The 114,605-nt window shown below is 62.5% G+C and carries 98 protein-coding genes, 5 tRNA genes and 2 pseudogenes (1 of these 105 running past the window's edge); 45 read left to right on the top strand and 60 right to left on the bottom strand.

Going from position 1 to position 114,605, the window contains the following annotated elements; all coding sequences use genetic code 11:
- Positions 1-312 carry the 3' portion of a TetR/AcrR family transcriptional regulator gene (locus JMN37_RS05165; protein ID WP_252931241.1) on the top strand. 255 nt of this gene lie to the left of the window's left edge, so 312 of the gene's 567 nt are visible here — the last part of the coding sequence; the start codon falls outside the window, past its left edge; the stop codon is at positions 310-312.
- 3 nt (positions 313-315) lie between these two features.
- Here the strand turns inward: JMN37_RS05165 and JMN37_RS05160 are convergent, their stop codons facing one another.
- A complete protein-coding gene (locus JMN37_RS05160) occupies positions 316-876 on the bottom strand; it encodes a hypothetical protein (RefSeq protein WP_252931240.1) in 561 nt (186 codons plus the stop codon).
- A gap of 239 nt (positions 877-1,115) precedes the next feature.
- Between JMN37_RS05160 and JMN37_RS05155 the strand changes: the two genes are divergently transcribed.
- Genes JMN37_RS05155 through JMN37_RS05145 form a run of 3 tightly spaced genes read left to right on the top strand, consistent with a single transcriptional unit; the run spans position 1,116 to position 4,872 of the window.
- Positions 1,116-2,060 (top strand): methylenetetrahydrofolate reductase, encoded by a 945-nt coding sequence (locus JMN37_RS05155; protein ID WP_370295943.1) that lies wholly within the window; start codon positions 1,116-1,118, stop codon positions 2,058-2,060.
- Positions 2,057-4,309, top strand: a complete 2,253-nt coding sequence (gene metE / locus JMN37_RS05150) for a 5-methyltetrahydropteroyltriglutamate--homocysteine S-methyltransferase (RefSeq protein ID WP_252931239.1) — start codon at positions 2,057-2,059, stop codon at positions 4,307-4,309. Before JMN37_RS05155 ends, metE begins: the two co-directional genes overlap by 4 nt.
- Positions 4,310-4,350: 41 nt before the next feature.
- A complete protein-coding gene (locus JMN37_RS05145; protein WP_070363359.1) occupies positions 4,351-4,872 on the top strand; it encodes a peptidylprolyl isomerase in 522 nt (173 codons plus the stop codon).
- A 778-nt stretch (positions 4,873-5,650) separates the two neighbouring features.
- Here the strand turns inward: JMN37_RS05145 and JMN37_RS05140 are convergent.
- The 4 genes from JMN37_RS05140 to JMN37_RS11420 form a co-directional block, all read right to left on the bottom strand.
- The gene (locus JMN37_RS05140) at positions 5,651-5,833 is read right to left on the bottom strand and encodes a hypothetical protein (protein ID WP_070363358.1); all 183 of its coding nucleotides are present in this window, start codon (positions 5,831-5,833) and stop codon (positions 5,651-5,653) included.
- Positions 5,826-6,584: a hypothetical protein gene (locus JMN37_RS05135; RefSeq protein WP_252931237.1), complete on the bottom strand. Its 759-nt coding sequence runs from the start codon at positions 6,582-6,584 to the stop codon at positions 5,826-5,828. Before JMN37_RS05135 ends, JMN37_RS05140 begins: the two co-directional genes overlap by 8 nt.
- A gap of 216 nt (positions 6,585-6,800) precedes the next feature.
- The gene (locus JMN37_RS05130; protein WP_252931236.1) at positions 6,801-8,255 is read right to left on the bottom strand and encodes a DUF5129 domain-containing protein; all 1,455 of its coding nucleotides are present in this window, start codon (positions 8,253-8,255) and stop codon (positions 6,801-6,803) included.
- A gap of 19 nt (positions 8,256-8,274) precedes the next feature.
- Positions 8,275-11,661: a DEAD/DEAH box helicase family protein gene (locus JMN37_RS11420; RefSeq protein ID WP_252931235.1), complete on the bottom strand. Its 3,387-nt coding sequence runs from the start codon at positions 11,659-11,661 to the stop codon at positions 8,275-8,277.
- A gap of 159 nt (positions 11,662-11,820) precedes the next feature.
- Between JMN37_RS11420 and JMN37_RS05120 the strand changes: the two genes are divergently transcribed.
- On the top strand, positions 11,821-13,203 hold the full coding sequence (locus tag JMN37_RS05120; RefSeq protein WP_252931234.1) for an RNA-binding domain-containing protein: 1,383 nt from the start codon (positions 11,821-11,823) through the stop codon (positions 13,201-13,203).
- A 68-nt stretch (positions 13,204-13,271) separates the two neighbouring features.
- Here the strand turns inward: JMN37_RS05120 and JMN37_RS05115 are convergent, their stop codons facing one another.
- The 12 genes from JMN37_RS05115 to JMN37_RS05060 form a co-directional block, all read right to left on the bottom strand.
- Entirely contained in the window at positions 13,272-13,865 is a 594-nt protein-coding gene (locus JMN37_RS05115; RefSeq protein WP_252931233.1) for an RloB family protein, read from the bottom strand.
- Positions 13,852-15,234: an AAA family ATPase gene (locus JMN37_RS05110; protein WP_252931231.1), complete on the bottom strand. Its 1,383-nt coding sequence runs from the start codon at positions 15,232-15,234 to the stop codon at positions 13,852-13,854. Before JMN37_RS05110 ends, JMN37_RS05115 begins: the two co-directional genes overlap by 14 nt.
- A gap of 82 nt (positions 15,235-15,316) precedes the next feature.
- Positions 15,317-15,859 carry a winged helix-turn-helix domain-containing protein gene (locus JMN37_RS05105; protein ID WP_070363354.1) on the bottom strand — a complete coding sequence of 181 codons (543 nt, stop codon included), beginning with the start codon at positions 15,857-15,859 and terminating at the stop codon, positions 15,317-15,319.
- A 260-nt stretch (positions 15,860-16,119) separates the two neighbouring features.
- Complete coding sequence (locus tag JMN37_RS05100; RefSeq protein ID WP_252931230.1) at positions 16,120-16,362, bottom strand: YlcI/YnfO family protein; 243 nt, start codon at positions 16,360-16,362, stop codon at positions 16,120-16,122.
- A gap of 88 nt (positions 16,363-16,450) precedes the next feature.
- Complete coding sequence (locus JMN37_RS05095) at positions 16,451-16,813, bottom strand: DoxX family protein (RefSeq protein WP_005292602.1); 363 nt, start codon at positions 16,811-16,813, stop codon at positions 16,451-16,453.
- Positions 16,810-17,385 (bottom strand): TetR/AcrR family transcriptional regulator, encoded by a 576-nt coding sequence (locus JMN37_RS05090; RefSeq protein WP_005292598.1) that lies wholly within the window; start codon positions 17,383-17,385, stop codon positions 16,810-16,812. Before JMN37_RS05090 ends, JMN37_RS05095 begins: the two co-directional genes overlap by 4 nt.
- A gap of 62 nt (positions 17,386-17,447) precedes the next feature.
- Positions 17,448-17,837 carry an NUDIX hydrolase gene (locus tag JMN37_RS05085; RefSeq protein WP_005292595.1) on the bottom strand — a complete coding sequence of 130 codons (390 nt, stop codon included), beginning with the start codon at positions 17,835-17,837 and terminating at the stop codon, positions 17,448-17,450.
- A gap of 20 nt (positions 17,838-17,857) precedes the next feature.
- On the bottom strand, positions 17,858-19,042 hold the full coding sequence (locus JMN37_RS05080; RefSeq protein ID WP_070363637.1) for an Nramp family divalent metal transporter: 1,185 nt from the start codon (positions 19,040-19,042) through the stop codon (positions 17,858-17,860).
- A 428-nt stretch (positions 19,043-19,470) separates the two neighbouring features.
- Entirely contained in the window at positions 19,471-19,857 is a 387-nt protein-coding gene (locus JMN37_RS05075; protein WP_252931229.1) for a nucleotidyl transferase AbiEii/AbiGii toxin family protein, read from the bottom strand.
- 217 nt (positions 19,858-20,074) lie between these two features.
- Positions 20,075-21,130 (bottom strand): type IV toxin-antitoxin system AbiEi family antitoxin domain-containing protein, encoded by a 1,056-nt coding sequence (locus JMN37_RS05070; RefSeq protein ID WP_252931227.1) that lies wholly within the window; start codon positions 21,128-21,130, stop codon positions 20,075-20,077.
- A 1,270-nt stretch (positions 21,131-22,400) separates the two neighbouring features.
- Positions 22,401-23,522, bottom strand: a complete 1,122-nt coding sequence (locus JMN37_RS05065; protein ID WP_177224272.1) for a restriction endonuclease subunit S — start codon at positions 23,520-23,522, stop codon at positions 22,401-22,403.
- 12 nt (positions 23,523-23,534) lie between these two features.
- Positions 23,535-25,049, bottom strand: a complete 1,515-nt coding sequence (locus JMN37_RS05060) for a class I SAM-dependent DNA methyltransferase (protein ID WP_071573209.1) — start codon at positions 25,047-25,049, stop codon at positions 23,535-23,537.
- 250 nt (positions 25,050-25,299) lie between these two features.
- Between JMN37_RS05060 and JMN37_RS05055 the strand changes: the two genes are divergently transcribed.
- The 3 genes from JMN37_RS05055 to JMN37_RS05045 all read left to right on the top strand — a co-directional run bounded on the left by JMN37_RS05055 (position 25,300) and on the right by JMN37_RS05045 (position 28,950).
- Complete coding sequence (locus JMN37_RS05055; protein ID WP_071573210.1) at positions 25,300-26,532, top strand: MFS transporter; 1,233 nt, start codon at positions 25,300-25,302, stop codon at positions 26,530-26,532.
- A 496-nt stretch (positions 26,533-27,028) separates the two neighbouring features.
- Entirely contained in the window at positions 27,029-28,195 is a 1,167-nt protein-coding gene (locus JMN37_RS05050; RefSeq protein WP_252931226.1) for an ATP-binding protein, read from the top strand.
- A gap of 98 nt (positions 28,196-28,293) precedes the next feature.
- Complete coding sequence (locus tag JMN37_RS05045; protein WP_252931223.1) at positions 28,294-28,950, top strand: rhomboid family intramembrane serine protease; 657 nt, start codon at positions 28,294-28,296, stop codon at positions 28,948-28,950.
- A gap of 288 nt (positions 28,951-29,238) precedes the next feature.
- On the opposite strand, the gene JMN37_RS05040 is transcribed toward JMN37_RS05045, so the two are convergent.
- A complete protein-coding gene (locus JMN37_RS05040; RefSeq protein ID WP_252931222.1) occupies positions 29,239-30,642 on the bottom strand; it encodes a hypothetical protein in 1,404 nt (467 codons plus the stop codon).
- A gap of 171 nt (positions 30,643-30,813) precedes the next feature.
- On the opposite strand from JMN37_RS05040, the gene JMN37_RS05035 reads away from it, so the two are divergent.
- A complete protein-coding gene (locus tag JMN37_RS05035) occupies positions 30,814-31,701 on the top strand; it encodes an endonuclease domain-containing protein (protein ID WP_252931221.1) in 888 nt (295 codons plus the stop codon).
- Positions 31,702-31,825: 124 nt separating this feature from the next.
- Here JMN37_RS05035 and crgA read toward each other — a convergent pair whose 3' ends face one another.
- From crgA to JMN37_RS04995, 8 genes are read right to left on the bottom strand one after another with little or no spacing between them, the layout of a single operon-like run.
- Positions 31,826-32,095, bottom strand: a complete 270-nt coding sequence (gene crgA, locus JMN37_RS05030) for a cell division protein CrgA (protein ID WP_070363346.1) — start codon at positions 32,093-32,095, stop codon at positions 31,826-31,828.
- 52 nt (positions 32,096-32,147) lie between these two features.
- A complete protein-coding gene (gene pknB, locus JMN37_RS05025; protein ID WP_252931220.1) occupies positions 32,148-34,178 on the bottom strand; it encodes a Stk1 family PASTA domain-containing Ser/Thr kinase in 2,031 nt (676 codons plus the stop codon).
- Positions 34,179-35,708 carry a serine/threonine-protein kinase gene (locus tag JMN37_RS05020; protein WP_252931219.1) on the bottom strand — a complete coding sequence of 510 codons (1,530 nt, stop codon included), beginning with the start codon at positions 35,706-35,708 and terminating at the stop codon, positions 34,179-34,181.
- Complete coding sequence (locus JMN37_RS05015) at positions 35,705-37,162, bottom strand: penicillin-binding transpeptidase domain-containing protein (protein ID WP_252931217.1); 1,458 nt, start codon at positions 37,160-37,162, stop codon at positions 35,705-35,707. The genes JMN37_RS05020 and JMN37_RS05015 overlap by 4 nt, the downstream gene beginning before the upstream one ends.
- Complete coding sequence (locus JMN37_RS05010; RefSeq protein ID WP_252931215.1) at positions 37,159-38,511, bottom strand: FtsW/RodA/SpoVE family cell cycle protein; 1,353 nt, start codon at positions 38,509-38,511, stop codon at positions 37,159-37,161. Before JMN37_RS05010 ends, JMN37_RS05015 begins: the two co-directional genes overlap by 4 nt.
- 2 nt (positions 38,512-38,513) lie before the next feature.
- Complete coding sequence (locus tag JMN37_RS05005) at positions 38,514-39,902, bottom strand: PP2C family protein-serine/threonine phosphatase (protein ID WP_252931214.1); 1,389 nt, start codon at positions 39,900-39,902, stop codon at positions 38,514-38,516.
- Positions 39,899-40,354 (bottom strand): FHA domain-containing protein FhaB/FipA, encoded by a 456-nt coding sequence (locus JMN37_RS05000; RefSeq protein ID WP_071573222.1) that lies wholly within the window; start codon positions 40,352-40,354, stop codon positions 39,899-39,901. Before JMN37_RS05000 ends, JMN37_RS05005 begins: the two co-directional genes overlap by 4 nt.
- A 45-nt stretch (positions 40,355-40,399) precedes the next feature.
- The gene (locus JMN37_RS04995) at positions 40,400-41,305 is read right to left on the bottom strand and encodes an FHA domain-containing protein (protein ID WP_252931254.1); all 906 of its coding nucleotides are present in this window, start codon (positions 41,303-41,305) and stop codon (positions 40,400-40,402) included.
- A 137-nt stretch (positions 41,306-41,442) separates the two neighbouring features.
- On the opposite strand from JMN37_RS04995, the gene JMN37_RS04990 reads away from it, so the two are divergent.
- Positions 41,443-41,526, top strand: a tRNA-Leu gene (locus JMN37_RS04990).
- 345 nt (positions 41,527-41,871) lie between these two features.
- Here the strand turns inward: JMN37_RS04990 and JMN37_RS04985 are convergent.
- Entirely contained in the window at positions 41,872-42,264 is a 393-nt protein-coding gene (locus JMN37_RS04985; protein ID WP_071573689.1) for a hypothetical protein, read from the bottom strand.
- A 498-nt stretch (positions 42,265-42,762) separates the two neighbouring features.
- Between JMN37_RS04985 and JMN37_RS04980 the strand changes: the two genes are divergently transcribed.
- From JMN37_RS04980 to JMN37_RS04965, 4 genes are read left to right on the top strand one after another with little or no spacing between them, the layout of a single operon-like run.
- A complete protein-coding gene (locus tag JMN37_RS04980) occupies positions 42,763-43,344 on the top strand; it encodes a hypothetical protein (RefSeq protein ID WP_071573687.1) in 582 nt (193 codons plus the stop codon).
- Positions 43,344-44,342, top strand: a complete 999-nt coding sequence (locus JMN37_RS04975; RefSeq protein ID WP_071573686.1) for a S66 family peptidase — start codon at positions 43,344-43,346, stop codon at positions 44,340-44,342. The genes JMN37_RS04980 and JMN37_RS04975 overlap by 1 nt, the downstream gene beginning before the upstream one ends.
- A 9-nt stretch (positions 44,343-44,351) precedes the next feature.
- Complete coding sequence (locus JMN37_RS04970; protein WP_252931213.1) at positions 44,352-45,818, top strand: MFS transporter; 1,467 nt, start codon at positions 44,352-44,354, stop codon at positions 45,816-45,818.
- Positions 45,819-47,129 carry a copper oxidase gene (locus tag JMN37_RS04965; protein WP_252931212.1) on the top strand — a complete coding sequence of 437 codons (1,311 nt, stop codon included), beginning with the start codon at positions 45,819-45,821 and terminating at the stop codon, positions 47,127-47,129. It begins immediately after the preceding gene.
- A gap of 10 nt (positions 47,130-47,139) precedes the next feature.
- Here JMN37_RS04965 and JMN37_RS04960 read toward each other — a convergent pair whose 3' ends face one another.
- Complete coding sequence (locus JMN37_RS04960; protein WP_252931210.1) at positions 47,140-48,453, bottom strand: multicopper oxidase domain-containing protein; 1,314 nt, start codon at positions 48,451-48,453, stop codon at positions 47,140-47,142.
- A gap of 127 nt (positions 48,454-48,580) precedes the next feature.
- On the opposite strand from JMN37_RS04960, the gene JMN37_RS04955 reads away from it, so the two are divergent.
- The 3 genes from JMN37_RS04955 to JMN37_RS04945 are packed head-to-tail and all read left to right on the top strand — an operon-like array spanning position 48,581 to position 50,825.
- On the top strand, positions 48,581-49,417 hold the full coding sequence (locus JMN37_RS04955) for a hypothetical protein (protein ID WP_145945282.1): 837 nt from the start codon (positions 48,581-48,583) through the stop codon (positions 49,415-49,417).
- A 56-nt stretch (positions 49,418-49,473) separates the two neighbouring features.
- Positions 49,474-50,130, top strand: coding sequence for a helix-turn-helix transcriptional regulator (locus JMN37_RS04950; RefSeq protein WP_083290936.1), 657 nt, complete (start codon positions 49,474-49,476; stop codon positions 50,128-50,130).
- Positions 50,127-50,825: a helix-turn-helix transcriptional regulator gene (locus JMN37_RS04945; RefSeq protein WP_252931209.1), complete on the top strand. Its 699-nt coding sequence runs from the start codon at positions 50,127-50,129 to the stop codon at positions 50,823-50,825. The genes JMN37_RS04950 and JMN37_RS04945 overlap by 4 nt, the downstream gene beginning before the upstream one ends.
- Here the strand turns inward: JMN37_RS04945 and JMN37_RS04940 are convergent.
- Genes JMN37_RS04940 through JMN37_RS04930 form a run of 3 tightly spaced genes read right to left on the bottom strand, consistent with a single transcriptional unit; the run spans position 50,797 to position 52,680 of the window.
- Positions 50,797-51,957 (bottom strand): globin domain-containing protein, encoded by a 1,161-nt coding sequence (locus JMN37_RS04940; protein WP_252931208.1) that lies wholly within the window; start codon positions 51,955-51,957, stop codon positions 50,797-50,799. The two genes, JMN37_RS04945 and JMN37_RS04940, sit on opposite strands and share 29 nt — an antisense overlap.
- Positions 51,958-51,980: 23 nt before the next feature.
- Positions 51,981-52,463 carry a hypothetical protein gene (locus JMN37_RS04935; protein ID WP_252931205.1) on the bottom strand — a complete coding sequence of 161 codons (483 nt, stop codon included), beginning with the start codon at positions 52,461-52,463 and terminating at the stop codon, positions 51,981-51,983.
- 4 nt (positions 52,464-52,467) lie between these two features.
- Positions 52,468-52,680 (bottom strand): helix-turn-helix transcriptional regulator, encoded by a 213-nt coding sequence (locus JMN37_RS04930; protein WP_070363332.1) that lies wholly within the window; start codon positions 52,678-52,680, stop codon positions 52,468-52,470.
- Between the two features lie 332 nt (positions 52,681-53,012).
- Here JMN37_RS04930 and JMN37_RS04925 point away from each other — a divergent pair.
- From JMN37_RS04925 to JMN37_RS04910, 4 genes and pseudogenes are all read left to right on the top strand, one after another.
- Positions 53,013-54,254, top strand: a pseudogene (locus tag JMN37_RS04925) (glutaminase); the annotation flags it as partial.
- Positions 54,246-54,668 carry an SRPBCC family protein gene (locus JMN37_RS04920; RefSeq protein WP_252931253.1) on the top strand — a complete coding sequence of 141 codons (423 nt, stop codon included), beginning with the start codon at positions 54,246-54,248 and terminating at the stop codon, positions 54,666-54,668. The pseudogene JMN37_RS04925 and the gene JMN37_RS04920, both read left to right, overlap by 9 nt.
- Before the next feature lie 221 nt (positions 54,669-54,889).
- Complete coding sequence (gene mhpA, locus JMN37_RS04915; protein WP_252931204.1) at positions 54,890-56,599, top strand: bifunctional 3-(3-hydroxy-phenyl)propionate/3-hydroxycinnamic acid hydroxylase MhpA; 1,710 nt, start codon at positions 54,890-54,892, stop codon at positions 56,597-56,599.
- 91 nt (positions 56,600-56,690) lie between these two features.
- Complete coding sequence (locus JMN37_RS04910; RefSeq protein ID WP_252931202.1) at positions 56,691-57,341, top strand: DUF6198 family protein; 651 nt, start codon at positions 56,691-56,693, stop codon at positions 57,339-57,341.
- Positions 57,342-57,390: 49 nt separating this feature from the next.
- Here the strand turns inward: JMN37_RS04910 and JMN37_RS04905 are convergent, their stop codons facing one another.
- From JMN37_RS04905 to JMN37_RS04875, 7 genes are all read right to left on the bottom strand, one after another.
- Positions 57,391-58,788: an MFS transporter gene (locus tag JMN37_RS04905; protein ID WP_252931196.1), complete on the bottom strand. Its 1,398-nt coding sequence runs from the start codon at positions 58,786-58,788 to the stop codon at positions 57,391-57,393.
- 31 nt (positions 58,789-58,819) lie between these two features.
- Entirely contained in the window at positions 58,820-59,521 is a 702-nt protein-coding gene (locus JMN37_RS04900; protein ID WP_252931195.1) for a putative quinol monooxygenase, read from the bottom strand.
- A complete protein-coding gene (locus tag JMN37_RS04895) occupies positions 59,518-60,585 on the bottom strand; it encodes a VOC family protein (RefSeq protein ID WP_252931194.1) in 1,068 nt (355 codons plus the stop codon). The genes JMN37_RS04900 and JMN37_RS04895 overlap by 4 nt, the downstream gene beginning before the upstream one ends.
- Positions 60,586-60,600: 15 nt before the next feature.
- Positions 60,601-61,161 (bottom strand): aromatic-ring-hydroxylating dioxygenase subunit beta, encoded by a 561-nt coding sequence (locus JMN37_RS04890; RefSeq protein ID WP_071573677.1) that lies wholly within the window; start codon positions 61,159-61,161, stop codon positions 60,601-60,603.
- A 36-nt stretch (positions 61,162-61,197) separates the two neighbouring features.
- Positions 61,198-62,589 (bottom strand): aromatic ring-hydroxylating oxygenase subunit alpha, encoded by a 1,392-nt coding sequence (locus tag JMN37_RS04885; protein WP_070363325.1) that lies wholly within the window; start codon positions 62,587-62,589, stop codon positions 61,198-61,200.
- Positions 62,590-62,950: 361 nt separating this feature from the next.
- Entirely contained in the window at positions 62,951-65,686 is a 2,736-nt protein-coding gene (locus JMN37_RS04880) for a hypothetical protein (RefSeq protein WP_252931193.1), read from the bottom strand.
- 33 nt (positions 65,687-65,719) lie between these two features.
- Positions 65,720-66,295, bottom strand: a complete 576-nt coding sequence (locus tag JMN37_RS04875) for a TetR/AcrR family transcriptional regulator (RefSeq protein WP_252931192.1) — start codon at positions 66,293-66,295, stop codon at positions 65,720-65,722.
- Positions 66,296-66,345: 50 nt separating this feature from the next.
- Between JMN37_RS04875 and JMN37_RS04870 the strand changes: the two genes are divergently transcribed.
- Positions 66,346-67,515, top strand: a complete 1,170-nt coding sequence (locus JMN37_RS04870; RefSeq protein WP_070363322.1) for an alpha-amylase family protein — start codon at positions 66,346-66,348, stop codon at positions 67,513-67,515.
- A 13-nt stretch (positions 67,516-67,528) separates the two neighbouring features.
- On the opposite strand, the gene JMN37_RS04865 is transcribed toward JMN37_RS04870, so the two are convergent.
- Both JMN37_RS04865 and JMN37_RS04860 read right to left on the bottom strand, forming a co-directional pair.
- A complete protein-coding gene (locus JMN37_RS04865; protein ID WP_252931190.1) occupies positions 67,529-68,068 on the bottom strand; it encodes a hypothetical protein in 540 nt (179 codons plus the stop codon).
- A 41-nt stretch (positions 68,069-68,109) separates the two neighbouring features.
- Positions 68,110-69,429, bottom strand: a complete 1,320-nt coding sequence (locus JMN37_RS04860) for a M20/M25/M40 family metallo-hydrolase (RefSeq protein ID WP_252931189.1) — start codon at positions 69,427-69,429, stop codon at positions 68,110-68,112.
- A 51-nt stretch (positions 69,430-69,480) separates the two neighbouring features.
- On the opposite strand from JMN37_RS04860, the gene JMN37_RS04855 reads away from it, so the two are divergent.
- Entirely contained in the window at positions 69,481-70,068 is a 588-nt protein-coding gene (locus JMN37_RS04855; protein ID WP_070479015.1) for a TetR/AcrR family transcriptional regulator, read from the top strand.
- Positions 70,069-70,082: 14 nt separating this feature from the next.
- Positions 70,083-70,706, top strand: coding sequence for a TetR/AcrR family transcriptional regulator (locus JMN37_RS04850; protein WP_083290935.1), 624 nt, complete (start codon positions 70,083-70,085; stop codon positions 70,704-70,706).
- Between the two features lie 5 nt (positions 70,707-70,711).
- Here the strand turns inward: JMN37_RS04850 and JMN37_RS04845 are convergent, their stop codons facing one another.
- Both JMN37_RS04845 and JMN37_RS04840 read right to left on the bottom strand, forming a co-directional pair.
- Positions 70,712-72,004 (bottom strand): dicarboxylate/amino acid:cation symporter, encoded by a 1,293-nt coding sequence (locus JMN37_RS04845; RefSeq protein WP_070363318.1) that lies wholly within the window; start codon positions 72,002-72,004, stop codon positions 70,712-70,714.
- Between the two features lie 84 nt (positions 72,005-72,088).
- Positions 72,089-73,159 (bottom strand): ROK family protein, encoded by a 1,071-nt coding sequence (locus JMN37_RS04840; protein WP_252931187.1) that lies wholly within the window; start codon positions 73,157-73,159, stop codon positions 72,089-72,091.
- A gap of 133 nt (positions 73,160-73,292) precedes the next feature.
- Here JMN37_RS04840 and JMN37_RS04835 point away from each other — a divergent pair, with 133 nt between their 5' ends.
- Positions 73,293-74,984 (top strand): DUF885 domain-containing protein, encoded by a 1,692-nt coding sequence (locus JMN37_RS04835; RefSeq protein WP_252931186.1) that lies wholly within the window; start codon positions 73,293-73,295, stop codon positions 74,982-74,984.
- Positions 74,985-74,988: 4 nt separating this feature from the next.
- Here JMN37_RS04835 and JMN37_RS04830 read toward each other — a convergent pair whose 3' ends face one another.
- Complete coding sequence (locus JMN37_RS04830; protein ID WP_252931185.1) at positions 74,989-76,014, bottom strand: AbrB family transcriptional regulator; 1,026 nt, start codon at positions 76,012-76,014, stop codon at positions 74,989-74,991.
- Between the two features lie 25 nt (positions 76,015-76,039).
- Between JMN37_RS04830 and JMN37_RS04825 the strand changes: the two genes are divergently transcribed.
- Positions 76,040-76,786, top strand: a complete 747-nt coding sequence (locus JMN37_RS04825; RefSeq protein WP_252931184.1) for a TSUP family transporter — start codon at positions 76,040-76,042, stop codon at positions 76,784-76,786.
- A 7-nt stretch (positions 76,787-76,793) separates the two neighbouring features.
- The gene (locus tag JMN37_RS04820; protein WP_168156206.1) at positions 76,794-77,384 is read left to right on the top strand and encodes a TetR/AcrR family transcriptional regulator; all 591 of its coding nucleotides are present in this window, start codon (positions 76,794-76,796) and stop codon (positions 77,382-77,384) included.
- 16 nt (positions 77,385-77,400) lie between these two features.
- On the opposite strand, the gene JMN37_RS04815 is transcribed toward JMN37_RS04820, so the two are convergent.
- Positions 77,401-78,864 (bottom strand): basic amino acid/polyamine antiporter, encoded by a 1,464-nt coding sequence (locus JMN37_RS04815; RefSeq protein WP_070479009.1) that lies wholly within the window; start codon positions 78,862-78,864, stop codon positions 77,401-77,403.
- 53 nt (positions 78,865-78,917) lie between these two features.
- On the opposite strand from JMN37_RS04815, the gene JMN37_RS04810 reads away from it, so the two are divergent.
- Positions 78,918-79,601, top strand: a complete 684-nt coding sequence (locus tag JMN37_RS04810; protein ID WP_070479007.1) for a Rib/alpha-like domain-containing protein — start codon at positions 78,918-78,920, stop codon at positions 79,599-79,601.
- Here the strand turns inward: JMN37_RS04810 and JMN37_RS04805 are convergent.
- A complete protein-coding gene (locus JMN37_RS04805) occupies positions 79,567-81,759 on the bottom strand; it encodes an ATP-dependent RNA helicase (RefSeq protein ID WP_070479006.1) in 2,193 nt (730 codons plus the stop codon). The two genes, JMN37_RS04810 and JMN37_RS04805, sit on opposite strands and share 35 nt — an antisense overlap.
- On the bottom strand, positions 81,752-82,318 hold the full coding sequence (locus JMN37_RS04800) for a sugar O-acetyltransferase (RefSeq protein ID WP_070363310.1): 567 nt from the start codon (positions 82,316-82,318) through the stop codon (positions 81,752-81,754). The genes JMN37_RS04805 and JMN37_RS04800 overlap by 8 nt, the downstream gene beginning before the upstream one ends.
- 470 nt (positions 82,319-82,788) lie before the next feature.
- On the opposite strand from JMN37_RS04800, the gene JMN37_RS04795 reads away from it, so the two are divergent.
- From JMN37_RS04795 to JMN37_RS11415, 5 genes are read left to right on the top strand one after another with little or no spacing between them, the layout of a single operon-like run.
- Positions 82,789-83,508 (top strand): SDR family oxidoreductase, encoded by a 720-nt coding sequence (locus JMN37_RS04795; RefSeq protein WP_252931183.1) that lies wholly within the window; start codon positions 82,789-82,791, stop codon positions 83,506-83,508.
- 29 nt (positions 83,509-83,537) lie between these two features.
- Positions 83,538-83,870, top strand: coding sequence for a heavy metal-binding domain-containing protein (locus JMN37_RS04790; protein WP_070363307.1), 333 nt, complete (start codon positions 83,538-83,540; stop codon positions 83,868-83,870).
- A gap of 2 nt (positions 83,871-83,872) precedes the next feature.
- Entirely contained in the window at positions 83,873-84,160 is a 288-nt protein-coding gene (locus JMN37_RS04785; RefSeq protein WP_070477226.1) for an RNA-binding S4 domain-containing protein, read from the top strand.
- Complete coding sequence (locus tag JMN37_RS04780; RefSeq protein ID WP_071573663.1) at positions 84,161-84,925, top strand: VOC family protein; 765 nt, start codon at positions 84,161-84,163, stop codon at positions 84,923-84,925. It begins immediately after the preceding gene.
- 24 nt (positions 84,926-84,949) lie between these two features.
- Positions 84,950-85,768: a hypothetical protein gene (locus JMN37_RS11415; protein ID WP_070477228.1), complete on the top strand. Its 819-nt coding sequence runs from the start codon at positions 84,950-84,952 to the stop codon at positions 85,766-85,768.
- Positions 85,769-86,430: 662 nt separating this feature from the next.
- On the opposite strand, the gene JMN37_RS04770 is transcribed toward JMN37_RS11415, so the two are convergent.
- The 7 genes from JMN37_RS04770 to JMN37_RS04740 all read right to left on the bottom strand — a co-directional run bounded on the left by JMN37_RS04770 (position 86,431) and on the right by JMN37_RS04740 (position 97,143).
- Positions 86,431-88,281: a M13 family metallopeptidase gene (locus tag JMN37_RS04770; RefSeq protein ID WP_071573661.1), complete on the bottom strand. Its 1,851-nt coding sequence runs from the start codon at positions 88,279-88,281 to the stop codon at positions 86,431-86,433.
- Positions 88,282-88,325: 44 nt separating this feature from the next.
- Complete coding sequence (locus JMN37_RS04765; RefSeq protein ID WP_252931182.1) at positions 88,326-89,210, bottom strand: cutinase family protein; 885 nt, start codon at positions 89,208-89,210, stop codon at positions 88,326-88,328.
- 18 nt (positions 89,211-89,228) lie between these two features.
- Positions 89,229-92,570 (bottom strand): arabinosyltransferase domain-containing protein, encoded by a 3,342-nt coding sequence (locus JMN37_RS04760; RefSeq protein ID WP_083433267.1) that lies wholly within the window; start codon positions 92,568-92,570, stop codon positions 89,229-89,231.
- A gap of 11 nt (positions 92,571-92,581) precedes the next feature.
- Positions 92,582-94,567 carry a galactan 5-O-arabinofuranosyltransferase gene (locus tag JMN37_RS04755; RefSeq protein WP_252931181.1) on the bottom strand — a complete coding sequence of 662 codons (1,986 nt, stop codon included), beginning with the start codon at positions 94,565-94,567 and terminating at the stop codon, positions 92,582-92,584.
- Between the two features lie 50 nt (positions 94,568-94,617).
- On the bottom strand, positions 94,618-95,382 hold the full coding sequence (gene dprE2, locus JMN37_RS04750; RefSeq protein ID WP_071573658.1) for a decaprenylphospho-beta-D-erythro-pentofuranosid-2-ulose 2-reductase: 765 nt from the start codon (positions 95,380-95,382) through the stop codon (positions 94,618-94,620).
- Positions 95,383-95,409: 27 nt separating this feature from the next.
- Positions 95,410-96,825: a decaprenylphosphoryl-beta-D-ribose oxidase gene (gene dprE1, locus JMN37_RS04745; protein WP_070477238.1), complete on the bottom strand. Its 1,416-nt coding sequence runs from the start codon at positions 96,823-96,825 to the stop codon at positions 95,410-95,412.
- Between the two features lie 99 nt (positions 96,826-96,924).
- Positions 96,925-97,143: a hypothetical protein gene (locus JMN37_RS04740; RefSeq protein WP_070363299.1), complete on the bottom strand. Its 219-nt coding sequence runs from the start codon at positions 97,141-97,143 to the stop codon at positions 96,925-96,927.
- Between the two features lie 31 nt (positions 97,144-97,174).
- On the opposite strand from JMN37_RS04740, the gene JMN37_RS04735 reads away from it, so the two are divergent.
- Together JMN37_RS04735 and JMN37_RS04730 are read left to right on the top strand one after the other, a co-directional pair.
- Complete coding sequence (locus JMN37_RS04735; protein ID WP_070363624.1) at positions 97,175-97,618, top strand: hypothetical protein; 444 nt, start codon at positions 97,175-97,177, stop codon at positions 97,616-97,618.
- Between the two features lie 5 nt (positions 97,619-97,623).
- A complete protein-coding gene (locus JMN37_RS04730) occupies positions 97,624-98,016 on the top strand; it encodes a GtrA family protein (protein WP_071573657.1) in 393 nt (130 codons plus the stop codon).
- Here the strand turns inward: JMN37_RS04730 and glfT1 are convergent.
- The 3 genes from glfT1 to wzm form a co-directional block, all read right to left on the bottom strand.
- Complete coding sequence (gene glfT1, locus JMN37_RS04725) at positions 98,003-98,920, bottom strand: galactofuranosyltransferase GlfT1 (RefSeq protein ID WP_070363297.1); 918 nt, start codon at positions 98,918-98,920, stop codon at positions 98,003-98,005. The two genes, JMN37_RS04730 and glfT1, sit on opposite strands and share 14 nt — an antisense overlap.
- A 309-nt stretch (positions 98,921-99,229) precedes the next feature.
- On the bottom strand, positions 99,230-100,018 hold the full coding sequence (wzt, locus tag JMN37_RS04720) for a galactan export ABC transporter ATP-binding subunit Wzt/RfbE (RefSeq protein ID WP_070363296.1): 789 nt from the start codon (positions 100,016-100,018) through the stop codon (positions 99,230-99,232).
- Between the two features lie 16 nt (positions 100,019-100,034).
- Positions 100,035-100,886: a galactan export ABC transporter permease subunit Wzm/RfbD gene (gene wzm / locus JMN37_RS04715; RefSeq protein WP_256472717.1), complete on the bottom strand. Its 852-nt coding sequence runs from the start codon at positions 100,884-100,886 to the stop codon at positions 100,035-100,037.
- Positions 100,887-101,044: 158 nt separating this feature from the next.
- Here wzm and JMN37_RS04710 point away from each other — a divergent pair, with 158 nt between their 5' ends.
- Positions 101,045-102,271 carry an aminotransferase class V-fold PLP-dependent enzyme gene (locus JMN37_RS04710; protein WP_252931179.1) on the top strand — a complete coding sequence of 409 codons (1,227 nt, stop codon included), beginning with the start codon at positions 101,045-101,047 and terminating at the stop codon, positions 102,269-102,271.
- On the opposite strand, the gene JMN37_RS04705 is transcribed toward JMN37_RS04710, so the two are convergent.
- Positions 102,268-103,257 (bottom strand): NAD(P)H-quinone oxidoreductase, encoded by a 990-nt coding sequence (locus JMN37_RS04705; RefSeq protein ID WP_252931178.1) that lies wholly within the window; start codon positions 103,255-103,257, stop codon positions 102,268-102,270. The two genes, JMN37_RS04710 and JMN37_RS04705, sit on opposite strands and share 4 nt — an antisense overlap.
- A 62-nt stretch (positions 103,258-103,319) precedes the next feature.
- On the opposite strand from JMN37_RS04705, the gene JMN37_RS04700 reads away from it, so the two are divergent.
- The 3 genes from JMN37_RS04700 (at position 103,320) to JMN37_RS04690 (ending at position 103,654) form a co-directional block, all read left to right on the top strand.
- A tRNA-Ser gene (locus JMN37_RS04700) sits at positions 103,320-103,404 on the top strand.
- Between the two features lie 81 nt (positions 103,405-103,485).
- Positions 103,486-103,577 (top strand) — tRNA-Ser (locus tag JMN37_RS04695).
- Between the two features lies 1 nt (position 103,578).
- A tRNA-Arg gene (locus tag JMN37_RS04690) sits at positions 103,579-103,654 on the top strand.
- 71 nt (positions 103,655-103,725) lie between these two features.
- Here the strand turns inward: JMN37_RS04690 and JMN37_RS04685 are convergent.
- A pseudogene (locus JMN37_RS04685) lies at positions 103,726-104,763 on the bottom strand (helicase-associated domain-containing protein); the annotation flags it as partial.
- A gap of 114 nt (positions 104,764-104,877) precedes the next feature.
- Here JMN37_RS04685 and JMN37_RS04680 point away from each other — a divergent pair.
- The 3 genes from JMN37_RS04680 (at position 104,878) to pbp2m (ending at position 108,460) form a co-directional block, all read left to right on the top strand.
- Positions 104,878-105,738 (top strand): LysR family transcriptional regulator, encoded by an 861-nt coding sequence (locus tag JMN37_RS04680; protein WP_252931177.1) that lies wholly within the window; start codon positions 104,878-104,880, stop codon positions 105,736-105,738.
- On the top strand, positions 105,735-106,565 hold the full coding sequence (locus tag JMN37_RS04675; protein WP_252931175.1) for a serine hydrolase: 831 nt from the start codon (positions 105,735-105,737) through the stop codon (positions 106,563-106,565). Before JMN37_RS04680 ends, JMN37_RS04675 begins: the two co-directional genes overlap by 4 nt.
- Positions 106,566-106,678: 113 nt before the next feature.
- Positions 106,679-108,460 (top strand): penicillin-binding protein PBP2M, encoded by a 1,782-nt coding sequence (pbp2m, locus tag JMN37_RS04670; RefSeq protein WP_252931174.1) that lies wholly within the window; start codon positions 106,679-106,681, stop codon positions 108,458-108,460.
- Between the two features lie 16 nt (positions 108,461-108,476).
- Here pbp2m and JMN37_RS04665 read toward each other — a convergent pair whose 3' ends face one another.
- The gene (locus JMN37_RS04665) at positions 108,477-108,971 is read right to left on the bottom strand and encodes a hypothetical protein (RefSeq protein WP_239317643.1); all 495 of its coding nucleotides are present in this window, start codon (positions 108,969-108,971) and stop codon (positions 108,477-108,479) included.
- 285 nt (positions 108,972-109,256) lie between these two features.
- On the opposite strand from JMN37_RS04665, the gene JMN37_RS04660 reads away from it, so the two are divergent.
- Positions 109,257-110,081: a fumarylacetoacetate hydrolase family protein gene (locus tag JMN37_RS04660; RefSeq protein ID WP_252931173.1), complete on the top strand. Its 825-nt coding sequence runs from the start codon at positions 109,257-109,259 to the stop codon at positions 110,079-110,081.
- A gap of 12 nt (positions 110,082-110,093) precedes the next feature.
- Here the strand turns inward: JMN37_RS04660 and JMN37_RS04655 are convergent, their stop codons facing one another.
- Positions 110,094-112,649 (bottom strand): hypothetical protein, encoded by a 2,556-nt coding sequence (locus tag JMN37_RS04655; RefSeq protein ID WP_252931172.1) that lies wholly within the window; start codon positions 112,647-112,649, stop codon positions 110,094-110,096.
- 254 nt (positions 112,650-112,903) lie between these two features.
- Here JMN37_RS04655 and mgtE point away from each other — a divergent pair, with 254 nt between their 5' ends.
- Entirely contained in the window at positions 112,904-114,265 is a 1,362-nt protein-coding gene (gene mgtE, locus JMN37_RS04650) for a magnesium transporter (protein WP_252931171.1), read from the top strand.
- A gap of 69 nt (positions 114,266-114,334) precedes the next feature.
- Positions 114,335-114,410 (top strand) — tRNA-Arg (locus JMN37_RS04645).
- Positions 114,411-114,605: the final 195 nt, after the last annotated feature.

The following is a 114,605-nucleotide window of genomic DNA, read 5'->3' as shown; positions in this document are numbered from 1 at the left end:
CGCGCCTTCATTTGGGCGTGCGCCGACTCGGGTATCGGCATGCTGGTGGCGGCCCCGGCGGACGAGCCGCCGCACGCCCTGGAGCCCACGGTGCGGCAGCGCCGCGACGAGTTCTTCGCGCACGCCCAAGAGCTGCTGGACCTCGCCGCCGCTCACGGCCTGGTGGACCCAGCGCTGACTCCCTCCGAGATCGCCGCCGAGCTCATCGTGGTGACCCGCCCCATGAGTGCGAATCTGCGCAACCTTTTTCCAGACGTGAAGGCCCGCCTGGTCAACCACCTGTTGCTGGCGTGGCGGGTGGACGCCAGCTAGCAGCTACTTCGTAGCGCGGCGCTGGTCCTCGTCGAGGGCGTCGAGGGTGCTGAACTGGTCGTCGGCGGAATCGGTGGAATACACCAGCGTGGCCGTGCCTTCAGTCGCGTCTTCCCGCAGCGCGTGCTTCGGCTCGTGGTTGCGCTCCTCGAGTTTTTCGCGCAGGTAGAACTCCCACAGCGCCCAGCCGCCGGCCGCGAGCGCGCAAGCACCGAGGGAGGCGAACAGGACCTTCGAGCCGGTCCCACGCTTGCGCGCTTCCTTCTTCAGCGCGATCTGGCGAGCCTTGCGGTCGGGGGCGGTCGCGGCGTGGAGGGCGCGGCGGGCGTCGATACGCGCGTGGCTGGCGCGGGTGACTTTGCCGGCCTGCTGGCGCGCGGCGTCGTAGATCCCCTCGAGCTGTGGCACGTCGGCGAGGTCGTGGAGATCGTCGATGTTGTCGTCCTTGATGGCTTCGGTGAGTGCTTCGTAGACGTCGCGCTGCTGCTTGCTGTTGAGTTCGCGGAAGTAGTTCCAGGCGCCGCTGATGCCGTGCAGTGCGAGTCGTGCAGTGGTGAGGTTCATGTGTGCTCCTTCGTTGTGTTCTTTCCCAACCACCCTAGCGGGCTGCACCGACATGTGCCCCCACAGTCCGCACGAAGTAGACCAAGCGGTTCAGTTTTGGGAAATATTATTCACATTTCGCAGGTCGCTGACCTGTGACAATGCATCGCGATACGCAAAAGTAGTTGTGCACCCTTGCGGCCAGTCTTAAATTTCATTGCACCCCATCAACAGGAAGCAACAGAAGGCAGGTGAGTCGGGTGCGGCAGGCAACGTTGGAAACGCGGATCTCGGCGTCGGCACCGTTGGACGGCATCGAGGAGGAGCTCGCGCCACGCGCGCAGCGGGCACGCACGGCACTCAGCTTCGAGGTGATCCCACCGCGTCACAGCGCCGACTCCGCCAAGCTCGACGCCCTCATCCAAGGGCTCGCCGCCTACCAGCCCGACTACGTGTCGGTCACCAGCTCGCACCGCAGCGACTGGTTGGAAGGCACCGCCCGCCTCATCGAACGCATCGCGCAGACCACGAGCATGCGCCCCATCGCGCACCTCGCCTGCACCGCCGGCACGCCCGACGAGCTGCGGCAGTGGATCACCCAGCTTATCGACGCCGGCGTCCGCGGATTCCTCGCCCTTCGCGGCGACATCCCAGCCGGACTCGACCGCCTGCCCGACACACACCTGCAGCACGCAACGGACCTGCTCAACCTGATCCAGGACGTCGCCGACGCCCAGGCCTACCGCCTCGCCGCCGGCAAGCTGGCGCTGTCGGTGGCTTGCTACCCGCGGGGACACGCGGAGAGCACCAGCGACGACCAGGACCTGGACGTGTTGCTGGCCAAGCAGCGCCTCGGCGCCGACTTCGCCATCACGCAGCTGTTCTTCGACGCGCAGGACTACCTCAGCTTCGCGGAACGTGCCCGGCTCGCCGGGGTGCGCATCCCGCTGATCCCCGGCATCATGCCGATGACCAGCGTGAACCGGGTGCGCAGGATGGGCGAGTTGTCCGGTGTGGCACCCCCGGTGGACGTCATCAAGCAGCTTGAAGCGGCGCGGACACCGGAGGAAGAGCACCAGATTGGCATGCGACTCACCGTTGCATTAGCGCGCACGATTCTGCAGGTCGGCACCGGTGGCCTGCATGTTTACACACATAACGACTTAGCAGTAACACGTGAACTATTGAAAGGACTCAACCTGTGAGCACCGTAGCATTCCCCACCACGACCATCGAGGGCTACCCGAGGATCGGCGCGCAACGCGAACTGAAGCGCGCCCTGGAGTCCTACTGGTCCGGGCAGATCGACGCGGACACGTTCCGCTCCACGACGCGCGCCCTGCGCATCGACACGTACAACCACCTGCGTGACCTCGGCCTCTCCGAGCCCTACGCCATCCCGGCGGACGTCGCCCTCTACGACCACGTCCTGGAGACCGCGCTGACCGTCGGCCTCGTCGCCGGCGGCACCGACCTTGACGAGGAGTTCGCGCTTGCTCGCGGCACCGCCACCCGCGTGCCGCTGGAGATGACCAAGTGGTTCGACACCAACTACCACTACCTCGTGCCCGAGGTCGCCGCTGGTCAGGAGATCACGCCGGTGCCGGACCGCATCGTGCGCATCGTGGAGGAGGCCCGCGAGGCCGGCCACCAGGTTCGCCCGTACCTCGTCGGCCCAGTCACGCTGCTCGCGCTGTCGAAGCCGGTGGAGTGGTCCCTGCTCCCGGCCCTGGTCGACGCGTACGCTCAGGTCTTCGCGGCGCTTCGCCAGGCCGGTGTGGAGTGGGTCCAGGTTGCCGAGCCGATCGTCGTCGCTGACGTTGACACCCCGGACGCCGATATCGCGCGCTACCTGGGTGAGGCATGGTCGACGCTCCTCGGCGCCGACGCCCGCCCGAACGTCTACCTGACCACCCCATACGGCGCCGCCGACGCCGCCCTGCCCGTCCTCGGCGAACTGAAGCCCGAAGCCCTCCATGTGGACCTGTCCCCATGGACCCTGCAGGCCACCCCTGACTACGTCGAGCAGGTCCGCACCCACGTCGCGCCCGAGACACACCTCGTCGCCGGACTTATCGACGGCCGCAACGTCTGGGCCGCCGACCTCGCCGAACGCACCGAAATCCTCACCACCCTCGGCGCCACATCGGTGACCACGTCCACCTCGCTGCAGCACGTGCCGCACACCCTCAAGGCCGAGCGCAACCTGCCCGTCGACGTCGCCACCTGGCTCGCCTTCGCCGACGAGAAGATCGCCGAAGCCCTCGCCCTGAGCGCCGGCCCGCAGGACGCCGAGGTTGCGTTCGCCGCGTCCGCCCGCGTCGCGCGCACCCGCGCGGAGTCCCCGCTGCGCCACGACGAGGCCGTCGCGAAGCGCCTGGGCACGCTTCCCGCAGGTCAGGTGCAGCGCCAGCCGCTGTTCGCCGAGCGCCAGCAGGCCCAGCGCGAGGCGCTGAACCTCCCCAGCTTGCCGACGACCACCATCGGCTCCTTCCCCCAAACCCCCGAGATCCGCCAAGCCCGCGCCGCACACCGCAATGGCACACTCAGCGACGCTCAATACAAGGAAGCGCTGCAGCAAGAAATCAAGCAGGTCATCGAACTGCAAGAAGAAATCGGCATCGACGTCCTCGTCCACGGCGAAGCCGAACGCAACGACATGGTCCAATACTTCGCCGAACTCCTCGACGGCTTCGTCGTCACCGAAAACGGCTGGGTCCAGTCCTACGGCTCCCGCTGCACCCGCCCACCAATCGTCTACGGCGACGTCTCCCGACCAGCCCCAATGACCGTCGAATGGGCCACCTACGCCCAATCCCTCTCCAACAAGCCGGTCAAGGGCATGCTCACCGGCCCAGTCACCATCCTGGCCTGGTCCTTCAAACGCGACGACGTCCCCCTGTCCGTCTCCGCCGACCAAATCGGTGCCGCCCTCGCCGACGAAGTCCGCGACCTCGAAGAAGCCGGTATCAGCATCATCCAAATCGACGAGCCAGCCCTGCGCGAACTCCTGCCACTGCGCGCCAAGGACCGCCCGTCCTACCTCGACTGGGCCGTCCGCTCCTTCCGGCTCGTCGCCGTCGACGCCAAGCCGACCACCCAGATCCACACCCACCTCTGCTACTCAGAGTTTGGCCAGATCATCGACGCAGTCGCCGGCCTCGACGCCGACGTCACCTCCATCGAAGCCGCCCGCTCTCGCATGGAGCTGCTAGCCGACATCGACGAGACCTTCCACTCCGAAATCGGCCCCGGCGTCTGGGACATCCACTCACCACGCGTCCCTTCCGTCGAGGAGATCGTCGAACTGCTCCAAGCAGCACTGCGCCACGTCCCAGCCGAACACCTCTGGGTCAACCCCGACTGCGGCCTGAAGACGCGCAAGTATGAGGAAGTGGAGCCCTCGCTACGCAACCTGGTTGCCGCACGCGACGCGGTGCTCGCCCAGCGCTAACACCGGACGAGGGGCGTGGAGGGTCGTGTACGCTGTACACCATGACTCAAAAGACGCAGACAATGACGTTCCATACCAACCACGGCGACATCAAAGTCGACCTGTTTGGCAACCACGCCCCACACACCGTTGACACCATCACCGGCCTGGCGAAGGGCACCCTCGACTACTCCACCAAGAACGCCTCCGGCACCACCGAAGGCCCCTTCTACGACGGCGCCATCTTCCACCGCATCATCCCCGACTTCATGATCCAGGGCGGCGACCCAACCGGCACCGGCACCGGCGGCCCAGGCTTCCAGTTCGCCGACGAGTTCCACCCAGAACTCCAGTTTGACCGCCCATACCTGCTGGCCATGGCCAACGCCGGCCCAGGCACCAACGGTTCCCAGTTCTTCATCACCGTCGCCGAAACCCCGTGGCTGAACAACCGCCACACCATCTTCGGCGAGGTCACCGATGAGGCTTCCCGCAAGGTCGTCGACGAGCTTGCCAACGTCCCGACCGGCCGCATGGACCGCCCCGTCGAGGACGTCGTGATCAACTCCGTCACCGTGGAGTAGTTTTAGTTTTTGGCTTAGGGCCCCGCCTTTTTGGTGGGGCCTTTGGCGTTTTTGGGTGCTGAGTGCTGTGAGTGCCAAAGGACGCACCCCAAAACCTCCAGCCCATTCCTGACCAGGCACTATAGTGGTGCTACTTTTCGAAATTGCGTCTTTTGGCACTCAAGTGCCCGGACGCGCACCACATTCCCATCTTGCCGAATCGCGACCTGGGAAAACGCCGAGCGCCCCGCGAAAACCAGGAATTCGGTGCGCAGGGAAGAGGTGCCTGCACCACATTCCCGCTTTTGAGTAGGCCAAGTTGTAAAAGCCCAGGTCGGCGACAGTTAGTCTGCCGGCTCGCTGGGACGAAAATGTTCGGACAGAGCAAACAATTGTGATGCAAAACAGAGTCGGGTAACCGTCAGGTGGCGACGAACCCAAACGGGTCAAGTACTACTGCGGCCGTCGCGGTTTCTGTTCTGGCACTGCTCATTTCGATCGCCAGTCTCGCCCTGCCCTTCGCGAAGAATTTTCTTCCCGCGTAACCCTGCTTGAGGCGTTCCTAACCCAACAGCTCCGTTAGTGTTTGAGTTAAACCTGGTGAAGAATTGGTCCAACCACCACACGACGTTTCGCCAGGCTGGCGGAGGGGGTGACGGAACGATAGGTGCGAAAACTTCGATGATGCAACTGGCACCGGAATCTCGCGCCTAGAAAACATTTTGTGGCTGTGTTTGATGGTCGCATGGATCACACTCGGTCTTTTAACCTATGTGTGGAGCCCTCCGGGCAACACCATCTATATCGGATAAATGCCTAGAATCCGCTGCCATAAGGGCCGGTTCTGACGTGCTTCGAGTTTCTTGGCATACTCTTGCAAATCACGACTAGCTTTCGCCTGTGTCATTGGCAACTGCTCGATCATTCGTTTATGGGATTCGGTCAGTGGATACTTCCGCTCTGCCATTGCCTGATTAGTCATCAGCAGACTCCTTCCTATCCCTGTTATGACCTAGTACGGATAATAGTAACAAAATCTCTAGGTCTGAAACCCAGTTCTTCGAAGTAGTACCGGGCGAAGAGGTTGAATTCTTCGGGTTAAATTTATTGTCGTATTCAAGAATAGCCCGAGTAAACCCGATATCTTCTGAAGACTTCAACCCTGACTCCAGCATTGGGGTCAAAAAATGCCAACCTGCATTTTGCTGAGCGGGATTTTCTGCAAGTGTCATATCGATTGCCCACTGAACACGTTCGTAGTACGCAGAGCGGTCATCAGCATTTGATTTCTGCGACAGTGACTTGGTGGCGATGCCTAGCGTAAGTACGGCGGCTGCGGCAGCAGGTATCGCTCCTCGATATGAAAATATCGTCGCAAGCGATTCCTGCCAGGGCTTTTCCCAGAAAATCACCAACCCCCAGTGCACCATGGCCAGGAACGATACGAAAGCAACGAGCAGAGCGACGATGACTTGCGCGTTATTCCATTCGGCCCTGAAATTAATGTTCATTTTTCGCACGAGAATAAGGCTATCACTCAGATTCCTCCTGCTCAGGCGGATTCCACAGGCCTCACATTTACAAGATTTCAAGATCTGTCCCGGACTGGTTGAGAGGTGAGACTGGGGTGGAACTCCCCGAAAATACGGCCAATAGCCCTGGAAAACAGCTAGACCCCCAAATTCCGCATGTGCGGTGGAGGTCTGCAACGCCAATTTAGCATCAATCTGCATTCTGATGTTTTTATGGCCGGGGCCTGCACCACATTCCCGCTTTTCAGCAGACCGATCTGCAAAAGACCAGGTCGGCGAGCGCGTATGAGGGAATTTGGTGCGCGACCTCCTGTGATGGGGAACTATTTCACGTCTCAATCCCGAAACCGGACGCAACAATAGCGTTTCCCCAGGTGGCAAATGCCCTGGCCCAAAATAGTTCCCAAGCCAGTGGAACTAGAAACTCCCCGACCCGCCAGCGGCCGTGAACCCGGAGCTGAACGTCGTGTTCACGCCCGAAGAGGAGGAAGAAGCAGCCGAGTTCGCGGCGGCGACGTTGGTGTTGTGCCAGGACTGCATCGCAACGAATGGGATGTAGGTGGGGTACCAGTAGTCCTTGTCGTAGATGGCTGGGGTGGTGAGTTTGTGGCGGTCTTTGACGTCGCTGAACTCTTTGTCTTTGACGGCGTCGAGGATGATGCGGTAGTCGGAGAGGAGGTGGAGGTAGTCGTCGAGGAAGGTGGGGCTGGCGGGGTCCGCATCCAGCTGCCGGACGCGCTCCTCCAAGGAGACGAGTTCTTGGCGGAGGGTGGCGTCGTTAATTGAGGTGCGTGCTTTGGTGATGTCCCTGCTGAGGCGGGCGAGGTCGGTGCGGCGGGTCGTGGTGTCGCCTTGTTCGATGTTGAAGAGGCGGTTGATGTTGTCTTCGGCGTGGCTGGTGTGGGTGAGGGTTTCGGCGGCGTCGGCGAGTTGTTTGCGGGCGCGGTAGGCAGCGGCGTCGTCGGAGATGGGGATGCTGCTGATGCCGCCGGCGCCGGAGACGGTGTCGTGGAGTTTGAGGAAGCGGTCGCGAACGTCGCCCCATTGACGACGCAGCTCCGCATCAGCAAACGCGCTGGTCAGGGAGTTGGCGCGGACGTCGATGCCGTCGAGGCGCCCGGCGAGGTCGGCGTATTCCTTGGTCACGAGCGAGTAGTCCTCCCGTGCCTGCTCAACCAATCGGCGGTGCCGGTTGCGCAGCGCGACGCCTGTGCCTCCAACAACCCCGGCCAACGCCCCAGCCACCATTCCTGCGCCGATGCCGCCCCAGGTCCGGTCGTCGACTGCGGACTCGTAACGCTCCTGCTGCAGGCCGGCGGTGTCCATGGCCAGGCTCGCGCCGGCGAAGAGGGCGGCGGGGACGTTGTTGCTTTGTAGGCCGGGGACCATGGCGTCGATAACTGAGGAGACGCGCGATGATTCGCTGTGGAGGTCGAGGACGTCGGCGACGTCGTCGGCGGCGTAGATTGCGTGGTGGCGGTGCGCCATGTCCACGGCGAGGACGAGGGTGCCGTCGCGGAAGCCGTGTTTGTCCAGGATTTCGTCGGGGTAGTGGGCGCGGAAGTATTCCTCGATGGTGTCGTTGATGTTCTCGCGCGTGTTTTCGGCGTTGTTGAACGCGAGGATGTGGATGGTGCGCACGACTTCTGGGTGGTCGATGCGCTGGAGGTTCTGCTCGAGTTGCGCCTGGTCAGCTGGGGTGAGCAGGCCGTCGGGGTTGGTCAGTTGCAGGCGTGGCGCCTCGGCGGTGGTGGCGATGGCGTAGTGCGCGGGGTCGGGTTCGTCGATGGTGGCGTAGGTGCCCGCGCCGACTCCGCCGCCGATCAGCAGTGCCGTCGCGCCAACGCTCAAAACTTGTGACCATGTGCTCATGCGCCTGATTTTATCGAAGCTACCCCGCGCTCGGCATGGCGGTGTTGTTGAGCTGCTCGAGGCTGTCGCGAAGTTGCAGGACTACGCCGACGTTTTCGTGGAAGATGTCCATGATGGAGCCGTTTTCGTCGAAGGGCGGTTGGGTGAGCTCGTGGGCTTCGACGACGCCGTTGCGGATCACCTCGCTGACGACGGTGTTGAGGAATGTGCGTTGCACGGAGTTGAGGTCGGTGGAGTGCAGCAGTTCCTCGAAGTGCGCTTCGACGGCGGCAGCGTCCATCCCGACGACTTCGCGCAGGAAGAGGCCGAGTTTGGCCTGGTGGGTGTCGGCGAGTTCGGCAGCGCCGTCGACGTGGGCGTTGAGCAGCAGCTGGCGTAGTTCGTCGAGGTCGTGCGTGCTGAGTTGTTGCGCGTTGCGGAGTTTGCGCAGCGCCAGGCTGGTGGTGTTGCCTTCGAGTGCACGGCGGAGTTCTTCTTCGACGACGGAGCTTTCGCGCTGGGTGCCGCCGGTGGCTTGGAGGGTGCTTTGTTCGAGTTCGCCGAGTTCGTCTTCGATGTCGGTGATCACCACGGCGCGTTGCGCTTTGTCGAGGAAGACGGTGAGCCCGCGGACTGTTTTGCGGGCGAGTTCGAGGTCCCTGTAGGTCACGCCGTCCCACCATTGTGGGCCGGCGATCGCCTCGAGCAGCGCTGCGTTGTTGGCCACGGTGGGGATGTTGGTTTTCTGCAGCAGCGCCGCGGCGATGGTCGCGACTTTTTCTGCGAGCGCGTCCCAGTCGCCGCGTTCTTCGAATAGTCCGAGTTCGAGCTGGTAGATGAGGTAGTCGAAGCGCCGGGCTTGTTCTTTGTCGCCGGTCGCGGCGAAGGGTAGTGGCGCGAGTGCGGTCACGGCTTGTTGGTGGGTGTCGGCGTCGGCGGTGAGCCAGGGGGTGGCGTCGCTAAATATGTCGAGGTAGGCGCGCGCTTCGGTGGGCACGAGGATGCTGCGGTGGGGCACGCTGCGCACGGCGTCCGAAAGATGCTTTGCGACGTCCCCTCGCACCTCATCCGTGGCCGTCAGCAGCAGGCGTGCGCGGGTGGTGAAGCTGCGCTGCGACAGCGAGATCTGGTGCGAGCCTTCCGTGGTGTTGGTGGTGCCGCTGAATTGGCGCACGTTGTCGCAGTAATCGAAGATGTAGAAGCAGGTCTTGTCGACGCCGGGGCCGAACAGGTTGGGGCGCAGGCGGGTCCCGCGGCCGACCATCTGCCAGAACTTGGTGGGTGAGTAGACGGGTTTGAAGAACACCAGGTTGACCACCTCGGGGACGTCGATACCTGTGTCGAGCATGTCCACGCTGATGGCGATGTCCAGGCCGGAGTCGGGCTGCTTGAACTCGGCGATGAGTGCTTCCGCGTTGTACACGCCGTGGGTGATCACCTCGGCGCGGGTGGCGGTGGTGGGGAAGATGGCCCGGTATTCGTCGGCGATGAGGTCGGCGTGGGCCTGGTTGCGGGCGAAGATGATGGTCTTGCCCAGCCGGTCCGCGCCGTCGACCTTCAACCCCTTGCCGATGACTTGGCGCAACACCTTCCGGATCGTGTCCCGGTTGAGCAGCTTCGCGTTGATCTCGGCGGCGTTGACTTCCTGGGGCGCGGAAAGTGGGTCGCCGTGTTCGTCGACACCCCATTCGGCGTTTTCCCACTCCAGCTGCTGCTCGGGGGTGAGTTCGCCGTAGGAGATGCCGCGGCGCATGAAGGCGGTGCTGCCGGAGAACACCTCGTAGGGCACGAGGTTGCCTTCCTCGATGGCGCGGTGCAGGCTGTAGTAGCCGGTCGGGGTGTCGGGCTCGCAGCCGAAGAAGGTGTAGGTGTCGTGGGAGAGGTTGCTGCGCGGGGTGGCTGTCAGCCCGACGACGAGGGCGTCCAGGTAGTCGAAGATGCGTCGATAACGCTGGTAGATGGATCGGTGAGCCTCGTCGACAATGATGAGGTCGAAGTCGAAGGAGTTGAAGCGTTGGCCTTCGCCGATCATGCCGATCATGGTCTGGTACGTGTTCACGTACACCTGGCCCTCGCCGGCGGGGTTGGTGGTCAGGTTGACGGGCACCGCCTCTGCGAGGTGCTCGTTGAACGCCGCGTGCGCCTGCGTGACCAGCGCTTTGCGGTCGGCGAGGAAGAGCACGTTGCGGATCCAGCCGGCCTCTAACAGCATGGACACGGTGGCGATGGAGACGCGCGTCTTGCCTGTACCCGTCGCCATGACCAACAGCGCGCGGCGCTTACCCTTGCCGAACGCCTCCGCCACGGACTGGATCATCTCCAGCTGGTAGGGCCTGCCGGCGATCTCGGTGATGGTGGAGCTGTGCGCGCTGAGCGGTTGGCGCTTGTCGCGCCGGGCGATGAGCGCCTCCATCGCACGCACTGTTGGGTAGGACTCAATAGTGCGGGTTTCGTAGCCGACACCGCCCGGCAGGTCGGCGTCCCTGTCCCAAAAGCGCACCTCGTACCCGGTGGTGTAGAAGATCAGCGGTACACGGCCCGTCGCGTTGCCGATGGCATCGGCATAGATCGCGGCCTGCTGGCGGCCGTCGTTAATGCTGCGGCTGGCCTTCTTCGCCTCCACAACGGCGATTGGCACACCCTGCGTATCCAGCAGCACATAGTCCACCTTCATGCCCGCCACCGGGTATTCCTCGATGAGCGTTCGGCCGCGCACAAACCCGGCATCCTCCAACATCGGCGTGATGATGTCACGGCGCGTCTGCGCCTCATCCACCGCCAACTGCGGTGCCGGTGGCGTCAGCTTCTCCTGCTGCTTGCGGATCTGCTCCCGCAGCTTCGCGATCTCCTCCTCATACCCCGCAGCCTTTTCCAGCTCCCGCTGCTGCGCCTCATCCAGCTGCAGTTTGTACAGGTCAGCCTGCTCCCTCGCGGACTTCTCCTTCGCCGCCAGCGCCATCATCTGCCGCTGGTTCAACGCCGCCTGCCGCGGTGCCTGCTTCAAGATCTCGACGTCAAACGGCGCAATCCCTCGAATCGTCTTCCCCGAGAAGTGCGTAGTTGCGAACACCATCACGTCATACAGGTGTTTCAGGGCCTGCAGCGCCTCATCGCTGGTGATGTGCGCTTCGCTGTGCACCGCGGTGTTGCCGGCCTTGCGCAGGATGTGCATCTTGGAACGGATCGTCTCCGGCAGCAGGCGCGAGAAGTCCGGGTTGGTCAGCGTATCGAAGATGTTGGACTGCTTCTCCAGCCCATTCAACGCCGCGATATGCCCAATGACCTGCTCTAACACGAACCGGGATTGGAACATCGACGCGCGCGGGTTGGTCAGCGCGGCATCCTCCGCATTGCGACACTCAATAATGAGCTGGGGCCATGCTTGCCCAACGAAGCCAAAGTTGGACGGACGTGGAGTGATGCTCACCTGATCGCCTTTCTTCCCGGTGCGCTCGTTCGCCTGCGCGTTATTCTATACCGTTGCGTTGTGGCTCGAAACCTACTCGAAACATGCTCGAAACGGATTCACATGTTTTGACCTGGGTATATCACTCTACTCGAAATCGTTTCGAGTAGAGTGATCCACATGAATACTGCGGTAAAGGTTGATGAGTTACTTACGCGCCCCGAAGATCAGTGGTTTGAGCGGAAATCGTTTCGTATTAAACCGAAGGATCTTGCGAAGGCGATTATCGCGTTTGCCAACGCCGAGGGCGGGGTCATCGCTGTCGGTATCACTGATCGACAATTCGATGGGTTGCCTAGCGCACGGCAGGACAACGACTTACGACAATCGGCGTTTGATCACACCGATCCAACGGTTCGAGTCGAGATCGAGAGCCTTCGCATTGATGACGCCACATCTGTATACCTATTCCATATCTTGCCTAGTGAGCGTGTACATTATTCCAATTCGGGGGAGTGCTTCCTGCGCATCGGGGATGAAACGAAGCAGCTGGGCCCCGACGGCATTTTAGAGTTGCGGTATTTGAAGGGGGAGCAGCAGTTTGATGCAATTGTTCCACCACGTGCTGAGCCTGGAGACCTCGATATGGCGCAGGTCGAGCGGTATGCGGAGGCGATTGGTTCGGCCTCGGCCCAAGATGCGTTGAGGGCGCGAAACTTGGTAGATAGGGTCGGCAACCCGCGGACAGCAGCATTGTTGCTTTTCGGAAAACATCCGCAGGAGTTCTTTCCAAACGCTCATGTTCGTGTGGTCCAGTTCAATGACATAGATCGGTTGCCGGGTCATGGTCAGCAAATTCTTTACGACGAACGCTTCGACGGCACCCTGCCAGAACAGATTCAGCAGGCCAGAACTGCGATTAGCAAGATTCTTCCAAAAGTGCGCCGTCTTGTGGGCAGTGGGCTTTTTGAAGAGGAGGATTTGATCCCGCCGGATGTGTGGCTAGAGGGTTTGGTGAATGCGGTGATCCACAGGTCTTACAGTATGGCTGGGGATCACGTCAGGTTCGAGATCTATCCTGATCGGGTTGAGGTGTCTAGCCCTGGCAGGTTCCCTGGCTTGGTGGACCCGTCGAAACCCGAAGCAATTGCGCGGTTTGCAAGAAACCCGTTGATTGCGCGTGGGACTGCTGAGTTGCGGATTGGGCAGGAGTTGGGGGAAGGGATTCGACGAATGATCGCAGGTATGCGAAAGGCGGGTTTTGCAGACCCCGTGTACCGGCAGACAAGTGGCAGTGTTGTCTTGACATTGAAGGCAGTGCAACGCCTCGACGAGTCGCTTCGTGCGGACTTGCCGCGCTACTCAACAGAGGTGCTTGCAGCCTTGCAGGCAAGCCCACATCCCTTATCGACGGGCCAAGTTGCCAATGCCCTTCACCTCTCGAACCCTCCCGTCCGCCGTGCTCTGCAAGCGCTCCGGGACGCTGGACTCGTGCAGTGGAACGGAAGCGGTTTGAGGGATCCTCGCGCAACATGGTCAGCGGTCAGCCCGCTGCGTTACTGATACATGACCAACGAACAAAAGTTCCCCACGGGTGCGTGGGGAGGTTTGTGTGGCCCTCTAGTTAGTCATTACTTTTGCATCGCTTCGATAAGGTACGGGATTGAAGATGACGGGCATGGCCCTTTTGCATTGGGGCGTATTTCGGTCCAGTGGCGTTTTGCGCGTGCCGTTGCCTCAGGGTATCTCTCGACTGGGAACGTTACCCCGAGTTCTTTCGCATTGCGGCCTGTGAGATAGCGTTCCTTTTGCAGTACATCGGTCATTTTCTTCGCGTCGCTCCCGCCGTCGTAGAGGTGCCAATACAGCCACTGCTCAAATTGAGGGTTCGTTACTGCGACTGAGATATTGCTCTTTTGTGCGAGCTGAAGAACATCACCCAGGGTGGTGTGTTGGTCACAATCGACGACTAGGAACGCGCGGTCAAAGTTGTCGGACTTCAGATGGTTCTCGCATGTATCAAGAACTCGCTTGGGTTCTCCCTTACTAGGTACAACCTTGATGTCCGTGGCCACGTCGTTGGAACGCAGAATTTGTGCGAGCCTTTGGAAGTAAACTTGCTCAGACTTTCCTTTGTCGCCTTCTACAACAATCAGAAGCCGACTTTTCAGCTTCCGCTTTGCCCTGCTCTTGGGCTTTCTGGGTGTACCTTTACGCGCTGCCACGTTCCCCATTTTCTTGCCCCCGTCGTGTAGGTGATAGTTCTTCAACAGCACTTCGCATTAAACCTGGTAATAGATACGGTAGCGCGCCGAATCGGCCTTCCAGGTATTGCTTTGCAAGATTTGATGCCGGTTTCAAATCGCGGAAGTCCTGCAAGTTATAGAGCGTACTTGCACCAGAGCTGTCTTTTTCGGTGAACCAGACTTGCTCTTTCGTCAGGTTCGCAGAAGACTGCGGCTGGAGCAGGGTTACGTCATGTGACGTGAAGATCAGTTGGGCCCCGTGTGGGTTTGTATCTTGATCTTGGAACAGTGCGACGATTGCTTCGGCGAGAATGGGGTGGAGGCTGGTATCCAGCTCGTCGACGCAAAAAATTGTGCCGTCGCGGAGCGCTTCTAAGATGGGAACGGCCATGGCGAGCCATGCCAACGTTCCGGATGATTCATCGCGCATGAGAAAGCCGGCGTCGGCGGATTCGTTGCCATGGTGATAAAACCGCAGTGTTCTGTTTACGAAGTCGTGGTCGATCAGACTTTGGCCTGATAGAGCTTTCCCGGTCGCCTTCAGGCCCCGTGCCGCAGATCGCTCGAGAATCTTGCGTATTTCCGGGGGTAACTCTCGTTCATCTACATCAATTCGCGTGATTCCGATATCCGCTACTGCTGCGAGTGTGGTGAGTACGTTCAACGGAATTCGTTCATCGGCGATATCCGCCGCAATTCGGTCGAGGCGTTGCCGCCGGGCACTGTCGCTGATGTCGTAGAAATCGACGCCAGCGATAATGCTTCCCACAAACGACTGCAGTTTGTCGTGACCTGCAACGTAGCCACGGGAGAGCACAAGTTCTCGCGGGGCTGGAGATATACGTGGTCCCAGATACTTATGCCAGCTGGTTATGCCTTGTTCGGCGTCTCTTTCCAGAAGTCGTGTTGGGCGGGAGGAGAAATAACCAAGCAGCAGCTCGTGTTCAATGCGGTTCGCGGAAATGGAGAATTCGTAGTGATATCGAATTTCTCGGGCCGCAAGCTCCGGGCCGCCAATGCCACCGGTTAACGTGAAATCGAGTGCAAAGAAGCTGGGGGAACGTACAGAGTCCTCATCTAGCTTGAATGGAGATCGACGATTTTTCTGAAATTCAAGCCATCTGCTTGCAGAGCATTGGATTGCCTCCATTGCATAGCGCATTGCGTCGAGTACCGCCGTCTTTCCTGACGCGTTGGGTCCAAAGATGGCTGCAACCGGTAGAACGGCATCGGCCCAACTCTCACCTTGACGAGGAACTGCGGTGCGCCAGGAGCTGCGCGTCATTTCCAGCGTAAACTCATCACGGAAGCTACGGTGATTCTCCGCAATAAAGCTAAGCAGTCTCATGGAAGTAAGTTTAGGTGAGAAAAGCTCATTACGGGAAAAAATTTCCCCAGAAAGGCTTAATAAAGAAAATGATGCGGTTTTACTAACTCACCGATTGCACAATCCTGTACACCGTTGCTCGGTCGCCTTGGCCACCTTCCATGGTGACGATGCCCTCGCGAAGCAGTGGCGCGAGTCCGTAGCGCACTTGGCCTGTGGAAAGTCCGGTATTGGCTGCCAGTACGTTCACGGTGATACCGCTACCTGTCGCGGAGAGTGCCTGGTAGATCCGGGGTACGTTCTTGCCCAAGGCTTGGAGGTTGACCAGTAGGTCTTCCTCGGTCGGGGAGAGTCGGGTATTGGAGCCTATGTCTTCCAGCCGGGCATCGTGTTCTGCGCTGGAGCGGGAGCCTCGTGGGAACAGTACGGTGAATTGGACGCTGGTGTTGATGAAGCGGGGCGTCGCTACGCGTGATTCGCGGCAGGAGGTGATCGCTTCGCGGGTGCCGCCGCCTTCGTCAGCGTGGTTGTCCGCGCGGCGGAACCCCGCGACAGCTTGTGCGCCCCGCGGACAGTTCGACCTGTAGGCAGAGGCCGCCCGGGGTGTCCGCCCCGCCGTCCGCGGAACTTTGTGACAACCCGACACTCCGTTTCATGTGAAACATAACTGGTCTGGGAGCAAGCAACAGTTTTACACTTTAACAGTATGGTTTTTGAAGTTTCACACTTTGATGACCTGCATGTTTAGCAGTTTGAATAGTGGGAAGCCCTCCTCAGTGCAAGCCCGTTGCCACAACATCCAGGAGTCCAATTGTTTCATGCCGATTTAGAGCACTACTTAGCCATTGTTGAGCGGGTTTATGTTGCGGTGCAGCGGAGTGGAAGGCATAAACGAGAATGTTGACATCAGGAATGATCATCGAGTACCGCCCACACAGCTTCTTTGTTGCTGAGATCAACTAGAGCCGGTCCGCCGCAATCGAAGGAGGGCAGGTTAACGGGGGTGTCTTCGGTACTGATGCGGGCTTCCTTCTTGAGGGCAGCGCGGACCGCCTCTTCGACGTATGAGCTCAAAGTGACATTGTTGGCTTTGGCTTGGACCCTCGTTTCTTCAAGGAGTTTCGGCGGGAGGTTTATCGTCGTGCGCATACCTTTAGGGTAGAAAGCATCAAGTCATCATTCAAGAGGTGCAATGATGTATCTGCCTTCAGGAAGCCGTGAAAGGTTGACTGGTGTCTTAATTCAGTGCGAGCGTCAGGATCAGTACTCCGATGGAGAATGCGAGCATGCCTAAGCAGTTGATCCAGAATGCGCTACCGAGGAAGTGGGCGCGGACATGGGCTGCTGCGGCCGCGCAGAAATAGGCGATGACTCCAATCATGGCTGTGATTCCTACGCCGGGGAACCAGAGGCCGGCAATGAGTCCTACGGCGGCGAGGCACTTGATGACAATGAGCGCCCACCACCAGTCCTTGGGGAGTTTGACGCCGCTGAGGCAGGCTTCGATGAAGGGGACTGGTTTGAGGGAGAGGGCGGCGTCGCCAAGCAGAATGGCTGCTAGTAGAAGGGAGGGCCAGGCTGGGGAAGATTCTAGGATCATTGGGTTACTCCGAATGCGGTGTTGAGGCGTTCGATCGATGAGGCGGCTTGGGATGTGAGGTGCTCGGTGTCGTAGATTCCGGCGGCCCAGCCGATGAGTAAGCCGAGGTAGACGTTGTACAGCAGGTCGGCGTACTCGGCCGCATCGGCGCTGCTGAGCCTGGTGCCGAGTCGCAGGGTGATTTCATCGGTCAGGAGCGTTTTGAGTGCGGTGAGCGCTTCGCCTTGATTGCCTTGTTGGATGAGTGCTGCGCCAAAGGCGCGGGAGAGCTCTTCGTGGCCGGTAAACATCTGGAGGAAAGGTCTCAGGACATCGAGAAGGCTATCGGATTGTCCCCGGATGTCATCGTGGAGTTCTGAAATGTGTTGGCCAATGGTGCGGATGAGCAGCGTTTGTTTGTCGCCGACTCCCATGACGGTTCCCACGCTAACGCCAGCTTCGGATGCGATAGTCCGGATGCTGGTGGTGGCGTAGCCCTGAGTGAGGAAGAGTTCGTAGGCGGTGGCTAGGACCTTGCTGACGGTGCCAGCTTTGGCGGCCGAGCGCGATGAGTGAACGTGTTCAGTGAACATGTTCAAAAGGGTAGCTCTTGATGGTTTCGAGGTCAATGACGCCGAAGTGTTGACAGTTGGCGCTAGGCCAGCGTGGGGAAGACGCGGTCGCGCAGCAGGTGTGCAAGCTCGCGGTCGGGGGCTGCTGGGTTGACCCAGGCGGTGTCGCCGATTTCGGCGGCGGCATGGGGTTCGTCGGCGGTGACGGTGCGGGTGTAGGTGAAGATGGTGCCGACGACGACCTCGCCCGGTTCGTTGGCGGCGGGAGCGTCGAAGGTGCCGAGTTTGTTGAGGCTCTCGGCGTCGAGGGTGAGGCCTACTTCTTCGGCAACTTCGCGCAGGGCGGCGTCGACAAGCGCCTCGCCCGCCTCGGGCTTGCCGCCGGGCAGTTGGTACTTGGTGGAGGACTTCTTGCGCACGGTAAGCACGTGGCCTTGTGGGTTGCGGATGACGACGGCTGCTACTTCAATCATGGCTGCTGATTGTAGGCGGCCTAGAGCAGCGGCAGGAGCACGAGGGCGAGATTGAGTGCGATGACCAGCGCGGCAAGCGTCCAGCCCACGGCCATAGACCAGGGTTTCGCGGCGAACTCACCCATGACGTCCCGGGAGCCGGCATAGCGGAAAAGCGGGATGATGGCGAAGGGGATGCCCAGGGAAAGAAGTGCCTGGCTGACCACCAGTGCCATAGTGGGGTCGACCCCGCAGCCGATGATGACCAGCGCCGGGATGAGCGTGACCAGGCGGCGGACTAGTAGGGGGACCTTGATGTGAAGCAGGCCGTCCATGATTTCGGAGCCGGCGTAGGCGCCCACTGACGTCGAGGCGAGGCCGCTGGCCAGCAGGCCGATGGCGAAGAGAACGCCGGCCAGCGGGCCGAGGTGGCTGGCAATCGCCGTGTGGGCCCCGGAGATGGTCTCTGTGCCGTCCACGCCGTAGAGGGCCGAGCCCGCCAGGACCAGCAGGCCCACGTTGACGAGCCCGGCGATGGACAGCGCCACGGCGATGTCCGCGCGGGTGCCGGCCAGCACGTGGGGGATTTCCAGGTCGGGGTAGCGCTGCTTGGTCAGGGAGGAGTGTAGGTAAATGGCGTGCGGCATGACGGTGGCGCCCAACATGGAGGCGGCCAGCAGGATGCTGTCCTTGCCCTCTAGGCGGGGGATGAGGCCGCCGGCCACGTCGGCGGGGTCGGGCGGGGCGATGGCGAGGCCGGCAAGGAAGCCGATGCAGATGACCAGGAGCAGGCCGATGACAAGCCCCTCGAACCACTGGTTCTTCTTCTGGAAGATGAGGAGAATGATGGAGACCGTGCCGATGATGAGCGCGCCCGCGAACAGGGGGAGGTTGAAGAGGAGTTGCAGGGCAATGGCGCCGCCGATGACTTCGGCGAGGTCGGTGGCCGCGGCGATGAGCTCGGCCTGGGCCCACATGCCTAGGCGCGCGCGGCGGGAGAGACGCTCGCCCATGATTTCCGGCAGGGAGCGGTGGGTGACTAGGCCCAGTTTGGCGGAGTGGTACTGGATGAACATGGCCATGAGGTTGGCCACGACGAGTACCCACACCAGGAGGTAGCCGTAGTGGGAGCCGGCGCTGATGTTGGCGGCTACGTTGCCGGGGTCGACGTAAGCCACTGCAGCAACGAAGGCGGGGCCGGTGAGGCTGATTAAGGTCTTACGCATAGGCATCTCCATACCAAAAGTTCAACTACTTGAAGTCTAGTTTTCATCGCCATATGTTCAAGCACGCAAAAAGTTTTGCACTTTCACACTTTGGTTTTGCACTTTGGCAATGTGCGTTTGGTGCAGTTGGTTGAGGAAGAGTGAACACCCTCAAGCGGATATCCGGCGCTGGCTATTGTGTCCAGGAAAGTGTTGCGCTGTTCCAGGTTGTGGTCAACGTATGGAGTTCATTGTTCAGAACGGGGTCAATGAGGAGTGCAGCAACCCGAAGGGCTTCATCTAGAATCAAGAATTCTTTTCGTATTTCGTTGCCAAATTTCTTTGCGGCTTTCGGGTACCGATCTGCCCACGTTGCATCAGGGATATTGAGATTTGTTGGGAGAGTAACGCCTCGGATTTGTTGCTGTGAGTTGAGAGCGTCGCGGAGTTCAGCAGCATTGAGCTGTGTTGTTGGCGGAAGCTCTGAAGCTAATAGCTAATAGCGCAATGTCGTAGAGATCGTGATAGCGTGTCGACGCTTTGCCCGGAGGTGTGTCGCCGTGTATCTCATACATTGCGCAGACTTTATCTGCGATCTGGTTTGCGATGGGGTACGACGTGACTTGGAAATGTTCTGGAAGATAAGGTGTCTGGACGTCGTAACTTGAAGCTACGGTGACTGATTCCACTTCACTAGTGACCTCAAGGTCACCACTGACGTCGATGGAAAACTCAATGAAGCGGTTGCTGCTACCTAAGCCGTAAGTGACTGTAACTTTGAGGCGTTTGCTGTCTATCGTGCCGATTCGTTCCGCCTTGCCATTGCTCTTTTCCACTTGAAATGTATAAGGGCCTACTCAGTGCTTGTTCATTGTCGCGATGAGGCTGTCAGCGGCTTTTAAGGCTGAGGTAGGGGCATATTGCCGAAATAGGTCGAGGTCTTTTGTCTGCCGGGCGCCTGGTATTCGGCAGTAAATGTTGGTGCCCCCTTTGAGCACCCAACCGTCGTTTAGGCGCATGAGTTCATGAAGGAACACCTCACGGAAAAACTGGTTATATACGTCGTTTGGCTTCTTTCCGGCGTGGCTTGCTTCCTTCTTCAGTGCTGAAACGATCTGACCGTGGCGCTCCCTTTGTTTTTGAGGTTGTGGCACAGGATTCTCCTTGAGGTTTTGCTGTGTGGGATGGGGGAAGAGGGGTGGACAGCCAGAGGGTCTTCAAACCTTCACTGTGCACGATCGTTTCGGCTAATTGTTTATGTGTTGCTTCGAGCGCATGGGCAGTAGCTGCTCTGCCAGCGAGCATGTTCTGGAGTGCCTCTTCTACATTGCTGCTGTGAAAATCGGTTTGAAGCGGCATCTTTGCGGCGAGCGCCTTTAGCTCTTCAGCAAGTGGCCCCAGCGCCTTGGCGACAGCTCTTTGGATTTGCTCTTCCATGATTGCCGCGGGAACAGGTGGAAAGCATTCTTTCCAAAGCATGCGTAGCCCTTCCTGATCACCTTTTAGCAGGCCGAAAGCTGTTTCGTTTCCAGTAAAAGCGCTGAGTAGCTCAGGTTCTTGCAGTAATTGCTTAGCACTTGCATCTGCAATGAGGTCGAGGAGATGCTGGGGTTCATGCCCGTCTAGTGCGAGGTCCACGATGGTACGAGCTGCGGTTGTGATAGGGAGGTTGTGTTCAGGGTGCAGGGTCCATTCGTGGTCGTGGAGTTTGCTTCGATGAAACTGGACTTCTGGTTGCCTGCTTTGGCGTCGACGGTTGACGGTGAAGTGGATTCCATCGGGCCAGAGGTCACCGATGCCCCAGAGTTCAGCTGCGGTGGTGTGGGAGATGACGGATTCGGACGCCAATGTAGGGTCATGGACCCGGTCAGCGGCCATCATCTCGGGTCGGAGTGCAAGCCATTGTGCTTTGACGTCTAACGCTGGACTTATCATGGTGCCGACGGTCGCATAAACCCCATGTCGAACTCGGATGAGTCCACCCCTTGTCTCTAGTCGGGAGAGAGTCAAGGGCGTTACTCCTTCTGCGCGTGCTTGTTTTGCCGTGCACAGTTCCCACTGTTGGGAAGCGATCTCCCCGATGATCTCCAACGATTCGGCGGCATCCATACTTCAAAAATTACCATATAGGATAGTTTTGCAGCACGGAGATTTCATAACTCCTGCGAAACTATCAGTCGGGTTGCCGCCTCCTCATCCCATGAGCTGCAGGATGTTCGCGGCTATTTCGTCCGCGCGGCGGACACCTTGACGGGTTGCTGCAACGAAACTCGCTGGTCGCGATGGTGCCGCGGACAGCGGAGGCGCGATGGTTCTTATCGACGCCTCTTCGATCAACCACGCTTACCTTTAACACTCATGATCCAGTTTCCAGGTGATCTGTGATTATTTGTCCGCGCCGCGGAATCCAGCGACTACCTGTCCGCCCCGCGGACACCTGAATACGATCCCACTGTCCGCCCCGCGGACAGTTCGACTTGGAAGCCGAGGTTTTGCAGAGTGTCCGCGGCGCGGAACTCTGCCGTAACCCCGAAGCCACATTCACCGGTGGCAACCTGTCCGCCCCGCGGAAAGTCGGTGTGGTTGCCTGTCCGCGCGGCGGACACCTTGACGGCTTCACGCCGGGAAAGTTGCTGGTAGATGGCGTGCCGCGGACAGTGGAAGCAGCGGCGGGTTTTCTAATCAACGCCGGCTCCGTCCCATCACGTTTACCTTTCACAACGCGCCTCGGTTTCCGGGTGAGTGGTGGATGTCAGTCCGCCCCGCGGAATCTGCCGCAGCTTTTTATAGGTGGCCCTCCCACCACGGATACCTTCATCCGTCATCCACATCATGTTCACTGCTGCCGACTGTCCGCGCGGCGGACACCTCGACGGGTTGCCGTCAAGAAATTCGCTGGTGACGATGGTGCCGCGGACAGTGGAAGCAGCGGTTACTTTCTTATTGACGCCCTCTCCGTCCCACCACGCTAACCACCAACAACATGACCCGGCTTCCGGGTGAGCGATGAAGATCTGTCCGCGCGGCGGAATCCAGTGACAACTTGTCCGCCCCGCGGAAAGCCGGTGTAGTTGGTTGTCCGCGCGGCGGACACCTCGACGGGTTTACGCCAGGAAAGTCGCAGGTAGTGGCTGTGCCGCGGACAGTGGAACCTTGAGGATTGTCCGCCCGCGGAATAGACCCGAGGCGTTTGTAAAAGAGACCTACAACATTGTCCGAGATGCGACCGGGTGGAAGATAGTCCAAATGTAATTCTGCGTATGGCTCGAAACGTACTCGAAACGAACTTTCAAGTCGTGAAAAGCGCAAAACAATCTACTCGAAACCGTTTCGAGTAGATTGCCAAGTGGTCTTTAACGAGTCCTTTTATCTGTCAGCTCTAAAGCTCTCTCGAGAAAGCCCGAGAGGAAAGGGAGGTGTAGAGCTCTCGGAGCAGTGTCAATTTACTGCTGCGAAGTGCTCGCTGGTGAAAAGCCGTCCGGACTTGATTTCCAACTGTTGTTTGCAGAGCTGCGTCGACATCTGGAATTTCAACGGACAAAAAATTAGTTTGCGAAATGTTCTTCATGCTTCCGCCGCTACCGGAAGATGCCTTACTAATCGCATTCCGTGTAAGTGGGTGCTGCAGACATGCCCATAGGAAGAAAGGGTCGACCGAGTCCTTCGTGACCAAACGCCACAACTTATCCGGCAACAGCAAATTCTCATAGGGTTGATCCACGATTGCAGACGCCCCCACCAGTTCGGTGGTGTTGGCTCGAGAAACGAGTAGGTCCCCTTCTTGTACTCGGTGATGCTCAGGGGGTTCGTAGCTCGGGTCCAAGGGTTTCGACTCTTCTGGTTTGAAGTACCCGCTAGTGGTCGAGCTAATTTTGAGGACACGTGGCCCTCCAGGCGTTGAATGCTCTTTGAGGCTTTTCCCGGAGACAATTCTCTCTACGTATTCTCCAATCGGGACAGTTCGGTTCGTTTCTGGTGCCAGATTTTTGACCAGTGTTTCTAGCTTTGAAATGGACTGCTCTTCAGCGCGGATCGCCTCCTCTACCGGGCCCAGAATTGTCGCGATGCGCTGCTGCTCCTCCAGAGGAGGCAGAGGGACCTTGATCTCCAAGAGGTCGCGGTTGTTGATCCTGGGAAGGTTGATCCCGTTAAGATGCCTTTTGATTTGAGCAAATGCGAAACCGCTAAGTAAGAAATGCAACAGGTAGTGGGTATCGTCGCCGTTAATCATGCGGAGGATAGTGATGTCACCTGAGCACGTGCCCGGCGCAGATGCAATAGCAGCTTTGCGGAGATTGGGCCGGAGACGTCCAAACAGAATGTCACCGGACTCGAATACGGGCTTTCCGCCTTTAAGCGAAAACGCATCGGCACGACTGTTTCCTAGAATTCCGCCACCGGTTTTGAGGTGTTCCAATCCAAAGTATGGTGTCGCAGGGTCGAGGTTTTCTCCCGGCACTTTCTTGGTAACAACCTCGGCAACATCCCCCAACTTCACCATCTCCCACCTCATCTAGATCAGCCCCTTGAGCATGCTCATGGCGTCGGCGATTTGGGCGTCGAGGGCGTCGATGTCGGCGAGGATGTCTTTCGGGTCGCGGGTTTCTTCGGTTTCGAAGACGATTTCTTTGTACCGGTTCATCGACAGGTCATAGTCCGCCTCGCGGATCTCATCGACGGGCACGGTGAAGGACGCTTCGGTGCGGGCGCGGTCGCGTTCGGCGGCCTGGTTGTGGAAGCGGGCCACAACGTCGGGGAGGTTGTTGAGGCGCAGCTGGGCGTCGTCAAGTGGAGTCTTGGGCCAGGGGCCGAGTAGTTCCTCGGCGAGCAGTGGGGTGCGTTTGTCGTCGAGGGAGCGCCCGTCGGCGGTGATGTCGTAGAACCAGATGTGCTCATTTTGGCCCGGCGAGTCGGTGCGGGTAAAGCACACGATGGCGGTGGACACCCCGGTGTACGGTTTGAACGCGCCGGACGGCAGTTTGATGATGCCGTCGATTTTTTGGTTGTCCACAAGCTCTTTGCGCAGCGTTTTGTGCGCGTGCGTCGAGCCGAACAGCACACCCTCCGGCACAACGACAGCCGCCCTGCCGCCCAGCTTTAGCAAGGTCAAAAACCTCGCGATGAACAGCAGCTCTGTCTTCTTCGTCTTTATCGACGCCAACTCCGGATCCAAAATGTCCTGATTAATCGAGCCCGCAAACGGTGGGTTCGCCAGCAGCACATCGAACGCTTCAAGCCGCTCTGGCGCCAGTTCCTGGAGGGAGTCAAGGTAGGAGATGTTCGGGTCGCTAAAGCCGTGCATGACCATGTTCATCGCGGCGATGCGCACCATGGTGGAGTCGAAGTCGAATCCGGTCAGGCTGTGGGCGAGGTACTGCTCGCGCTGCAGTTTGGTGGCGTTTTTGAAATCATCACGCAGGTATTCGCTGGTGGCGGCGAGGAAACCTGCGGTGCCGCAGGCTGGGTCGATAAGTCGGTCGGTGACCTTCGGTTCGGTCAGCGCCACGATCAGTTCGATGATGTGGCTTGGTGTCCTGAACTGTCCGTTCGTGCCGGCGGTGGCCAGTTTGGACAACATGTACTCGTACAAGTCGCCCGTCATGTCCTTATTCGAGAACTCCAGCTTCGCGATCATCGTCGCCACCGTTGTCAGCGTCGCCGCGTTCGGGATCAGGAACGCCGCGTCCTTCATGTGGGTGACAAACCCGCTGTCACGTGCGGCGCCGAGTTGTTTGATGTAATCAAACCCCTCACGGAAGGCGGCGAAGCGCGCCTCCGGCGAATCGACGGCCAACAACTTGGAAAAGCGCAGGTGGTCGTGGGTGGCGTCGTAAAATAGTTGGGTGTCATCCGGCTCCCCGCCCAGCGTGTTGGCGAGGAATTCCGCGTCCGCCTGGCGCTCGTCGAGTTGGCGCATGAAGAGGAGGTAGGTGAACTGTTCGATCACGGTGATTGGGTTTGAGATGCCGCCGGACCAAAAAGCGTCCCAAATGCGGTCTACCTGGGATTTCAGCGCGCCTGTAATCATGGCGTCATTCTAACAACCGTGCGGGGCAGAAGATAGAACGGCTCGTGCGCGGAGCTATCTTTTAAAAACCGCGATTTCTATAAGATAGGTGCTTATCGAGTGGCATCTAAGTTCTGTTTTTCCAGATTTTCAGAAGATAGGGCGGAGCCGTCGTCGAAAAGTTGGACCCCTAGCGGGGCGCGATTTGGTCATACCTCATCCGAGGAGCAATATATTCGTGCTACCAATCGGACAACGTGAAGAACTGATTATGACTCAACAATTTCATCCGCGCGCATGGTTCCCCGTCGCAGGCAGCATGGTTGCTGTCGCGTGGGGCGGCAACGAATTCACCCCGCTGCTCGTGATGTACCGCGAAACCTCCCACTTTTCGCAGGTCACCGTCAATGGGCTGCTCGCCGCCTACGTCCTGGGCATCATCCCGGCGCTGCTGATCAGCGGTCCGCTGTCCGACCACATTGGACGACGCCCCACCATGCTCCCAGCCGCACCACTTTCGCTCGTGGGGTCCTTCCTGCTGTCCATCGCCCCGAACGAGCCACTGGTGATCGCGACGGGCCGCATCTTGTGCGGGCTCGCCCTGGGCATCGTGATGGCGGTGGGGTCCACGTGGGTCTCGGAGCTGATTATTAAAGCGGGCGGGGACCCGGCGTCGGGGCCGCGCAAGGCGTCGATGTGTCTGACCGTCGGCTTCCTGATCGGCGCTGCGCTCGCCTCCGTGCTGGCGCAGTGGGGCCCGTGGCCCACGCACACCGCGTACGTGCTGCACATCCTGCTCACACTCGGCACCGCCTACTGGCTCCTGGACACCCCGGAAACCCGCCCGCCGCGCCGGGGCACCGTGAAGGAAACCTTCCTTGAGCTGCGCGTTCGCGACATGCTCGAAATGCTGCACATCCCATCCGCCGCGCACCGTCGCTTCGTGCGCATCGTCGTGCCGGTCGCGCCGTGGGTATTCGGGTGCGCCGGCGCCGCGTACGCCCTGCTGCCGCAGCTGCTGTCCAGCTCGGCGCACGATATGCCCATCGCGTTTTCCGGCTTCATGACGGTCGTGACCCTCGGCTGCGGCGTCGGCGTCCAGATGCTCGGCCGTGTCATCGATACGAGTAGGTCCGCCCGCGCGTCCGCCGTCGCGATGGCCGTCATCACCGTCGGCTGCATCCTCGCCGCCGAAGCGTCCCGGTCGCTGTCGCTGCCAATCGGCGTTGCAGCCGCCGCCATCATGGGCGCCGGCTACGGCCTGGCCCTGGTCGCCGGACTTTCCGAAGTCCAACGCATCGCCAACGCCGACGAACTCGCCGGCCTGACCGCCGTCTACTACTCGGTGTCCTACACCGGCTTCTTCATCCCGATGGTCTTCAGTGCCGCCGCGCCCGTCGTCGGCTTCACCACCCTGTTCGTCATCGGCACCATCCTTGCCCTGTGCTGCCTGGTCAACGTGGTCCTCGGCTGGCGCGCCCACCTGCCCGGCCCGACCTGGTAGGCGGCTGCCCCGGCTCTCTGCCGCCTCCGGCCCTCAAATCTGCTCGTAGCGTGCGCTTCGAAGCGTGCGATGCTGGTCGCGCATTTCGACCCACCCCGGCCGATTTCTGGCGACCAGCGTCGCACTCCTTGAACACCTCGACCGGAACGGATTTCAGCAAGCAGCGTGCTATCTCCACAGCGCCATTCATGATCAACCAGGCCTGTAATCAGCCCCGGCGCACCTCAAACCTGCTCGTAGCGTGCGCTTCAAAGCGTGCGATGCAGGTCGCGCTTTTTCATCCGGCCCGGCCGATTTCCGGCGACCAGCGTCGCACTCCTTTAACACCTCGACCGGAACGGATTTCAGCAAGCAGCACGGCCCCAGCCCCCAACCCCAGCACACCCGTCTATCCTGAAATATCCATAAAGATGTGCCCAGATGCGAAAAATCAGATACGGGGACATCTGGGCACATCTAGCCGGATATTTCACACATTTTCGATTATTGTGAACCCATGGACCAAACACTGAACCCGTATTCGCCAGGTGCGGGACTGCGACCACCTGCGCTGACAGGGCGCGAAGCGGAGCTCGAGCTTGTCGAGGCGATCATCACAAGGACCCGCAGCGGGTTGCACAATCGCGGCGTTATCCTGAGTGGTTTGCGTGGGGTGGGCAAAACGGTGTTGCTGAATGAACTCGCGTCGCGTGCCGAGAATGCAGATTGGTTGACGGTGCAGCTTGAGGCAAGCGCTGATCGTGCTGGTGCGCAGCGGGTCCGGAAGCGGTTGGCCCGTGAACTGGCGTTGAGTGCGCGGAAGGTGTCGCTGCGTAAGCGGTGGAAGCACTTCAAGGATGCACTGCCCGCGATTGCTTCGTTTGCATGGCATGTCGGCGGTATTGACGTCGCACTGGAAGTACCTGCTCAGGCGGGTATTTCTGACTCTGGTGATATCGGGATGGATCTCGAGGAACTTGTGCTGAGTGTCGCAGAGTCCGCGCAGAAGGACGGGAAGGCGATTGCGTTTTTTATTGACGAGATGCAGGACCTTGATGCGGAATTGATGTCGGCGGTGATTACCGCGCAGCACCAGGCGGGCCAGCGTGGTTTGCCGTTTTATGTGTTCGGGGCGGGCCTACCTACGTTGCCTCAGAAGCTGGCGGAATCTCAGTCGTACGCGGAGCGTCTGTTCGAGTACCGCAAGATTGGTCCATTGTCAGATAGCGCGGCGGCGGCCGCACTTGAGGATCCGGCTACCAGGCAAGGGGTGCTGTTTACATCAGCAGCGTTGCGGAATCTTGTGGACGCCGCTCTGAATTACCCCTATTTCCTTCAGGAGTACGGGAAGGCGATCTGGAACGTCGCTCCTGCTTCACCGTTCACCGAAGGTGATGCGCAGCTTGCTGTGGCGGAGGGCAATGCGGCTCTTGATGCCGGCTTTTTCCCAAGTCGGTGGGAACGCGCAACGCCTGGCGAGAAGCGCTATTTGCAGGCGATGGCTTCGCACGCTGCGAAGCAGGTTCCTACGAAGGACATCGCAGATTTGCTGGATTCTTCGGTGAATTCTTTGAGTAGCAATCGGAAGCATCTGATTGAGAAAGGGCTCATTTTTGCCCCTGACCATGGTGTTGTGCAGTTCACGGTCCCTGGGATGGCGGACTATATCAGGCGTTTATCCTGAAATATCCACAAATATGTGCCCACATGCGAAAAATCAGATACGGGCACATATTTCACACAATTTCGCGATACCCCCAGGCCGCCCCGTACCGTGGCCCTATGCAATTCGTTCGCTCACTCTTCCGCGGCGCGCCCGCAACCGCGTTCATCACCCTTGTCTGCCTGGGCGTGTTTGTGATTACGGCGCTCCAGTCGCACTCGATTAGCAACGTGGTGTGGGGCTCCAGCCTCGCCGAGAACATGGTGCTCTTCGGCCCATTTATCGACGCCCCCTCCGCCACTCTCCGCACCCTCCTGGCCGGCTTTCTGCATGTGGATATCTCCCACGTGGCCGTGAACATGATCACGTTGGCGTTGTTGGGCCCGCAGCTGGAGCGTCGCCTGGGCACTGGGCCGTATTCGTTGCTGTACGTGGCGGGTGTGTTGGGGTCGTCGGCATCCGTGTTGGAGTGGAACTACGACGTGCCCACGGCCGGCGCGTCCGGCGCCCTCTACATGCTGATGGGCGTGTTGCTCGCGTTGTCGATGCGCCAGAAGGTCAACGTCCGGGCGCCGTTGGCGCTGGTAGGGGCGAATCTTGCGTACTCGGTGCTGTCCCCGGGTATCAGTCTGTGGGGGCACCTTGGCGGTTTGGTGGTGGGCCTGTTGGCGGGCTGGCCGGTGACATCGGTGAAGAAGCGCGTCAGGTGGCTCGCGTCCGCCCTCGCAGCCGTAGCTGCTGTGGCTGCTGTGGCGCTTGTGATTGGTGTTGCCTAGTTTTTCACACGTTATCCCCAAGTTTGTACACCGGTGGAGAACTCCACAGAGTTGTCCACATTGTGGATAAACACAACCGTGTAATTTCTAGAACACCGCTAGAACATGTCAGCGATTCACAACAAAAAACGCCTGGCGAATGGGCATCATTGCAGCTCATTACGCCAGGCGCTCGATGTGCGAATAGGTTGTGCACAGAGTTATCCACAGGTGTGGATAACGGTCCTCTCCACAGAACCATCCACAGCCTGTGGATAACTCGGCACTACGAATTACACAAAGTGCTCCCTAGAAGGTGCCCTTCAGCCAGCGGCCGAAGTCGGACACGGTCACGTCGCGGGAGTCGACGTTCTGGTCGTTCCACTGGGAGACGTCACCGGCCAGGCGGCTGGTCTGGGTGACCGTCATGTAGTTGTGCAGGCGGCCTTCCTTAGTCTTGCCGTCGCCGAAGCTGAACGCGCCGAGCAGCATGTCGTCACCGGCATTGACCGGGTTGGACAGCGTCACCTCGAAGATGCGCGCGCCCTTCTTGGCGTTGTAGCCGAGGTCACGGATGTGCGAGCCGTTCGCTCCAGTCGTGGTGATCAGGCGGTCCACACCCTTCGGGCCGGACTCGGTACGCACCTCAACGCGGAACGTCAGCGCCGGGAACTCCGCCCAGTAGCGCTCGGTGCCCACGTTCTTCACACGCAGCGCCACGGACCCAGCAAAGCCGGAAGCTTTCCAGGAGCTCGTCGTGAAGTATGGCACCAGGTCGAGCGCAGGTGCCTCCGCATTTTCGACGACCTCTTCGACCTCAGTGTTCTCCTCCGAGGTCGCTTCATCCGACTCCTCATCGGTGATGACCGCGGCGGTCTCGCCGTCGATTTCGACGTTGGTCACATTGGCTTCGTCGTTGTCGTCGATGGTGGTGACGTCGTCAAGATTCTCACCCTCGGTGATCTTCTGAACATCCTCGTTGTACGCCGGGTTCGGGTTCTCCACCGTGTCAGTGACCTGCGCGCCGCGGTTCGGTGCCCACGAACCTGCAGGTGTGGAGTAGTTCTTCACACGAACCTCGTTCTTGATCGGCATGTTCGCGACCCACGCCGTCGGCGTCGCCCACGTGCCGTTCGGGCGGCAGCGCTGCTGCGTGCCCGTCATGGTGACGGTGCGGAAGCCGTACGTCGCTTCGCCCGTGTTGCCCGCCGGAACCTCGTACGGCCCGATCTTCTGGCCGACGTTCCAGCTCAAGCTTCCGGACACCGACCAGCCCAGCATCTTTGCCAGCGAGTAGCCGATGTTGCCCTGCAGCCCATCCTTCGAGCCCGACCCACCAATGTTGATCGTCTCAGTCTTCGACCCGTTGACCGACGCCGAAATCGTCTGCGTCCGCGCCAGATCCTGCGTCAGCGGGATGGTGTTCTTGGTCAGGTTGGTCGTCGAAATCGTGCCGACTGGCAGGAAGTTGTCCTTCACCTTGTACACGATGGTGCGGTAGTCCTCAGTGGAGTTGCACACTGGGCGCGGGTTGAGCACGTTCGCCTTCAAGTGGTCCGATCCCCTGTAGGTGTGGATGATCGGCAGCGCATCATTGGTCGCTGGGGTTTCGGGGTACGACTCCTCAAGCGTCTGAGCCGTGGCTGGGGTCAGCGTACCGGCAGCTAATGCCAAGGCTGCTACAACGCCCGACATTGAACGAATAAACCGCATGACTATACCTTTCATAAGGTGACAATAGTAAATGAGCAGGTCAGGGCCTTTCTGGCCCTGTTCCTATGTGTACACCTTCTGTGCGCGGATTGTTCAACAATCCACCCCCGTGCCACCCCGCTACCGAACACCTGTGGGGAACCTGGCGGCTTTCCTGTGCGTCTAAACCTCATGTTGGAAAACACTGAACTATTCGCATCCATCGTGGACACGCGCACTCTCCGTCACCGTCTGCACAGCCCCGAGTACCGCCGCCTCAACCGAACGCAATGCATCCCGTCGCGCACCTGGGGGCAACTCAATGCCTGGCAGCGGCACCTCGTCCGCGCTTATGCCACCGCCCGCGCCATGACCAAAGGCTGCCTCGTAGGCAGGACCGCCGCCCGCATCCACGGCATGTGGGTCATCAGCCTCACCGAAGAGATCCAAGAAGTAACGACGCCCAGCCGCCGCGGCCCCGCGAAACACCTCGTCGAGCCCGACGTCCGCTACCGCACCTCCGCCCTCACCGCCGCCGAGGTCACTACCGCGTACGGCATCCGCCTTTCCACACGTATTCGCACAGCGATCGATATCGCCCGTTACCACGGGTTTCAGGAAGGCCTCATCGCCATGGACTGGCTGCTGTCCATCGCGCACGTGGAGCGCAGCGACATTCTGCTGCACATTGAGCGCATGGGCCGCGTCCGCAACTGCGGCGTGGCGCGCGACGCTGCCCGCGCCGCGGTCTACAACGCCGATTCCCCCATGGAGTCCCTCGCCCGCGCCGAGTTCCTCCTCCGCGGCGTCACCGGCTGGAAGTTCCAGGCACAGGTGCAGCGCTACCGCGTCGACTTCCTTTTCGACGACTCCGTCATCCTCGAACTCGACGGCGACACCAAACACGCCTCCGACCCCCGCCGCAGCCTCCTGCAGGAGCGCAAACGCGAACGCGAGCTAACCAACCAGGGATACACCGTTCTACGGTACGGCTTCACGGATGTGCTTCACCGCATGGACGAGATCCTCGCCCGAATCGAGCTGGAACGGGCCCGCGCAAAGGGCCGCGCGGCCCGCTAAAACGCACGTCAAAACGCAAATGGTAGTAACAGGATGGTAGTAATCCCCGAAATCGGGCCCAAAATCGGGATTACTACAATCCTGTTACTACCATCTACGAAAAATCCCGGAAAAACGCCAGAGGCTAGCGCCACCCCATGGTCATGAGCAGGCCGAGGATCATGCCTGCGAAGCCGATGCCGTAGTTCCACGGGCCGAGCTCGGCGAGGAATGTCAGCTGGTCGCCGGCGATGTAGTAGAAGATAATCCAGCCGAGGCCGAGCAGCATCAGGCCAAACATGATGGTCTTGTACCAGATCGGGGTGCCGCCGGTGTTGATCTTGACCGGGGTGCGGGACACGCCAGTTGGGGTTGATACGGGGCGGTGGTCCTTGGTGATTTTTGCCTTTGGCATTATGTCAGTCCTTTACAAGCAAGTGCGGTGGCTTTTCCAGCTATCAGGGTTTTTACCTTATCAGGCGTTCGGCGGTGAACTGCCAGAGGTTGTAGCCGATGGCGGCGTCGCGTCGGACGGTGTCGCCCGCGTTGACTTCTTGGTGTCCGATGAGGCCGTTGTCGACGAGGGCGCCGGTCGGGACGGTTGGACCTTCGACGAGGCGTCCGCTCCAGCCGGCGTCGCGTAGCGCTTTGTCGGCGTCGGCAGGTTTCATGCGGGTGATGTTCGGCATGACCATGAGCATGCCGTTGGAGACGCGCACTTCGACGGTGGTGCCCTTGGCTACCTCGGTGTTTTCGCCGGCGACTGCGATGACTTCGCCGTCTGGGCGTTCGGAGTCGACCTTGTTCACGGTGACTTGGAGCCCCATGGAGCCGAGGGTGGCGGACGCTTGGTTGACGTTGACGCCGGACAGCGACGGTACCTGGACCATTTCGGGGCCGTCGGACACCGTGACGGTCACCTTGGATCCCTTGGAGATCTGGGTGCCGGCTGCGGGGTGCTGGCTGATGATTTCGCCCTTTGGCACGTCTTCGCTGGCTTCTCGACGCAGCTCCGCATTCAGTTCCAGGTCGGCATCTTCGAGGACCTTTGCGGCTTCTTGGGCGTCCATGTTGGTGACGTCGGGGACGTCGGTAAGCTCGCGCCCCGAGGAGACGTTGACGGTGACGAGTGTGCCGCGCTGGAGTTCGGACCCGGCGATCGGGTTGGTGTCGATGACGTTGCCGCGCTTGATGTCGGGGCTGGGCTCGTCGGAGACGGCGACCTGGAAGCCGAGGTTTTCGAGTTCGGCGACGGCTTCCGCGCGCGGTTTGTCGGCGAGGTCCGGGATGATCACCATCTGGGAGGACTTGTGGGTCTCTCCGCTGTTGGGGGAGAAGTAGGAGTAGGCGAGCCAGCCGGAGGCACCGATGATGGCGGCGCCGAGGCCGATTGCCAGCCACTTCATCCAGGTTGGGGTGGTGGTTTCGTGTTCGCGGCGGTGGGCGGCGTAGCGTCCAGCAGCCCCAGCGCCGACTGCTCCGGCGCCAGCCTTCTCCGGCAGCTGCCCGACGGGTCGGCTGTCCGGGCGCGGGGCGCGGCGCGGCGCGTTGCCCTGGACGGTTTCGGAGACCATGGTGGCATCATCGGAGGGGTCGACTGGTTCGGGTTCGGGGGCAGCGAGGTGGCTGCGGGCGGCGTTAGTCACGGCGCCGCGCTTGAGGAGTGCCAGGTCTTCGCCCATTTCGGTGGCGGTTTGGTAGCGGTCCGCCGGATGCTTGGCCATCGCGGTGAGGATGACGCTGTCCAGGTTGACGGCCTCGTTGGGGGTCAGTTCGCGGTCGGCGGGGACGCGCTCGCTTGGCGGGATGGGGTCTTCCTGGACGTGCTGGTAGGCGACGGCGAAGGGGGATTCGCCTTCGAATGGTGGTTTGCCGGTGACGGCTTCGTACATGACGCAGCCGAGGGCGTAGATGTCGGAGCGGGCGTCGGCTGCTTTGCCGCGTGCCTGCTCGGGGGAGAGGTATTGCGCGGTGCCGATGACTGCGGAGGTTTGCGTCATGGCGGAGGTGGAGTCATCCAGTGCGCGGGCGATGCCGAAGTCCATCACCTTCACCTCGCCGGTGTTGGTGATCATGATGTTGGCGGGTTTGATGTCGCGGTGGATGATGCCGGCGTCGTGGCTGGCTTGCAGCGCGTGCGTGACGGGCAGCAGGAACGCGGCGGCCTTCTGGGGGCTTAAGGGGCCGTCGGCGCGCACGAGGTCGCGGAGGTTTTGCCCGGTGACGCGTTCCATGACGATGAAGGGGACGTCGACACCTGAGACTTCTTCGGTGCCGGTGTCGTAGACGGCGACAATGTTGGTGTGGTTGAGTCGCGCCGAGTTTTGGGCTTCTTTGCGGAAGCGTTCGCGGAAATTTTCGTCGCGCGCCATGTCGATTTTGAGCATTTTGACGGCGACGTCGCGGCCAAGCACGGTGTCGGTGGCTGCGTAGACGTCGCTCATGCCCCCGGTGCCGATGACGGCGCCGAGTTCGTATCGGTTAGCGATCGTTGTCATTTACGCATTTCCTCCGAGGATGTTTGGCAGATTGTGCAAGTCTAGTTCACCGTTGCCGATTTCCCCACCGCCCGGCTGGGGGTTGGGGGCCTGCGTCGTGGGCGCCTCAGTATGTATCGACGTCCCCTCCGTCGGCTGTTGCTCCGGCGCGGATGGCCGACTGTGGGTCGGCTGTGTTGGCGTTTCGTCCTCGATGGTGAGCGTAGCTGGGGCGCTGCTGTGCGTGCTGTGCTTGCTGTGCTCAGTGGGGGTGTCGGGCGCGTGCGTGGTCGGCTCCTCGACGGGTTCTTCGTAGGTCGGTTCCGTTTCGACGGTGGTGGTTTGGGTGACCACGCTTTGGCGCGGGACCGTGCTGCTGGGTGTGCTGCCGCCGAGGGTGCCGTTGTTGAATGCCCAGGCCACGCCACCGATGACGGCGAGGGTGATCACGCCGAGCACGATGCCGACCCAGTAGCCGGCGGTGCCGCGCTGCTTCCCAGGAACAGCAGCGTCAACGGGTGCCGGGGCAGGCCGCGCAGGCACCGCCGCGCGCGCCGGGGCCTGCGGCGGGACAGGTGGGCGGCGCCGCGGGGCGGCGGGCCGGGCCGTGGCCGGCCGGGACATGTCGGCGAGCATCTGGGTGGACGCGGTCGGGGAGGGCTCGATGGCGATGACGGCCGTCTCGCCACCCGGCTGCGTTGGGCGCATGCCCTGGCGGACCTGTTCGACGGCCAGCTGCATCTCGTTGCCGTCCCGGAAGCGCTGGGTTGGCGTTTTGCGCAGGGCGATCTCGATGAGTTCGCGCGCCGGGGCGCTCACGCTAATCGGCAGCGCGGGTGGTTCGGCGGAGACGTGCGCCAGCGCCACGGAGACGGAGGAGTCCCCGGTAAACGGGCGTTTCCCGGCGAGCATCTCGTAGCCGACCACGCCGAGCGAGTACACGTCGGACGCCGCCGTGACCTTCTTGCCTTGGGCCTGCTCGGGGGAGACGTACTGGGCGGTGCCCACGACCATCCCGGTGCGCGTCAGCGGCACGGCCGCCGCCGCCTTCGCGATGCCGAAGTCCGTAATCTTGATCTGCCCGTTCTGGGTGATCATGAGGTTGCCGGGCTTGATGTCGCGGTGCACCAGACCCATGCGGTGGATCACGGCGAGGCCGTGCGCGGCCTGTTCCAGCACGTCAAGGGCCATGTCTTCCTTGAGCTGGCCTTCGCGCGCGATGAGGTCGGCGAGGGATTCGCCGCGGATGTATTCCATGGCGATGAAGCACATGGGGAACCCGCCGTCGGTCTTGACCTCGCGGTAGTCGTAGGTGGCGACCACGTTGGGGGAGTTGATCCCCTCCGCCGAGTTGGCCTCGTTGCGGAAGCGGGTGAGGAACTCCTGGTTCGCGGTGAACTCCGGCCGCAGCACTTTGAGGGCTACTTCGCGTTCGTGGCGGACGTCGTCGGCAAGCCAGACGGTGGACATGCCGCCGTGCCCGATGATCCATTGCAGCTGGTAGTCGGGCCCGATGAGCTTCTGGAGTTCGTCTTTGTTTTCGTAGTTCATCGCGCGTTGGTTCCTTCCTCATCAGCTGGCGCTGCGGGTGCCGCGTAGAGCACCGCGCGCCCGAGTGGTGCGGAGACTTGCCCGCCGGTCGCCCCGGTGCCCAGGCCGCCACCATTCTTGACGACGACCCCCACCGCCACATCCTTCACCGGGTCAAAGGCGACGTACCAGGTGTGCGGCGCTGCGCCTTCGGCGTGCTCGGCGGTGCCGGTCTTGGAGGCGAAGCCGTTGCCGTCGTAACCCCAGGTGTCGCGCTCGGAGCCGAACATGAGGTCTTTGATGGTGTTTGCTTCCTCGGGCGTGATGGAGTCGGAAAGCAGGCGGGGTTTCGCCGTCTCGAGTTCGCGCAGGTCCGGGCTGAGGACGCGGTTGACCACGTACGGCGCCATGCGGCGGCCCTCGTTGGCGACGGTGCCCGCCATGACGGCGGCCTGCAGCGCGGTCATGGTGACGTCGCGCTGCCCGATCGCGGACTGGCCAAGCTCGGCGTCGCCAGGCAGGTCGCCGAGCGAGCCGGCCGCGGTGGGCATGCCGAGGTCGTACTGCTCGCCGATGCCGAATCCGTGGGCGGCCTCACGCAGCGCGTCGGCGCCGACGGCCATGCCCATCTGCACGAACGCCGTGTTGCAGGACAGGGCGAACGCGGTGCGCAGCGGCACCTGGCCGCCACCGGCGCAGGCCTGGCCCGCGTAGTTGGTCAGGGGCACGGTCGTGCCCGGCAGTGTGGTGGACGGTGCTCCGGTCAGCGGGGAATCCGGCGTGTAGCCGTTGCGCAGCCCGGCCGCGGTGATGACGATCTTAAAGATCGACCCCGGCGGCAGCTGGTCCTGCGTCGCGTGGTTGAGCAGCGGCTTGCCCGGGTTGTTGTTCACCTCGGCCCAGGCGCCCTCGGCGGTGTCAGGGTTGGAGATCGCGTTCGGGTCGTACGACGGCGTCGACGCCATCGCCAGCACCTGGCCTGTCGACGGGCGCAGCGCCACGATCGCGCCCTCGTAGTTGCGGTTCGAAAGCTGCTCGTAGGCCAGGGCCTGCAGGTGCGGGTCGATGCTCAACTCAACCGAGTTGCCCACCACGTCCTGCTCCAGGCCGGTGCGCAGGAAGCGCGAGGACTTCCCGGAGCCCGCCCCGGTCAGCTGCCCGTTGTAGCCGGCCTCGATCTGGGAAGTTCCGTACTGGTCAGACACGTAGCCGAGCACCGGCGCAAAGGACCACGGCATGTTCGGGTACGTGCGCTGGTAGGAGCCGTCCTCGAGCGGGTGGGACTCCGCCAGCACCTGCCCGCCGGCACTGATCTGGCCGCGATTGATCTGGCGCAGCTCCACCACAGTGCGCGAGTTCAGTGGGCTCTGCGCGTACTTCTCCTCGCGGAAGCCCTGCACCACGGTGAAGTTCACCAGCAGCGCCACAATCAGCAGCAGGGCAATGCCCGCGCCTAAGCGAATGGATTTGTTCATCGTGCGCTCACCGCCTCCGGTGCCTGGGCACCCATCGCCGAAGCATCAAACTCCGCTGGCTTGTTCGCCGCGTTCGAGATCCGCAGCAGCAGCGCCAGCAGTACGTAGTTCGCCATGATCGACGAGCCACCAGCGGACATAAACGGCGTGGTCAGCCCGGTCATTGGGAGCATCGCGGAGATCCCTCCGGCGACCACGAAGATTTGGATAGCGATGGTCGTCGCTAAGCCTGCGGCCAACAACTTGCCGAACGTGTCACTGACCTGCAGCGCCGCCGAGTAGCCGCGGGTAATGAAGATGGCGAACAGGCACAGCACGCTGGCCACACCCACGAGCCCGAGCTCCTCACCAATCGCCGCCAGGATGTAATCCGAGTGCGCCACCGGCACCATCTCCGGGTGGCCGTAGCCCAACCCGGTGCCGGTCAGCCCACCCCAGGACAGGCCGAACAGCGCCTGCGACGGCTGGTAGCCCGTGGTGTCAAAGTTGGCCAGTGGGTCCATGAAGTTGGCGACGCGGTCCTGGATCTTCTCACTGACCTGGTACACCGTGTACCCGCCAACAGCCACCAGGCCTGCGCCGATCACCAGCCACGACGTACGCCCCGTGGCGAAGTACACCATGCCCAACACCGTGGCGAAGAGCAGGAGGGCCGGGCCGAAGTCGTTCGACACCGCCATGATCGCAATCGCGATCGCCCACACCGCCAAAATCGGCGCCAAGTCGCGCAGGCGCGGGAAGCTCATCCCCAGCAGCGTCTTGCCCGCCACCGTAAACAGGGCGCGCTTCTGCGCCAGCAGCTGGGCGAAGAACACCAGCAGCAGGATCTTCGAGAACTCACCCGGCTGAATCGAGAACGGGCCCAGCCAGATCCAGATCCGCGCATCCGCGAACCCAGGCGGCTGCGGCCACACCAGCGGCAACGCCAATAGCACCAGGCCAAGCAGGCCCAGCAGGTAGGAGTAGCGGGCCAGCGCCTTATGGTCGCGCACAATCACAAGCGTGCACACCATCAGCACCACACCCACCAGGGACCACATCACCTGCCGCTCCGCAAGCGGCGGGTAGCCAGCGCGTTCCGCCAGGTCCAGGCGGTAGATCACCACCAGGCCGATCGCGTTGAGCAGCGAGACCAGCGGCAGCAGCAACTGGTCCGCGTGCGGCGCCGCCAGCGAAATCGCCACGTGGGCAATCGCATAGACGCCCACGAACCCGCCGACCAGGTACAGCATCTCCGTCGACATTGTGCGGCCCTGGCTCAGCTCCAGGCCGAACAGCATCAGCAGCAGCAGCCCCGCCGAACACAGCAGCAGGAACAGCTCCTTCGCACGCCGAAACACACGAGACATCGCTACTTCACCTCCCGGCACGCACCCTGCGGGGCGTCCTTCGCCGCATCATTATCGACGCACACCGGCAACGCCTCACCAGCCAACCGGTTCAGGATGCCCAACACGTCGTCGTATGTGCCGCCCTTGAAGTTCTCCACCGTGTTCAGCTGGCTCTCCGGCAGGTCATTGATACCGAAGATCACGCAGTCCTGCGGCACCGAGTTCGACGACACAATCTGCAACTTGTTCTGCTCATTAATGCACGCCCGCTGAATCACCTCGCGGCGCGGCTCCGAAAACAACGACGTGCCGACGGCCCGCTCAATCGCAAAGTGGCCGTCGTCGCCGTCGGTGCCTAAAAAATAGCGGTCGTTGAGCCTATCGTTCGTCCACAACACCGCCGCCAGCGACAACATCAGCACAATCGCCAACGCGGACAGCACCCACGGCCAAATATTCACCTTGCGGCCAAACCGCTGGTCATCCTCCTCGTCCGCCGACGCGTCACCCGCGCCGGGCTGCGACCCACCACGGCCGCCCTCACGATTGTGGTTCGGCGGAATCGTCTCCGACTTGCGCATCAACGCCGCAGCCCGCGACGCCGAGGAATCCGGGTGCGTCGACTCGAACTCCGGCGCCAACGCGCCCGCCAACGCAGGCGACGTCGGCAAGTCGGGGTGCTCCTCGCCGTCTTTGACCTCCACCACATCAGCGATGACCACCGTGATGTTGTCCGGCCCACCCGAACGCAACGCCAGCTCAATCAACCGCTGCGCCGCCACCGACGGGGTGCCCTGACCAAGCGCCTCCCCAATCGTCGACGCCGTCACCGGATCCGACAAACCATCCGAGCACAACAGCACGCGATCCCCCGCGCGGACCTGAACCATCTCCAGGTGCGGCTCCACCGGGTTGCCCGTGTACGCCTTCAAAATCAGGGACTTCTGCGGGTGGCTCGACACGTCCTCCGGGTCCAGCTTCCCCTCGTTGACCAGGGACTGTACGAACGTATCGTCCTCGGTGATCTGGCGAAGCTGGCCGTCGCGAAGCAAATAGCCGCGCGAATCACCCACGTGAATGAGGCCGAACTCAGCGCCGTTGAACATCAACGCCGTCAGCGTCGTGCCCATCCCTTCCTGCTCCGGGTGCTGCGCCACCGAACGCTCAATGGAAGCATTCGCATCATCCGCAGCCGCCCCGAGCAGCGCCAACATGTCGGCGTCCTCCGGGTCCCGGTCGAGGTGCTCCATGTGGCTGACCATCAACTGTGAGGCAACCTCGCCCGCAGCGTGGCCACCCATCCCGTCCGCAAGCAGCAGCAGGTGAGGGCCCGCGTAGGCGGAATCCTCATTGTTTCCACGCACCAGACCCTTGTCCGATGCCGCCACAAAATTCAACCGCAGCGTCATGGCATCAACCTCACAATCGTGCGCCCCATCTTGATATTCGTCCCCACCGACACCCGCTCCGGCTGGTCAATGCGCATACCCTGCACAAAGGTGCCGTTGCGGGAGTCTAGGTCCTCAATGAACCAGTCACTGCCACGGCGGAACAGTCGCGCGTGCCGCGAAGACGCAAAGTCATCCCCAAGCTGGAAGTCATTATCCGGCGAGCGGCCCAGCGTCACATGCTCCACACTCGCAATCTCCATGTGCGAGCCCTGCAGCGGCCCCTCAACGACCGCAATCTGCCGGACCTTCTCACGCGACACAAGCGGTTTCCCCGCCTGCTTCACTTGTCGACGCCCAGCTCCACCCACCTCACGCACATTCTTCCGCTGCACCCACAACACCAGCAGAATGAACAGCCAGAGCAGCGCGAGCAGCCCGAAGCGTGCGCTCAGGATCACCGCGGAATCCAACAAAGGAGCTCCTTCAAGTCAGGGCTTGTTCAGCCAGTTATGCCCTTAGGCCTGGAAAAATTCTGTCTGCGGGTGCGACGCCGCATCCGTGTAGCGCGGCGCGCCCTCCTGCGGGTCCGGCGTCGCCGGGGACGACGCCCTCGGCTCCACGATGCGCACCTCGATGTGGGAGTGCCCCAGGGTGATCACGTCGCCGTCGGCAAGCATCCAGTTCTCCACCGGCTCATCATTGACCGTCGTGCCGTTCGTCGACTGCAAATCGACCAACACCGCAACCTGGCCATCCCACGTAATCTCCGCATGCTGCCTCGACACACCCGTGTCCGGCAGGCGGAAATCCGCATCATTCGAACGGCCCAAAATATTCGAGCCCTCATGCACCAAGTAAGTGCGCGACGACCCGTCCTGCAACAGCAGGCTCACAGTCGCTTCGCCGCCCTCAACCGGCGTCATCGTATTTGGCTCATGCATGTGATCCTCCTGATCCCGGTTTGCCGCATGACGGTGCCTACCGCCCTTCGACCGCTTCGTAGGCTCCGCCACAATGGCATCAAACCCACTCGCGACCTCCGGCTGCGGATCAATATACGAACTGACCCGCAACTGGCCCGTACGCAGCCCTGACTCCTCCGCGATCCGCACAACCGCCGGCCCATCAAAGAACCAGCCCTGATTGCGCACATACCGCGTCAGTTGTTCCGCGAGGTGCACCGGCAGGTCACGCTCCTGCGACAAGTTCTCCAAATCCTTCGAAGAAACACCCACCGCGAACACATTCGGCACCACAAACTCATCATGGTCAGTCACCACAACAGAGTCCTGCGCCTCCTGCTTCAACAGCTCCTCGATCTCAGCCGGAACCACCTTGCCGCCAAACAGCGCCGCCATCGAATTATCCAGGCCACGCTGCAACGAACTGTCCAGCTTTGCCAATCGATCCATGACTCCCATCCGCATGCACCTCCTTTCTTTAACCTCGTTAGTATAGGTGCGCATTCCGACACAGCCTAGTGTGAAACACCTTTACACCCCATGACGTGCCGATTTGGCACTTCTCTATGTAAGGGTGTTATATTGTTCCAGTGCCCGCCCGGGTGGCGGAATTGGCAGACGCGCTGGCTTCAGGTGCCAGTGTTCGCAAGAACGTGGGGGTTCAAGTCCCCCCCCGGGCACAAACGGACCGGCCCTCCTTCGGGAGGGCCGGTTCTTTTTGTGTTTGGGCTGGCTTGGTGGGGCCAGTGACAAAAGACGCAACCCAATTTGGTCAGCTATCTAAAGTGCCAGTTCAGAAAAGTGCTAGATAATTAGTGCTGTCAGATTTGTCATTCCTGCCAGTTTCCTGTGCACCACAATCCCGGTTTTCAACGAACCTGCGTGGTGTTTCCCCAGGTCGCGAAAACACCAACCAGGAATTTGGTGCGTTGGGAGTGGGTGAAAAGGATAACACTAGCGACGACGCTCGGGGCTGCTCGCTTCGAGAAGTATTTCACTACCCGCACCCAACGGCTTCCAATCCGTTACTTCGGCCGTGACATAAACGACGAGAAATTAACAGTGCTGATAAAAGACCGAGGCCACTCCTCGTCGTCGGTCAAAAGCATGTCCTCCCACAAACGTGACACGGCCGCCCCGGGCTCAATAGGCTCATCGATTGTCCCTAACGCGGTGGAATAGCTATACATATTCCATTCATCCTCGTTAACCGGTTCATCACTCTGAGCCTGGAGATCATGGAGCAAGTTCTCTTTCACAACGGGATCCGACTCATCAACCTCCACATCAGCGACCAGATAGACGGTCGTGAACTGTTTTACGCGCTCCACTCGTTCAAGATAGCGCTGATAGCACCGAGGAAGATCCTCCTCTTTGGCAAGGAAGTAGGTTCTAGTCAGGGTAATTTCGCTGGACATTACTTGGGGTTCCAATTCGTGTCATAGGCACCCGAAGGACGGTATTTTCTCTGCGGGTAGCAATGCCTCTTATGGGCGTTGTTGAACTTGCTCACGTACAGGTTAGCTTCTTTTTCAGTGTCGTCAGGGTCCAATGGATGGTTGCCCATGACAAAAGCCCACAATAGGATTGCCCGGGCATTCTCCACTACTTGGCATTTCACAGTGACCATGCCCAGTTCATTTGACAAAAGACGCAACCCAATTTGGTCGGCTATATAAAACGCCAGGTAAAAAAAGTGCTAGATAATTAGCGCTGTCAGATTTGTCATTCCTGCCAGTTTCCTGTGCACCACAATCCCGGTTTTCAACGAACCTGCGTGGTGTTTCCCCAGGTCGCGAAAACATTAACCCGGAATTTGGTGCGAAGCGCTTAACGAAGCGTCCACGCCGCATATCAGCAGCGCACACCGAGTAAGGTGAACTGGAATACTGTTGCACATCTCTGAAGGAACCCCCATGACGAACCCGTACCAGTCAAACGAGAGCCACCCCGGCACTGACGAGTGGGCAGCTCAGCAACCTCAGCAGCAGTACCAGCAGCCGTACTACCAGCAGCCGTATCAGCCGCAACCCCCGTACCAGCAGCAGCAGAAGAGCAGTACTGGCCTGGTGGTGGCGTTGTCGGTGTTGGGGACGTTGTTGTTGCTTGGGATCGCGGGTGCGGTGGCGTTTTTGTTCGTGCGTTCCGACGGGTCGAATGGTGAGCAGCAGGATCCGGTGATTGTGACGGAGGTTGAGACGGTCACCCCAGAAAGCCAGAACAACCAGGGCAGCAAGCCTAATGTGAACCGGCGTGAGCCGATGGGGTCGAGTGCGGGGTTCTCGAACGCGACGGCGGAGACCGGGAATACGTCGTCGGAGTTCGCGGGCAATGTGTTGGCTGTGTTTAATGAGCGGGCTGCGGCCACTGGTGAGTTCCCGGGGTCGTTGAGTGTGTATAGCCCGGTGACGGGGCAGACGTACACGATGTCGTGCTGGCCGGCGGGTGGGGGAGCCCGGTGCCAGGGCGGTAATAACGCGTCGGTGTATTTGTACTAATGGCGTTGTATCCTCGCCCGTTGTCGGTGGGCGATCATGTGCGTGTGGTGGCTCCGGCGCGTTCGTTGGCGTATGTGGAGCAGGGCTCGGCGGGTCGTTTTGTGGCTGAGTTGGCCACGCGGCGCCTGGAGCAGCTTGGCCTGTCGGTGAGTTTTGGGGCGAATGTGCGGGTCTCGGATATGTTTTGGTCTGCGCCGGGCAAGTTGCGGGCTGAGGATCTTATCGACGCCTACTCCGACCCTTCTGTTGACGGCATCATGAGCGTGATCGGCGGCTTCACGAGTAACGAGATCCTGCCGCACCTGGATTTTGATGTGATTGCGGAGCACCCGAAGTTTTTGTGTGGGAATTCGGATGTATCGGCGTTGGCGAATGCGGTGTATGCGAAGACGGGCCAGGTGGTCTACGTGGGCCCGCATTGGTCGACGTTGGGGATGCGCGATTTCGGCGAGGTGACGCGTGATGCGTTTGTGCAGGCGGCGTTTACTGATGGGCCGATCGTGTGGGAGCCGGGGGACTGGTACACGGACGATGACTGGTTTATTAACCAGGATGGTCGTGTGCAGGAGCCGGATGATGGCTGGTGGGTGATCCAGGAGGGCCGCGCTGAGGGGGTTGCGCTTGGGTCGAATTTGGGCACGTTGGGGTTGTTGTCGGGCACGGAGTTCATGCCGTCCCTGAACGATGCGGTGTTGTTTGCGGAGGTGACGGGGAAGTACACCGTGATGGATTTCCGGCGTGAGCTGGTGTCGTTGTTGCAGGCCCCGGATGGTCACGGGATTGAGGGCTTGGTGATTGGGCGTTTCCAGACCGCGAGCCGTGTCACGAGGGTGATGGTGGAGGAGATGGTGGCGTCGATACCTGAGCTGAGGGGGAAGCCGGTGGTGGCGAACGCATCGTTTGGGCACACGAACCCGTTGTTGACGTTCCCGGTTGGCGGGCGTGTGGATGTTTCGGTGGAGGGGGGAGAGGCGTCGATTCGTTTTCCTAGAGTATAGTTTGTCCCTATGACTAATTCGACGCCGGGTCAACGTTGGACCTTCTTTGCAGTGATTTCGCTCGGTCTGCTGATGATCGGGCTGGACAATTCAATTCTGTATACGGCGTTGCCGGAGCTCAACGAGCAGCTGCACACTACCCCGACCCAGGGCTTGTGGATTATTAACGCCTACCCGCTGGTGCTGGCGGGGCTGCTGCTGGGCACGGGCACGCTGGGGGACAAGCTGGGCCACCGCTTGATGTTCATTGTTGGGCTGGTGGTGTTCGGGGTGGCGTCGCTGGCGGCGGCGTTTGCGCCGTCGGCGTGGCTGCTCGTGGGCGCGCGCGGGCTGCTCGGCATGGGTGCTGCGGTGATGATGCCGGCAACGCTCGCGCTGATTCGCCTCACGTTCCCGGACGAGCGGGAGCGCAACACCGCGATCGGTATTTGGGGGTCGGTGGCCGTGGTGGGCGCGGCGCTGGGCCCGCTGGTCGGTGGCGCGCTGCTGGAGGCGTTCTGGTGGGGCTCCGTCTTCCTGATTAACGTGCCGATCGTGCTCATCGCCCTGGCCCTGACGTTCTGGCTGGCCCCGGAGAACATGCCGAACCCGGCGAAGCACTGGGACTTCATTTCCTCCGTGTACGCACTGTTTGCGCTCTCTGGCCTGACCATGGCTATCAAAGAATTGGTGAACCCGAACTCCGGCTGGGGCCTGTTCGTGGTGGCGGCGGTGCTGTGCGTCGCCGGCGCGGTGTTGTTCGTGCGCCGGCAGGGTAAGCTTTCGGACCCGCTGCTCACCTTCGACATTTTCAAGTCCCGCATGTTCACGGGCGGCGTCGTCGCAGCAGCCGGCGGCATGTTCTTCGTGGCCGGCGCCCAACTGATGACCACGCAGAAGCTCCAGCTTGTCGACGGCTTCTCCCCCCTCCACGCCGGCGCCACCATCATCGCGATGGCGGCGGCCGCGATTCCGGCGTCGACACTTGGGGGTGCCTACCTGCACAAGATTGGCTTCCTGCCGCTGATCGGCGGCGGCTTCCTGGGCGCGGCTGCGGGTGCCGCTGCCCTGATTTGGGGTTCGGACGCGGGCAGCCTCGGCATCGAGATTGCGGCGCTGGCCGTGATGGGCTTCTCGGCGGGCTCGGTGATGAGCGTGTCCTCCATCGCGATTATTGGCGCCGCGCCCCTGCACCGCTCCGGCATGGCGGCGGGCGTCGAGGAGGTCTCCTACGAGTTCGGCACCCTGGTCACCGTCGCGGTGACTGGCTCGTTGCTGCCTATGTGGATGGTGCGCAACCTCCCGGCTGAGCTGCAGCCCATCGGCATGGACGCAATTTACGACGCCTCCACCAACGCGCTTGCCGCCCCCGCCTACGCCGGGGCGTACCACAATGTGCTTGTGATGATCGCCTGCTCGGCCCTGGTCTTTGGTGCGGTGACCTGGTGGTGCTTCCGCGATAACCCGAAGTCCGGCGACGCGAAGGTGGCGGCGTAAATGAGCGCACGCAGCTGGCACCGGAAGGCGTCCAAGCCGGTGAGCATCTGGATGTGGGTGTTCATCTTGATCGGGCTCACCCACACGCTGTTCCCTGAACCGGCGTGGCTGCTGATTCACATTTTCACGCTCGGTATCGTGGCGAACTCGATCGTGCTGTGGAGCGTGAACCTGACCGAGCGTTTCCTGCAGCAGCGCCTTCCCGAGGAGGCGCGCCCGGCCCAATTGCGGCGCACCTGGGTCCTCAACGCCGGCGTCGTGTTGGTGCTGGTGGGCCAGGTTCTGGCCAGCTGGTGGGAGCAGCACTGGCTGGTCACCTGGGCCGGCGGGTTGCTGGTCGCAGGTGCGGTGCTGTGGCACGCGGTGGTGCTCGCCCGGTTGGTGCGTGATGCCGGGCCGGAGAAGCGGCACCGACCCGCCGCGATTGGGTACGTGGCGTCGGCTGCCTGCCTGCTGGTAGGGGTGTGCTTCGGCGCGGCCCTGTCGATGGGCCTGCCGGGCACCTGGCAGGAGCAGATCCGCCAGGCGCACCTGTTTACCAACGTTGGCGGCTTTGTGGGCTTGGCCGCGATGTCGAGCCTGAGCGTGCTGTTCCCGACGATGTGGCGGATCAACGGCATGCGGGACCGCACCCGCGTGGCCATTTGGGGCGCGGTGGCCGGGATTGTCTGCGCCGTCGTCGGCGCGCTGCTGGGGATCTCGCAGGTGGTCGCGGTTGGTGCGTTCGTCTACGTCGGCGCGTGGCTGTGGCTCTTCCAGGGCTTCGTGGTCAACGTGATCGACGTCCTGCGCGACCCGCGCGACCGCATCACCTACCCGGGCCTGTCCGTCTTCGTAGCGATGTTTTGGCTGATCGGCACGATGCTCTGGTACGCCGTGGGCCTGGTACGGACCGTCCCGGAGATCCCCACGCTGGCGCTCCTGCTCGGATTCGTGGCGCCACTGCTGATCGGCACGATGAGTTACCTGCTGCCCACCACGATGGGCGGCGGGCCGAAGGCGGTGCGCGCCGGGCTGCTGGAGCTGTCCCGGGGCACCTACTTCCGAGTCGTGCTGTACAACCTCGCGCTGGCGGTGTGGCTGCTAACGGAGCAGTCCTGGCTGCGGGTGGTGATGAGCCTGCTCGTGTTCGCCGTACTGGTGGCGTACCTGCCACTGCTGCGCAGGGCGGTGAAGGCGCAGGTGGCGGTGCTGCGGGGGCAGCGTGAGGCCCCGGTGGCGGGCGCCCACGTGGAGCGCCCCGCTGGGCAGTCCGCCCTCGCGCTGGCGCTGGTGGCGGCGATTGTGGCGTCCTTTGGCGGGATTGCCTGAGCCCGATTGCCTAGGGAGTGACCACGAACTGGCCGCGCTGTCCCTTTTCGGCGTCGGTCATCTGGTGGTTCACGAAGGTGTACGTCCCGGGTTCATCGAAGGTCATCTCGACGAACCCGCCCTGGGCGGCGAGGAGCCCGAGCGCCTGCGAGCCGGTGTCAGTGGCGTTTCGGATCTGGTACTGGCCTTCCTTGAACACGGTGTCGAAGATTTCGCCGACCACGTGGAAGCTCAAGGGATTGTCGGGGCCGACGTTGAAGAGCCACACCCGGACGGTATCGCCGACGCGGGCCGGAATCGGCCGCTGCTGGTACTGGTTGGGGTAGCCGTTGAACGCGGTGAGGTCGTAGAGCCCGGCGGCGACTCGCTCGGGGTCGGCGCCGTCCTCGCCGAGGAAGACCTCGTGTGAGAGGAGGACGTATTCGGCGTCGACAGGCGTGAGGTCCGGTGGGTCGATGACGACGGCGCCGAACATGCCGTTGGCGATGTGCAGGCTCATCGGCATGGTGGCGCAGTGGTACATCCAGATCCCGTAGCGGCGGGCTTCGAACTCGTACGTGAGCGATTCGCCCGGAGCGATCTGGGCCATATTTGTATCGGGGTTGACCTCGCCGGCGTGGAAGTCGATGGAGTGCTCCATTGTGCCGTCGTTGACGATGGTGATGCGGAACAGGTCACCGACGCGCCCGCGCAGTACGGGACCTGGCATTTTTCCGTCGAAGGTCCAGACGGGTTGGGTGACGCCGGGCGCGACCTGGCGCTCGCTTTTGGCAACGTGCCAGGTGTGTTCGTGCACTGTTCTTTCGGGAGCATCGGGCGCGGGAGGCAGCGCCGGGTCGCGGTAGACCAGGCCGTCGTCAGGCCCATCCGCGGCGACTACGGGTCTGGGCGCGGCGCTCGGCGAAGTGCTCGGGCTCGCCGACCCGACCACGACGTCGAACACCATTCCCATCGCCTTGTGTCCGGCGATCGTGCACCAGCCTTGCGTGGACTCGGTGAAGACGCCGAAGTCGTGGACGACGGTGTCGCCGGGATCGATGCGGCCTGTGTACTCGTTGCCCAGCTTGAGGTCGTGCTGCTGGTCGTCGGAGTTGGTGATGGTGAGGATGAGGCGGGTACCGGAGGGGACGTCGATACGATTCGGCGTGAAGGTCATGCCTTGGATGTCGACGTCGAGCGTGGTGGCGCCGCTGGTGTCGAGTGGTTCCGGGCCGCGATCGTCGCCTGCGGTCGAGCTCAGCGCGCTGAACGCCACCACGAGCGCCACGAATACGGCGATGATGCCCCACGCCAGGCCGTCGGAGGTCTGCCCTTTTTTATTCACGGTCTCGATCGTAATAAATATGGTTCGAAATAGGGAAAGCTCGGCACCCATAGAAAAACCCTCGGGGGAACACAGAGTCTATGTCTGTGACCCAGATCCGAGGGACTACGTTGGCTACAATAGCACAATGACGTATCCAGTGCAGCCGCCTACAGGGCGCCACCACCTGTTATGGGGGTCTATTCCACCTGCTCGGATGGCGACATTTCTATCACACACGTCTCATCATTGCGCCGATGAGGCGCTTGAACTTTATGTATGGAATCGCGATTTGTCCATGGCCTTTATGGCCGATTTAGCGGTCCTCGAAGTTGCGTTACGTGAGGCTATTCATGCTGTTCTGACCGAGAAATGGGGCGTGCAGTGGTATCAGGAAATGCCTTTGGACGACCGGTCGCGAACGGCTTTGGCTAGTGCTTGGGAACGTCTGCCTGCTCACGTGAGATTGAACTCGGAACGTGGGGATTTACCAGGGAGACTAGTGGCCAACTGCATGTTTGGCTTCTGGACGAATCTGTTTGATAAAGGCGGTTATACCGGCCGAGGTCCTTGGCGCAGAAAGGTTGACAATGAGCGGAACTGGCCAGTTCTAGCAAAAGCATTCCCCGGCGGCAGGCGAGAAGCTGCACGTCAGCGGGATGAGCATCCTGAAAAGGCGAGAGCGATAACTTTTTCTCGTGTGTGGGTTCATCAGTTGTGCCAAGAGATTAATGAACTTCGAAACCGTGTTGCGCATCATGAACCGTTACTGAATGGTGTCCCACTTCGTGGACAAACGCATCGAAATGAAAAAAGAAGGAGAACAGTTGAGGAGGCATTCGCGCAAATCTTGTCCCTCGCCCGCATGATTGACACTGACCTGGCTACGTGGTTGGTGGCCAATAGTGAAGTACCAGGTGTTATGGCGAGAAAGTGCGAAATAACCTCTTCGTCACGTTCTTTCAATAAATACGGCCTGGAATAGGGAAAATCGGCGATTTCGGTTTAAGCTGGTAAAGAGCTCTGACCGAAGGAGGACACGTGAATTCGGCGACCCCGCCTCAACCGACGACGGACCTGATGGACCGCGCCGCCGAGTTGAGCGTGAAGCAGCGCGAGGTGCTTGATCGCCTAGCTTTGCACCCGCATGGGGCGCAGGTCGGCGACCTTGCCAAGGAGATGGGGATGCACCCCAACACGATCCGCGGGCATTTGGATGAGTTGTTGGCGCGGGATTTGGTGCAGGTCACCACGGCTCCGAGCGAGGGCCGTGGCCGCCCGAGCAACATTTTCCACACGCGCACCCCGCACCACTCGACCGTGACTCGCGAGTACATCGGCCTGGTCAGGACGATGGCGGAGTGCCTCACCGAGGGCGATACGGAGAAGGCGCGCGAGATCGGCCGTCAGTGGGCGCGCCAGACCCACAACGGCCGCGAGGTGCAGTCGGACGCCTCCGGTGCGTCCCAGCTCAACGCCCTGATCGCGATCCTGCGGGACCTCGGCTTCGACCCCTCCTACCCAAACCAGTCCGGCAACATTGGCCTCAACGCCTGCCCGTTCACGACGGTGGGCGTCAGCGCGCCAAGTTCGGTCATCTGTGCCCTGCACGCCGGCTACCTGGATGAACTCAGCGGCGGCATCGTGCACAAGCTGCTGCCGTATAGTCGCCCGTCGCAGTGCGAGATCGAACTATGACTATCGACGACGCCGCCGTCCCCCTGCCCACCGCGGAACTGATGCGCCGCGCCGCCGAACTGAGCCCGAAGCAACGCGAGGTCCTCGATGCGCTCGATTCTTTCCCGGACGGCGCCCTGCTCAGCGAGTTGGGCAAGGAGCTTGGCATCCACGTCAATACTGTGCGCGGCCATGTCGATGAGCTGGCCGAACGGGGCTTGGTGGGCTGGCGCGTCGCCAGCCGCTCCACCCGCGGACGCCCCTCGCACGTGTACCACGTGCGCACCCCGCAGCATCACGCGGTGATGGACGAGTACGTCACCCTCGTCGAGACGCTCACGGAGACGCTGGCCGGTGACGACCTGAACGCCGCCCGCGACTTCGGGCGCGCGTGGGCGCAGCGCAACGCGGACCGCTTCGGCGAACCACCCGAGGACTTCGAGGAGCTCGCCACCGCGGTGCTGCGCTCCCTGCGTGAGATGGGCTTCGACCCCCTCGTCCGCGAGGCCGACGGCGACACCTCTGTGGAGGTCGGCCTGCAGGCCTGCCCGTTCGTCGCCGCCGACGGCACCCCGCCCGCAGCCACGATTTGCGCACTACACCAGGGGTTTATCGACGCCACCATCGGCCCCCACCACCTCGACTTCATGCCGTTTGACGCGGCGGGGCAGTGCGGGGCCCGGCTGGTTAACCGATCAGCCAGTCGTTCGGACTAAACAGCTCGAAGTACACGTTCGCCGGGTCGAGCTGTGCCAGGTCGTCGCGGATGGACTGCAGGAAACCCTCGCCGCCACACAGGTACACGTCCGCGCCGGAAACGTCCAGGTCAGCGACGTTGAGACGCTGGCCTTCGGCACGGAAGTAGGGGTGCAGGGAGGCGTCGTCAAGCTTGTCGACGAGCATCCGCATCTCATCCGCCTGCGCCCACGACTGCTGCGATTCGTCGACGTGCGCGACGGTGACCTTGCGCGGCGAGCCCTCCGCTGCGAGATGCCCGAGAATGCCAGTCATCGGCGTGGACCCGATACCGGAGGAGATGAGCACCACCGGGTTTGTGCCGGGCTGCAGCACCAAGTCACCGGCGGCGAGTGTGGCGTCGACAGTGTCGCCGACGTTGACGTGGTCGCGCAGGAACGTGGACACCTCGCCCTCGGTTTCCACGGCGATGCGGTAGTGGGAGGCGTCGCCTTCGATGATGGAGTACTGGCGCAGCTGACGCGCGCCGTCCGGCAGCTTCACGCCGACCGACGTGTACTGGCCCGGGCGCGGCGCCGTGAGGTCGCCCTCCAGGGAGTAGGCGTAGACGGTGTCGCTGAGCTGGGTTTTCTCCGTGACGGTGGCGGTGCGGAACACGTCGCCGGCTTCCACGCCGTCCGATTCGTAGAGCTTGCCTTCGTGCTTGATCAGGACGTCGGCCATCAGCCAGTACACCTTGTCCCAGGCCTCGGCGACTTCTGGGGTGACGGCGTCACCAAGCACCTCGACGATGGCGGCCATCAGGTTGTCGTGCACGATCTGGTACTGGTCTGCCGTGATGCCCAGCGAGACGTGCTTGTGCGCGATGCGGTCCAGCATCATCACTGGGTCCGGTGCGTCGGGGTCCACCAGCTGCGTGGCGAACGTCGCCACCGACGCCGCTAGCGCCTTCTGCTGCGCGCCCTGCTTCTGGTTGCCGCGGTTGAACGTGTCCGAGATGAGTTCGGGGTGGGCGGTGAACATCTTGTTGTAGAAGGTCTTCGTGATCGTCTGGATGTTCGCGCCTACCGGCGGGAGCGTTGCCTTGATGATCTCGGCGTGCTCGTCGCTCAGGTAGGCCTGCTTCGGGTTCGGTTTCTCGTCAATGAACATAAACACGAATATACTCGTGTTTATTAATCTTCGAGATTTTGGTCCAGTCGCTCTTCGTCGCTGCGGCGCCGCGAGCGCTGCCAGCGCGGGGCGAAGATTGCGGCTGCGGCACCGCCGACGAGTGCGCCGATAACCATGCCGATGGTGCCGGCGGCCTCCCCGTTGAGGTCCTTTACCGCGATGCCGGCGAAGGTGATTGCGAGGAAAATCCAGATGGGTAGCGTTGACAGCGTGAAAAGCTTGTACGGGCGCGGGCGCGGGGCGTAGTTCTGCATCCACAGCGCGCCTGCAGCTTGTGCAAGTGGGCCGGGCACAAGCGCGAGCAGCGAGTAGGTGGCTGCGCCCTCGGGCAGGACCCAGGCGAGGACCGCCATGATGAACGTGGTGGTGTACAACAGCGTCTCCGAGGTTACGGTGCTGGACTGGTGGAGGATCTGCTGCTGGTATTCGTCGTCGGTGCTCTGGTTTGCCAGGGCGATCTTCTTATCGCCGTACTGCTTCAGCATGGGGTTATCCTTCCTGTTCGTCGCCGAAGAGGGCTTCGACGGTCTTGCCGAGGGTGTGTGCGATGTCGAGTGCGAGGTGGACGGAGGGGGAATAGTTGCCTTTTTCGATGTTGGCGATGGTCTGGCGGGACACTCCCACCTGTGCGGCGAGCTCGGCCTGGGAGAGTTCCTGCCACCGCCGCCACTTGCGGACCATGTTTTCGTGTGTGTCTGGCATCAGCGCTCCTTTCTGCTTTGTAAGCGCCTACGACAAACAGTAAAGAAAACGCGCCACTATGTCAAGGAAACTAGACAAAGAGGAAAGAGTGGGCGTCGATAGGTGCAAAGCTCTGGACTGTCGTGCATGCCAACTCCAGTGCCTGCGTACCTCGATAAGATCCTTGACCTCGTCCGCCATACCACCCAACATCCCACATGTGGGATGTAAGTGTTATGTTGTTTGACCTGCGTGAACTCGTCCTACATACCACTTTTTCGGTGGAACATACCACATAACATCCCACATGTGGGATGTTATGTGGGATGTTATGTGGGAAGTAAGCTGGCGGCATGCCAACTCCAGTGCCTGCGTACCTCGATAAGATCCTTGACCTCGTCCGCGACGACGACGCCGGCGAGCCCGCCAACTACATCGAGTCGCTGCGCACCGCCGACCCAAACAAGCTCGGCCTCGCCGTGTGCACCACGTCCGGCCACCTCTACTCCGTCGGCGACGACAGCTACGAGTTCTCCATCCAGTCAATCTCGAAGCCGTTCGTGTACGCCCTCGCACTCGAGGAACTCGGCGCCCAAGAAGTACACAAGGTCGTGGGGGTTGAGCCCTCGGGGGAGGCCTTCAACGCCATCTCACTTGACGACGCCACCAACCGGCCCTCAAACCCCATGATCAATGCGGGCGCCATCGCCGTGAACCAGCTCATCAACGGGGCGGATTCGAGCGTCGAAGACCGCGTCGAGAAGATTCGGTCATTCTTTTCCCGGCTTGCGGGCCGCGAGCTGCGCATCGACCAACATATCCTCGAGGACGAGCTGGCCACCGCGCACCGCAACCTGTCCATCGCCCACCTCCTGCGGGAGTTCGGCATGGTCCAAGACCAAGCCCACGACGCCGTGAACTCGTATACGCAGCAGTGCTCCATCCTGGTCACCGTCCGCGACCTCGCCGTCATGGCCGCCACCCTGGCAAACGGCGGCGTCCAGCCGATCACCGGCGAGCGCATCATGTCCGCTGCGGCTAGCCGGGTGACGCAAGCCGTGATGACGTCCGCCGGCATGTACGACGGCTCCGGCCGCTGGATGGTCAACGTGGGCATCCCCGCCAAGTCGGGCGTGGCCGGTGGCCTCATCGGGACGATGCCCGGGCAGCTCGGTATCGCCTCGCTGAGCCCGCGCCTGGACAAGCAGGGCAACTCGGTACGCGGCGTGAAGATCTTCCGCGAGCTTTCCGAATCCCTCGGCCTCAACCTGATGAGCGCCGACTACTACGCGGCGCCGGGGATCCGGACGGTGGATCGTCGAGAAGCGAAGACCGTGGTGCAACTCCAGGGCATGATCAACTTCACTGCCGCCGAGAAAATCCTCCACGACCTCGGTGAATACCGCCTCGCCGGCAACCGCCTGGTGCTCGACGTCTCCCACGTCACCTCCTTCAACAAGGCCGGGCGCCTGCTGATTAAAGAAGGCATCAAGCAGATCCGCGACCAAGGTTTCGACGTCTCCATCTACGACCCCGACGGCGCCATGCCCGACTACGAGTTCTCCGACGGCACCAAATTCCGCGCCGTGAAGGACTTCTCCACCTCCTTCGAGGTCCCGGCGAGCCGCACCGAAGTCTTCCGCGCAATCACCAGGCCACAGGAGTGGTGGGACGAAACCATCGAGGGCTCTGCAGACACCGCCGGCGGCGAGTTCCACTTCCAAAACGACGACCAATTCGCCGAGCTCTACGTCTCCGAAGCCGAGCAGGGCGACCGCCTCGTCTGGCGCGTCGAGCCCACCGGCAACCTGCTCGAGGACCCCGAGTGGGACGACACCGACATCATCTTCGAACTTGAAGACGCCCCCGACGGCGACACCCGCGTCAAATTCACCCACCGCGGCATGCACTCGCACGAGGAAGGCTACGAGGAGGCCGCCGCCGACTGGAAGGCGCGTCTCCGCGACAAGTTGGAGCCGCTGATCAAGCGCGAGAGCAAATCTGAGTAGACTGCGCACCAAATTCCCTCACGCGCTTCCCGTGACCAGGGTTTTTGCAAACCCGCCCCGAGAAAAACAAGGAATCTGGTGCGCGCACCCGCTCTCACATGTTCCGAAAGGCGGAATTGGAGATGCGTCAACTTACTCCTGTGATTAGAACTAGAAACACATGCGAAAGTGAGGTGACTCACTGTGCTGGATCTATTGTCGAAAGTCAAGGAGCGAACACCATGGGAGAGCTGAATGCAGACGTTGATGTGCTGGTCATCGGTACGGGACCGGTTGGCCTAGCGCTGGCGAACCTGCTTGGCATCCGTGGTGTTTCGGTCGCAGTCATGGAGAAGCGTGACCAACTGATTGACTACCCGCGCGGGGTCGGCCTCGACGACGAGTCCATGCGCACCATCCAGGCGATGGGCCTGGCGGAGGAGTTCCGGCCGTACACGATTCCGCACCACATCATGCGCTTGGTCGATGGTGCCGGCAACGTCATCCTGACGAATAACCCGCAGGGTGAGCCGTATGGGTGGCCTCGTAAGTTTGGGTTCCTGCAGCCGCTGGCGGATAAGGCTTCCTTCGATGGGTTGGCGAGGTTCCCGCACGTCACCACCACGTTTGGCCGTGAGCTGGTGAAGATCGAGGAGGTTGAGGGTGGCGTCCGCGCGACCTTTGAGGTCGTGCGTGGTGAAGAGGGGGAGGAGTGCACGGGCGAGCAGGAGCAGATCACCGCGAGGTACCTCGTTGGTTGTGAGGGCGGCCGTTCGTTTACTCGGAAGTGGATGGGGACGGAGTTTGAGGGGAAGTCGCCGTCGACAAGGTGGGTGGTTGTGGACGTCAACAACGATCCGCTGGGCGCCCCGAATGTGTACCTCGGTGCCGACCCGAACCGCCCGTACGTGTCCATTGGCCTGCCGCGCGGGGTGCGTCGTTGGGAGTTCATGCTGTTCGACGACGAGCCGACCGAGAAGGTCGACGAGGATGCCTTCATTGAGGAGCTGCTGTCGGAGCACATCCCGGAGGGCACGAAGCTGGACGTGATCCGTCGCCGCGTGTTCACGCACCACGGCCGGATGGCGCGGACGTTCCGGAAGGGCAACGTGCTCATTGCCGGTGACGCGGCGCACTTGATGCCGGTGTGGATGGGCCAGGGGTACAACTCGGGTATCCGCGACGTGACGAACCTGTCGTGGAAGCTCGCCGGCGTGCTGCAGGGCAACTTCAGCCCGGAGCTGCTGGATACCTACGATGTCGAGCGCCGCGACCACGCCAAGGCCATGATCGATTTGTCGATGACGTTCGGCACGGTGATTAAGCCGACGGATAAGAAGGTGGCGTTCGTGCGCGACACGGCGGCGAAGCTGATGAACCTTTCGCCGCGTGTCAAGGAATACTTCGCGGACATGAAGTTCAAGCCAGTGCCGCGCTACGGCCGTGGCGCGGTGGTGGATCAGGCGACGTTGAAGCCTGGCGTTGCGGATCGTTCGAATGATCCGTCGCATCGCCCGCGCATCGTCACGTCGCGCGTTGCGGTGAACAAGATGTCGCCGGTGGGCCTGCAGATCATCCAGCCGAAGGTCGAGTACAACGGCGCTGAGGTGCTTCTCGACGACGCCTTGGGCCTCAACCACGCCGTGGTGACCTGGGGCGTGGACCCGGCCCGCCTGTTCACGCCGGAGCAGCTCGCTGAGATGGCAAAGGCGAACGTCAAACTGGTGTGTGCGGTCAGCCCGACGCAGGTCGAGTGGGCGAAGGAGTACGTGTCGGCGGACACCGAGGTTGTCTCGGACATCACGGGTGCGCTGAAGGGCTTCTTTGATACCCGCGCGGTTGGTACGGTGCTTGTCCGCCCGGACAGGTTCGTTGCGGTGGCAACGCTCAACGCCCAGGCAAGTAAGGCGTGGGAGGCGTACAAGCAGGCTGCAAGCATGCGCGTGCAGTAATTACATTCTGACTACTACTTCAGGGGCACTCAGACAGGAATGTTTGGGTGTCCCTGGTTTTTAACAAGTCCTTATCAAGGAGGTATCGCAAGTGAGCGACTCGAAACACTCGGCGCGGCCGAGAGACTACGCATATTCAGTGTTCGCCATTGTGGTGATGATGGCCGGTACCGCTCTTGTGACGACCAGTCAGCTCGGCACGCCGCCGGTCTCGTCGCCGGTGTACGCGATGACGCTGATCGGTGGGCTGAGCTTTGGCGGGTGGACGTTTGCGCTGAACCTGTTCCTCATTGCGGCGCAGTGGTTGATGCTCCGTCAGGATTTCCCTCGCCGGTACTGGCTGCAGCTGCCCGCGCTGCTTGTCGGCAGCGTGAGTTTGGACGGGTGGATGTACGTGTTCCGCCCGCTGGTGTCGACGAATTACGCGGCGCAGGTTGCGCTCGTCGCGGTCGGGTTGGTGGTGCTCGGCTTTGGCGTGGCAATCCTGGCTACTGCCAACGCCGTATTCCTGCCGGGCGAGGGCTTCGTCGCTACCGTTGCGACGCTGCGTCGAAAACCGTTCTACAAGGTCAAGCTGGTCTTTGACATCGTGTGTGTTTTGCTGGCGTTGGTGCTGTCCGTATTGTGGGTGGGCCATTTTGAGGCTGCCCGTGAGGCGACGATCGTCTCAGCGCTGACGCTCGGGTTTATCGTGGGGGCGTTCACCCCGGTTGCCCGGCGGCTGGTGAAGCCGGTCGACTAAGCAATAAGAAAACGCCCCGGAGTAACTCCGGGGCGTTTGTGTTGCGGTGCTAGCCCTTGAACATATTCGTCTTGGTGAAGCGCTCCGCGTGGCCCATGCTCTGGGCGGTTTCCTTGGAGAAGTAAATCGCCAGCGAGGAGACCACGAACAGGCCGGTGATGATGATGGCCAGCGGGGTCAGGCCGGTCTCCGGGGAGACGAAGCGGGTCGCGACCAGCGGTGCGGTACCAGCGCCGAGGATGGACGCCGCCTGGTAGGTGATACCGGAGCCGGTGTAGCGCAGCTCGGGGACGAACTTCTCGGAGATGAACGCGCCGATCGGCCCGTACTGTGCGGGCTGCACCACGCATACGAGCAGGACCATGCCGATCCAGATCTTGGTTGGGTCACCGGAGTCGATCATGTTGAAGACGATCCAGATGCCGATGATGGAGACCAAACCACCGGCCAGCATGACGCGGCGTCGGCCGAGGCGGTCAGACAGGGCAGCGAGGCCCGGCATGACGAAGATCGCGATGGCGGAACCAACGGTAACCATCATCAGCGCCGTAGAGCGGCCGACTGGCGTTTCAGTTTCAGCGGTCGCGTTCACGATGTACGGCACCATGAACGAGCCCTGCAGACCCTGCACGAATAGTGCGGCGGTGCCGGCGAGCGCACCGAGGACCAGCTCGCGCGGAGCCTCCTTCAGCATGCGGACCAGCGGCACACCGGTGTGCACCTTGCCGGCGCGCCGGGCGGCTTCGAACTCTGGGGACTCTTTCACGTTGGCGCGCATGAACAGGCCGACGATGACGATGGCTGCGGAGAACAGGAACGGAACGCGCCAGCCCCAGTCGGTGATGAAGTACTGCTCGGGGTTGGCGAAGTTGTCGCCGGAAGCCTTCGCGAAGATCGCGAGGACCAGCGTCGACAAGATGGCACCTGCTGGGCCGCCAGCGATGGCGACGGAGGCGCCGAAGCCCTTGTTCTTGGCGGTGGAGTTCTCCATGGCCATCAGGGTGGCACCGGCCCATTCGCCGCCGATCGCGATGCCCTGGATGATGCGCAGGATGACCAGCAGAATCGGAGCGGCCGGCCCAATCATCTGCGAGGACGGCATCAGGCCGATCGAGATGGAGACAAGCCCCATCGTCATCAGCGTGATCACGAGGACGTTCTTACGGCCGTACTTGTCGCCGAAGTGGCCGAACGCCATCGAACCAATCGGGCGGGAGAGGTAGCCGGTGAGCAGGATGACGAAGGAGAGCATCGTGCCCAGCTTCGGGTCGATGTTCGCGAAGAAGAGCTGCGGGAACACCAGGCCCGCGGCGGCTGCGTAGAGCAGGAAGTCGTAGTACTCCACGGTGGAGCCGAGGAAGGACGAACCAAGGGCGAGGCGCCGCTCTTTCGGCGTGCGCTCATGCTTCGCGAGGTCTACCGGCGGGGCATGGGTGATGTTAGTCATGTGGGTCTCCTGAAAGGGATGGGGTGGTCAGCTAGCGCGCGGACCACGCAACGGAGTGGGAATAGTTTTCGGTTGCCTCAGGGAGAAGGCGTCCGTAGTGGTATTCGAAGGACTGCTGGCGGTAGAACTCGCGGGTAAGTTCTCCGCGCTGCGGCGTGGCGGCCTCGCGTCCGGAGTTGCCGCGGTACTCGCCCGTGGCCATGCGCCCGAACCAGTGATGGTCGTAGATTGTCTGGTCCGCCCACACCTCAAGCAGCATGAGGTGATTGGGCAGTTCCAGGTTCTCCATCCACGCGTAGTAGAGGCAGCCCGGCTCGCGGCGGGTCTCGGTGATTTCCTGGGCGGTCAGCGCGCGCATCTCAGGGTTTTCGACGAAAGCGTTCTGGATGACAATGCTGACTGGCCCGCGCGCCGGCCACATGATGCGGGCGTCGTAGCCTGCTTCTGGGGTCCACACGCCGTCGGCGAGGATGTACTTGGACTGCTCGTAGATCTCCGTCGTGCCGTCCTGCACGAATGTGTGCAGGTGCGGCAGCTCCGGCAGCTTTTCGACGATCTCTGCGTAGTCGGACACGCTCTCCGCGAGGATCGCGACGGCGCAGTCCTCGTCCTCGACCGCCAGGGTTTGATAGGCCTCGGCTTGCTTGATGCCGTCGCGCTGGCGGAGGGATGCGACGTCGTGAAGAAGCTTTTCTGGAGCATCGGTAGCTCCGCGATGAACGATGCGGATCATACGAGCTCCTCGAAGTCGACGATCCAGTCCGGCGCGGCGAACTCCGGCTTCGGTGGCTCGCGGCGCGCGACGATCTCGATGAGGTAGCCGCCGAGCGCGTCGAAGGTGTCGAAGTAGCCGAACTCGGCGGCGCCGCCGCGCAGGTTAGAGCCCATGCACAGTGGGTGGCCAGCCTCGGTCATGGAGGCGACGACCTCGTCCCACTCGGAGTCCTCCGTGGTCATCCACGCGAAGTAGTGGTGGATGCCCGGGCCGCGCTCATCGAAGAATTCGCGGTTGTAGTGGCAGTCGCCGTGGTTGACGGAGATGATCTCGAAGCCGAAGTCGCCGGCGGTGCCCTGGGCGGTGAAGTAGCCGGTGTCGCCGTCCTTGCCGCGGTAGTAGGGCTTGTCCAGGCGGCCGAAGCCGGTCTCCCACGTCTTCATCTCGTAGCGCTGGATGCCGAAGACGTCGCGGTAGTGCGGCAGCGCCGCCATGACGTCGTGCACGAGGACACCGAAGTGGTACATGCCCTGCACCGGCTGGGGCGGGCGGGTGTCGGTGCTCACCTGGGCTGGGTCGGTAGCGGTTGCCGGAAGCATCTCGACGAGGAAGCCGCCCAGGTTCTCACGCGTGTCGTAGAAGGTGCGCGTGGCGCCGTCGACAGTTGCTGTGTAGGCGATGTCGTAGCCGAGCGCCTTGAAGTGCTCCGCGACCGCCTCGTCGTTGGCCGCGGTGGAGCGGACCTGCAGGAACGCGATGCCTTCGCGCTTGGTGCGCAGGAACTCGTTGAAGGGGCTCTCGCCGCCGGTTGGTTCGATGATCTCGAAGGTGAGGCTCGACGCCGGGCGCCCGCCTGGGCCTTTCTCGCCGTTCACGGCCGGGGTGGTGCCGACGGCGCTCCGCCAGGTTCCCGGGGTCGTCGCCAAGCGTCGGCCGTGCGCTACCGCGTCGGTCGGTGCGTGCTCGGCGGTGTCCCAGTCGGTGATGCCGTAGATGCGGGAGTACTCCTTGATCTTGGCGTCGAGATCGTAGACAACGACGCCGATGCGCAGGAGGTTCGTGGTTTCAATCTGTGTACTCAAGAGCGTTTCCTTTCTTTAGTAGAACAGAGACAAGTTCTTGACGAGGATGGTTGCCATATCGAAGCGGATCTCGCGCTCCAGCACCAGGAAGCCGTAGCGCGACTCCGGTGCCCGTACGATGACGTCGCGACGCTCACCTGCGATGGTGTCCTCGTAGCGCTCCCCGCGGGAACGGTAGATGAGGAAGTTCGAGCGGACGGCGAAGGCGCCGTCGCTACGCTCGTCAATGCGCAGGTTGGTCAGCATGTGGCGCGAACGTGACGGCGGCTCCTCGGCCCACGCCATGTTGGTGTTCAGGCGCACCACGCGCTGGCGCAGGAACTCCTTGGTCTCCTCGAAGTAGACCGACGTCCCCTTTGGGTAGAACTCTTCCTTACGCTCACGGGCGACGCGATTTTCGCGGACCGGCGCCCAGTAGTCGACGTCGTCGTGCATGCAGTCGAGCCAGTCTTCCCACTGCATGTTGTCCATCATTTCGGCTTCGTCGTACAGGAAGCGCGCGATGAGGCGCTCATCTTCCGCACCGGCAGGGGCCTGGGTCACTGCCTCTGACGCTTGCGTGTTGTTGCTCGCCATGGGTTTCTCCTTCAAAGGTCGTGTAAAAGCTAGGGACTAATCGACGTTGCCTTCGTAAGCACCGTCAGAGGCTGCAGCTGCCGCTGCTGCTTCCGGATCCATCACCTTGGTGAAGTCTCGCTGGTCAACCTCCGGAACGCCCCCTCGTTCGGCCTTGAGCTGTTCCCAAGATTTGTCTTCCATCAGGTCGCGGTAGAAGCCGTACATGTTCAGCGCGGCGTTGTCCGAGTAGACATGTGCCGTGGATGCGCCTGGGTAGCCGTCATCGTCGTAGCTGACGGGGACGCGGCGCATGTTGTAGGTAAAGCCGGTCTCGCGGGACTTCGCGCCGCGGAGGATGTGCTGCATCTCCTCCCAGTTCTCGGCGTCGTCCTGCTCGAACATGCCGCCAGGGGAGAAGGTGCGCATGACGTCGACACGGATGGCTTCCTTGACCTCTTCCGGCGCGTCCTTTGGCACGAACGCCCAGGACCAGATCTCCATCTCGTTCGGGCCACGCGGGTGGGTGACGCGGAAGGTGTAGTTGCCCAGCAGCATGAAGTTGGGGAAGACGTTCATGTGGCCGCGGACCTCGCGGAACTCACCGAGGCGCTCCACGATGGAGTCACGGATGGTGTTCTCCCACTCGATCAGCGCAGGGCCAGTGTTGGGGATCTCCGCGTCACGCTTGCCGAAGAACGCACCGCCGTGACCGTACGGGCTGAGGAACTGGCGGCCCTCCGGGACCTTCTTGCGGCCGGTCTTGCGGTCGAAGGTGTCCGAACCGGAGCTGAGCGCCTCCACCGCGGAGACGTGGGAGATCTCCGAGTGCTGCATGTCGGACGTCGGCTGCTCAACGTTGAACTTCCAGTTCGCTGGCAGGACCCACTTGTGTACAGCGATGGCTTCCATGCCGCCCTCGTAGCGGTCCATGTAGCCATCCAGGTAGTACTTCGCGTTGCCCAGGTACTCCTCCAGCGGCGGGATCGTCTCATCCCAGGAGCCGAAGATGAAGCCCTTGTAGTTCTCGATGCGCGGCACCTTGATCGCCGACAACTTCGACTTATCGATGCCCTCCGGGTACGCATTGTTCTCATGCGGGATGTTGGTCAAGTTGCCCTCAAGGTCGTAAGACCAGCCGTGGAAGGAACACATGAAGGACTTCGCCTGACCGCGGTCAGCGCGGCAGATACGCATACCGCGGTGGCGACACTGGTTCAGGAACGCCTTGACCTCGCCGGACTTCTGGCGCACAACAATGACCGGGTCCTCACCAATGTAGGTCTGGATGTAGGACCCGCGCTTCGGCAGCATCGACTCGTGCGCAAGGAACACCCAAGTGCGCTGCCAGACGGTCTCCAACTCCTGGCGGTAGATGTCCTCGTCGGCGAAAATCTTGCCGGAAACGTATCCTCCGACCGGATCAATGAGTTCTGCGATCTTACTCATAGCCACTTCCCCTCTGTGATCTGTGTCATCTGTGGGAGTGACTTTAAACGGAAGAATAATTGGCTAAAACCCACGTTCCAGTCAATGGAACAGCCCCGGCGGGCATAAAAGGAGGGGCCTCGGGGCTCAAAGTTCAGCCTAGGATAGTCTTCCCGACTCTTCCCGGGGGCCAGTGCCAAAAGACGCAAGCCTAAACATCCAGCACTTTTATTACCAGCTAGTATGAATAGCTAGCCCAAAAGAGGTTGCGTCCATTGGCACTCAGACCTTACTCTACGCACACCAAATTCCCTCACGTGCTTCCCGCGACCAGGGCTTTTCCAAATCCGCCCCGCGAAAAACAAGGAATCTGGTGCGCGCGCTACATCCTCGGCAGCCGCACGCCCGGAATCAGGTCCGCGTACGCCGCACCGCCGAACCCAAGCGCCAGCAGCAGCGGCAGGATCAGCCACAGCCAGCTACTTGCCGACGACCCCTCCGCCCCACTCGCAGCCCCTTCCGTCTGCTGCGTTGGTTTGGCCTGCTGCGTAGTTTCCGGCGCCTGGCTAGTTGTCCGCGGCGCGGAACTTCCCGGCCTCGTCGCAGGTGTTGAGGTTGCCGCGGACACCTCGGTGGTTGGCTTTGCGGCTTCGGTTGTCCGCGGGGCGGAATCCTCAGCGGTCGGTTCTGTCTCCTCGGTTGTCCGCGCGGCGGACACCTCCGAGGTTGGGGTGGACGTTGTCGCTGGTGTTGAGGTTGCCGCGGACACCTTGGTGGTTGGCTTTGCGGCTTCGGTTGTCCGCGCGGCGGACACCTCCGACGAAGTTGTAGGGGCCACGGCTATCGTGGACAGCTTTGCCGAAGTGGTTGTCCGCGCGGCGAAATCCTCGGTAGCCGGTTCTGTCGTTTCGGTTGTCCGCGCGGCGGAACTTTCAGCAGTGGGTTCTGGCCTCTCCGTTGTCCGCGCGGCGGACACTTCCGATGAGGTCGGGGCAGCCGTTGTCGCTGGTGCCGAAGCTGCCGCGGACACCTCGGTGGTTGGCTTTGCGGCTTCGGTTGTCCGCGCGGCGGACACCTCCGACGAAGTTGTAGGGGCCACGGCTACCGTGGACAGCTTTGCCGAAGTGGTTGTCCGCGCGGCGAAATCCTCGGTAGCCGGTTCTGTCGTTTCGGTTGTCCGCGCGGCGGACACTTCCGAAGTTGGAACAGACGTTGTCGCTGGTGTTGAGGTTGCCGCGGACACTTCAATCGTTGGCTCTGCGGCTTCAGTTGTCCGCGCGGCGGACACCTCGGACGAGGTTGCAGGGGCCACGGCTACCGTGGACAGCTTTGCCGAAGTAGTTGTCCGCGCGGCGGACTGCTCACTCGAAGGAATTTCGGTCGGGGTTGTCCGCGCGGCGGAACTGTCAGCAGTGGGTGCTGTCTCCTCGGTTGTCCGCGCGGCGGAATCCTCAGCGCTCGGTTCAGTCGTTTGCGTTGTTCGCGCGGCGGACACCTCCGAGGTTGGGGCAGCCGTTGTTGCTGGTGCTGTGGTTGCCGCGGACACCTCGGTCACGGTCGTTGGTGAGACCTCAGCCTCGGGTGCTTCAGCCTCGGATGCCTCATCCTGGGGCGACTCGGACGGCTTGGTTGTCTCGGCTTCAGGCTTGTTGATGTACTGCTGCAGCAGCTTCTGCAGATCGAGCATGTCCTGCTCGAGTTTCTTTGCCTCGTCGAGGTTGTGGGTGAGCTCGTCGATATCGATTTGATCTTCGGGTTCGGCGGAAGTGTCTGCAGGTTCAACGTTTTCGGAAGCTTCGGGTGTCCGCGGGGCGGACTCTTCCGGAGCTGAAGTAGACGTTGTCGCTGGTGTTGAGGTTGCCGCGGACTCCTCCGAAGAAGTCTCGGGGGATTCGGGCTCAGCATGAGCTTCGGATTCCGACGGTTCCGGAGCTGCTTCAGATTCCGACGGTTCCGGTGTCCGCGGGGCGGACTCCTCGGTCGGCTCGGCAGCCGCAGAAGGCTCTACCGTTGCAGAAGGCTCGGCAGCCTCGGTCTCAGAAGCCTCTGTCTCCGCGGGCGCGTTCTTCAGTTCCTCCAGCGCGGCGGCTTTGTCGGCGATGCGTTTGGTGGCGTCGGTGATTTCGTTGTCCACGGCGCGGAGGGCGCGTTCGAGGGTCCACTTGTCGGCGTTGTGCCAGAAGCCGGTGAATGGGTTGCGCTCTTGCCATCCGGTGAGTGCGGCGAGGTTGGCTTCGATGTTGGCCTTGCGGTGGGTGGCGGCTTCGAGGGTGCTGTTGGCGAACTCGAGCTGTCGAGAAGCGTCGTCGATGTTGGTGGGGGTGGTGGCGTCGTAGCGGTCGGCGCCGTGGCCCTCGTGCGAAGGCGTTGCTGCTTCGACGGTTTCGAAGAGTTCGATGGAGCGGGTGATGTTGTCCAGGCGGGCTTGTTCGAGGTCGAGTTTGGCTTTGCGGGCGTCGCGACGGTTCTTCAGGCCCTCGAGCTCCTTGGTGTTGGAGGGGGCGAGCCAGCTGAACCAGCTGGAGTCGACTTCTTTTTTGCGTTTGGTGTAGGCGGAGTCGGCTTCGTCGAAAAGTGCTTGGCGCTTGGCCACTGCCTCCTGCTGCGCGGTGATGCTCTCAAGGGCTTCGCGCAGGTTGGTGGGCAGGGCGACGGGTTTGATGTCGGGTTCGGGGGCGTCTTCGTAGGCGGATGGGTCTTTGCCGTTGAAGTCCTCGAGCTGCTTCTTGGTCACGGCGAGTGTTTTGCGTGCGGCGTCGAGGGAGGTCTTGGTGGTGCGGACGAGGAGTTCGGCGGAGTCGACGAGCAGTTTCTGCTGGTCGTACTCGGCTTGCTTGGCCTTCTTGTTCTCCTCGCCGATGGCGAGGACGACGCCCCAGCGCTTCATCTCGAGGACAGCCTGCGCGCCCTTGAGCGCCAGGTCGGCTTTCCATAGCTGGGATTCGAGTTCGGCGACTTTGGCTTCGCCCTTTTCGACGAGCCCCTGCAACGCCTGCCCGCCGAGGCCGAGGAGGCCTTGCGCTTCGGCGTAGTGGGCGGTGGGGTTGATGGTGGCGGGGACGGTGACGGCGGTGCCGGTCAGGGCGACAACGAGGGCGCCGGAGGTCAACTTGTGCATGCGCAAAGTTTAGGGGATAGACCTCTCGAAGTGCTACTTCTGTGTAGCGGCGAGTGCCCCCGTGAGTGCGCCGATGGCGGTGTCGATGATGTCGTCGCGTTCGGGGGCGGGGCAGCTTTCGTCGACCCAGTCGATGCAGACGGCGTCGAGGAAGCCGAGCATCCCGGATGCGGCGCGTGCGGCGTGCTCGTCGTCGCGGTCCAGCAGGGAGCACAGCGTTTCGACGGAGGCGTCGCGCATCTCAATGCGCAGGTTGATTGCCTCGGTGGGTTCGGCGCCGCCGCGGCGACCGGCCAGCCACACGAACGGGTGCTCGGCAACGTGGTTGAGGTAGCGCTCCAGGGTGCTGCGGAGGGCCTCGTGGGTGTCGGTGTTGGGGTCGAGGTGGTCGTCGAAAAGCGGTTGGGTGTGTGCCTTGAGAAAGGCGGTGTAGAGCCCAGCCTTGGATTCGAAGTAGTGGAAGAGGAGGCCTTGGGACACACCGCAGGCGTCGGCGATGTCCTGGGTGGAGACTTCCACGTAAGGTGTGGTGGAGAAGATGTCCGTGGCAGCGGCGAGGATTTCTTCCTGGCGTTGCTCGACGCTGAGCCTCCGTCGTGGTTGTGTCATGGACACCACCCTACAGTACTGAGCTTTGCTCAATAGAAAGTGTGAGGAACTTGTCCACGTCAGACATTATCTGGTGGCACGTCTACCCGCTGGGAGCCACGGGCGCACCGATCCGCGAGGAGCACGACGAAGCGCCGCGCCTGCGGCAGCTCGAGCCCTGGTTGGACTACCTGATCGAGCTCGGATGCAACGGGCTGCTGCTCGGCCCGATCTTCAAATCGGTGTCCCACGGCTACGACACCCTTGACCACTTCCAGATCGACCCGCGCCTGGGCACCAACGAGGACTTCGACCACCTCATGGCGGCCTGCCGCGAGCGCGGCATCCACGTGATGCTCGACGGCGTGTTCAACCACGTCGCGCGCACCCACCCGCTAGTGGCACAGGGCCTGGCCGGCGATACGGACTGGGAAGGCCACGGCGAGCTTGCCACCCTCCACCACGAGGACCCGCGCGTGGCGGACCTGGTCACCGACGTCATGTGCTACTGGCTCGAACGCGGCATCACGGGCTGGCGCCTGGACGTGGCGTACTCGGTGCCGCCAGAGTTCTGGCGCACCGTGTTGGCGCGCGTGCGCGAGCGGTTCCCGGACGCGCTCTTCCTCGGCGAGGTCATCCACGGCGACTACGCCGAGATCGCCGCGGCGGGCACCCTGGACACCGTCACCCAGTACGAGCTGTGGAAGGCCCTGTGGTCCTCCATCAAGGACGTGAACTTCTGGGAGCTCGACCACGCGCTGGGCCGTCACCGCGACCTGTGCGAGCACATGGTGCCGAACACGTTCGTCGGCAACCACGATGTGGACCGGATTGCCTCGAAGGTGGGGCAGGATGGCGCGCTCGTGGCCACGGCGCTGCTCATGGCGCTGCCCGGCATGCCCAGCATCTACTACGGCGATGAGCAGGGCTTCGAGGGTCTGCGCGGGGAGGGCTTTGCCGCCGACGACCCGGTGCGCCCGCCGCTGCCAGCCAGCCCCGCGGAGCTTTCGAGTCTGGGGCAGTGGATCTTCGAGGAGCACAAGAAGCTCATCGCTTTTCGACGCCGCCACCGCTGGCTCGAAACCGCCACCCTCGAGGTGACCGACAAAACAAATGAGGCGATCACCGTGGCGCTCGAATCCGGTTCGGAGCGCGCGACGGTGACCGCCTGGCTCGACCCCGCGCCGGGCGTGCGCATCACGTCCGGGGGCGAGACCTGCTACGAGTGGTCTGCTGTCTAACCGCTAGAACGGCCTAGAACGGCAGGGAGGAACCCGGTGCGTACTTGGCCAGCAGCTCCCGGGCAATGACGGACAGGTCCGGCAGGCGCAGCGTGACCGCGCCCGCGACCGGCATGTCGAAGGTGGGCACGTTGGCGGGTGCCAGCGTGATCACAGGTGTGCCCTGCGGTGCGGGTGCGGGTGCGGGGGCTGGTGCGGGTGCGGGAGCCGGCGCAGGTGCAGGAGCGGGCCGGGCAGGTGCTGGCTGGGCATTCTGCTGGCTTGCCGGCTTTCCGGTGGTGCCGCGCAGGCCGCAGCGGTTGGCGGCTTCCTCCACGCGGCCGAGCGCGGCCTGGATCTGCGGGCCGCGGCGGTCGAAGGCTGCGATGGTCTGGGCCTGGCGCTTCTTGGCGTTGAAGTCGGCGTCGTTGGTCCAGTAGCGGGATGCCTGATCGCAGGAGATCTGGCCTGCGGGAAGCTTTGCCAGGGCGTCGTCGATGGCGTCAGCGGAGGCCACGCCGGTAGAAACGGTGGCGGCCATGAGTGCGGTGAGTGCAGCTGTGCGAATTTTCATAGCCGCCAGTATGTCACATCAGCCCCATCTGTCACACCCGGTTAGGCGTCGAGGAAGCGCCGAATCAGGCTGCGGTAGGCGTCCACGGTGAGGTGAACGTCCTCGATATCCACGTATTCGTCGTGGCCATGCAGCAAATCCAGCACCTGACCCAGGTGACGCTCACGGGCGTGCATCGCAAATCCGTAGCCCACCCCGCCCTTGCGGCGCGCGAAGCGCAGGTCCGAGCCGCCGGCGGCGATAGTTGGGACCACCACGGCGTCGGGGAAGAACTCGGCGTAGGTCTCGCAGATCGCCTGATAGAGCGGCGAGTCGGTGGGGGAGATGGTGGCGTCCTCGGTGATGAGGTGCTGGATCTCCACCTCGCTGGCCAGGTCGCCGAGCGCCGTGCGCAGCTGCTCGTCGATCCACTCCTGGCTCTGGCCGGGCAGCGGGCGGATGTCCAGCTCCATGTAGGCCATGGACGGCAGTACGTTGATGGCCTCGCCCGCGCGCAGCACCGTCGGTGCGATGCTCAGGTGGCTCATGGCGTGCGAGTAGCGCGCCAGGTCGCCGAGCGCCTCGTAGCCTTCGCCGCGCAGCAGGGCGGCCTCGGTCTCGGGGTCGAATTTCCAGGCGCGGATGTAGTCCGGCCACGGCTGCTCGGTGGTCACGGAGGGCTGCACCGACGCGATACGGCGAGCAACCTCACCAATCTTGGTGACGGCCATGTCGCGGTCGTGCGGGGCGGAGCCGTGGCCGGCGTCCCCGCGCACCACGAGGCGGCGCTGGGCCGCGCCCTTCTCACCAATCACCACGACGATCGCGTCCGAGCCGTCGCGCACCGGCAGGTGGGAGCCGCCCTCCTCGGAGAGGCAGTTCTTCCAGCTGAACGGCTCCGGGTCGAGCTGCGAGAGGTAGCCGGCGCCGAGCCCGCCGCGCGCCTCCTCGTCCGCCACGCCCACGAAAGTCAGTGTGCCGCGCGGGCGTTTGCCGCTCAGGGCCACGTCGCGGGTGGCGGCGGCCATCGCGGCGGTGATGTACAGCATGTCGGTGGCGCCGCGGCCGTAGAGTCGGCCGTCGATAATTTCGGCGCCGAAGGGGTCGTGCGTCCACTGCTCCTTATCGACGGGCACTACGTCCGTGTGGCCGAGCAGCGTGAGGGGCTCCGCGGAGGGGTCGGTACCCTCGATGGTAAACGCGATAGACACCCTCCCATCTGTGGGTTCATACTTTTGGACGCGCACGGGAGCGCCGTCGAAAAACGATTCGAGCGTGGCCGCGTTGCGGTATTCTCCCCCCGAAGTTGGGGTAAGGTCGTTGACACACGTATTTTGGATAAGGGTTCGTAAGAGATCCACTGTTGCGCTATGTAGGTTCATGTCTGGCATATTAGGTGCTTTTGTGGGCATCCAGAGAGGAGTTGGTGTCGTATGGCTCGAAGAGAACTCAGCCAGGACCCCCGCGCTGTGAAAACGCGGAACGCGATCATCAAGACAACTACCGAGTTGTTGAATGAGCACCGGGTTGAGGACATCACGGTGTCCCAGATTGTGAACGCGGCAGGGATGAGCCGCCAGGTTTTCTACGAGCACTTCAAGGACCGCGACGCCGCCGTCAAGGCAGCAATCCAGCGCGCGCTGGCCCCGGCGGTGAACGATTACATCGAGACGTATAAGAAGACCGGCGAGATGCCTCCTGCGCTGGAGGCGCTGTTCTCGCAGCTCGCCGAGGTTCGTTGCCTCTTGAGCCACGTGATTAACGGCCCGGCCCACGCCACGCTGATGGCTTGCTTTACAACGCCCGAGATGCCAATGCTGCACGACATGGTGACGGCGATGCGCGCCGAGGTCGTCCCGATGACCGACGAGGAAGCTGCCGACGTGGCTTCTTACCTGTGCTCCGGCGCGTTTTCGATCTTTATGAAGTCGGCGACTGAGTCCGAGAATTACGAGGAAGCCGTCAAACGCGCAATGAGCGTGTTCGGAGTGTTCGGTAGGGCAATGAGCTTGCCTCAGTGAGGTATCCTGCATTCATGACACCACGTGAACTTAGTATGGACCCGCGCGCGGTTCGTACGCGCACGGCGTTACTGAACGCAACGAAGGAACTGCTGCTCCATTACCGGGTGGATGAGCTTTCGTTGTCCCAGATTGTGAAGTACGCGCAGGTCAGCCGCCAGGCCTGCTACGAGCACTTTCACGACAAGGACGCGCTCATCCTGGCTGCGGGGTGCGACATTTGCCTCCCTGCCTACGAGTCTTTCGTCAATGACATCGTGATCGACGAAACGTACCCGGACCAGGTGGCGCGGCTGGTGAAGCACCTCGAGCGCTACGACAAGGCGGTCAAGCATCTGATCAACTCCTCGGTGCACGGCCATCTCAACGACAAGATCTGCAACATTCTGGCGGACGCCTACCTGAAGAAGATCTACACCCAGATCGAGTCAGGCGAAGAAATTGCTCTGACGGAGGAAACGCTGCGCGACACGGCCCGCTTCATGGCTGCCGGAACACAGGACATCCTGATCGACGGCATGCTGCGCGACCGCGAGCATGAAGAAACCGCGCAACGCGTAGAAAACGTTCGCGCGGCATTAGATCTCGTGATCGGCGCGCTGCGCGCCACCAGTGGTGGGGCAGCGGACGAGCAGTAGCATCGCTATCCTCGCTGGGGAGCTGGGGCGCCGTCTTCTGCGGCGTCCCAAATTTTTTCGTCCAGGATGCCTTCGCGCTTCGCCACGATGGCGGCGACGACGGCCTGGCCGGTGACGTTGACGGCGGTACGTCCCATGTCGATGATCGGCTCGATGGCCAGCAGCAGGCCCACGCCAGCCAGCGGAAGGCCCAGGGTGGACAGCGTCAGCGTGAGCATGACGGTCGCGCCGGTGGTGCCCGCGGTCGCCGCGGAGCCGAGCACGGCCACGATCACGATGAGCAGGTAGTCCGTCGCGCCCAGGTCGAGGCCGTAGAACTGCGCGACGAACAGGGCCGCGATCGCCGGGTAGATGGAGGCGCAGCCGTCCATCTTTGTGGTCGCGCCGAGCGGCATGGCGAAGGCCGCGTACTCGCGCGGCACGCCCATCGACTCCTCGACGGTGCGCTGGTTCACCGGCATCACGCCCATGGAGGAGCGGGTGACGAAGCCGAGGGTGGTCACCGGCCACACGCGGCGGAAGAAGCCACCGACCGGCACCTTATTGACGGCCAGTACCGCCGGGTACAGCACGAAGATCACGAGCGCGAGGCCCACGTAGATCGCCAGCACGAACTGGCCGAGATTGCCCAGAGCCTCCCAACCGTAGGTGGCCACGGCCTTACCGATGAGCGCCGCCGAACCGATTGGGGCAAGGCGGATGATCCACCACAGCACCACCTGGATGACCTCCAGGAAAGAGGCGGAGAACTGCAGGAACGGCTCCGCGGCCTTGCCCGCCTTGATGGCGGCCACGCCGATGAGCAGAGAGATCACCAGGATCTGCAGCACGTTGAAGTTCACCGAGGCGCTCGTCTCCGAGACCTTGACACCAAGCCCGAAGAAGTTTGACGGGATGACGGTGTTCAGGAAGCCGAGCCAGGAGCCGGAGCCGCTTGGTTCGGCGGCGGAGGAGGCGTCGACAGACGAGTTCGCGCCGGGCTGCATGACGGTGCCGACGATGATGCCGATGATCACCGAGAAGAACGCGGTGATGGCGAACCACAGCAGGGTCTGCCAGGCAAGGCGCGCGGCGTTGGTGACCTTGCGCAGGTTCGCGATAGAGGTGACCACCGCGGTGAACACGAGTGGCGGGATGAGTAGCTTCAGCAGCTGCACATAGGCGCTGCCGACCCAGCTGAGCGTCTCGCTGAGCCAGGTGATGTCGTTGGCCGCGGCGATGAGCCCGAGGATGAGGCCGATGATCAGGCCGGCGATCACTTGGGCGCCGAACCCGGTCATCCACTTTGGAAGGTGCATGAAGTTCTCCAGGTGTAGATTTATAGACTAATCGGTATTAAACGAAGCTAAATTCTACACCTATCCTCTAGAAACGCGTCAAATCTAAACTAGACAGAGCGGTTCACGTAGCACTTTATCCAGTGCAACCGCGCGCGCGATGTCCCGCACGATCTCGCGGTGCGAAGGGATCATGCGCAGCTTCGGGGCGCGCTCGGCCTCGCTGACCACCGTGCGCGCGAACGTGGCGGGCGCCTGCGGGTCGTCGATGAAGGCGCTGCCGGCGACGACGACGGTGCTGGGGGTGTGGGCGTCGGCAAGCGTGGCCACGAGTGAGCCGAGGCCGCGTGCGCGCTGGTCGAGCGCCTGGCGCGTGGCCGACTGCTGCTCCGCGAGCGCGACGACCTCCTGCAGTGACTGTACTGCCGACTGTCCGATGGCGTTGAGGAGCCCCTGCGTGGTCAGGTGATCGCTGGCGACGTCGATGGCCATCACGCCGGTCGGGGTGGACATTGCGCAGGCCAGCGAGTCATCGGCGAACAGCGCCATCACCGGCGGGGTGTCGATGTCCAGGCTCGACTGCATCTCCGAGCCGACGATCGCCTGGCTGATGGAGACGACCTCGACGGGCACGCCGAACTGCTCCCGCATCTGCTGGCGGATCGGCACCCCGTGCCAGCCGAGGTTTGCCGCGGTGACCTCGCCGTCCTCGTTGACGGTGCCCGAGGTAGTCACGCCGACGGTTGCGAGCGGGCGGCCCATCCCGGCGCTGAGGCGGTGTAGCCCGGCCATGATGTGCTGCACGAAGTCATCCGGACTCATGTGTGCGACGGGGATGTCCACATCGATGCTGCGCAGGGTGCGCCCCTTGAGGTCGAACAGCGCGATGTAGGTGCTCAAGGTGCCGACGGCCACCCCGGCGTACAGCGAGTTCGGTTCCCCGAGCTCGAGCGGCATGGTGGGCCTGCCCCGGCCGGTGGACTCGGACAGGTCGCCGCGTTCCACGATGTAGCCGGAGTTTGCCAGCGCGGTGACGGCGCGGGTGATGGTGGGCTGCGAGAGGCCGGTGGCTGCGATCAGGTCTCGTCGCACGCACTGTTCCTGCAGGCGAATGAGGTGCAGGCACTTGGCGGCGGGGGTTATTGGGTGATGGAACGCTGTCCGTGTCGCAGGCATGTGAATATATGTACCGGTAGTAGACCGCTTTGTCCAGTTATCGAGCTAGAGTGGGCCGTCTCGGTAGACAATGCGGTTTGTATGGGGTGTAGAGGTGCACATTCAGCGTGTCCCTCGGTTACACTGCCTACCCATGACCAATCCTTTGCTTGAGGAGCACGCATCCCAGTTAGAACGCGAGCCTTCGCTACTCGACGCCACCTGCGAAGACTTTCTCTACGACCTCGCCGAGCTGATCCCTACCCTGGCAACGGAGATCGGCCTCGAAGGCCACGACTGTGACCTGCAGGACTTCAGCCCCGAGTACTACGGCGAAGTCGCCGACCGCATCCGTGACGTCGTCGCCGATGTCGACGCGCTCAACGACTCCACGGACGCCTCCGACGACGAAGACGACTTCGACGACGTCGACAATCTCACCGCTTCGCTGCTGCGCGACCGGATGGCATTCAAGTTGGAGCTGCACCACCAGGGCGAGGACCTGCGCCAGCTCAACAACATCGATTCGCCGGTGCAGACCATCCGCGACTCCTTCGCGCTGATGCCGAAGGTGAGCAAGGAGGACTTCGAACACATTGAGGCGCGCCTGTCCAAGGTGCCGGCGGCGCTCGCGGGCTATCGCGCGTCGCTTTCGGAGGCGGCGTCGGCAGGCAATGTGCCTGCGTACCGCCAGATCGAAGCCGTGATCAAGCAGTGCGGCGACCTCACCGATGACGACAGCGTCTTCGACCAGCTGGGCCTGCCGGAGGACTCGGCCGTCGTCGAAAAGGCGAAGGCTGCATTCGACGAGATGGCCACCTGGCTGTCCACCGAGCTCGCGCCACACGGCCGCCACGACGACGCCGTCGGCCGCGACCGCTACGAACTCTTCTCCGAGTTCTTCTTGGGCCGCGGCATCAACCTCGACGAGGCCTACACCTGGGCCAAGGAGCAGCTGAAGGAAACCGTCGCTGAGCAGCGCGCGCTCGCGCAGAAGCTCTACGGCCCGGACGCCACCATCCTGGGCGCGTACAAGCGTCTCAACGAGGAGGAGCGCTACACCCTGCGCGGCACCGACGCCCTGCTGGAGTGGATGAACTCCGTCAACGAGCAGGTCATGCGGGACCTCGACGGCGTTGACGTCACCATCCCGGAGGGCCTGCACAAGGTGGAGTGCGCGATTGACCACGCCGGTTCCGGCGGCATCTTCTACACCCCGCCGTCCGACGACCTGATCCGCCCCGGCACCATGTGGTGGTCAGTGCCGGAGGGCCAGGAGGTGTTCCACACCTGGCAGGAGCTCACCACCGTCTTCCACGAGGGTATCCCGGGCCACCACCTGCAGATCGGCACCGCGCTCATGCAGCGCAACGACCTCAACCTGTGGCGTCGCACCGCGTGCTGGAACTCCGCACACGGCGAGGGCTGGGCGCTCTACGCCGAGGAGCTCATGGGGGAGCACGGCCACTTCGACGACCCAGGCTTCCGAATGGGGCTTCTCGACGCCCGCCGGCTCCGCCTCGCCCGCGTCATGATCGACATCGGCGTCCACCTCAAGAAGGCCACCCCGGACGGCACCGGCGTGTGGGACGCCGCCTATGCCAAGGCGTTCCTGCGCGACAACTCCGCCATGCCGGAGTCCCACATCGCCTTCGAACTGGACCGCTACCTGGGCTGGCCGGGCCAGGCGCCGAGCTACGCCATCGGCTACCGCGACTGGTGCTCACTGCGCGACAGCGCCCTGGAGCAGGGGATGACGCTGCGCCAGTTCCACGACAAGGCGCTCAAGCTCGGGTCGATGCCGATGGACATGCTGGCCCACGAGGTGCTCAACCACCACGACTAGCCTGCTAGCCGTTGCGTTTGCGATTCTGCCAGTTGACCAACTTCGGCAGGTAACCCGCGAACAGCAGGATGCAGATCAGGCGGATCAGCTGGACCGCCACGACCGCCGGGCCCACCCCGCCCTCCGCGGTGAGTGCCAGCACCGTCTCGAGTGCGCCTGGCGTGGTGGCCAGGTAGCCCTCGTAGAAGCTGATGTTCAGCCACAGCGCCAGCAGCCAGCCCAGTCCGGCGCAGGCTGCCATGAGGGCGGCGATGTAGATGATCGTGATCGGCAGCAGGCGGGAGAACTGCTTCAGGGCAGGTACGGATAGGCCGCCGCCGCACGCCCAGCCAATGCACAAGAACGCTGCGATGTTCAGCGGCTCCGGCGGAACGATGACCACGTCCATGAAGGAGCCGACCACCGCGGTGACGATCATCGGGCCGAAAACCGACGGGTTCGGGATGTGCAGCACCTTCGCGATCGGCTGCCCAACCGCCACCAGCGCCGGCACCAGCAACCACATCCACCAGTAGGGCTCCAGATGCTCCGTGGCGGAGGCGTGCTTGGTAGTGAGCAGCCCCGCCACCACCGGCAGCGTCATCGACACGACGAGCAGGCGCAGGTACTGCGTCAGAGCGACGTAGCGGACGTCGGCACCAATCTCCTTCGCGATGACCGGCATGAGCGACGCACCGCCCGCGAGCAGCGACAACACCCCGGTTTCCTGCGAGATTCCCTTGCGCGCGAGCACCGCGCCGCCCACGTAGGCCAACCCGATCATGCTCGCCGCGGCCAGCAGGCCGGGCAGCAGGAACGGCAACAGCGTCTTCGGGGGGATGCCCACCAGTGGCAGCGCCGCCAGTACGCCGATCACGCCGCGGGTGCACGTGAACAGGAGCTCGTTGATGGGAAGGTCGCGCCCGCTGCGCAGCGCCACCGCGCCCGATGCGACGATCGCCCCCAGGATCCACGCGGCCGGAAGGTGCAGCGCGCTGAAGGCCCAACCGAGCGCGATTGACACCGGGACGACCACACACCAACGAAGCATGGCTGTTGATATTACTCTTTAGTGCATGATTGTCGCCCTGCTGATTGCATCACTGACCGCCGGCTGGATTGACGCCGTCATCGGCGGCGGTGGCCTGGTGCTCATCCCTGTGCTGATGTCCACCACCGGCATGCCTGCCGCCGCCGTCCTGGCGACGAATAAGTTCGCGGCGTTCACCGGCACCTCCTCCGCCGCGGTCACCATGGTGCGCAAGGTTGGGGTTCCGCGCTGCACGTGGGGCTTCGCGCTCGCCGCGATGTGCGCCTCCGCGGGCGGTGCGCTGGCCGTCGCGCTCGTCAGCGACTCCGTGATACGCCCACTCATCATTGTGTTACTGCTGGCAGTGGGCATCTTCGTGGTGTGTAAGCCCTCGTTTGGGTCGGAGGGCAACCGCATCATCACGCCGCGCCGGGTGGCGCTCGGCGTCGCGGTGGCCCTGCTCGTCGGTGGGTACGACGGCGTCTTCGGCCCCGGCACCGGCATGTTCCTCATCATGGCGTTTACAGCTGTGTTCTCTCAAACCTTCCTCGAGTCCGCGGCGATGGCGAAGGTGGTCAACACCGCGACGAACATCGGCGCGCTCGGAGTGTTCATCGCCGGGGGCTACGTGGACTGGTCGCTGGCAATCGCGCTCGCGATCGCGAACGTCATCGGCGCGCAGCTCGGCGCGCGCACCGTGCTGCAGGGCGGGTCCAAGTTGGTCCGAATCGCCTTATTGACGCTCGTAGTTGTTCTATGCGCGCGGCTTGGGTGGCAAGAATTCGTGCAATAATGGCGGCGTGGAAAAGCAGCAGAAGATTCTTAGGCCGGCCCGTAGGGCAGCAACCGAGCAGAAGATTTTCGCGTCGGTGCTCAGCATCGCCCGCGATCGCGGATTGCACTCTGTAACGATCGACGAGGTTGTGGCGGATTGTGGTGTCGCAAAGACGACGATCTACCGCCGCTACGCTGACCGCCGCGAGATGATCACCGCGGCGCTGGACTCAATCGCGCTCCAGATCCCGATCTACCTCCCCACCACGCGCGCAGAGTTCGTAAAATACATGATTGACCTGCAGCGCTACCTCGACGAGACGCTGGGCGTGAGGCTGATCGGCTCCATCATCGCCAGCGCAGAGCCTTTCGTGTCGCAGTGGCGTCTGCGCCTTGAAACCGAAATCCTCGAACGGATGGTGGAGGGGATCCGCAAGGGGATGGACGAGGGCCTGTATAACCCGAACATCAACCCGTACGCCTTCGTGGGCATGCTGCTCGGCGGCATTGTTATGCGCCAGGCGTTCAGTGAGGCCTCCGCCGAGCGGCACGCCGAAAATACCGCGACGGTCCTGTGGCCACAGCTAGCTGTGGACCCGGACCGCCGAAACGATTAGAGCTGCTGAGAGCTGACTAGAGCTGCAGAGAGCCGTTGGCCAGGCCGACCACGGCTGCGATAGCGCCCGCGATCACGATCGCCACCACAACCCACTCGAAGCTGTTGAAGAGGCGCTCCTTGTTCGCGATGCGCGTCCACACGTACGGGATGATGCCCGGAACCACGGCGAGCGCGCCGAAGAGCACGTAGACCGGGTCGGCGGCGTAGATCAGCCACATCGAGTACACGAAACCGACCGCGCCGACGATGAGGTGGCGCTGGTTGTCGCTGCGGCTGACCTCCGGACCGGAGTCGTCGAAACGCACGCCCGCGTTCGGGTGGTTAAGCCCCTTGCCGCGCACCGCGAGCAGGATGAGGTACAGCGAGGAGAAGATGTACGGCAGCAGGTACATGATGGTCGCCAGCTGCACCATCGCGTTATAGGACGTCTCGTTGGCGAAGAAGATGATCACGAACAGCTGGATCACCACGGTGGAGATCAGCTGCGCGCGGAACGGGGAGCCCGCTTTGTTGGCCACGCCGAGCGACTGCGGCAGCAGGCCGTCGTTCGCCATGAGCACGATCGGCTCGGCACACAGCATCTGCCAGGATACGTACGCGCCCAGCACCGACAGACACAGGCCGATTGAGATGAACACGCCGCCCCACGGGCCGACGACCGCCTCAAGCACGGCACCCATCGAGTTCTCCGGCAGCGCCGCCAGCTCCTCCTGGGTGAGCACGCCGTAGGAGAGCGTGGACACTAAGACCAGCAGCAACAGCACCGACAGGAAGCCGATGATGGTCGCGCGGCCCACGTCCTTGCGGGTTTTCGCCTGCTTGGAGTACACGGAGGCGCCCTCAATGCCGATGAAGACCCACACGGTGTAGAGCATGATGCCCTGCAGCTGCTGCGAGAACGGGATGGCCGAGCCCTCGCCCCAGAAGTCCAAGGTGAACTTGTCCCAGGAGAAGCCGAGGAAGGCGACCAAGACGATGAAGCAGAGGATCGGCACCAGCTTGGCCACCGTGGTGACCACGTTCATCACGGCAGCCTGCTTCACGCCGCGGGTCAGCATGATGAAGATGCCCCACGTCATCACGGATACCGCCACAGCCAGCACCCACCGATTATTCAGCGGGGCGAAGTAGTAGGCCACCGTGGAGAAGAACAGGGTGGCGTAGCCCACCTGTGCCATCACGGAACCCAACCAGTAGCCCAGTCCAGAGGTGAACCCGATGAAGTCGCCCAGGCCAGCGCGTACATAGGAGTACACGCCCGAGTCCAGGTGCGGTTTGCGCCGCGCCAGGATCTGGAACACGAACGCGATGGAGAGCATGCCCACCCCGGCGATAACCCAGCCGATGAGCATTGCGCCGGGGCTCGCCACGGAGCCAATATTTTGCGGCAAGGCGAAGATGCCGGAGCCAATGGTGGAGCCAATAATGAGCGACACCAGCGTCCACATGGTCACCGTGTGTGATTGGGCATTAGTCATGGAGAATAAGTTACCTTATGATGAGAGCCGTGAAGCGTCGAAGGAGGTCGGTCATGCGTGGCCGGATTACAGCTGCTGCGTGTGCAGTCATGCTTGCCTGCACCTCCCCACATGCCGTGGCGGTAGAAACTGCGCACGGACAGGCGATCGTGCAGGGCAATTACCCCGTTACAACCGTAACTATCGGTAGTACGGAAACACTACCCCCACCACTGCCCAGGGGCCAAGCCTGGTACAGCGGCACGAGTATCCCCAGCTGGGCGCACCTTTCTGAAGCCGATGGCTCCATCGAGCTGACGCCATCTGTCGGCGTCGATCCTGGCGATTACCAGTGGCCAGTCGTTGCCCACTACGGCGACGAATCCACGGAAATCATCCCGGTCCGAGTCACTGTGGCGAACCCGGGAACGGATGAAGGCGTGGCACCGGACTTCCTGAAGCCGCTCGGTTTTGAGCAGATCACGCCGAAGTGTTCCAAGACTTCCTTGGCAGTGGGCATTCCGCTGCTGGCACTGATCCCGCTCGGCTTTGCCACCCAAATGGGGCTACCAATCGTTGCGGTGCAGGACAGCGTTAACCTGCAGATTACAAACCTGGCGAAGCCGGTGAACATTCACCTCAAGCCGCGCCAGTACAACCGCCGCAATGCGGACCTCGGCATCGCGTCGGTGCTGACGGTCGCTGGCCTTGTCGGCGGCGGCATCATTTATTCAGCGTGCGCTTCGTTCGAGCAGTAGGCGTCGCCGTCCACGGGTCCTCCGGCCACGGGTGCTTCGGGTAGCGCCCGCGCATCTCCTTACGCACGTCCTGGTAGGGCCCGTTCCAAAAACTGCGCAGGTCGTCCGTGACCGCCAGCTCGCGCCCAGCAGGGGAGAGTAGGTGGAACAGCACCCGCTGCCCGCCAATCACCGGCGAGTCCGCCAGCCCGAACGCCAGCTGCAGCTTCAGCCGCACGACGGGTCGGCCCGTCGAGTAGTCCAGCTTGCCTTGCGCGATGCGCGTCGGCGCCAGCTCGTCGAGCCGCGAAGCCTCGGGCCACGGCAGTTGCCGCATCAGCGCCTGTCGCATGTCCAGCTCTCTTATCGACGCCCCCCTGGCCAACTGCGCCACCTCCAGCGAGTAGTCGCCCTTGGTCACGTCCGGCCACGGCTCGCCGATGGTGGCGTGCAGGAAATCGAGGCGCTGCTTGAGGGCGGTGGCGGCGCTATCAAGCGCGAAATCTTCGAAGCTGATGTCGCGCAGTGCCTCTTCCACCTCGTGGGGCTCGGGGCGGATCGGGGTGGCGCTCAGTTCGATGGCGCCGATGGCTTTGACCCTGCGTGCGCGCACTTTCCCGTCCACCAGTGATGCGCGCACGTGCTCCTCGACGCGCTCCTGCGGCATCGCAAGCGGTTCCGCCGCGCGGATCACCGCACCCCGCGCAGTGCGCTGCACCTCTGCGGCCGCGATCCACTCCGGGGCGCCGATCGGCACGTCCAGCCGCGCCCTCGTTCCTGAGGCAAGCAGGTACTCGCCCCCGTCGCGCTTGGCCACCCACTGGGGGTACGCCGCCGCGATCACGTCGCCAGGCGCCACCGGCGCTGACTGGTGTACGAGTCTGGCCAGGCGTTTCGCGGGCTGGTCGGCGAGTTTGGCCACCGTGTCCGCAGCGCCCGAGCCGAACTTCACCAACGCGGCCCCCAGCCGCGGATCCACCGGCATGCGCACCAGCTTCTCACCGAGGGCGGTGATGCGGTGCTCATCGTCCAGCGCGCCGATGAGCCGCAGCGTCTCCTGTGCAGCGGCCAAGTGGTGCGCCGGGGGAGGGTCCAGCAGCGGCAAGTCTGGCGACGCCCACGCCGCCAATTGCAGCGCCGCCTGCGTGAGGTCACTCGTCGCGATCTCCGGCGCCACATCCGGTTGAAAGTGCTGGTAGTCCGTCTCCGAGTAGGCCCGCACCACCGTGCCAGGCCCCAGGCGACCGGCGCGGCCCGCCCGCTGGTCCGCACTGCTTTTCGCCGCAGAGACCGTCACCAAGCCCGTCATCCCGCGGGCATCCCGCCGCGGCACCCGGGTAAGCCCGGCATCCACCACGCGGCGCACACCCGGCACCGTCACCGAGGACTCCGCAACGTTCGTCGACACCACCACCGCAGCATCCCCGTAGAGCGCGGCGTCCTGCTCCGCGGAGGACAAGCGGCCGTGGAGCGGAGTGGCGTCGTCAAGAAAGCTGGCGACGAGCTCCACCTCCCGCACCCCCGGCACGAACACCAGGGTGCGCTCCGGCGCCTCCGCGAGGGCGGCCACATGCCGGTAGAACTCGCGCGAACCCTGCATCCGCCCAGCGTGCGGAGCATATGTGACCTCGACGGGGTAGGTCGCCGCCTCCGTGGACAGCACCTCGGCGCCCATGTGGTCGGCGAAGCGGCGCGCGTCCAGCGTCGCCGACATGGCGCACAGGTACAGGTCATCGCGCAGCAGGGCAGTCTCCATGCACATGGCCAGCACCAGGTCGGTGTCCAGGCCACGCTCGTGCACCTCGTCGATGATCACCGCGTTGACGCCCTCCAGGCCAGGGTCCTGCAACAGGCGGTTCAGCAGCACACCCGGCGTCACAAACTCCACCAGCGAACCATCCCGATGCTCACCACGAATGGAGTAGCCCACCCGCTGCCCAAGCCGCGACCCATCCAGGTCCGCCAGCCGCTTCGCCGCCGAACGCACTGCCACACGCCGCGGCGCCGTCACCAGCGTCTTCCCACACACATTTGCCACCGCCGGTGGCACCAGCGTCGTCTTACCCGTCCCAGGCGGCGCCTCCACCACCAGCGGCCCGGTGCGCGGCAGCTCCCCAATCACCTTCGCGACGGGCAGCCCCTCCCCAATCTTGCCCAGGTCAAACGCGTGCTCAGGCATCCTGCGCAAACTTTCGCTTCACGACGCCCGGCACCCCCGCCACCAAACAGTCATCTGGCACGTCCTTCGTCACCACCGTGCCGGCGGCCACCACGCAACGATCACCCACCGTCACGCCAGGCATCACCATCGCACCCGCCCCGAACCAGCAGTCCTTCCCAATCCGAACCGGCTTCGCGATCTCCCACCCCTCAGCCCGCTTCGCCGCATCCTCAACCGGGTGACCCACCGTAATCAGCTGGCAGCCCGGCCCGAACACCGACCCGTCCCCGATGGTCACCTCCGCAATATCGAGGATGACGCAGTTGAAGTTCATGAAGCACCCCTTGCCGAACCGGGTGTTCAGCCCGAACTCCACATGCAGCGGCGCGAACAGTCCCGGCACGTGCTCACTGTTGGAAAACACCTGCCGCAACAGCTCCTCCGCCCGCGGCTGATCGGTGTTGCCCAGGGCGTTGACCTGGCGCATCAACTCCCACGTCCGGGCGTGTTGGGCGTCGGCCTCCTCGCCGCCGGGGAGGTACCACTGACCTGATCGCATCTGCTCCATCGAATACATACCAGCCAGGGTACCGGGGCCATGCTGTATCCGTTTTGCGCCCCAAAAACGAGCCCCAACACGCCCCAAATCTGTTAAAAGCGTGCGCTTCGAAGCGTGCGATGCAGGTCGCGCATTTTCACCCGGCCCGGCCGATTTCTGACGACCAGCGTCGCACTCCTTTAAGACCTCGACCGGAATGAAGACCGCGCGAAGACCACGCGAAAACTAGTCGGCAGCGCGCCATCTCTCCAGCACCACGCACCCAACAGCGCCAAAACCAAGCCTCCAACACACCCCAAAACCGCTTGAAGCGTGCGCTTCGAAGCGTGCGATGCAGGTCGCGCATTTTCACCCGGCCGGGACGATTTCCAGCGATCAGCGTCGCACTCCTTTAACACCTCGACCGGAACGATATGAGGGCGTCGGCACAGGGCACCGGGCTCAGAGAGGCAGCGCGCCGACCCAGCACGAGCACTACACTGCCAACCATGACAGAGACAACGAAAGTAGCCGTAGTAACGGGAGGCTCCGCCGGGATCGGGGAGGCGTGTGCGCGGGCGCTCGCCGCGGACGGTTGGAAGGTGTACGTGGCGGCGCGCCGGGTGGAGCGCTGCCAGGCCATCGCGGAGGAGATCGGAGGCGTGGCGGTGCGCCTTGATGTGACGGATGAGGCGAGTGTGGCAGAGTTGGCGTCGATAATTGAGGGGCCGGTTGGGCTGCTGGTGAATAATGCGGGCGGCGCGAAGGGCCTCGACCTGCTTCGCGACGCCAACCCCGCCGACTGGCAGTGGATGTACGAGACGAACGTGCTCGGCACCATGCGGGTGACGAAGGCCCTGTACCCGCACCTGCTGGAGGCGTCCGGTCTGGTGGTGAACATTGGGTCCGTGGCGGCGACTGACGCGTACAAGGGCGGCAGCGGCTATAACGCGGCGAAGTACGGGCTGCGCGGGATCACGCGGGCGCTGCGACGGGAGGAGGCGGAGAACAACATCCGTGTTACGGAGATTGACCCTGGCCGGGTGAAGACGGACTTCTCCCTGAACCGTTTCGCGGGCGATGCCGAGCGTGCGTACGCGGTGTACGAGGGCAAGTTGAACTTGACCGCGGAGGACATTGCGGAGGCGGTGCGCTGGGTGGCGAGTTTGCCGCCGCACGTGAACATCGATACGTTGTCGATTATGCCGACTGACCAGGCTGAACGCTAAGTGTCGGGGGCGTGGCTTAGACTGGCTGCATGATTCTAAGCACTACTAATTCCGTCGATGGGGGCACCATCGCTGAGTACATGCGCATCGTGGGCGGCGAGGCGATCGTCGGCATGAATGTGTTCAAGGATTTCGCGGCGGGCATTCGCAACATTGTGGGTGGTCGCGCCGCCGCGTGGGAGGCCGACGTCGTGCGCGCCCGCGAGGAGGCCCTGAACGAGCTGTGGCATCGCGCCGCGGAGATGGGGGCTGACGCGGTGGTTGGCGTGAAGGTGGACTACGAGTCCATGGGCGCTGACGGCGGCATGATGTTGGTGTCCGCGGTGGGCACTGCGGTCAAGCTTGCTCCGCCGGTGGTGTAATCATGGCGTTTGATGTGGTGATTTCGGGGGAGAGCATTAAGCTCGGTCAGTTTTTGAAGGTGGCCAACCTTGTGGAGTCCGGCGGGCACGCCAAGGAGCTCATCAACGCCGGCGAGGTCAGTGTCAATGGGGAGGTGGTGCGTGCGCGCGGGCACCTGCTTTTCGACGCCGACTCCGTCACCGTCGGCACCCAAACGGCAACCGTGAGCACCGGCGGGGATGACGGCGACTACTTCGATGAGCGCACCGCGAACGACGATTTCGATCCGGAAAAGTGGAGGAACATGTAAATGCCTGCGTTTCAGGGAACACCAGGGATGCCGTACTGGCAGGACTGCTTGACCAAAGACGTGCAGAAGTCCGCGTACTTCTACTCGAAGGTGCTCGGGTGGGAAGTTACGGGCGAGACGTACCGGGTTGCCCGCAAGGACGGGCTGCCGGTGGCGGGCTTCGTGCCGTCGAAGCAGGAGCGGGACCTGTGGGTGACGTACTTCATGGACGCGGACGGCTCGATTGAGTCACGCGTGGAGCCGCTGGGGGGCAAGGTGCTGAGCTCCCAGGAGGTGGACTTCGGTGTGATGACGGTGTGTGCCGACCCATCCGGTGGTCTGTTCGGCTTGATGCGCCCGGCGGGGGAGGACGCCTTCGTTGCCGCTGGTGAGCCGGGTGTTTCGGTGTGGTACGAGTGCGTGGCGCCGGATGAGGCCACCGTGGACTTCTACGGGGAGCTGTTCGATTGGGAGCTGCGCAAGGAAAGCGGCTACTACATTGCGCTGCAGGAGGGCGCGGCGTTCTTGGGCCTGCGTCTGGACCCGCGGCTGCAGCAGCACGGCCTTGCGGCGGTCTGGCACTCCTACTTCGGCGTCAAGGACGTTGATGCGGCGTCCCATGCGGTGCGTATGGGTGGCGGCCAGGTGTTGGCTGGTCCGACGCTCAGCCCGTTCGGCCCGATGCTTGGGGCGAAGGACGCCACCGGCGCCAACGTGTACCTGTGCGAGGTGCCGGAGCCGGTCAGCGAGGACGTCAGCGAAGCAGACTCCATCCTGGACCTCTAGGGCGCGAAACGAAGCGGAAGCACTGTGTTGAAGAAGTGGATCGCTGCGCTGCTGGTGTGCGCGCTGATGCCTGCGTTGCAGGGCTTTCACGTGAACCCCGGCTACACGCGGGAGCGCACTGCGCTGGCGGTGGTGCACCCGGACGGCCGGGTGTCGATCTCCCCGGCGGGCGAGGAGCCGCGCGCCGCCCTGTCCCTGGCCAAGCTCTACCTGGGCTACTGGGTGCTCTATAACGGCACGAAGGAGGAGAAGGCGCAGGTGGAGGAGATGGTGCGCGTCTCCAACGACGCGATCGCCGAGGAACTCGACGCCCGCTACCCGCAGGCCATCGACGAGATTGCCGCCGACTTCGAGCTGGAGCGAACGCAGCGCGTCGGCGCGTGGGGCACGACGTTGACGTCTGCGAGGGACGTGGCCACCTTCATCGCGGCCATCCTGTGGGACCCGGTTGCTGAGCCGCTGTTGGACGGGATGCGTCGGCAGTCGCTGGTGGCCTCTGACGGGTTTGGTCAGCAGTTCGGCACCGCGCGTCTGCGCGGCGTGCAGGGTTCCAAGATGGGCTGGGCCAACGAGGCCACCACAGCGACCGCCTCTGTCTCCTGGGGCACCACGCTGGATGAGACGTGGGCGGTGGCGGCGCTGACGAACGGCAGCGCCTACCACAACACCGTCGACGTACGCCGTGGCATCGTGCAGCGCCACGACGCCACGCCCGCGTCAGCGTTCGGCCGTACCAAGTCCGGCAAGAAACTCCGCGGCATCCAGGACCTTGCGCCGGTGCTGGGCCGGGGTAGCGATCACCCCGGTGGAGACGTACTCTTTCACTTCCGCCCCCTCGACTGAGGGCTGCTCCCACGCGGCGTCGGAGGCGCGTTGCAGCAGCACCTTCGCGTCAGCCGTCGCGAGGGCCCCAGCGGATTCGGCGGATTCGGTGGGGAAGGTGAGCACGTAGGCGTCCGCGTCGGCGGGCAGCAGCGCGCACGAGGAACCCATTCCCCATACCGCGACCACGTCCGCGCCTTCCTGGCGTGCGGCATGCACGGCGGAGGCGACGCCGGCCGGGTCGTCCACGTCGTAGGCGCGGGCACCGGCCTGCTCAGCGCAGGCGGCAACCTCGGGGCGCCAGGCGAACTCGCGGGCATCCGCTGGCCCGTCGTAGCAAGACACCACCCACACGCCGCCCTTTGCGGGCGCCTTCGATGAGGTGAACACCTGGCCCAGCGGGGCGTCCTCGACGGAGACGTCCCCGGTCAACGCCACGCCCGGCATCTGGTGATCCACCGCGGAGCCCAGCATCAGCATCGCGGCGTGCGTAATCCGGTCCGGAAGCAACGCCAGGTACTGCGGGGAGTCCTCGTAGGACGCCTCGATGTAGGACACCAGCTGCGCGAGCTGCTCGGACTCCGGCAGGGTGCGCTCCACGCCACCGACCTGGAACTCCTCGGAACCCTGCTCGTTGAGTGGGTAGTGCGCGCCCTCCGCGCCGGGCTGTAGCGACGATTCCTCTACCATATTTTGACCCTTTCCTCCGGGGCGATCCACATCGGGGAGCCGGGCTCCACGTCGAAGGCCTCGTAGAACTCGTCAACGTTGGATGCGATGACGTTGCAACGGAACTCGTTCGGGGAGTGCGGGTCAATCGCCAGCAGCTGCGCCGCCATCTCCGGCCGCGCCTTCGAGCGCCACACACGGGCCCACGCCAGGAAGAGCTCCTCCAGGTTCGGCTCGACGTTGTTGTCGGCGCAGTACAGCTGGTACGCCACCACCGCGATACCAAGGCCGCCCAGGTCGCCGATGTTCTCGCCGAGCGTGAACTCGCCGTTGACCCCCGCCACGTCCTGGCCCTCCAGCACGGAAGGCACCAGGCCCTGGAACTGCTCCACCAGCTTCGCGGTGCGCTCCTCGAAGTGGGCGCGGTCCTCGTCGGTCCACCAGGAGTTGAGGTTGCCGTGGCCGTCGTAACGCGAGCCCTGGTCGTCGAAACCGTGGCCGATCTCGTGGCCAATCACCGCGCCGATCGCGCCGAAGTTGCGCGCCGGGTCCGCCTCCGGGTCGAAGAACGGCGGCTGCAGGATCGCGGCAGGGAAGGTGATGTCGTTGACCACCGGGTTGTAGAACGCGTTGACGGTCTGCGGGGTGGTCACCCACTCGGAACGGTCCGAGGGCTTGCCGATCTTGCCCAGCTGGTAGTCGTGCTCGAAGGCGGCGCCGCGGCGCACGTTGGCCACCAGCTGCTCACCGGAAGGATCAAAGATCAGCCCCTCGTAGCTGCGCCAGGTTTCCGGGTAGCCGATCTTCGCCTGGAACAGGCGCAGCTTCTCCAGGGCGCGCTCACGCGTCGCCGGCGTCATCCACGGCAGGTCGCTGATGCGCTGCTCGTAGGCCCGCACCAGGTAGTCCACCAGCGCGAGCATCTGCTCCTTCGACTCGGAAGGGAAGTGGCGCGCCACATACTCCTTACCGATCTCCTCGCCAACCAGCGACTCCACCAGCCCCACGCCGCGCTTCCAGCGGTCGCGCTGCTGCGTCGCGCCGGAGAGTACCGTGCCGTAAAACTCGAAGTTCGCCCGCCCGATCTCCTCGGTGAGCACGCTTGCGCGCGAGCGCAGCACGGTCCACGCCGCCCACAGTTGCCAGTCGGCGAGGGTTTCGGGGCGAAGCATCGTCGCTAAGTCCTCGGTGAATGAGGGCATCATGTTGATCACGCGGCCGTCGCGAAGCCCGGCGCCGCGCAGCATCGTCACAATTATCGACGGCAACTCCGCCAACTCCACCGGGTTGTAGGTAGCCATCGCGTCCCGGCTGCGCACCACATCCCAGTGGCTGGCCGCCACCTGGGTCTCCAGGTTCATGATGCGCTGCGCCGCCACCTCAGGCGTAAGCCCCAGCAGGTACGCCGGGTCCAAAAACGCCAGCATGCGGGCCACGTGCTTCTGGTAGGTGGCGCGGGTCTCCGCGTGGGCGTCCTCCCGGTAGTAGGCCTCATCCGGCAGGCCAAGGCCGGATTGGACCAGGTAGGGCACGCTGTCCTCGCCCTGGGAGTCCTTTTCAACCCAAAAGGCCAGGGGGGAGCCGACACCCGTGCGGTCGAGCACGCCCAGGTTGTGGGCGAACTCCTCGATATCTTTCACCGCGATCAGGTCCAGGTCCGGCTGCAGGGGCGCGGTGCCTGCGGCGTTGATGGCGTCGGTATCCATGAAGGAGGCGAACAGGTCGCTGGTCTCCGAGACGATCGCGTGGACGTCCTCCTCCGCCTTGTCGCGCAGGGCGTAGAAGGAGCCGTCGATACCGCGATCGGCTGGGATCTCGTGGGATTCGACCCACTCGCCGTTTACGTGATGAAAAAGATCATGCATGCCCACAACTCTAACGTGTGGGGCGGACATGCGCGTCGGAGGGACTAGCGGTGGTTGGCGATCCAGTTCGCAGCCTCATGCTGCTGCGCCAGCGTGTAGGACCCGTGCGCACCGATCGAGTGGATGATGCTGCTCGTGCGGCCGTCGTTCGCGCGCGCGATGTCAATCACCCAGCGGGGCATCCCGCCGCTGCTCAGGTTGACGTCCATCGCAGGGTCGACGATCTCGCGCTGATTCTCCGTCGGGGAGCACACGATGTCGCCGGTGTTGCAGATCTCCAGCACGCGCTCACCGAGGTCGCCATAGCCGCCCTCAAGCTCACCGAGCGCGCCGCGCACGTGTGGCGACGTTCCCGCAGCCATCACCGCACCGTTCCCGCCCTGGTAGGGGCTGGAAAACAGGGCAGCCGAGGCGACGCGCTCCTTCGCGATAGGGCCACGGTCATGCGCAATGCTATTCAGCATCCGCGACACAATATCCGCGCCGAGGGAGTAGCCGGTGAAGCTGAAGCGCGCGTTCGGGCAGGCGTTTGCGATGCCCGCGACGGCCTTCTTCGTCTCCGCGTAGCCACGATTCGACGCCGTCTGGTACTGCGTGGTGGCGAACGGCGCGGCGTCGTACGCGATCCACAGCGGCTGAATCTGCCCACCCGTATACAGCTGGGTAAGCACGCCCGTGAGCCACACGTTCCCGCCGTGCGGCAGGTTGCGCGGTAGCCCCGGCATCGTATTGACGCCACCCGGCACCGCGATCAGGTACTCCGACTTGCAGCCCTGGGACTTCAGCAGGCTCGGCAGCCGGAACGACGGTGCGATCGGCGCCGGCAGCTGCAGCTGCTGCGCAGACGCCGGAGCCGCCGCACCAACCGCGACAAGGGCGGCGGTAGCGGCGGCAACAAGAACGGAGCGGAGGGATGCGAAAGCGCGCATGGCGCCTCATCTTAGCTGTTAGACCTCCCGAATCTTCATCGGGCCTGGGGTCCACCACCCTGAACGGGTGACCTCTTCGAGCTGGATCTCAGCAAGCGCTGGCACCTCACCGATGGAGTTCGTGCGCAGCTGGTAGCGGGACAGGGAACCCCAGTCGCGCTGCCAGTCGCCCTTCATGTACCCCGGCACCTGGTAGGAGTAGTTCACGGCCTCCGCGGTGGACAGCGCACCGCCGCCCAGGAAGTCCATGAATCCGGACAGCTGCTGCTTACCCGGTGCGTCAGGCATGATGCGGAACTCCGGGATCTCGGTCACGCCAGCGAAGTGGTTGAACGTGCGCTGGCACGGGTACTGGAAGGCCACCGACCAGTCGAGCAGGCCCGGGGTGTCCGAGTCGAACATCTTGTTCAGCGGCTGCAGCGTCGGGTTGCGCAGCGGGGTGACGGCCATCCAGTCGTCTTCCGCAAGGGAGGCGTCCTCGGCGACGAGGCGCACCACGTTTGCCTCCTCGGGCAGGTCCGCGATGGGGTAGCGCAGGTTGCGCCACTTCGGCGTCGGCCCCTGGTCCAGCATCTCGGTCTCGCCCAGGGTCTTTATCGAGCCGTCGTCGCTGCGCACGCCGTACTCCAGCACCAGCTCGGCACCTTCCTTTTCGACGCCATTAATGTCGTGGTGCGCGATCTTGCCAGCCACGGACGTGACCAGCAGGGGGGCGTCGTCACGCTTCTGTGGCAGTTCGAACCAGGTGGTTTCCAGGTAGGCCGTGCGCGTCGCGCGCTCGTCGTATGTGCCCAGCAGCGGGATGCGGTTGAAGTCCAGGTTGAACGGCAGGCGCACCGTCGACCCGTTGACACCGCGCAGCGTGAACGGGCGGTTGCCCTCGACGCTGCGTGCATCCGAGGAGAGCTCAGGCTCCTCGTTTGCATCGGACTGGACGGTCTCGATGGCGGTGTCGTCGCCCGATTTCGTATCCGTGGTGTCGGCGTTGTCGTCCGCGATCGTGGCAGGCACGCCGTCCGGGTGGAACGCGCGGTTCACGCCGGAGTCCAGCGAGCGGCCCAGCGGCACCCCGTCGACGGGGGTGAGGAAGGAATCGTTCGTGTCGGTCTCCAGCAAGATCTCGCTGCCGAGGGCGCAGATGTCACCCTTGAACGTCTTCACGTTGCCCATGCCCACCGAGTAGTTCGGAGTCTGTTCCGCGAACGCCTTCACAAAGGTCAGGCAGGAAAACGCCACCATGAGTACCGCGGCGACGGCGATCGGCGCGGCCATCACGCCCGCCCAGCGCGACGCCGCCGCGCGCTCCCGCACAGAATCAGGGCGCGGCCGCAGCCACTGGACGACGCCCACCAAGGCAATCACCAGCGTAATTCCGAGCAAAACAGTGTTCGCCTCGATGCCCTTCACCTGTGGGTTCTTGTCCCACCACGGCACGCCGAAGGAGGACACGTACCACCACGCGTTCCAGCCCGCCAGACTCAGGGACACCAGGAAGAGCACCGCGGCGATCGCAAAGGAGCGGTTGCGCGCCGACTGCAGCGCAAAGTGAGACAGCACCACCGCGCCGAGTGCTGCGACCACACCGCCGATACCCGCGTAAATACCGAAGTGGTGCGTCCACTTCGTCGGGGTGAACATCAGGAAGAACGTGGACAGCCCGATGATCAGCATCAGGCGCTGCGTCGGCTTCGCAGGCGTGCCTGGGATCGCGCCGTGGCGTGCCATCGAAAACAGGATGAGGACTACGCAGAAGGCGAAGACCAGCATCGGGAAGCGGCGCGACAGCGAGCCGTCGACAGCTTCCTGGAACAGCGTGCCGTAGCGCACCCACTCCGAGTACCAGGACAGCGCCGGGCCGACCTCGCCGCGCACCTTGGTGGCCTCCAATACGGTCGCCAGGGTCTGGTCCTTGAACACCGGCACCATCACGGCGAAGCCCGCCGCCAGAAACGCCGCTATGTACGCGATGCCCGGGGCAATCGCGCGTCGCTTGTTCATGATGCGGAACACCTCAGGCAGGCAGATCAGGAACACGCCCACCGCCGCCAGACCCGTCGGGCCACAGGCCAGCGTGAACGCCGCCACCACCGTGCCCAGCGCCGCCGGGGCCAGTCGCTTCGTGGCGATCGTGCGCTCAAACAGCGCCCACGTCAGCGTCAACCCCATCGCGATAATCGGCTCCGGGCGGGTGCCGTTGTTGTACGGCAGCCAGAACGCCAGGAACACAAACGCTGCAGTCCAGTACGCCATGCGGCGGTCCGCGATGACCGCGCCGAAGCGCGGCAGCAGCTCACGCGAAATCAGCCACCACACCAGGATGGCGGCCAGCAGCGTCGGCAGGCGCATCCACATCGACGCCGTCGTCACCTTCGCCAACAACGCCAACACGTCATAGAACGGGGAGCCGAATGGCGCCTCGGGCACGCCGTACCAGCGGTAATAGTTCGCCATGTAGTCCGAGTCGTTCGAGACCCGCGCCATCGTCAGCAGGAAGCCGTCATCCGAGGTGTTCGCGCCGAACACGTGCCAGAACCCCAGCACCGCCAGCACCACCGCGTCCAGCGGCTTGAACGTGCGCCAACGACGGTTGAACAGCGGGATACGACGCCCATCCAGCTGATCCAGGCGCCACAGCCCCCACAGGCTCACCGCCATCGCAGCCAGCCCCAGCCACATCGCTAGTGACTTCACCAGGGTCGGGCTGGACGTAAAGCGAGAGTTGATCTCGATGTTGGCGGCGAGCCCGGCGTCAATAAGCTGCGCCGACGCCTCCTCCTTCAACTCCGAGTACAGGCCACTGAGCTGCGGACGGTAGTCATCCTCGAGGACCTCCTCGAAGCTGGTGCCCGGCACCGAAATCTCCGCCTGCTCATCCGTGATGTGCACCCGCAGCTGCTTATCCGGGCCAATACCCGCCAGCTCGCCGGGGCTCAGCTCGAAGAGCACCTTATTAATCGAGCTGACCACCAACCCGCCATCCGGCGCCGACACAAACAGGCCACGGTCCGTCGCTTCCTCCGAGGACGCAGGCAGCGTCGACACAATAATGTTCTGGCCTTCACGCAGGTGACGCGTCGCCTCCAGCGGCACCGTCATGTCAATCTCCTGCGGCGCTAGCGAAATCAGCGGGGCATTCACCGACCCCACCGAGCCGCCTTGCGGCCACTGCACTGACGACTGCACCTGCGTCACAGGCAGCAGCGGCGTCAGCAGCAGCAACACGAAGGCGATGAAGCCGGACACGACGGTCGCAGCCACCAGCTGGCGCGGGGCGCGCCGAGGTTGTTGCGCGCCGGGCGTGCTCGCCGCACTCTGTGGGTTCGCAGGGTTCACGGGATTCACGGATGTCTCAGTTGTCACAGGGGCATACTCTACTTCTCAGGCGTGGCGGCATTGCGAACCACCACGACAAACGGACCAATCTGCTTCGCGTCCCACGTCTCGCGGGGGAACGCCTTCGGGTTAAAGAACAGGCCTTCGTAGCGCACGTTCGGCTCGCTCGGGAAGATGTTGTGGCCGATGTGCGTCTTCCACGCCACATCCCGGTTCTCGGTGGCGTCCTCGCGCAGGTCATCGCTCATGGTTCCGCGGAAAATGAATGCCTGCGGCGCCGTCCACTTCGTGTCCTGCATCGCTGCGTCGAGCTTCTCGGGGGCGTCGAAGGAGAGCTTCGCCCACTGCGAAAGCGCCTCGTTGCGCAGGTGGAACTCGCCCAACGGGTTGGCGTAATGGCTGGTGAACGCGTTGAAGCCGTGGTAGGGCTTGAACGCCATGAAGTTGATTTCATCCGTGTACACCACGGTCTCCCCAGGGGTGTAGCCGTGGGACTGGATGAACTCGTCGATCTCGCCGTAGTAGCGGCCCGGGTCCGGCGGGAAGCGGTCGGCGCGCTCGCCGAAGCCGTCCGTATCCGAGTACGCCTGGTCAATGTGCGCCTCGTTGAGTGCCGGGATGCGCTGCACGAACGAGAGCGTGCCCGCAGCCACCACGATGATGAGCACCGCGGTGATCACGCGCTGCGTGCGCTCCTTGAAGTGGCCCGGGTAGTAATAATCGACGCCAGCAGTGCGCAAGTCCGCCACCGCGAAGATACCCACGGTGGAAAACAGCAGCATCAGCAGCACCTCGATGCGGAAGCCCAGCAGGGACGTGCCCAGCAGCGACGCAAACATCGAGACGATCACCCAGGTGTAGCAGACCACCACCATCACAGCTAACGACGCCACCTCAGGCACATGCAGGCGCCCAACCATGAAGATCAGGCCCAACACCGACAGCACGCCGATGATGGACAGGGAGAAGAACGGCAGCGGGATCACCGTGCCCTGGGCGGGCAGGAAGTGGTTCGCGGTGTGGCGCACGTCGAAACCGCCGAAGGCCGACTCGTACAGGTACGGCGCCCAACCAATCGCCGCGATGCACAGCGCACCCACCCCGGAAGCCAAAAGGTGCACGACGGGGCCGCGCGCGAACTTGCGGCGGAACCACAACAGCACCGCGATCACCACAACGGTCAGCGCGGCGATCGCAGTAAACAGGGTGTAGAGCATGGCGGAAACGCCCAGGTAGAGCGCCAGCACCACCGTGGCTTGCCAGGAGCCCGTCAGTGCCTTGTACGCGGTGACAGCGGCCGCGGGGGCGAAGAGGGCGACGATCGCCGCGTAGGGCTCGTCAGGAGTCTCGGTGAGCACGATGCCCGTCGATACGAGCGCGATCAGCGTGGATACCGGCAGGGAGCCGCACAGCTTCCGCCAAATCGGTACCAGCGCGCACGCCGCGGCAGCCAGGGATACCAGCGCCCACGGCTGGTATACTTCCCAGCCTTCCATGCCCAGCAGGTGCGCGAGGCGCCCGCCGAGCCAGAACCACCCAATCGGGTAGAAGGTAGGCAGGTCCAGGTAGTTCATGTCCTGGTTGGTGGCCACCTCGGTCATCCGGCTCAAGAACTGGGTACGAAAGCCCTGATCCACCTGGATGCCGTCCAGCCACAGGCGGGTCGACGCCAGCGGGATCCCCAACGCCGTAATCACCAGACCAGCCGGGGCCAGCCCGCAGACAGCCTGGCAAAGCACGCGCACCGGCCGCGACAGGCGCTTCCGCACCCACGCCCAGCACGCCAACGCCGCGCACAGAATCACAACGAAAGAGCCGCCCGTGGATAGAGCGCGCGTCACCATCGAGGTATTAAACGCAGGCAGCGACGTGGAGTGCAGCACGTACCACACCGCCAACGTCACCACCGCCGCGCTGGTACCGGCCGCAAGCATGCGCAAGACCGCCGACGTCCATGACACAGCGTCAGGCTCGTAGTCGACGGTCTTGAACTCCAGCGTGGGTTGGATGGATGTATCTGTCATGCACTCAGTTTGGCACATCGCAGCGCATCCACCACGTTCCCCGCCGGGAATTAGAAGTTGAGCTTGCGCATAATCCCTGCCGGGATGTGCTGCAGCACCAAGGAAATCGGGCCGAACAGCTTGTGCACAAACACGCTTGGCTCGCCCTTCAACGCAGCCTCAACAGCAGTCTGCGCCACCTCTTCCTTATCGACGGTCAGCGGAGCCTCCTCCAGCCCATCCGTCATCTTGGTACGTACCTGGCCTGGGCGAACCACAGTCACCTTCACGCCGGAGTCACGAAGCGCCTCACCCAACTGGAGGTAGAAGGCATCCATGCCAGACTTCGACGCGCCGTACACAAAGTTGGAGCGACGCACGCGCTGGCCCGCAACGGAGCTCATCGCGATGATGGTGCCGTGGCCCTGGCGCTTCATCTCCTGGCCCAACAGCACGCCGACGGACACGAACGCGGTGTAGTTCACCTGCGCCGACTCCACGGCTGCCGCCTGGTCCTGCCACAGCTGCTCCTGGTCACCCAGGGTGCCGAAGGCAACCACGGCGACGTCAACATCGCCACCGGAGAACGCCTGCTTGATCACGTCCGGGTGAGACGCGAAATCGGTCGCGTCGAAGTCCAGGACCTCAACGGAGCCTGCACCTGCGTTGGTGACCTCAGCAACGGCGGCGTCGATACGCGGGGAGTTCTTGCGAGCTGCAAGCGTGACATTCGGGTTGCCTCCGCGGGACACGAACTCGCGCACAATGGCGAGGCCGATGTCCGAGGTGCCACCCACGAGCAGAATGTTTTGCGCTTGGCCTACTGCATTCAACATGTGAAAAATCTCCTTCAGTTCATTCAGCTAGTTCAGCTCGAGGCGGCGGGACATGTCGGAAGCGAAGACGCCGGTCGGGTCGATCTCGCGGCGGGTCTTCAGCCAGCCCTCCAGACCTGGGTACATCTTGTGGAACTTCTCCGCCGACGTACGGGACTCCTTCGCCAGGTAGAGACGGCCGCCGAACTCCATCACCTGGTCATCCAGGCGGTCCAGGAACTCGTTGAGGCCCGGGCGGATCGGGAAGTCCACACAGACGTTCCAGCCCTTCATCGGGTAGGACAGCGGCGCGCGGTTGCCCTCGCCGAACAGCTTGAACACGTTCAGTGCCGTGTAGTGGCCGGAGGACTGGATCTGGTAGATGATGTCCTTGAACGGCTCCACAGCGGTCGTCGGCACCACGAACTGGTACTGCAGGAAGCCCGCGCTGCCGTAGCCGCGGTTCCACTCACCAATCAGGTCGAGCGGCTGGTAGAACTGCGTCAGGTTCTTGATGTCGTTCTTGCTCGGGGCGCCCATCATGTAATAGGCCTCGCCGATGGCGGACAGCGTCAGCTTGTTCATGGTCCACGACGGGAAGATGTCCGGCACCGTCATCAGCTGAGGCGCCTTGAAACGCAGCGGGTCCTTCGCCAGCTTCGGCGCGTACTCCTCCAGCTGAGCCAGCGTCGCCAGCGAGCCACGGGAGATGGTGGAACGGCCCGTCTTCGGCGGCGCGGAGATGGCGTCGAACCATGCGGAGGAGTAGGTGTAGTTGACTTCGGAACCGTCCGAGTGCAGCGCGATCGTCTCATCCAGGGTGCTGGTGCGCTCCGTGTCAGACAGGAAGTACGCGGTCTCCGTCTTGGTCATCTGGATGCGTGCGCGCAGGATGATGCCGGTCAGGCCCATGCCGCCGACCGTCGCCCAGAACAGCGTGCCGTCCGGGTCGTCCGCGCTGCCTTCCGGCTCGAGGTGCAGGACGCGGCCGTCCGCCACCAGCAGCTCCATGGAGACCACGTGGTCGCCGAAGGAACCAGCGGAGTGGTGGTTCTTACCGTGGATGTCCGGACCGATCGCGCCACCGATGGTGACCTGGCGGGTGCCCGGCAGGACCGGAACCCACAGGCCGTACGGCAGGGCCGCCTTCATCAGCTGGTCCAGGTTGACGCCCGAGTCCACGTCGACGATGCCGGTCTCCGGATCAATCGAGTGGATCTTGTTCAGCTCGTTGATGTCGATGACCAGGCCGCCACCGTTCTGTGCCGGGTCGCCGTAGGAGCGGCCCAGACCACGGGCGATGACGCCGCGGCGAGCGTGCTCAGGCAGGCTCTCGTTATCCTGCGCGACCTGTGCGACGGCTTGCTTGATGACCTCCACGTCAGGCGTGGACAGCACATGCGCAGTCGACGGAGCCGTGCGGCCCCAGCCGTAGAGTGACTTAAGATTGGTGTGTAGTTCCATCTCTTTCGCTTCTTCTTGTCGTCGTTGCTTCGCCGAAGTGCGAAGACATTCGGTTCGAGTCTAAATGATGTAAGTCGAAAAACCTATAAAAACATCAAACTAAAGGTCCATAAGCTCCCTGATTTCTGCAGGAAGCTCCTCCTGCGACGTAATTTCCGGCTTCCCCGCAGCCTTATGCTCCCGCAGTAGCTCATAGATGCGCCCACGCGACATCGAATCCACAAACGGCAGCTCCTCCGCGAACAGCCTCACCATGTAATCGGACAGCGGCACCTCGACGCGCTGCGCCGCCTCATGAATCTCCTCATGCTTAGTCATGCTTTTCACCCTACTAGTAGCATTGGACACCATGACTGACACGATTCAATCACTTGTCGACGAGCCCACCATCGACTACAACGCCCTCGACGACACCTTCGGCGGCCAGTGCATCCAAGCCGCCTACATCCTCGCCGCCGCCTCCGTCCCCGACTTCACCACGCGCAAAGCGCTGGCCTGGACCCTCCTCGGCGCCGCCAACCTCGCGACCATCGCCGCCTTCAACGCCTTCGACGAGGACCCCCGCAACGACCTCACCGCCGTCCTCGAATCCGAACAAGGCGAAGCCGAATCCATCGCCACCACCTGGTTCACCATCGGCGGCATCGCCGTGGCCGCCGTCGGCGCCTTCGCCGCCGGAGTGCAGGCGCAAAAGAAACTGGCAGGTTGGTTGGGCCGAAGGGGCGTCGCAAAGCCCAACGTGGCAATCGGTACCGTCGCAGCCCTCGCATACCTCGGGGCGAAACAACTGTGAGCGCAATGAAGCAGCAAGCGCTGCCATTCCTCATCATCGGCATCGGCTGCGCCGTCATCGACTTCGGCATCACCTACACCCTCACCGAAGGCGTCGACCTCCAACGCGACCTCGCCAAAATGATCGGCTGGGTCTTCGGCACCGCCACCGCCTACGTGCTCAACTCGCGCTACGCCTTCAAATCCGAAGTCAGCGCGAAGAAAGCCGGCGCCGTCTTCGTGCTCTACGCCTGCACCTTCGCCGTCCAAGTCCTGCTCTACAAATGGACCGAACCGCCACTCATCGCCCTCGGACTCCACAACCCCTGGAAAGATGGCATCAGCTTCGTCATCGCCCAAGGCGTCGCCACCGTGACCAACTTCGTCCTCCAAAGCAAAGTCATCTTTAAGGACGCCTAAAGTCCTCCCGCGCCCCCATCCGCAGCAGACGCAGCCACTGCAGGAAGCCCTTCGGATCCTTCCGCTCCACCAGGAAGAACCACCCGAAGCGCACCACTTCCTGCAGCTTCATCTTCTTCATCCCCTGCTGATTAATGATGTAGCCGCGATTCCTATACGTGAAATACCTTTTCGACTCATTATCCGGCCACTGCGCATGCGCCCTGCCGCCCATAATCGGGTGGAACTCGCCCGACCCATCCGGGTGCAAATACTTCGTGGTCAGCGCCGTGCCATACCGCAGCCCCGACTGCGACAAACGCCGGTGATACTCCACCTCATCACCCCGAATGAACAGGCGATAATCCGGCACACCAATCCGCTCCATCGCCTCCGCCGAGATCAACGCCCCATTAAATAAGGACGCATAATCGGGCAAGAACGACCCCTCCAACTCAGCCGTCGTCCGCTTCCACTCCAAGCCCTGGCGCAGGGGAAACGCCAACTTCGCCGGATCCCCAATATTCGCCACGACCGGGCTCACCTCATGCAGCCGGTGCTGCTCCGCCACACGATACAGCTCCTCCAACACGCCGTGATCCGCCGGCCGACCATCGTCGTCCGCGCACCAAATCGCGTCGGCCCCCAACGCCAGCGCCGTCAAAAAGCCATACGCGAACCCGCCAGCACCACCCAGATTCGTCTTCGACGGCAAATACACCGCCCGATCCCCAGCCAACTCCTGCAGCAGTTCCTGAACAGCCTGCTCAGCGCCGTTATCCACCACGATCACCCACTGCACCGGGTGCGTCTGGTTCACCACCTGCTCCAGGGAATGCCGCAGCATCTCGACCCGCTTATGCGTCACGATCACCGCCGCCGTCGAACCACTACTTTTCAGGTGTGCCGTTCCAGTTCCAGTCATGCCTCATATTGTGCACCATCGGCGGGGCGGGGTGGTGGTGCGTCGGGGAGCGCGTGGTTTTCGTTCCGGCTGGGTGAAAATGCGCGACCTGCATCGCGCGCTTCTAACCTTGGAGGGAAACAGGAGGGCAGGCTGACAAACAGTCGTTCGAAAATTCGCAATATCTGCAAAGTGTAGTAGGTGGATTGTAGTAATCCTCGAAAATGATTGCGAAAAGGGGATTACTACAATCCTGTTACTCCCATTTGGGTTTCAGAGAAGCTCCGGCCAGCGAAAACCGACCGAAACCGGGCCGAACCAGCCCGGCGCCTACTCCGCCTGGAACCGCGTGACCAGGTCGTCGACGTACTGGCCGGCTTCGGGCCCTTCGTAGGCGCCCACGACCTCGGAGACCAGGCCGGCTTTCCTGATTTCGCCTTTGTCCACCCACAGGGCGGTGTTGCACAACTGTGCCAGGAAGTCGTTGGAGTGGGAGGCGAAGACGAGGATGCCGGAGCGCTCGACGAGTTCGGCCAACCGGACGCGGGCTTTGGCCATGAAGGCGGAGTCAACGGCGCCGATGCCTTCGTCGAGGAGCAGGATTTCGGGTTCGATGGAGGTGACCACGCCCAGGGCTAGGCGAACGCGCATGCCGGTGGAGTAGGTGCGCAGGGGCATGGAGAGGTAGTCGCCGAGTTCGGAGAATTCGGCGATTTCGTCCATCTTGGCTTTCATCTGTTTGCGGGTCTGGCCGAGGAAGAGGCCGCGGATGATGATGTTTTCGTAGCCGGAGATTTCGGGGTCCATGCCGACGCCGAGGTCGAAGACGGGGGCGACGCGGCCGCGGACGTCGGCGACGCCGCGGGTGGGTTCGTAGATGCCGGAGAGCAAGCGTAGCAACGTGGATTTGCCGGCGCCGTTGTGGCCGACCAGGCCCACGCGGTCGCCTTCGCGCAGGTGGAGGTTGATGTCCTTGAGTGCTTCGACGACCACGGTGTTGGAGGCATTCTTGCCGATTTTGCCACCGGCGGAGGACATGACTGCCTTTTTGAGTGAGCGGGATTTGGCGTCGAAAATTGGGAAGTCGACGCAGGCGTTGTAGGTGTCGATGGAAACCATGTGTGACTCCTTCTCCTTAGACCCAGTACGGCACGCGGAAGCGCATTTGGCGCATGGCGAGCAGGGCGAGCAGCAGGCCGATGATGGTGCAGACGCCGACGACGATCCAGTGGTAGCCGGCGAGTTCTTGGCCGATCATGGGGGCGCGCACGATCTCGAGGTAGTGGTAGAGGGGGTTGATTTCGGCGAGCATGGCTCGCTTAGCGACGTCGCCGCCTTGCTCCTTGAGCGTGTGGGTGGTCCAGACGATCGGGGTGACGTAGAACAGCAGCTGCACGAGTGCTTCCAGAAGTGGGGCGACGTCCCTGAATCGGGTGGCGATGATGCCGAAGAGCATGGTCACCCACACGCCGTTGACCACGAGGAGTGCCATCGCCGGGATGGCGAGGAGGACTTGCCATCCGAGGTGAATGCGGAACGCGAGCACGAGGATGACCCAGATGACCAGGTTGTGCGCCAGGAAGAGGAGTTGGCGCCATACGAGCCGGTACACGTGGACGGACAGTGCCGACGGCAGCTGCTTGATCAGGCCTTCGTTTTCGATGAAGACTTCCGCGCCGTCTTTGATGCAGCCAGAGATGAATCCCCAGACGATGAAGCCGACGGTGACGTGTGGGAGGAATTCGCGCACGCTGATTTGGAACAGCATGGAGTAGAGCAGCCCGAGGGCGAGCGCCATCACGCCGGTGGCGATGGTGATCCAGAGCGGTCCGAGGGTGGAGCGTCGGTAGCGCTGTTTGATGTCCTGCCAGCCTAGTTGGAGCCAGAGTTCGTGCTGGCCCCATCCGCGGATGAGGTCGCGGAATGCCAGCTTCAGTGTTTTCGACTGTGATTTCGGAGCGTCGTCGTGGTGTGGCTCGGAGGTCATCCTTGCGACGTCGTTTCGGAGCTGGTTTGTATTGTGCACGGTTCATACCCTAGCTTGCGTGTGCGTTGAGCGGTGTTTTGGCAGCATGCTGCGGGTGGGGTGCGCTGCGGTGTTCGGGCGTGCATAATGATTGGAAGTGTTGCCTGGAGGAGGTTGTGGTGTCGTTGCAGTCGTATGACGTTGCTAGTGTGCGTGGGCTGTACACCTCCCTTTCTGACGGCTGGACCTACATGAATGCGCATGATTGCCCGCAGATTCCGGAGCGGGTGTCGGCGGCGGTTGCGCGTTCGTTCCGTATGTCGACGGCGGTTGCGCGCCCTGAGCCGCGGGTCGGTTCGCATGCTCGCCCGACTGTCGGTGTGCCTGAGGGGCAAAGTTTTCTTTTCGACGCCCGCTCCGCCATCGCCGACCTGTGCAACGTTTCGCCCGAGCGTGTGGTGTTGGGGCCGTCGCTTCCGGTGTTGTATTCGGCGTTGGTGTTGGCGATGCGCCCGCTGTTTCGGCACCGTTCGTCGGTGGTGGTGTGCAATGCGGACCGCCCGGTGTTGACGGACGCGTTGGCGCGCTGCGCGGAGGATGCGCAGCTGCGTTGGGCGCAGACGGATCTCGCGACGGGTGACGTGCCTGCCTGGCAGTTCGGCGAGTTGGTGGACGGCTCGACGCGCCTGGTGGCAGTCCCCGCTGCGCATGAAGTGCTGGGGTCTGTGGTCCGCGTGGCGGACATTGCGGATACGGTGCGGGATCGTTCCCGCGCGTGGGTGCTCGCGGACGTCTCGGCGTACGCGCCGTATTACCTGATGGACTTCGATAGTTTCGGCGCGGATATTTTGGGCATTGACGTCGCGGAGCTCGGCGGGCCGCAGGTGGCGGCGCTGGTGTTCCGGGATGAGGCAATGTTCGGAAGGCTGGATATGTCGGCGTTGCAGCTCGACGTATCGACGGGCCTCGCCGGCGGGGTATCCGCCATCGTCGATCACTACGCGCGCCTGGTGGAGGAGCCGGGGCGCCGCAAGACCCGCCGCAACCGGCTGGAGTTCTCGATGGGGCTGACGCAGCGCTACATGCGCGGCCTGCGCGACGACCTGCACACCTTCCTGGGCACGTTGCCGTCGGTGCACATCGTGGGTGTGTCCGGCGAGGCCGCTGAGGGCTCGCGCATGGAGCACACCCCGCGCCTGGTCTTCGGTGTGCACGGCGTGCCGGCAGAGACGGTGCACCAGCGGCTGTTCGCCAACGGTATCGTATCGACGCCAGCTCCGACCACACCGCTACTGCAGGACATGGGTGTCGCCGAGATGGGCGGCGCGGTCGCCGTCGGGCTGGGTCCCTTCAATACGGAAGTGGACATCGAGCAGCTGATCCGCACCGTGGCCTCCCTGGCCTAAGCGGTTTCGACCTCCAGGACTACCTTGCCGGTGTGCTCGCCGGAGTTGAGGTAGGAGTGGGCGCAGCGGGCGTCGATAAGGGGGAAGGTCCGGGAGATGTTCGGTGTGATGTGGCCTGCTTCAATGAGCGGCCACACGTGCTCCACCGTGCTTGCCACGATCGCTGCTTTCATGGGGCGCGGGCGGGCGCGCAGCGTGGTCGCGTGGACGGATTGGCGGCGCGTGAGCATGCGGCCCAGGCTCAGCGTGCCCTTCGGCCCACCCTGCAACCCAATGACGACGAGCCTGCCGTCCACCGCCAGCGACTTGATGTTGGCCTCCAGGTAGGAGCCGCCGATGACGTCCAGGATGATGTCCGCCCAGCCCGCGAGCTCCTCCTCGAAGCGCTGCTCCTTGTAATTGATGAGCCTGTCCGCGCCGAGCTGCCTGCAGTACTCGAGCTTCTCGGCGCTCCCCGCGGTCACGGCGACTTCGCAGCCCATGGCTTTGCACAGCTGGATCGCGAAGGAGCCGATGCCGCCCGCCCCGCCGTGGATGAGCACCTTGTCCCCGGACTGCAACCCGGCGACCATCCCCAGGTTCGACCACACCGTGGCAGCCGCCTCCACAACGCCGGCGGTCTCCGTGAGAGTGAGGTTGGTTGGCTTCGGCGTGAGCTGGCCCTCCGGCACCGCCACGTACTCGGCGTAGCCACCGCCCGCCAGCAGGCAGCCGACTTCCTCGCCCGGCTGGCGGCCGGTCGTGCCCGGATCGGCGATGGTGCCCGCGCACTCCAACCCCATAATTTCCGACTCACCCTTCGGCGGCGGGTACATCCCCTTCGCCTGCATCAAGTCCCCGCGATTCACGCCAGCGGCGTGCACCTTCACCAGTACTTCGCCCTCCTTCAGCTCCGGGAGGGGGACGGTTGTCAGTTCGAGAGCCTGCGGGTCCGAGGTATCAGTCTGGACGATGGCCTGCATAGTCTTCGTGTTCTGTGTGCTCATACCGCGCCAGCGTACTGAATTTTCGCGTTCAGCAAGGGGGTGCTGTAGAATCACGCAACATTGGAGACGTGGCAGAGCGGCCGAATGCACTGGTCTTGAAAACCAGCGAGGGTCACACCTCCAGGGGTTCAAATCCCCTCGTCTCCGCAAGTGAAGGCCCCTTACCGGTTGGTGAGGGGCCTTCGTTTTGTTCCCCGTTCGTGGTGTGTGTACTATGGGCGAAGGTCTGGAGACGTGCCAGAGCGGCCGAATGGGGCTCCCTGCTAAGGAGTTGCCCTCTTTGCGGAGGGCCGCAGGTTCAAATCCTGTCGTCTCCGCCACGCGCCCGTGGCTCAACGGATAGAGCATCTGACTACGGATCAGAAGGTTGGGGGTTCGAATCCCTCCGGGCGCACCAGATCAAACCCCAGTCCACTGTGTGGGCTGGGGTTTGTTGTGTTGCTTGTGCCAGTGTCTCAGTGCCAACGGAGGCCCGATCAGGCTGAATACGTCGCCTTCGCGGCCGTCCTCGCGCACCAGGGTGGCGGTGAGCCCCAGACGGCGGCGAGACTGCAGGTCGGAGGTCATGCGGAACACCGGGGCAGGCAGCAGGTGAACCTCGTCGTAAATGATTAAGCCCCAGTCGCGGGAGTCGAACAGCTCCAGCGCCCGGTATTCGCCCTTCGACTTGCGCGTGACCACTTGGTAGGTGGCGATGGTCACGGGGCGGATCTCCTTCTTCTCTCCGGAGTATTCGCCGATTTCATCCTCCGTCAGGGAGGTGCGGCGCACTAGCTCGTCCTTCCACTGCCTGCCCGCGACGGTGTTCGTCACCAGGATCAGGGTGGTGGCCTTTGCCTTGGCCATCGAGGCCGCGCCGACCATCGTCTTGCCCGCACCACATGGCAGCACTACCACGCCCGAGCCGCCTTCCCAGAAGCTATCGGCCGCCATCTCCTGGTAGTCGCGCAGCTGCCATTCTTCGTGTTCCTGCGACAGCTCGATGGGGTGTGCCTCGCCGTCGACGTATCCCGCCAGGTCCTCTGCGGGCCAGCCGACCTTCAGCAGTTCCTGCTTGAGCCTGCCGCGCTCGGAAGGGTGCACAACGATCGAGTCCTCGTCGATCTCTGCGCCCAACATGGGCTTGATCTTTTTGTGACGCCGGATCTCCGTCAGCACAGCCCTGTCCGTCGTCTCTAGCACGAGCCCGTGCGCTGGGTGCTTGATGAGCTTCAGCCGCCCGTAGCGATCCATCGTGTCGGCAATGTCGATGAGCAGCGGCTGCGGGGCGGGGAACCGCGAGTAGGTTTCCAGCACGTCCATGATCTGCTCCGCGTCGTGCCCTGCCGCGCGGGCGTTCCACAGCGCCAGCGGGGTGATGCGGTAGGTGTGCACGTGCTCTGGGGCGCGCTCCAGTTCCGCGAACGGTGCCAGCGCGGTGCGTGCCTCCTGCGCCTGTTCGTGGTCGATTTCCAGCAGCACGGTCTTATCCGACTGCACAATGAGCGGTCCGTTTCCAATGCCCACGCTGTGTGTCACTTCCTTTTTGTTTATCGACGCCACCGCGACGGTGTTGCTCAAGCCAAAGACATCATTTTACGCTGCAGTGGTGCGAACTCGTGCTCCACTATACTGAGACCCATGATTGCTCAGACGGGAAATCTGCGCCAATGGCAGTATTTCGTGGCTTTAGCGGAGACCGGTAGTTTTACAGCGGCGGCAGCGCGACTGGGAGTGAGTCAGCCGCCTGTCTCCAATGCCATTAAGCGCTTAGAAGCTGGTGTAGGTACACCGCTATTTATCCGAGGGGCGGGGGAAGTGAAACTAACCGAGGCAGGGTTGACCTTGCTTCCATATGCCCGGGTGATTAATCGCGATCTTCAGACTATGCATTCGATGATTGACGGTATCCGAAGTGGTGCGCAAAGCGGGTTTCGTTTGGCCATCAGTAGTGCGCTTCCAAGCGAGATAGGATCGCGTATTGCAGCAAAGGCACAGCAGCATGATGGAGTAGTTTTGTCGTCACTGCCTTCTGTTGAGATTCTTGCCCGTGTTGAAGAAGGCACTATTCATGCGGGGCTTGTTCAAGCTCCGGTTCCCTTGGGTACTCACCGCAGTGCGAGGCAGTTTTCTCTGTCACGTGATCTAGTGGTGCCGCCGGGGTATTCAAGGTTGGATAAGACCTTGTCTCAATTGAATCTGCTGGTGGAGAACCTGAATGACAATTCAAGTGCAGCCAGTGGTTTGGCGAGAGAGCTATTTCGGTCGGGTGTGTCTTGCGAAATTAATGATTCAGAGGATGCTCTAGGTAGGGGCTTATTGATTGGAAGAGGGGAGGGGATGTCTTTGGTATTTCGCGGTTTTCACCAGTTTGACAATGCTATTGAGCTTCCTTCCCGTTTCGATTTTTCCGTGGATGTAGTGGTTCGCCGAGGTGGGATGGACAATGGCGCCGAGGCCATGGCGGTCGCCGAAAGAATTTGTCGAAGGATTAACCAATGACTGCACGGATGGAGATGGCCCTGGAAAACGTGTTGACGCGGTCGGGGTGTGAGGGATGGTGGTGTGCATCGCGACTGCACGATGGGGTGACTATCGGACGCAAACAAGACGAGAAAATTTCGGTGGCATCCTTATATAAAATCCGGCTCCTCCACCTCACTTTGGAAGCGATTCAACGAGGTGATCTGGATCCTCGTCTTCGTGTTGACGTTGCACCGTCCAAAGGAACTTACGAAGGGTATGGGTTCGCTGCCTTTGATGACGCAGTGAACGTGAGTCTCCGAGACTTAATGAAACAAGTCGCATCGGTGTCAGATAACGTGGCCGCCCACGAGATTTTGCGTCTACTGCCTGCGTGGGCTCGAGAAGCATTTCTTAAACGGTTTCCACCTCATTATGACTTGCAAGATCGGAATAGCTTAGTGACGGCGGAGAAACAATTGCGTCAATATGTTCAATCCCAAGGGGGGAGTAGTACAGATATAGCGTTTTCTGCAGTCTCTTCGTTGGCGGAAATAACTAATGACTTGGAACAGGTTTGGAAAGACGATAGTGCAGCGGTACGTCGATCTATGTGTGAACTCTTGGGGTTGCAGGTGTGGCGTCACCGTGTTCCTTCAGGCTTTCCTCCAAGCGGCGTTGATATCTATGGAAAAACGGGCACTGTAGGACTTCTCCATGGTGAAGCTTCGATTATCCAGGTTGAGGGCGAGGAGCCCATTGTGGTGTCCATCATGCTGAAACAGGTGGTGCCAGAACAAGCAATGAGTACTCACGATGGTGCTATTGGCGAAGTGGCTAGACTGCTCGTGGACGCTCTTCGTTAGAATTTCTGCCACTTGAATACACACTTCTACCATCGCCTATATGTGAATGAAATGAGACAATTGCATTATGTGATATTGGTGGCATCCAATGCGTCTCACTTAACGTCACTCCCATGATGACTAAGCACAATCGTTTCCGTCAGTCGGTGATTGCACTCTGTTCGCTCTCCGCAGTGATGTTGAGCAGCTGTTCAGCTCTACCGTGGGAATCAGACTCAGACGTATTTCTCAAAGCTTTCAACGCGGGAGATGACAGCAAGGCTGCACGGTATCTGGATCATCCAGACCCGGAGCGCGCCCTTCATGAATTTCGGCAGTCACTTCATGGTGTGAAGGTCAACATCGAAACATCTGATATTTCCAATGGAAAGAAGAATACTCATGTGACTTGGTCCAAAGATGGTGTGGAGTTGGAGAGCAATGGTCGGCTCGTCCTTAGTGGACAGGATGGTAAGCCTCAATGGTTGCCTTCGATCTTCGACGCTCAGTTGAGCGATGATTCCGCACTCTTTTTTGCTGAAGATAAACAGTACGATCTTCCAATTAAAGATCGCTTGGGCAATGATTATATGACCTGGACGAAAGTTATTCAGGTACGAGGTCGCAAAGATATAGCCTCTAGAGCGCAGGAATTGGCCCAGATTTTTGCACCAGTGTCTCCCACAACGACTAAGGAGTGGATCGAGCAGACCTTGGGAGAGTCTCAGGATGAAGACACCGTGCTCCTCACTTTGAGGCAGGAAGAATTCCGGAAGATACAAGAGCAACTTAGGACCTTTGAGGGAATTTCCACTGTGGAGCAGGGGCGTCTCTTAAGCGTGTCCAAAACTCTTAACTCTCCGATGGATGCTGAATTGAACAAATATTGGGAGTCAGTGCTCGATGCTAATTCAGGATGGTCGATACGCGCTGAGAGTTCACAAGGTATGACGACGGTAGCCTCTGAGCCGCCTCGCCGAGTTCAGCCAATCGTAACCACTCTGGATAACACACTGCAAAGCGCAGCAAAACAAGCAGTGGACAGTGAGCAACGTGCCGCAGTTCTAGTCGTGCTCAATCCTAGAACAGGAGGTGTCCTTGCCGTTGCACAAAATGACAAGGCAAATAACCAAGGGCCAATCGCACTCACCGGGCTATTCCCACCGGGATCGACGTTCAAAACTGTGACCACAGCGGCGGCACTAGAGGCAGGGGCAGTCAGCATGGATGAGGAACTACCTTGTCCTAGCAATATCACCGTCGCTGGACGCAAGATTCCCAACGATCATGACTTCGATCTAGGTAGCGTTCGACTGGAAGAAGCTTTCGCCCAATCATGTAACACAACCCAAGCGGTCATTTCGGATCGTTTGGGAGAAGATGATCTGCAACGGACTGCTTTAGAACTCGGAATTGGCTCCGACTTCGACGTACCAGGGATGACCACACTTACTGGTTCGGTGCCGCGGACACCGGCTGGACCTCCTCGTGTGGAGGCTTCTATTGGACAGGGCGAGGTTCTAGCTAGTCCATTTGGGATTGCGCTCATGCAATCGACTGTCGCTAACGGCGGCTTGCTTGTTCCTCCACAGCTCATTCAAGGCGAACAGACAGTAGTGAATAAACAGGCAGACCAGCATGTCAGCGATACAACTATTCAAAGCCTCCGGACGATGATGAAATCAACAATTGACCACGGTTCAGCTAGGTCGTTGAGTGATCTTAGTGCACTTGGCGGAAAGACTGGTACAGCAGAAATTGATGGCAAGCTTTCCAATGGCTGGTTCGCTGGAACGACAGGGGAATTGGCGATTGCGTCCCTTGTAATCGAAGGAGATTCTTCTCAGCCAGCTGTGGAAATGGCCGGGCGTTTCCTTCGCTCGCCGGATGTTCAGAAATTCTCTGGAATTCAATAAACTTGCGTCATAACCTCTAGCACGGCACGTCCACCGCAGCGATGCGGTGGGGTTGGATCGTGAGGCTCTCCCCGGTGGATTCGAGCACCGCGGAGATGGTGGAGGGGGTCATCATCACGATGGAGATCCAGTCATGGCTGGTGGCACCCGCATAGTCCACGTAGTGCAGGCGCACCTGTGTGCCCGCGGTATAGGCGCGGCGCAGCTCGGACATGATCTCCCGCGGCGAGCGGAAGGTCCGGGTGTCCGAGGCCTTCGTGCCGTCCGCCGGGTCCACGGCGATGGCCTGGTCGTGGGCGCGGCGAAAACCCTCCACGGCGCCGTCGATCTCCGAGGCGATCTCGGTGGAGTCCCCAGTGATGTCCATGATGTTGCGCTGGGGAGTATCCACGCGAGACGGGACACGAGCCGAGTGGGGTTCGGTGGCGGAGCCCTGCTGGAATGCCCTGGTGGCGTCGTCAATCAAATACCGCAGGGACTGGGGAACGGACGAGAGACCGCCGGGGGACATGCGATCCAGGAAGGCCTCGATGTCCTTCCATGGGGCGTCATAGCGCCCAATGGACGTAGCCCTTATTGTCTAGCACTTTCGTGACCTGGTCATATGTCCGGGCCGATTTTTCGTATTGCGTCCTTTGGCACTCAATCGGCTGGGAGGGACACCAAATTCCCTCCCAGCCCATCAGCCAACTGGGAAAACGCCGAGCCCGTTCGCGCGAATTGGCGAATCTGGTGCGCGCGCATATGCGGGCCGGTAGCGTCGTGCGTACACACACGCACCGAAAGGAATCGCACTATGCAACTGATGACACTTCGCCAACCCGGCGGAACCACGACCGCCGCGCGCCGCACCGGGGAAACGACCGCAGTCAAGATTGGCTTTCAAGATGTCGGCGAGCTCCTCGCCCAAGAAAACTGGCAGGAGCTTGCCGCGGCAGACGGGGAGCAGGTCACCTTCCAGGACAAGGACCTGGCGCCTGTTGTGCCTCGCCCGGGCAAGGTTATTTGTGTCGGTCTGAACTACGCGAACCACATCAAGGAAATGGGTCGTGAGCTGCCGAAGGTCCCGACGCTGTTCATTAAGTTTGCTGACGCCCTCACCGGCCCCTATGACGATGTGAACGTTCCCGAATGGGGCAGGGGAGCCCTGGATTGGGAGGGGGAGTTGGCGGTTGTGATTGGGAAGAGGGCGCGTCGAGTAGTAGAGGCGGAAGCGGCTGATTACATCGCGGGCTACGCGGTGGCCAATGATTACACGATGCGCGACTACCAGTACGCCACGTTGCAGTGGCACCAGGGCAAGTCCCTGGAGAAGTCCGCGGGGTTCGGGCCGTGGCTGACCACTCGCGACGAGTGGGCGGGTGCGGGGCAGCTCACGACGCGCCTCAACGGCGAGGTGGTGCAGAACGATTCGACGTCTGACCTGGTGTTCACGCCGGAGTTTCTGATTGAGTACATTTCGCACATTTACCCGCTGAACCCCGGCGACACCATCTTGACTGGTACGCCGGGCGGGGTTGGGCATGCGCGCGATCCGAAGCGTTATGTGGGCGACGGGGACGTCGTCACGATTGAGATTGAGGGGTTGGGGCGCATCTCGAACCGCACTGTGTTCGAGTAGCGCCCGGCGCCCTTACTTCGCTGGGGTGGTGGGGACGACTGGCGCGGTGGTGGTCACTGAGCCGGTCGGCTGCTGGCCCTGGTTGCCGGAGCTGCCGACGGTGATGTCGATGTCCTTGACGTTCGGGATGCAGCTGCGCAGGCCGGCGATCGCCAGCAGGGTCACCACGACGCCGACCAGGCCGCCGCCGACCGCAGTCAGCGTGTTTGCGTCGACGTTGAGGGAGCGGGCGGTGTCGCGGAGTGCGCGGTCAATCGAGTTCTTATCGACGCCCGCAGCCTGAATACCGAGCTGGTTCGACAGTGCAACCGGGATTGCGGCCAGCAGCGGAAGGCCGAGGCCGACCAGGGTCGCGATGCAGCGTGGGTCGGAGATGCCGCCCTCGGCGCCGACGCGCGCGTTCAGGTTCGAGGAGCCGCCATTGCCAGCGCCCTGGCCCTGGCCTTTGTCGCCTTGGCCGCCGCGCTTGGAGGAGCCGCCGCCGGAGCTGAGCGGGATGCCCTGCACGTTCGGGTTCGCGTTATCGGAGACCTTGATGTCTGGGTTGCCGTTGTTGTTGCCGTTGTCCGAAACGTTGACGGTCGGGTTCGCGTTGTTGGTGACCACGACGGTCGCCTTAGCGTTGTCAGAGATCTTCACGTCTGGGTTGCCGTTGTTGTTGGCGTTATCGGAGACGTTGACGGTCGGGTTGGCGTTGTTGGTGACCACGACGTTTGGGTTGCCGTTGTTCGACGCGTTATCGGAGACGTTGACGGTCGGGTTCGCGTTGTTGGTCACAACAACGGACGCCTTGGCGTTATCCGAGATCTTGATGTCCGGGTTGCCGTTGTTCGACGCGTTGTTGTTCGCGTTATCGGTGATGTTGACCGTCGGGTTCGCGTTGTTGGTCACAACAACGTTTGGGTTGCCGTTGTTGTTGCCGTTGTCGGAAATGTTCACGGTCGGGTTGGCGTTGCCCGTGATGGTGACGTTGCCGTTGTCGTGGACCTTGGCGTTATCCGTGACAACGACGCTGACCTGCGGGTTACCGTTGTTGGAACCGTTGTCGGAAATGTTCACGGTCGGGTTCGCGTTGCCGGTGACGGTGACATGGCCGTTGTTGTTGCCGTTGTTTTCGATGCGGATCGCGCCGTCTTCAACCTTGACGATGCCCTCGAGCGCGCCCTTCAGGCTGCCGAGCAGCCCGCCGCCCGAGCCGCCCTTGCCGTCCTCACCAGAGCCGCCGGAGCCGCCACCGATGAGGCCGCCGAGCAAGTTACCGATAGCGCCACCGATGCCGCCGGTGCCGCCGCCGATCAGACCGCCCAGGATTGGGCCGAGGACGCCACCGATACCCTTCGCGATTTCCCCGCCAGTGGTCTGCGGGTTGGTGGCGTTGATGCGGATGGTGCGCTCGACGGTGGAGGTGCCGTCGCTAATTTTGACTGGCAGGTCGAATACGCCCGGGGTGAAGGTGGCAGGTGCGTTGACCTGCACTTCGCCGTTGAGGTTGGTGAAGGACCAGAGCGGGTACTTCGCGCCGCTGCGCTCAATCGTGACGTTCTCCGGCAGGGTGAGGCCCGGAACCGGCTTCACGCGCTGCTTCTCGAAGTCGACTGAGTAGATCTTGCTGAAGTCCGGCAGGTCGCCTTCCCACTCGGCGGGAGGCATGGTGTCGGTGAGCTTGACCTTCAGGGTGCCGGAGTACGGCTCGCCTTTCTTCGGCGTGATGGTGACCGGAATATCCGCGCTACCAGCCTTGATGGCGTTGTTGAAGGTGATCTTGTTCCACGGCTTCCCGATGGTCAGGTTGCCCTCCGCATCGACGGTCACCGGCCAGCGCGTGGTGCTATCCCAGTAGGTCGACGCGATCTTGTCGCCGGGCTCGAGCTTGGCGTCCGGCACGGGCACGGTTTCTTTGTTCCAGAAGTTCTCGGCCTCGTAGGTCTTGTCGAAGTCGAACTTCGGCGCCTCAGGGGCTGGGGCTTCCTCGCTTGTCGACGGCCCCTCCGACTCGGCTGGTGCTTCCGGTTTGGAAGACTCGGATGGTGCCTCCGGTTCGGAGGACTCAGACGGTGCCCCGGACTCAGCCGTGGTGGTTTCCGGCGTGGTGGTTTCTGCCGGGGTCGTCTCCGGAGTGGAGGTTTCCTCTGCTGGCTTTTCGTCCTTGACGGCGATCTTCAGCGTGGCCTCGTAGGGCTCGCCGGAGGCCGGGGTGACCTTGATCGGGATCTCGACGGTCTTGCCGACCTTGCTGCTGAACGCCAAGCCGTCGCTCGGGCGCCCGACGGTCAGGACGCCGTGGTCGTCGAAGGTCACCTTCCACCGGTACGTGCCGATCGTCTTCCAGTTGTAATAGGTCTCTACCTTGTCGCCCGGGTTCAGGGCGATGTCTTTGAGCGGGACCGAATCAACGTCCCAGAAGTTGACCTCTTCTGGCGTGTCGAAGTCGGATGCCTGCGTCGCCACTGTCTGGGCGTGGGCTGCGGGGAGGTCGGACGTCGAGACGCTGACGAATGGGGCGACCAGCGCGATCGAAAGCGCACCGGCGGCGATAGAGATGCGCTTTGTGCGCGTGCTGTATGCCATAAACTTGTCCTTTGCTCAAGAGCGGAAACGCTGCACTGGACCTGCAGCACAGGTATGTCACAGATTGATATCGTTTCTGTCCAGTAAAACTTAACATTCTCACCCCCGCCCAAGGCTAGGGATGGAAAGGGATAGGCAAAACATGCAGGTAGTTCGCTTTACAAAAAGGTGCGCTATTCCACCTCCGGGGGTAAGTGCGGCTACGCTTGCAATGCTTGACTTGGCCAATCGCGGTGAGGTGAAAGGACGTGGAGATGAAGATCAATGACCCCGAGCAGCTCTACGAGCTCGAGCGGCGGCTGGAGGACCACGACCCTGAGATAGAGGAGCTGTCGGAACTTCAGGAGCAGCTGAAGCACGTCCGCCTCAAGGACATCATCGCGATGATTGAGCGCACCGATGTCACAAACGGTGCGAAGATTCTGCGCCTGCTGTCGCCGGAGCGCTCTGCGGTCGTCTTCGACGTGCTGGACCCGGCGCACCAGGCAGACATGGTCACCGCACTTGGAGACGAAGCCGTCGTCGGCTTCTTCGACGCCCTCGGCGCCGAGGACCGCGTGGCCCTCCTCGACGAGCTTCCTCCAGAGGTCGCCGCCCGCCTCATGCACGAGCTCGACGAGGACGACCAGCGCGTCACCAACGTCGTCCTCGGCTACGAGAAGGGTACCGTCGGCCGCACCATGTCGCCGGAGGTGCCGCTGGTCACGCCAGAGATGACGGTCAAGGAGGTCGTCGATAATCTCCGCGAGAACGTCGACAGTCTGGAGACGATCTACACCGTCCCCGTCACAGATGCGCACCGCACGCTCGTAGGCATCGTTTCTTTACGACGCCTCTTCCAATCCAAGGCCAACCAACCCGTTTCCGAGGTCATGCGGGAAGCGCAGTACGCTTACGCCTCCGACGAGGCTGAGGACACCGCGCGCTGGTTCCTGTCGTCGAACTTGCTGGCCTTGCCGGTCGTCGATAATGAGCACCACCTGGTGGGCATATTCACATACGACGAGGCCCACGACATCGTCGAAGAAGCAGACAGTGAGGACACAGCCCGCCTGGGTGCGTCCGAGTCCCTGAAGCGCCCGTACCTCTCAACGCCCGTGCAGGCCCTGGTCAAGAGCCGTATCGTCTGGCTGCTGGTGCTTGCGGTCTCCGCGATCCTGACGGTGCAGGTGCTCGGTATCTTCGAGGACACGCTTGAGAAGGCCGTCGTGTTGTCCTTATTCATCCCGCTGCTGACGGGTACCGGCGGTAACACCGGCAACCAGGCCGCCACCACCGTGACTCGCGCGCTCGCACTCAATGACGTCCGTAACCGCGACGTGGCTAAGGTGGCGTGGCGTGAAATGCGGGTGGGGATGCTGCTCGGTGCCGTGCTCGGCTCGCTGGGTTTTGTGCTGGCAGGGCTGGTGTTCGGGCAGTCGGTGGGCATTGTCATTGGGTTGACGCTGCTGCTCGTATGCACGATGGCCGCAACCGTGGGCGGTGTGATGCCAATCATCGCTAAGACCATTGGCGCTGACCCGGCCGTGTTCTCCAACCCGTTCATCTCTACGTTCTGTGATGCCACCGGTCTGATTATCTACTTCTTTATTGCGAAGGCGGTTCTGGGCATCTAACAGGCGTTTTGCTGCACTCGCAGTTTCGGTGTAGAGTCTCTTTCGTTGCTTACAAGGCAGCAAAACACCGCGCCCGTGGCTCAACGGATAGAGCATCTGACTACGGATCAGAAGGTTGGGGGTTCGAATCCCTCCGGGCGCACCACATACAACCCCAGTCCACCGCGTGTGGGCTGGGGTTTCTGCTTTATTCTTTGAGGCGGTGCCAAAAGAGGGTTAAGGGTCAAAATGTGTGTCTGGCTCGGCGTGTCGCGGGGGTTAGATTTGGCCTTTTTGAATGCCGATTGAGTGGGTGTAGTCGGTGTCGATAGCGTTGTCGTAGAGGGCTGGGCGTCCTGTT

It is taken from the genome of Corynebacterium lipophilum, assembly GCF_024102595.1.
GTDB classification, from domain to species: domain Bacteria; phylum Actinomycetota; class Actinomycetes; order Mycobacteriales; family Mycobacteriaceae; genus Corynebacterium; species Corynebacterium pseudogenitalium.
The sequence above is the reverse complement of the archived record's forward strand: the minus strand, read 5'-3'. Positions and strand labels throughout refer to the sequence as shown.

Excerpts from the sequence above, each read along its gene's own strand:
- JMN37_RS05160 (WP_252931240.1), bottom strand. The coding sequence starts at position 876 with ATGAACCTCACCACTGCACGACTCGCACTGCACGGCATCAGCGGCGCC.
- JMN37_RS05145 (WP_070363359.1), top strand. The coding sequence starts at position 4,351 with ATGACTCAAAAGACGCAGACAATGACGTTCCATACCAACCACGGCGAC.
- JMN37_RS05140 (WP_070363358.1), bottom strand. The coding sequence starts at position 5,833 with ATGACTAATCAGGCAATGGCAGAGCGGAAGTATCCACTGACCGAATCC.
- JMN37_RS05135 (WP_252931237.1), bottom strand. The coding sequence starts at position 6,584 with ATGCAGATTGATGCTAAATTGGCGTTGCAGACCTCCACCGCACATGCG.
- JMN37_RS05130 (WP_252931236.1), bottom strand. The coding sequence starts at position 8,255 with ATGAGCACATGGTCACAAGTTTTGAGCGTTGGCGCGACGGCACTGCTG.
- JMN37_RS05120 (WP_252931234.1), top strand. The coding sequence starts at position 11,821 with ATGAATACTGCGGTAAAGGTTGATGAGTTACTTACGCGCCCCGAAGAT.
- JMN37_RS05110 (WP_252931231.1), bottom strand. The coding sequence starts at position 15,234 with ATGAGACTGCTTAGCTTTATTGCGGAGAATCACCGTAGCTTCCGTGAT.
- JMN37_RS05100 (WP_252931230.1), bottom strand. The coding sequence starts at position 16,362 with ATGCGCACGACGATAAACCTCCCGCCGAAACTCCTTGAAGAAACGAGG.
- JMN37_RS05095 (WP_005292602.1), bottom strand. The coding sequence starts at position 16,813 with ATGATCCTAGAATCTTCCCCAGCCTGGCCCTCCCTTCTACTAGCAGCC.
- JMN37_RS05090 (WP_005292598.1), bottom strand. The coding sequence starts at position 17,385 with ATGTTCACTGAACACGTTCACTCATCGCGCTCGGCCGCCAAAGCTGGC.
- JMN37_RS05085 (WP_005292595.1), bottom strand. The coding sequence starts at position 17,837 with ATGATTGAAGTAGCAGCCGTCGTCATCCGCAACCCACAAGGCCACGTG.
- JMN37_RS05080 (WP_070363637.1), bottom strand. The coding sequence starts at position 19,042 with ATGCGTAAGACCTTAATCAGCCTCACCGGCCCCGCCTTCGTTGCTGCA.
- JMN37_RS05070 (WP_252931227.1), bottom strand. The coding sequence starts at position 21,130 with ATGGATGCCGCCGAATCGTTGGAGATCATCGGGGAGATCGCTTCCCAA.
- JMN37_RS05065 (WP_177224272.1), bottom strand. The coding sequence starts at position 23,522 with ATGGTGAAGTTGGGGGATGTTGCCGAGGTTGTTACCAAGAAAGTGCCG.
- JMN37_RS05060 (WP_071573209.1), bottom strand. The coding sequence starts at position 25,049 with ATGATTACAGGCGCGCTGAAATCCCAGGTAGACCGCATTTGGGACGCT.
- JMN37_RS05055 (WP_071573210.1), top strand. The coding sequence starts at position 25,300 with ATGACTCAACAATTTCATCCGCGCGCATGGTTCCCCGTCGCAGGCAGC.
- JMN37_RS05050 (WP_252931226.1), top strand. The coding sequence starts at position 27,029 with ATGGACCAAACACTGAACCCGTATTCGCCAGGTGCGGGACTGCGACCA.
- JMN37_RS05045 (WP_252931223.1), top strand. The coding sequence starts at position 28,294 with ATGCAATTCGTTCGCTCACTCTTCCGCGGCGCGCCCGCAACCGCGTTC.
- JMN37_RS05040 (WP_252931222.1), bottom strand. The coding sequence starts at position 30,642 with ATGCGGTTTATTCGTTCAATGTCGGGCGTTGTAGCAGCCTTGGCATTA.
- JMN37_RS05035 (WP_252931221.1), top strand. The coding sequence starts at position 30,814 with ATGTTGGAAAACACTGAACTATTCGCATCCATCGTGGACACGCGCACT.
- crgA (WP_070363346.1), bottom strand. The coding sequence starts at position 32,095 with ATGCCAAAGGCAAAAATCACCAAGGACCACCGCCCCGTATCAACCCCA.
- pknB (WP_252931220.1), bottom strand. The coding sequence starts at position 34,178 with ATGACAACGATCGCTAACCGATACGAACTCGGCGCCGTCATCGGCACC.
- JMN37_RS05020 (WP_252931219.1), bottom strand. The coding sequence starts at position 35,708 with ATGAACTACGAAAACAAAGACGAACTCCAGAAGCTCATCGGGCCCGAC.
- JMN37_RS05015 (WP_252931217.1), bottom strand. The coding sequence starts at position 37,162 with ATGAACAAATCCATTCGCTTAGGCGCGGGCATTGCCCTGCTGCTGATT.
- JMN37_RS05010 (WP_252931215.1), bottom strand. The coding sequence starts at position 38,511 with ATGTCTCGTGTGTTTCGGCGTGCGAAGGAGCTGTTCCTGCTGCTGTGT.
- JMN37_RS05005 (WP_252931214.1), bottom strand. The coding sequence starts at position 39,902 with ATGACGCTGCGGTTGAATTTTGTGGCGGCATCGGACAAGGGTCTGGTG.
- JMN37_RS04995 (WP_252931254.1), bottom strand. The coding sequence starts at position 41,305 with ATGGGAGTCATGGATCGATTGGCAAAGCTGGACAGTTCGTTGCAGCGT.
- JMN37_RS04985 (WP_071573689.1), bottom strand. The coding sequence starts at position 42,264 with ATGTCCAGCGAAATTACCCTGACTAGAACCTACTTCCTTGCCAAAGAG.
- JMN37_RS04980 (WP_071573687.1), top strand. The coding sequence starts at position 42,763 with ATGACGAACCCGTACCAGTCAAACGAGAGCCACCCCGGCACTGACGAG.
- JMN37_RS04975 (WP_071573686.1), top strand. The coding sequence starts at position 43,344 with ATGGCGTTGTATCCTCGCCCGTTGTCGGTGGGCGATCATGTGCGTGTG.
- JMN37_RS04970 (WP_252931213.1), top strand. The coding sequence starts at position 44,352 with ATGACTAATTCGACGCCGGGTCAACGTTGGACCTTCTTTGCAGTGATT.
- JMN37_RS04965 (WP_252931212.1), top strand. The coding sequence starts at position 45,819 with ATGAGCGCACGCAGCTGGCACCGGAAGGCGTCCAAGCCGGTGAGCATC.
- JMN37_RS04955 (WP_145945282.1), top strand. The coding sequence starts at position 48,581 with ATGACGTATCCAGTGCAGCCGCCTACAGGGCGCCACCACCTGTTATGG.
- JMN37_RS04945 (WP_252931209.1), top strand. The coding sequence starts at position 50,127 with ATGACTATCGACGACGCCGCCGTCCCCCTGCCCACCGCGGAACTGATG.
- JMN37_RS04940 (WP_252931208.1), bottom strand. The coding sequence starts at position 51,957 with ATGTTCATTGACGAGAAACCGAACCCGAAGCAGGCCTACCTGAGCGAC.
- JMN37_RS04935 (WP_252931205.1), bottom strand. The coding sequence starts at position 52,463 with ATGCTGAAGCAGTACGGCGATAAGAAGATCGCCCTGGCAAACCAGAGC.
- JMN37_RS04930 (WP_070363332.1), bottom strand. The coding sequence starts at position 52,680 with ATGCCAGACACACACGAAAACATGGTCCGCAAGTGGCGGCGGTGGCAG.
- mhpA (WP_252931204.1), top strand. The coding sequence starts at position 54,890 with ATGGGAGAGCTGAATGCAGACGTTGATGTGCTGGTCATCGGTACGGGA.
- JMN37_RS04905 (WP_252931196.1), bottom strand. The coding sequence starts at position 58,788 with ATGACTAACATCACCCATGCCCCGCCGGTAGACCTCGCGAAGCATGAG.
- JMN37_RS04900 (WP_252931195.1), bottom strand. The coding sequence starts at position 59,521 with ATGATCCGCATCGTTCATCGCGGAGCTACCGATGCTCCAGAAAAGCTT.
- JMN37_RS04890 (WP_071573677.1), bottom strand. The coding sequence starts at position 61,161 with ATGGCGAGCAACAACACGCAAGCGTCAGAGGCAGTGACCCAGGCCCCT.
- JMN37_RS04885 (WP_070363325.1), bottom strand. The coding sequence starts at position 62,589 with ATGAGTAAGATCGCAGAACTCATTGATCCGGTCGGAGGATACGTTTCC.
- JMN37_RS04880 (WP_252931193.1), bottom strand. The coding sequence starts at position 65,686 with ATGCACAAGTTGACCTCCGGCGCCCTCGTTGTCGCCCTGACCGGCACC.
- JMN37_RS04875 (WP_252931192.1), bottom strand. The coding sequence starts at position 66,295 with ATGACACAACCACGACGGAGGCTCAGCGTCGAGCAACGCCAGGAAGAA.
- JMN37_RS04865 (WP_252931190.1), bottom strand. The coding sequence starts at position 68,068 with ATGAAAATTCGCACAGCTGCACTCACCGCACTCATGGCCGCCACCGTT.
- JMN37_RS04860 (WP_252931189.1), bottom strand. The coding sequence starts at position 69,429 with ATGAACCTACATAGCGCAACAGTGGATCTCTTACGAACCCTTATCCAA.
- JMN37_RS04855 (WP_070479015.1), top strand. The coding sequence starts at position 69,481 with ATGGCTCGAAGAGAACTCAGCCAGGACCCCCGCGCTGTGAAAACGCGG.
- JMN37_RS04850 (WP_083290935.1), top strand. The coding sequence starts at position 70,083 with ATGACACCACGTGAACTTAGTATGGACCCGCGCGCGGTTCGTACGCGC.
- JMN37_RS04845 (WP_070363318.1), bottom strand. The coding sequence starts at position 72,004 with ATGCACCTTCCAAAGTGGATGACCGGGTTCGGCGCCCAAGTGATCGCC.
- JMN37_RS04840 (WP_252931187.1), bottom strand. The coding sequence starts at position 73,159 with ATGCCTGCGACACGGACAGCGTTCCATCACCCAATAACCCCCGCCGCC.
- JMN37_RS04835 (WP_252931186.1), top strand. The coding sequence starts at position 73,293 with ATGACCAATCCTTTGCTTGAGGAGCACGCATCCCAGTTAGAACGCGAG.
- JMN37_RS04830 (WP_252931185.1), bottom strand. The coding sequence starts at position 76,014 with ATGCTTCGTTGGTGTGTGGTCGTCCCGGTGTCAATCGCGCTCGGTTGG.
- JMN37_RS04825 (WP_252931184.1), top strand. The coding sequence starts at position 76,040 with ATGATTGTCGCCCTGCTGATTGCATCACTGACCGCCGGCTGGATTGAC.
- JMN37_RS04815 (WP_070479009.1), bottom strand. The coding sequence starts at position 78,864 with ATGACTAATGCCCAATCACACACGGTGACCATGTGGACGCTGGTGTCG.
- JMN37_RS04810 (WP_070479007.1), top strand. The coding sequence starts at position 78,918 with ATGCGTGGCCGGATTACAGCTGCTGCGTGTGCAGTCATGCTTGCCTGC.
- JMN37_RS04805 (WP_070479006.1), bottom strand. The coding sequence starts at position 81,759 with ATGCCTGAGCACGCGTTTGACCTGGGCAAGATTGGGGAGGGGCTGCCC.
- JMN37_RS04800 (WP_070363310.1), bottom strand. The coding sequence starts at position 82,318 with ATGTATTCGATGGAGCAGATGCGATCAGGTCAGTGGTACCTCCCCGGC.
- JMN37_RS04795 (WP_252931183.1), top strand. The coding sequence starts at position 82,789 with ATGACAGAGACAACGAAAGTAGCCGTAGTAACGGGAGGCTCCGCCGGG.
- JMN37_RS04790 (WP_070363307.1), top strand. The coding sequence starts at position 83,538 with ATGATTCTAAGCACTACTAATTCCGTCGATGGGGGCACCATCGCTGAG.
- JMN37_RS04785 (WP_070477226.1), top strand. The coding sequence starts at position 83,873 with ATGGCGTTTGATGTGGTGATTTCGGGGGAGAGCATTAAGCTCGGTCAG.
- JMN37_RS04780 (WP_071573663.1), top strand. The coding sequence starts at position 84,161 with ATGCCTGCGTTTCAGGGAACACCAGGGATGCCGTACTGGCAGGACTGC.
- JMN37_RS04770 (WP_071573661.1), bottom strand. The coding sequence starts at position 88,281 with ATGCATGATCTTTTTCATCACGTAAACGGCGAGTGGGTCGAATCCCAC.
- JMN37_RS04765 (WP_252931182.1), bottom strand. The coding sequence starts at position 89,210 with ATGCGCGCTTTCGCATCCCTCCGCTCCGTTCTTGTTGCCGCCGCTACC.
- JMN37_RS04755 (WP_252931181.1), bottom strand. The coding sequence starts at position 94,567 with ATGACAGATACATCCATCCAACCCACGCTGGAGTTCAAGACCGTCGAC.
- dprE2 (WP_071573658.1), bottom strand. The coding sequence starts at position 95,382 with ATGTTGAATGCAGTAGGCCAAGCGCAAAACATTCTGCTCGTGGGTGGC.
- dprE1 (WP_070477238.1), bottom strand. The coding sequence starts at position 96,825 with ATGGAACTACACACCAATCTTAAGTCACTCTACGGCTGGGGCCGCACG.
- JMN37_RS04740 (WP_070363299.1), bottom strand. The coding sequence starts at position 97,143 with ATGACTAAGCATGAGGAGATTCATGAGGCGGCGCAGCGCGTCGAGGTG.
- JMN37_RS04735 (WP_070363624.1), top strand. The coding sequence starts at position 97,175 with ATGACTGACACGATTCAATCACTTGTCGACGAGCCCACCATCGACTAC.
- JMN37_RS04730 (WP_071573657.1), top strand. The coding sequence starts at position 97,624 with ATGAAGCAGCAAGCGCTGCCATTCCTCATCATCGGCATCGGCTGCGCC.
- glfT1 (WP_070363297.1), bottom strand. The coding sequence starts at position 98,920 with ATGACTGGAACTGGAACGGCACACCTGAAAAGTAGTGGTTCGACGGCG.
- wzt (WP_070363296.1), bottom strand. The coding sequence starts at position 100,018 with ATGGTTTCCATCGACACCTACAACGCCTGCGTCGACTTCCCAATTTTC.
- wzm (WP_256472717.1), bottom strand. The coding sequence starts at position 100,886 with ATGACCTCCGAGCCACACCACGACGACGCTCCGAAATCACAGTCGAAA.
- JMN37_RS04705 (WP_252931178.1), bottom strand. The coding sequence starts at position 103,257 with ATGAGCACACAGAACACGAAGACTATGCAGGCCATCGTCCAGACTGAT.
- JMN37_RS04680 (WP_252931177.1), top strand. The coding sequence starts at position 104,878 with ATGATTGCTCAGACGGGAAATCTGCGCCAATGGCAGTATTTCGTGGCT.
- JMN37_RS04675 (WP_252931175.1), top strand. The coding sequence starts at position 105,735 with ATGACTGCACGGATGGAGATGGCCCTGGAAAACGTGTTGACGCGGTCG.
- pbp2m (WP_252931174.1), top strand. The coding sequence starts at position 106,679 with ATGATGACTAAGCACAATCGTTTCCGTCAGTCGGTGATTGCACTCTGT.
- JMN37_RS04665 (WP_239317643.1), bottom strand. The coding sequence starts at position 108,971 with ATGTCCCCCGGCGGTCTCTCGTCCGTTCCCCAGTCCCTGCGGTATTTG.
- JMN37_RS04660 (WP_252931173.1), top strand. The coding sequence starts at position 109,257 with ATGCAACTGATGACACTTCGCCAACCCGGCGGAACCACGACCGCCGCG.
- JMN37_RS04655 (WP_252931172.1), bottom strand. The coding sequence starts at position 112,649 with ATGGCATACAGCACGCGCACAAAGCGCATCTCTATCGCCGCCGGTGCG.
- mgtE (WP_252931171.1), top strand. The coding sequence starts at position 112,904 with ATGAAGATCAATGACCCCGAGCAGCTCTACGAGCTCGAGCGGCGGCTG.